Origin of the sequence: Pseudomonas sp. SJZ080 (assembly GCF_007828295.1) — a bacterium.
GTDB classification, from domain to species: Bacteria; Pseudomonadota; Gammaproteobacteria; order Pseudomonadales; family Pseudomonadaceae; genus Aquipseudomonas; species Aquipseudomonas migulae_A.
The window spans coordinates 1-114118 of sequence record NZ_VIUK01000013.1 but is presented as its reverse complement, the minus strand read 5'-3'; the positions used below and the strand labels follow the sequence as shown (position 1 = coordinate 114118).

103 protein-coding genes, 4 tRNA genes and 1 pseudogene (1 of these 108 cut by a window edge) are annotated in these 114118 nt (G+C 57.7%); 70 read left to right on the top strand and 38 right to left on the bottom strand.

The genetic code is table 11. The annotated features are described in order from the left end of the window. The 7 genes in view from FBY04_RS18215 to thiO are tightly spaced (at most 56 nt apart) and all read left to right on the top strand, a layout consistent with a single transcriptional unit that may run on beyond the window. Nucleotides 1-403: the 3' portion of a GspH/FimT family pseudopilin gene (locus FBY04_RS18215; RefSeq protein ID WP_084319489.1), read on the top strand. Its footprint begins 71 nt before the window's first position; the window shows 403 of its 474 coding nt (coding positions 72-474); its start codon lies off the left edge, out of view; its stop codon occupies nt 401-403. After that, a complete protein-coding gene (pilV, locus tag FBY04_RS18210; RefSeq protein WP_084319487.1) occupies nt 400-849 on the top strand; it encodes a type IV pilus modification protein PilV in 450 nt (149 codons plus the stop codon). The genes FBY04_RS18215 and pilV overlap by 4 nt, the downstream gene beginning before the upstream one ends. Continuing rightward, complete coding sequence (locus tag FBY04_RS18205) at nt 846-1565, top strand: PilW family protein (protein ID WP_145316034.1); 720 nt, start codon at nt 846-848, stop codon at nt 1563-1565. The genes pilV and FBY04_RS18205 overlap by 4 nt, the downstream gene beginning before the upstream one ends. Before the next feature lie 11 nt (nt 1566-1576). Continuing rightward, complete coding sequence (locus FBY04_RS18200) at nt 1577-2056, top strand: PilX N-terminal domain-containing pilus assembly protein (RefSeq protein WP_145316031.1); 480 nt, start codon at nt 1577-1579, stop codon at nt 2054-2056. Next, the gene (locus FBY04_RS18195) at nt 2043-5147 is read left to right on the top strand and encodes a pilus assembly protein (RefSeq protein WP_145316029.1); all 3105 of its coding nucleotides are present in this window, start codon (nt 2043-2045) and stop codon (nt 5145-5147) included. Before FBY04_RS18200 ends, FBY04_RS18195 begins: the two co-directional genes overlap by 14 nt. Before the next feature lie 14 nt (nt 5148-5161). Next, nucleotides 5162-5560, top strand: a complete 399-nt coding sequence (locus FBY04_RS18190) for a type IV pilin protein (RefSeq protein ID WP_145316027.1) — start codon at nt 5162-5164, stop codon at nt 5558-5560. A 56-nt stretch (nt 5561-5616) separates the two neighbouring features. Then, entirely contained in the window at nt 5617-6717 is a 1101-nt protein-coding gene (gene thiO / locus FBY04_RS18185; RefSeq protein WP_145316025.1) for a glycine oxidase ThiO, read from the top strand. Nucleotides 6718-6834: 117 nt separating this feature from the next. Here the strand turns inward: thiO and FBY04_RS18180 are convergent, their stop codons facing one another. The 4 genes from FBY04_RS18180 to FBY04_RS18165 form a co-directional block, all read right to left on the bottom strand. Further along, complete coding sequence (locus FBY04_RS18180; protein WP_084319476.1) at nt 6835-8166, bottom strand: sigma-54 dependent transcriptional regulator; 1332 nt, start codon at nt 8164-8166, stop codon at nt 6835-6837. Nucleotides 8167-8168: 2 nt separating this feature from the next. Then, complete coding sequence (locus FBY04_RS18175) at nt 8169-9758, bottom strand: PAS domain-containing sensor histidine kinase (RefSeq protein WP_145316023.1); 1590 nt, start codon at nt 9756-9758, stop codon at nt 8169-8171. Next, the gene (locus FBY04_RS18170) at nt 9748-9981 is read right to left on the bottom strand and encodes a PP0621 family protein (RefSeq protein ID WP_084319472.1); all 234 of its coding nucleotides are present in this window, start codon (nt 9979-9981) and stop codon (nt 9748-9750) included. Before FBY04_RS18170 ends, FBY04_RS18175 begins: the two co-directional genes overlap by 11 nt. Nucleotides 9982-10104: 123 nt before the next feature. After that, the gene (locus tag FBY04_RS18165) at nt 10105-11127 is read right to left on the bottom strand and encodes an outer membrane protein assembly factor BamD (protein ID WP_145316021.1); all 1023 of its coding nucleotides are present in this window, start codon (nt 11125-11127) and stop codon (nt 10105-10107) included. A gap of 151 nt (nt 11128-11278) precedes the next feature. On the opposite strand from FBY04_RS18165, the gene rluD reads away from it, so the two are divergent. From rluD to FBY04_RS17995, 35 genes and pseudogenes are all read left to right on the top strand, one after another. Continuing rightward, nucleotides 11279-12241, top strand: a complete 963-nt coding sequence (rluD, locus tag FBY04_RS18160; protein ID WP_084319469.1) for a 23S rRNA pseudouridine(1911/1915/1917) synthase RluD — start codon at nt 11279-11281, stop codon at nt 12239-12241. Beyond that, nucleotides 12238-12963: a peptidoglycan editing factor PgeF gene (pgeF, locus tag FBY04_RS18155; RefSeq protein ID WP_145316019.1), complete on the top strand. Its 726-nt coding sequence runs from the start codon at nt 12238-12240 to the stop codon at nt 12961-12963. The genes rluD and pgeF overlap by 4 nt, the downstream gene beginning before the upstream one ends. Before the next feature lie 130 nt (nt 12964-13093). Then, nucleotides 13094-15658, top strand: a complete 2565-nt coding sequence (clpB, locus tag FBY04_RS18150; protein ID WP_145316017.1) for an ATP-dependent chaperone ClpB — start codon at nt 13094-13096, stop codon at nt 15656-15658. Nucleotides 15659-15958: 300 nt separating this feature from the next. Further along, nucleotides 15959-16034 (top strand) — tRNA-Asn (locus FBY04_RS18145). 9 nt (nt 16035-16043) lie between these two features. Then, nucleotides 16044-16120, top strand: a tRNA-Pro gene (locus FBY04_RS18140). 5 nt (nt 16121-16125) lie between these two features. Further along, nucleotides 16126-16201 (top strand) — tRNA-Lys (locus FBY04_RS18135). 95 nt (nt 16202-16296) lie between these two features. Next, nucleotides 16297-16373 (top strand) — tRNA-Pro (locus FBY04_RS18130). Nucleotides 16374-16524: 151 nt separating this feature from the next. Continuing rightward, a pseudogene (locus FBY04_RS33250) lies at nt 16525-17295 on the top strand (MCP four helix bundle domain-containing protein); the annotation flags it as partial. After that, nucleotides 17287-18150, top strand: coding sequence for a methyl-accepting chemotaxis protein (locus tag FBY04_RS33245; RefSeq protein WP_371927830.1), 864 nt, complete (start codon nt 17287-17289; stop codon nt 18148-18150). The pseudogene FBY04_RS33250 and the gene FBY04_RS33245, both read left to right, overlap by 9 nt. Nucleotides 18151-18660: 510 nt before the next feature. After that, the gene (wbpA, locus tag FBY04_RS18120; RefSeq protein WP_371927829.1) at nt 18661-19965 is read left to right on the top strand and encodes a UDP-N-acetyl-D-glucosamine 6-dehydrogenase; all 1305 of its coding nucleotides are present in this window, start codon (nt 18661-18663) and stop codon (nt 19963-19965) included. 17 nt (nt 19966-19982) lie between these two features. Next, nucleotides 19983-20933 carry a UDP-N-acetyl-2-amino-2-deoxy-D-glucuronate oxidase gene (wbpB, locus tag FBY04_RS18115; RefSeq protein WP_084319452.1) on the top strand — a complete coding sequence of 317 codons (951 nt, stop codon included), beginning with the start codon at nt 19983-19985 and terminating at the stop codon, nt 20931-20933. A gap of 7 nt (nt 20934-20940) precedes the next feature. Further along, entirely contained in the window at nt 20941-21525 is a 585-nt protein-coding gene (gene wbpD / locus FBY04_RS18110; RefSeq protein ID WP_084319450.1) for a UDP-2-acetamido-3-amino-2,3-dideoxy-D-glucuronate N-acetyltransferase, read from the top strand. After that, nucleotides 21522-22613 carry a DegT/DnrJ/EryC1/StrS aminotransferase family protein gene (locus FBY04_RS18105; protein WP_145316011.1) on the top strand — a complete coding sequence of 364 codons (1092 nt, stop codon included), beginning with the start codon at nt 21522-21524 and terminating at the stop codon, nt 22611-22613. Before wbpD ends, FBY04_RS18105 begins: the two co-directional genes overlap by 4 nt. A 14-nt stretch (nt 22614-22627) precedes the next feature. Next, nucleotides 22628-23602, top strand: a complete 975-nt coding sequence (locus FBY04_RS18100) for an SDR family NAD(P)-dependent oxidoreductase (protein WP_084319447.1) — start codon at nt 22628-22630, stop codon at nt 23600-23602. Nucleotides 23603-23607: 5 nt separating this feature from the next. Next, nucleotides 23608-24753 (top strand): DegT/DnrJ/EryC1/StrS aminotransferase family protein, encoded by a 1146-nt coding sequence (locus FBY04_RS18095; RefSeq protein ID WP_084319445.1) that lies wholly within the window; start codon nt 23608-23610, stop codon nt 24751-24753. Nucleotides 24754-24818: 65 nt separating this feature from the next. Further along, nucleotides 24819-26747 carry an asparagine synthase (glutamine-hydrolyzing) gene (asnB, locus tag FBY04_RS18090; RefSeq protein ID WP_256667043.1) on the top strand — a complete coding sequence of 643 codons (1929 nt, stop codon included), beginning with the start codon at nt 24819-24821 and terminating at the stop codon, nt 26745-26747. Then, a complete protein-coding gene (locus tag FBY04_RS18085; RefSeq protein WP_145316009.1) occupies nt 26744-27718 on the top strand; it encodes a class I SAM-dependent methyltransferase in 975 nt (324 codons plus the stop codon). The genes asnB (FBY04_RS18090) and FBY04_RS18085 overlap by 4 nt, the downstream gene beginning before the upstream one ends. Nucleotides 27719-27727: 9 nt before the next feature. Then, entirely contained in the window at nt 27728-28618 is an 891-nt protein-coding gene (locus FBY04_RS18080) for a methionyl-tRNA formyltransferase (protein ID WP_145316007.1), read from the top strand. A 17-nt stretch (nt 28619-28635) separates the two neighbouring features. Continuing rightward, nucleotides 28636-29940, top strand: a complete 1305-nt coding sequence (locus FBY04_RS18075) for a glycosyltransferase family 4 protein (protein WP_145316005.1) — start codon at nt 28636-28638, stop codon at nt 29938-29940. Then, nucleotides 29940-31388 (top strand): oligosaccharide flippase family protein, encoded by a 1449-nt coding sequence (locus FBY04_RS18070; protein WP_145316003.1) that lies wholly within the window; start codon nt 29940-29942, stop codon nt 31386-31388. The genes FBY04_RS18075 and FBY04_RS18070 overlap by 1 nt, the downstream gene beginning before the upstream one ends. Beyond that, complete coding sequence (locus tag FBY04_RS18065; protein ID WP_145316001.1) at nt 31385-32599, top strand: glycosyltransferase; 1215 nt, start codon at nt 31385-31387, stop codon at nt 32597-32599. The genes FBY04_RS18070 and FBY04_RS18065 overlap by 4 nt, the downstream gene beginning before the upstream one ends. Nucleotides 32600-32617: 18 nt before the next feature. After that, entirely contained in the window at nt 32618-33481 is an 864-nt protein-coding gene (locus tag FBY04_RS18060) for an NAD(P)-dependent oxidoreductase (protein WP_145315999.1), read from the top strand. Beyond that, entirely contained in the window at nt 33481-34638 is a 1158-nt protein-coding gene (locus FBY04_RS18055) for a glycosyltransferase family 1 protein (RefSeq protein ID WP_256667042.1), read from the top strand. The genes FBY04_RS18060 and FBY04_RS18055 overlap by 1 nt, the downstream gene beginning before the upstream one ends. A gap of 1 nt (nt 34639) precedes the next feature. Continuing rightward, nucleotides 34640-36523 (top strand): asparagine synthase (glutamine-hydrolyzing), encoded by a 1884-nt coding sequence (gene asnB, locus FBY04_RS18050; protein ID WP_145315997.1) that lies wholly within the window; start codon nt 34640-34642, stop codon nt 36521-36523. After that, entirely contained in the window at nt 36520-37722 is a 1203-nt protein-coding gene (locus tag FBY04_RS18045; RefSeq protein ID WP_145315995.1) for a glycosyltransferase family 4 protein, read from the top strand. The genes asnB (FBY04_RS18050) and FBY04_RS18045 overlap by 4 nt, the downstream gene beginning before the upstream one ends. A gap of 20 nt (nt 37723-37742) precedes the next feature. Then, nucleotides 37743-38852 (top strand): NAD(P)/FAD-dependent oxidoreductase, encoded by a 1110-nt coding sequence (locus FBY04_RS18040; RefSeq protein WP_145315993.1) that lies wholly within the window; start codon nt 37743-37745, stop codon nt 38850-38852. Between the two features lie 15 nt (nt 38853-38867). Continuing rightward, a complete protein-coding gene (locus tag FBY04_RS18035; RefSeq protein WP_145315991.1) occupies nt 38868-40079 on the top strand; it encodes a glycosyltransferase family 4 protein in 1212 nt (403 codons plus the stop codon). 37 nt (nt 40080-40116) lie between these two features. Then, entirely contained in the window at nt 40117-41574 is a 1458-nt protein-coding gene (locus FBY04_RS18030; RefSeq protein ID WP_145315989.1) for a hypothetical protein, read from the top strand. A gap of 2 nt (nt 41575-41576) precedes the next feature. Then, nucleotides 41577-42539 carry a hypothetical protein gene (locus FBY04_RS18025; RefSeq protein ID WP_178118290.1) on the top strand — a complete coding sequence of 321 codons (963 nt, stop codon included), beginning with the start codon at nt 41577-41579 and terminating at the stop codon, nt 42537-42539. A 6-nt stretch (nt 42540-42545) separates the two neighbouring features. After that, a complete protein-coding gene (locus FBY04_RS18020) occupies nt 42546-43952 on the top strand; it encodes a hypothetical protein (protein WP_145315985.1) in 1407 nt (468 codons plus the stop codon). A 23-nt stretch (nt 43953-43975) separates the two neighbouring features. Next, nucleotides 43976-44836: an SDR family oxidoreductase gene (locus FBY04_RS18015; protein ID WP_145315983.1), complete on the top strand. Its 861-nt coding sequence runs from the start codon at nt 43976-43978 to the stop codon at nt 44834-44836. Nucleotides 44837-44854: 18 nt separating this feature from the next. Next, complete coding sequence (locus FBY04_RS18010; protein ID WP_145315981.1) at nt 44855-45865, top strand: polysaccharide biosynthesis protein; 1011 nt, start codon at nt 44855-44857, stop codon at nt 45863-45865. Beyond that, on the top strand, nt 45858-46985 hold the full coding sequence (gene wecB, locus FBY04_RS18005; protein ID WP_145315980.1) for a non-hydrolyzing UDP-N-acetylglucosamine 2-epimerase: 1128 nt from the start codon (nt 45858-45860) through the stop codon (nt 46983-46985). The genes FBY04_RS18010 and wecB overlap by 8 nt, the downstream gene beginning before the upstream one ends. A 7-nt stretch (nt 46986-46992) precedes the next feature. Further along, the gene (locus FBY04_RS18000; RefSeq protein WP_145315978.1) at nt 46993-47955 is read left to right on the top strand and encodes an SDR family oxidoreductase; all 963 of its coding nucleotides are present in this window, start codon (nt 46993-46995) and stop codon (nt 47953-47955) included. A 51-nt stretch (nt 47956-48006) separates the two neighbouring features. Then, nucleotides 48007-50004 (top strand): nucleoside-diphosphate sugar epimerase/dehydratase, encoded by a 1998-nt coding sequence (locus tag FBY04_RS17995; RefSeq protein WP_145315976.1) that lies wholly within the window; start codon nt 48007-48009, stop codon nt 50002-50004. Between the two features lie 81 nt (nt 50005-50085). On the opposite strand, the gene FBY04_RS17990 is transcribed toward FBY04_RS17995, so the two are convergent. The 5 genes from FBY04_RS17990 to FBY04_RS17970 all read right to left on the bottom strand — a co-directional run bounded on the left by FBY04_RS17990 (nt 50086) and on the right by FBY04_RS17970 (nt 53482). Further along, nucleotides 50086-50484: a hypothetical protein gene (locus tag FBY04_RS17990; protein ID WP_084319408.1), complete on the bottom strand. Its 399-nt coding sequence runs from the start codon at nt 50482-50484 to the stop codon at nt 50086-50088. 260 nt (nt 50485-50744) lie between these two features. Further along, nucleotides 50745-52043, bottom strand: a complete 1299-nt coding sequence (locus FBY04_RS17985) for an NAD(P)/FAD-dependent oxidoreductase (RefSeq protein WP_084319406.1) — start codon at nt 52041-52043, stop codon at nt 50745-50747. A 60-nt stretch (nt 52044-52103) separates the two neighbouring features. After that, nucleotides 52104-52277, bottom strand: a complete 174-nt coding sequence (locus tag FBY04_RS17980; protein WP_032830895.1) for a DUF3094 domain-containing protein — start codon at nt 52275-52277, stop codon at nt 52104-52106. 54 nt (nt 52278-52331) lie between these two features. Further along, nucleotides 52332-52859, bottom strand: coding sequence for an MOSC domain-containing protein (locus tag FBY04_RS17975; RefSeq protein ID WP_145315974.1), 528 nt, complete (start codon nt 52857-52859; stop codon nt 52332-52334). After that, nucleotides 52856-53482, bottom strand: a complete 627-nt coding sequence (locus tag FBY04_RS17970; protein ID WP_084319402.1) for a DUF1780 domain-containing protein — start codon at nt 53480-53482, stop codon at nt 52856-52858. The genes FBY04_RS17975 and FBY04_RS17970 overlap by 4 nt, the downstream gene beginning before the upstream one ends. A gap of 194 nt (nt 53483-53676) precedes the next feature. Here FBY04_RS17970 and FBY04_RS17965 point away from each other — a divergent pair, with 194 nt between their 5' ends. From FBY04_RS17965 to FBY04_RS17945, 5 genes are all read left to right on the top strand, one after another. Further along, nucleotides 53677-54144, top strand: coding sequence for an FAD/FMN-containing dehydrogenase (locus FBY04_RS17965; protein ID WP_084319400.1), 468 nt, complete (start codon nt 53677-53679; stop codon nt 54142-54144). Between the two features lie 308 nt (nt 54145-54452). Continuing rightward, entirely contained in the window at nt 54453-55820 is a 1368-nt protein-coding gene (locus FBY04_RS17960) for an aromatic acid/H+ symport family MFS transporter (RefSeq protein WP_145315972.1), read from the top strand. Then, entirely contained in the window at nt 55817-57022 is a 1206-nt protein-coding gene (locus FBY04_RS17955) for a benzoate/H(+) symporter BenE family transporter (protein WP_145315970.1), read from the top strand. The genes FBY04_RS17960 and FBY04_RS17955 overlap by 4 nt, the downstream gene beginning before the upstream one ends. Before the next feature lie 17 nt (nt 57023-57039). Beyond that, on the top strand, nt 57040-58308 hold the full coding sequence (locus FBY04_RS17950) for an OprD family porin (RefSeq protein WP_084319394.1): 1269 nt from the start codon (nt 57040-57042) through the stop codon (nt 58306-58308). Further along, nucleotides 58305-58952: a methyl-accepting chemotaxis protein gene (locus tag FBY04_RS17945; RefSeq protein ID WP_084319392.1), complete on the top strand. Its 648-nt coding sequence runs from the start codon at nt 58305-58307 to the stop codon at nt 58950-58952. Before FBY04_RS17950 ends, FBY04_RS17945 begins: the two co-directional genes overlap by 4 nt. An 18-nt stretch (nt 58953-58970) precedes the next feature. On the opposite strand, the gene FBY04_RS17940 is transcribed toward FBY04_RS17945, so the two are convergent. Further along, nucleotides 58971-59213, bottom strand: a complete 243-nt coding sequence (locus FBY04_RS17940; RefSeq protein WP_145315968.1) for a DUF2790 domain-containing protein — start codon at nt 59211-59213, stop codon at nt 58971-58973. 790 nt (nt 59214-60003) lie between these two features. On the opposite strand from FBY04_RS17940, the gene FBY04_RS17930 reads away from it, so the two are divergent. Further along, entirely contained in the window at nt 60004-60693 is a 690-nt protein-coding gene (locus tag FBY04_RS17930) for an energy-coupling factor ABC transporter permease (RefSeq protein WP_145315966.1), read from the top strand. 30 nt (nt 60694-60723) lie between these two features. On the opposite strand, the gene FBY04_RS17925 is transcribed toward FBY04_RS17930, so the two are convergent. Then, nucleotides 60724-61062, bottom strand: coding sequence for a hypothetical protein (locus FBY04_RS17925; protein WP_084319616.1), 339 nt, complete (start codon nt 61060-61062; stop codon nt 60724-60726). 308 nt (nt 61063-61370) lie between these two features. On the opposite strand from FBY04_RS17925, the gene FBY04_RS17920 reads away from it, so the two are divergent. From FBY04_RS17920 to FBY04_RS17900, 5 genes are read left to right on the top strand one after another with little or no spacing between them, the layout of a single operon-like run. Continuing rightward, nucleotides 61371-62843, top strand: a complete 1473-nt coding sequence (locus FBY04_RS17920; protein WP_145315964.1) for a c-type cytochrome — start codon at nt 61371-61373, stop codon at nt 62841-62843. Between the two features lie 49 nt (nt 62844-62892). Then, nucleotides 62893-64668: a cytochrome c oxidase subunit I gene (ctaD, locus tag FBY04_RS17915; RefSeq protein WP_145316092.1), complete on the top strand. Its 1776-nt coding sequence runs from the start codon at nt 62893-62895 to the stop codon at nt 64666-64668. After that, on the top strand, nt 64665-65357 hold the full coding sequence (locus tag FBY04_RS17910) for a cytochrome c oxidase subunit 3 (protein WP_145315962.1): 693 nt from the start codon (nt 64665-64667) through the stop codon (nt 65355-65357). The genes ctaD and FBY04_RS17910 overlap by 4 nt, the downstream gene beginning before the upstream one ends. Nucleotides 65358-65363: 6 nt before the next feature. Next, nucleotides 65364-66077, top strand: coding sequence for a heme-copper oxidase subunit III family protein (locus FBY04_RS17905; RefSeq protein ID WP_084319379.1), 714 nt, complete (start codon nt 65364-65366; stop codon nt 66075-66077). 13 nt (nt 66078-66090) lie between these two features. Continuing rightward, nucleotides 66091-66408 carry a cytochrome C oxidase subunit IV family protein gene (locus FBY04_RS17900; RefSeq protein ID WP_084319614.1) on the top strand — a complete coding sequence of 106 codons (318 nt, stop codon included), beginning with the start codon at nt 66091-66093 and terminating at the stop codon, nt 66406-66408. Between the two features lie 51 nt (nt 66409-66459). Here the strand turns inward: FBY04_RS17900 and FBY04_RS17895 are convergent, their stop codons facing one another. The 6 genes from FBY04_RS17895 to pilB form a co-directional block, all read right to left on the bottom strand. Beyond that, the gene (locus tag FBY04_RS17895; RefSeq protein WP_084319377.1) at nt 66460-67014 is read right to left on the bottom strand and encodes an NAD/FAD-utilizing enzyme apparently involved in cell division; all 555 of its coding nucleotides are present in this window, start codon (nt 67012-67014) and stop codon (nt 66460-66462) included. A gap of 231 nt (nt 67015-67245) precedes the next feature. Continuing rightward, nucleotides 67246-67446: a DNA gyrase inhibitor YacG gene (yacG, locus tag FBY04_RS17890; protein WP_084319375.1), complete on the bottom strand. Its 201-nt coding sequence runs from the start codon at nt 67444-67446 to the stop codon at nt 67246-67248. Then, nucleotides 67443-68066, bottom strand: coding sequence for a dephospho-CoA kinase (gene coaE, locus FBY04_RS17885; protein WP_084319373.1), 624 nt, complete (start codon nt 68064-68066; stop codon nt 67443-67445). Before coaE ends, yacG begins: the two co-directional genes overlap by 4 nt. After that, nucleotides 68063-68935, bottom strand: a complete 873-nt coding sequence (locus tag FBY04_RS17880) for an A24 family peptidase (RefSeq protein WP_084319371.1) — start codon at nt 68933-68935, stop codon at nt 68063-68065. Before FBY04_RS17880 ends, coaE begins: the two co-directional genes overlap by 4 nt. A 1-nt stretch (nt 68936) precedes the next feature. Further along, on the bottom strand, nt 68937-70154 hold the full coding sequence (locus FBY04_RS17875) for a type II secretion system F family protein (protein WP_084319369.1): 1218 nt from the start codon (nt 70152-70154) through the stop codon (nt 68937-68939). Between the two features lie 2 nt (nt 70155-70156). Next, nucleotides 70157-71857, bottom strand: coding sequence for a type IV-A pilus assembly ATPase PilB (pilB, locus tag FBY04_RS17870; RefSeq protein ID WP_084319367.1), 1701 nt, complete (start codon nt 71855-71857; stop codon nt 70157-70159). Between the two features lie 225 nt (nt 71858-72082). Here pilB and FBY04_RS17865 point away from each other — a divergent pair, with 225 nt between their 5' ends. Then, the gene (locus FBY04_RS17865; RefSeq protein ID WP_145315960.1) at nt 72083-72499 is read left to right on the top strand and encodes a pilin; all 417 of its coding nucleotides are present in this window, start codon (nt 72083-72085) and stop codon (nt 72497-72499) included. 328 nt (nt 72500-72827) lie between these two features. After that, on the top strand, nt 72828-73196 hold the full coding sequence (locus FBY04_RS17860) for a BON domain-containing protein (protein WP_145315958.1): 369 nt from the start codon (nt 72828-72830) through the stop codon (nt 73194-73196). A 261-nt stretch (nt 73197-73457) separates the two neighbouring features. Here FBY04_RS17860 and FBY04_RS17855 read toward each other — a convergent pair whose 3' ends face one another. From FBY04_RS17855 to dksA, 16 genes are all read right to left on the bottom strand, one after another. Beyond that, on the bottom strand, nt 73458-73754 hold the full coding sequence (locus tag FBY04_RS17855) for a DUF2845 domain-containing protein (protein ID WP_090473950.1): 297 nt from the start codon (nt 73752-73754) through the stop codon (nt 73458-73460). Next, complete coding sequence (locus FBY04_RS17850; RefSeq protein WP_145315956.1) at nt 73754-76705, bottom strand: DUF748 domain-containing protein; 2952 nt, start codon at nt 76703-76705, stop codon at nt 73754-73756. The genes FBY04_RS17855 and FBY04_RS17850 overlap by 1 nt, the downstream gene beginning before the upstream one ends. A 93-nt stretch (nt 76706-76798) precedes the next feature. Then, on the bottom strand, nt 76799-77815 hold the full coding sequence (locus FBY04_RS17845; RefSeq protein WP_084323047.1) for a class I SAM-dependent rRNA methyltransferase: 1017 nt from the start codon (nt 77813-77815) through the stop codon (nt 76799-76801). 178 nt (nt 77816-77993) lie between these two features. Then, on the bottom strand, nt 77994-78866 hold the full coding sequence (locus tag FBY04_RS17840; protein WP_145315954.1) for an oxygenase MpaB family protein: 873 nt from the start codon (nt 78864-78866) through the stop codon (nt 77994-77996). A 163-nt stretch (nt 78867-79029) separates the two neighbouring features. Beyond that, complete coding sequence (acs, locus tag FBY04_RS17835) at nt 79030-80967, bottom strand: acetate--CoA ligase (RefSeq protein WP_084323048.1); 1938 nt, start codon at nt 80965-80967, stop codon at nt 79030-79032. A gap of 169 nt (nt 80968-81136) precedes the next feature. Beyond that, the gene (gene pgi, locus FBY04_RS17830) at nt 81137-82801 is read right to left on the bottom strand and encodes a glucose-6-phosphate isomerase (RefSeq protein ID WP_084323049.1); all 1665 of its coding nucleotides are present in this window, start codon (nt 82799-82801) and stop codon (nt 81137-81139) included. 221 nt (nt 82802-83022) lie between these two features. Continuing rightward, nucleotides 83023-83403, bottom strand: coding sequence for an aspartate 1-decarboxylase (gene panD, locus FBY04_RS17825; protein WP_084323050.1), 381 nt, complete (start codon nt 83401-83403; stop codon nt 83023-83025). Between the two features lie 188 nt (nt 83404-83591). Beyond that, on the bottom strand, nt 83592-84452 hold the full coding sequence (gene panC / locus FBY04_RS17820; protein ID WP_084323051.1) for a pantoate--beta-alanine ligase: 861 nt from the start codon (nt 84450-84452) through the stop codon (nt 83592-83594). Continuing rightward, on the bottom strand, nt 84449-85249 hold the full coding sequence (gene panB, locus FBY04_RS17815) for a 3-methyl-2-oxobutanoate hydroxymethyltransferase (RefSeq protein WP_145315952.1): 801 nt from the start codon (nt 85247-85249) through the stop codon (nt 84449-84451). Before panB ends, panC begins: the two co-directional genes overlap by 4 nt. Nucleotides 85250-85616: 367 nt before the next feature. Next, on the bottom strand, nt 85617-86102 hold the full coding sequence (gene folK, locus FBY04_RS17805) for a 2-amino-4-hydroxy-6-hydroxymethyldihydropteridine diphosphokinase (RefSeq protein WP_145315948.1): 486 nt from the start codon (nt 86100-86102) through the stop codon (nt 85617-85619). A 2-nt stretch (nt 86103-86104) separates the two neighbouring features. After that, a complete protein-coding gene (locus FBY04_RS17800) occupies nt 86105-87505 on the bottom strand; it encodes a polynucleotide adenylyltransferase PcnB (protein WP_084323054.1) in 1401 nt (466 codons plus the stop codon). A gap of 804 nt (nt 87506-88309) precedes the next feature. Then, the gene (locus FBY04_RS17795) at nt 88310-89746 is read right to left on the bottom strand and encodes a sigma-54 dependent transcriptional regulator (protein WP_084323055.1); all 1437 of its coding nucleotides are present in this window, start codon (nt 89744-89746) and stop codon (nt 88310-88312) included. A gap of 22 nt (nt 89747-89768) precedes the next feature. Beyond that, nucleotides 89769-92723, bottom strand: coding sequence for a sensor histidine kinase (locus tag FBY04_RS17790; protein WP_167362942.1), 2955 nt, complete (start codon nt 92721-92723; stop codon nt 89769-89771). Continuing rightward, on the bottom strand, nt 92707-92883 hold the full coding sequence (locus FBY04_RS17785) for a hypothetical protein (protein WP_003176118.1): 177 nt from the start codon (nt 92881-92883) through the stop codon (nt 92707-92709). The genes FBY04_RS17790 and FBY04_RS17785 overlap by 17 nt, the downstream gene beginning before the upstream one ends. 77 nt (nt 92884-92960) lie before the next feature. Further along, nucleotides 92961-93848, bottom strand: coding sequence for a tRNA glutamyl-Q(34) synthetase GluQRS (gluQRS, locus tag FBY04_RS17780; RefSeq protein ID WP_084323057.1), 888 nt, complete (start codon nt 93846-93848; stop codon nt 92961-92963). A 193-nt stretch (nt 93849-94041) separates the two neighbouring features. Beyond that, nucleotides 94042-94482 (bottom strand): RNA polymerase-binding protein DksA, encoded by a 441-nt coding sequence (dksA, locus tag FBY04_RS17775; RefSeq protein ID WP_007902025.1) that lies wholly within the window; start codon nt 94480-94482, stop codon nt 94042-94044. Between the two features lie 334 nt (nt 94483-94816). Between dksA and FBY04_RS17770 the strand changes: the two genes are divergently transcribed. Continuing rightward, complete coding sequence (locus tag FBY04_RS17770) at nt 94817-95989, top strand: pyridoxal phosphate-dependent aminotransferase (protein ID WP_084323058.1); 1173 nt, start codon at nt 94817-94819, stop codon at nt 95987-95989. Then, nucleotides 95989-96702: a DNA/RNA nuclease SfsA gene (sfsA, locus tag FBY04_RS17765; protein WP_084323059.1), complete on the top strand. Its 714-nt coding sequence runs from the start codon at nt 95989-95991 to the stop codon at nt 96700-96702. The genes FBY04_RS17770 and sfsA overlap by 1 nt, the downstream gene beginning before the upstream one ends. Here the strand turns inward: sfsA and FBY04_RS17760 are convergent. After that, nucleotides 96699-97016 carry a Rieske (2Fe-2S) protein gene (locus tag FBY04_RS17760; protein ID WP_145315946.1) on the bottom strand — a complete coding sequence of 106 codons (318 nt, stop codon included), beginning with the start codon at nt 97014-97016 and terminating at the stop codon, nt 96699-96701. The two genes, sfsA and FBY04_RS17760, sit on opposite strands and share 4 nt — an antisense overlap. 166 nt (nt 97017-97182) lie before the next feature. Between FBY04_RS17760 and FBY04_RS17755 the strand changes: the two genes are divergently transcribed. Genes FBY04_RS17755 through FBY04_RS17740 form a run of 4 tightly spaced genes read left to right on the top strand, consistent with a single transcriptional unit; the run spans nt 97183 to nt 100737 of the window. Beyond that, a complete protein-coding gene (locus FBY04_RS17755) occupies nt 97183-98055 on the top strand; it encodes a hemin ABC transporter substrate-binding protein (RefSeq protein WP_145315944.1) in 873 nt (290 codons plus the stop codon). After that, nucleotides 98052-99089, top strand: a complete 1038-nt coding sequence (locus FBY04_RS17750; RefSeq protein WP_145315942.1) for an iron ABC transporter permease — start codon at nt 98052-98054, stop codon at nt 99087-99089. The genes FBY04_RS17755 and FBY04_RS17750 overlap by 4 nt, the downstream gene beginning before the upstream one ends. Further along, a complete protein-coding gene (locus tag FBY04_RS17745) occupies nt 99089-99856 on the top strand; it encodes a heme ABC transporter ATP-binding protein (protein WP_145315940.1) in 768 nt (255 codons plus the stop codon). Before FBY04_RS17750 ends, FBY04_RS17745 begins: the two co-directional genes overlap by 1 nt. Nucleotides 99857-99876: 20 nt before the next feature. Then, nucleotides 99877-100737 carry a ChaN family lipoprotein gene (locus tag FBY04_RS17740; protein WP_145315938.1) on the top strand — a complete coding sequence of 287 codons (861 nt, stop codon included), beginning with the start codon at nt 99877-99879 and terminating at the stop codon, nt 100735-100737. Nucleotides 100738-101143: 406 nt separating this feature from the next. Here the strand turns inward: FBY04_RS17740 and FBY04_RS17735 are convergent, their stop codons facing one another. From FBY04_RS17735 to FBY04_RS17725, 3 genes are all read right to left on the bottom strand, one after another. Then, nucleotides 101144-101416 (bottom strand): TfoX/Sxy family protein, encoded by a 273-nt coding sequence (locus FBY04_RS17735; RefSeq protein ID WP_007971093.1) that lies wholly within the window; start codon nt 101414-101416, stop codon nt 101144-101146. Between the two features lie 244 nt (nt 101417-101660). Continuing rightward, nucleotides 101661-102005: a pentapeptide repeat-containing protein gene (locus FBY04_RS17730; protein ID WP_084323064.1), complete on the bottom strand. Its 345-nt coding sequence runs from the start codon at nt 102003-102005 to the stop codon at nt 101661-101663. A 91-nt stretch (nt 102006-102096) separates the two neighbouring features. Continuing rightward, nucleotides 102097-103653 carry a bifunctional aminoglycoside phosphotransferase/ATP-binding protein gene (locus FBY04_RS17725; protein ID WP_084323065.1) on the bottom strand — a complete coding sequence of 519 codons (1557 nt, stop codon included), beginning with the start codon at nt 103651-103653 and terminating at the stop codon, nt 102097-102099. 117 nt (nt 103654-103770) lie between these two features. Here FBY04_RS17725 and mrcB point away from each other — a divergent pair, with 117 nt between their 5' ends. Genes mrcB through FBY04_RS17710 form a run of 3 tightly spaced genes read left to right on the top strand, consistent with a single transcriptional unit; the run spans nt 103771 to nt 107181 of the window. Next, entirely contained in the window at nt 103771-106095 is a 2325-nt protein-coding gene (gene mrcB, locus FBY04_RS17720) for a penicillin-binding protein 1B (RefSeq protein WP_145315936.1), read from the top strand. 16 nt (nt 106096-106111) lie between these two features. Continuing rightward, nucleotides 106112-106846, top strand: a complete 735-nt coding sequence (locus FBY04_RS17715) for a hypothetical protein (protein WP_145315934.1) — start codon at nt 106112-106114, stop codon at nt 106844-106846. Next, the gene (locus FBY04_RS17710; RefSeq protein ID WP_084323068.1) at nt 106846-107181 is read left to right on the top strand and encodes a YqcC family protein; all 336 of its coding nucleotides are present in this window, start codon (nt 106846-106848) and stop codon (nt 107179-107181) included. The genes FBY04_RS17715 and FBY04_RS17710 overlap by 1 nt, the downstream gene beginning before the upstream one ends. A gap of 45 nt (nt 107182-107226) precedes the next feature. Here FBY04_RS17710 and FBY04_RS17705 read toward each other — a convergent pair whose 3' ends face one another. Further along, nucleotides 107227-107649, bottom strand: a complete 423-nt coding sequence (locus tag FBY04_RS17705; RefSeq protein WP_145315932.1) for a DUF4124 domain-containing protein — start codon at nt 107647-107649, stop codon at nt 107227-107229. 401 nt (nt 107650-108050) lie between these two features. On the opposite strand from FBY04_RS17705, the gene FBY04_RS17700 reads away from it, so the two are divergent. The 6 genes from FBY04_RS17700 to msrQ all read left to right on the top strand — a co-directional run bounded on the left by FBY04_RS17700 (nt 108051) and on the right by msrQ (nt 114025). After that, complete coding sequence (locus tag FBY04_RS17700) at nt 108051-109775, top strand: acetolactate synthase 3 large subunit (RefSeq protein ID WP_084323076.1); 1725 nt, start codon at nt 108051-108053, stop codon at nt 109773-109775. A gap of 2 nt (nt 109776-109777) precedes the next feature. Further along, nucleotides 109778-110269, top strand: coding sequence for an acetolactate synthase small subunit (gene ilvN, locus FBY04_RS17695; RefSeq protein ID WP_003205610.1), 492 nt, complete (start codon nt 109778-109780; stop codon nt 110267-110269). A 48-nt stretch (nt 110270-110317) separates the two neighbouring features. Continuing rightward, nucleotides 110318-111334 (top strand): ketol-acid reductoisomerase, encoded by a 1017-nt coding sequence (ilvC, locus tag FBY04_RS17690; protein ID WP_003185459.1) that lies wholly within the window; start codon nt 110318-110320, stop codon nt 111332-111334. 144 nt (nt 111335-111478) lie between these two features. Then, nucleotides 111479-112333: a CDP-diacylglycerol--serine O-phosphatidyltransferase gene (gene pssA / locus FBY04_RS17685; protein ID WP_084323071.1), complete on the top strand. Its 855-nt coding sequence runs from the start codon at nt 111479-111481 to the stop codon at nt 112331-112333. Between the two features lie 58 nt (nt 112334-112391). Continuing rightward, nucleotides 112392-113405, top strand: coding sequence for a protein-methionine-sulfoxide reductase catalytic subunit MsrP (gene msrP, locus FBY04_RS17680; RefSeq protein WP_084323072.1), 1014 nt, complete (start codon nt 112392-112394; stop codon nt 113403-113405). Continuing rightward, nucleotides 113405-114025 carry a protein-methionine-sulfoxide reductase heme-binding subunit MsrQ gene (gene msrQ / locus FBY04_RS17675; protein WP_145315930.1) on the top strand — a complete coding sequence of 207 codons (621 nt, stop codon included), beginning with the start codon at nt 113405-113407 and terminating at the stop codon, nt 114023-114025. Before msrP ends, msrQ begins: the two co-directional genes overlap by 1 nt. The last annotated feature ends 93 nt before the right edge of the window (nt 114026-114118 follow it).

Here is a 114118-nt window from a genome sequence, read left to right as displayed (position 1 = left end):
CACCCTGGCGGTGCCGGCGTTTACCCGTTCGGTGCAAGGCACCAAGGCCGACACTGAAATCGGCGACCTGCAGCGCGCTTTGAATTTCGCCAGGCTTGAAGCCATCGACCGGGGCATTACCACCCGGGTGCGTCCAACCGCTGGCGGTAGCGTCTGGACCGGAGAGTTGGCGGTCTACGACAGTACTGGCACTCCGGCCAGTGTGTTGCGGGTTGTTCCAGCGATGAGCAGTGACGCGACTCTGACGCTAACCTCAGGAGTGACCGCCATCGATTTCAACAATCTGGGCGGTCTGTCGGCACCGTCCACGGCGGTGGTGATCAGCTATGTACTGGGGGCGCAAAGCAGGACGCTGAATGTGTGTTTGAACGGACGAATTCTATTGGGTGGAAGTTGCGGATGAGGGGATGGAGCAAGCGAGCACAGGAAGGCATGACGCTGATCGAGGTTCTGGTGGCGTTGTTGATTCTGAGCGTGGGCCTGTTGGGGGCGGCGGCGTTTCAGCTCAATGCGCTGAAATACACCGACAGTTCGCGCATGACCAGCCAGGCAAGTTTTATCGCCTACGACATGATGGACCGCATCCGCGCCAACTCCGGCGCCGATTACACCGTCACGCCGCCGACATCGGGCAACCTGAGTGTCGCTCGGGATCAGGACCTGTACGACTTCACCTCCAACATCGTCAATTTCCTCGGCAGCACCGCCACGGGCAGCGTCACCCTTAATCAGCGGGTGTACACCATCACCATCACTTGGGACGACTCGCGGGCTGCCAATGTCGCCAACTCTCGCCGCAGCTTTGTGCTGACCAGTCGCGCCGCCGTCGATCCGGTGTCGACGCCATGAAGCGGCTCAATAGAGGTTTCGGCCTGATCGAAATGCTGATCGCCCTGGCGTTGAGCCTGGTCGTGGTACTTGGTGTGGCGCAGGTTTTTATCGCGGCCAAGAACACCTACGCCAGTCAGAACGCGGCGGCGAACATTCAGGAAGATGCGCGTTTCGTGCTGAGCAAGATGATTCAGGAAATCCGCATGGTGGGGATGTTTGGGTGTCTGGGGACGATTACCGATGCAAGCGCGGGAGGAAGTTTCTATCTCAGTCAGGTAGCGCCGATCAGTTGGGACCATGCCAATCTCAAGCTGACCCTGGTGACAGCCGATGTGGGAGCGGGCGGCAGCACACCGACTTGGACGGTGGTTTCCGATTGCCGCAACACGGCGACGGCTTATTCCAACAAGCAGGATCCTGCGACGGGACAGTTGGCGTTTCCGATTCGGCGGCTGGTCTACAGCCTTAAGAACGGGCAATTGACGATGGGCAGTGGCATCGGGACGCCGACTCAGGCAGTGCTCGTCGACAACGTCAGCAAATTCGACGTGAGCTTCGGCCTCGCTGCGTCGGCCACTGATACATCCGCTTCCAGTTACAGCCCCAACCCATCCGACCCTGCGCGAATCCGTAGCGTGCGCCTGACGCTGACGCTGACGCTGAGAGATCCGAACAGTCGCGTTAGCGAGCAAACCTTCAACGTGGTTGCCGCTTTGCGCAACCGCCTGCCATAAGGGGAGGGCCGATGAATTTCTCTTCCATGACCTCTCACTCCCAGCGCGGCATGGCATTGCTGGTGAGCCTCGTGTTCCTGCTGTTGCTGACACTGATCGGAATTTCATCGATGCAGAACGCCACCCTGCAGGAAAAAATGGCCACCAGCGTGACCCTGCGCAATCAGTCGTTCCAGATCGCCGAAGCCGCGTTGCGCATCGGCGAAAGTGCGGTGCAATTGAGTACTTATGCATTGCCGGTTTGCAGCGGCAATCAATGTTTGCCACCCGCCGAGTCATCGACCATCACGGCTGCCGGTCTCAATTCCACTTCAGGTGTCACCTGGATAGCTGCCGCCAACGGTTTCTACGGGGTGCAGAACATCGGCACCACGTTGAACGCCGTGAATGTGCCAAGCAACACCTCTGCGACGCTTTATCGGGTCACGGCAGTGGCCATCGTCGGCAATAACGTTCGCAGTGTGGTGGAGAGCATCTATGCCAAGTACTGACAGGTGTTCCGGGATCTGGCGGTTGCTTTCTGGCGTTGCATTGGGCCTGTACCTGTCAGCCCCTGCATACGCGTTCACGCCCTCGGATTCGCCCTTGCTGAGCGCTGCGGCGGTTCCGCCAAACGTGATGCTGCTGATCGACGACTCGGGAAGCATGAACAACATCATTTGGGCGCCGGATTTCAATCCTGCGGCCAATCAAGCACCAATTGCGAATTGCAGCTCCAACACCTCATGTTTTTCGGGCCAGAGCCTGGACATGGACGATACCAATATCGCTCTGTCGAGTCTGAATCGCGGCGGTTGCTCGACCAACGGCAATTGGTACGGTTTTTATCGGGGGTTTTTGGGGCTGTCATCGATTTGTCTTAAGTTGCCTGACCCGGTGGGCAATGAAAACACCCGTTACACGGCTAACTACCTGTCTTATCTGGTAACGCAGGCCAATGGTGCAAGCCGGGATTACACCACCGGTGCGATCCCCAATGATTACCGTATGAATGTCGCGAAGGATGTGTCCAAAAAACTCGTTACCAGTAATCGTGCGCTGCGTATCGGCCTGTCGACGTTCAATCCGCCTTCGAGCTCCAATTCCGGCCCCGGTGGTTTTATTGCCCGCGCAGTCAGTGATCTGTCTCCCGTTGGCAGCGTTACCCAGGATAAAGCGGACGATAACTTCGATGACCTGATTTCATCGATCACGGGTTTGAGTGCAATCGCCAATACCCCGCTGGCAGAAACCTATTACGAGATCACGCGGTACATGCGCGGCATGGCGCCGTACTACAACTCGACGCCCACCACTTACACCAGCCCGATCCAGTATCGCTGCCAGAAAAACTACGGCGTGGTGATCACCGATGGCCTGCCTACGTTCGACCGGGCCTTCCCGACCAACGACCCGCTCGGTGGCAGCCGTTTGCCGAACTGGGATGGCATCAGCGCGAACGATGGCGACAATCTCTCCGGTGATGGCGAGGGTGATACGTTGTATCTGGACGACATTGCCAAATTCGCTTTCGACATCGACATGCGAACCACCGGTACCGACGGCGCCGGCAAGAACTGGAACGCCACGGATTTCCCCACGCAGAACATGAACACCTACGCCGTAGGTTTCACTGCCGCGAACCAGATGTTGTCGGACGCCGCCAGATACGGGCAGGGCAAGTACTATCAGGCAACAGACAGCGTCGGCCTTAACACCGCGCTGGCATCTGCCCTGAGCGACATCACGTCGAAAGCCGGTTCAGGAGGTAGCGGCACCACCAGCAGCTCAATCGTCGGGGCTGGCTCTGCCTATTTCCAGACCAGCTATGACCCCAAGGACTGGCGCGGCACCATCAAATCCTACGGGTTCACCTCCACCGGATCGGTCAACACTTCATCAGTGCTCTGGACCACCGACACCGCCATAGTGCCCGGCGCTACGGCGCCGACTTATCAGTCCTGGAACACCGCGAGCAATACCCCCGTCACCCTGGCTTACACCAATTTCGACTCGACACAACAGACAGCGCTGAGTCAGGGCCTGCCCACCGGCATCACCGGCAGCGATCTGGTGGAGTGGAGCAAGGGCACCAACAAAGCGGGCTTGAAAGTACGCAGCGTGTTGCTCGGCGACATCATCAACTCACCTTTGGTCTTGGCCTCGCCGGCGGACAAAACCGCATCGGATCTGGTGAGTGACACCAGCTACACCACCTATCTGGCGACCAAAGCCACCAACATGAACGCCAGCCTGGTGGTCAACGCCAACGACGGTTTTGTCAGCGTCATCAACTCGGGTAACGGTGCGAGGCGCTATGCCTACATGCCTTCCAGCGTACTGCCGTCGTTGCGCTTCATCGCCGATACGGCCTACATCAACGGCGTCAGCCACAGGTTTCTGGTCGACGGGCAGGTCGGCGTATTCGATGCACAACTCAACGGCGCCTGGAAAACCCTGGCGATCGGCGGGACAGGGGCGGGTGGCAAGACGTTTTACGCGTTGCAGTTGTTTGACGCTTCGCCCAGTAACGTGATCAAGGCGTTGTGGGAAATCAGTGCTCCCGGGACTGCAAACCCGGCGAACGTTTTCAATGATCTGGGTTATGCCTACGCCCGTCCGGAAGTGGCACGCTTGTCGAATGGGCGGTGGGCAGCGTTCATTTCCAACGGCTATGGCAGCAACTCGGGCGTGGCAGCGTTGTACGTGGTGGATATCCTCGATGGGTCTCTGATCAAGAAAATCGTGGTCGACAGGACGGAAACTACCAACGGCCTGTCGTCGGTGAAGCTCAAGGTCAACTCGCAGAATGTGGTGCAGGCCGCCTATGGTGGCGACCTGAAAGGAAGGCTGTGGAAGTTTGATTTAAGCGGCACCAGCACGGACACCTGGGGCGTAGCGTTTTCCGGCAAGCCGTTGTTCACGACCGCGGGCGGTGCCTCGCAGCCCATCACCGCACAACCGCTGCTGGCGGACAATTCACTGGGCGGTAAAGTGGTGTTTTTCGGCACCGGCAAGTTCAACGAGACCGTCGACAAGACCAACAAGGATCTGCAGGCGTTTTATGCGGTGTGGGATGCGGACGGTGGCTCCGGACAGATCACCACGTCAAGTTTGCAGATTCAATCGGTGACGGGCGTGTTCTCGGGAAGCTCGGGGCAATTCATCACCACCAGCCAGAACGAAGTGACCTATCCGGCGGAAAAGGGCTGGTACCTGCCACTGGTCTACAACAGCGTATTGACCGGTGAGCGGGTGATTAACCAGGCGGCGCTGGTGTTGGGGCGCATCGTATTTACCACGGCCATTGTGGATACCACGGATCCTTGTGCCAGTTTCGGCACTGGCAAAGTGGTCGAACTGGATGCGTTCAGCGGTAAGATGCTCAACTACGCGGTGCTCGATACCACGAGCGATGGCCTGATCGATAGCAAGGACGCTATTTCCAGTGGTGTGATCATGACGAGTGGAAATCCGATTGTGAATAACATCGTCGACGGTGGAACCAAAAAGTTCGTGGGCGACACCAGTGGCACGGTGACCACGCTGACCGAAAAGGGCGGCGGCGGCAGCCGTCGCATCATGTGGCGACAAATTCAGTAAGCGAGAGTTGAGGCATGCGCAGATCCAACCGAGGTTTTACCCTGATCGAAATCATGATCGTGATTGCGATCATCGGGATCGTCATCACCATTGGCTACCCGAGCCTCACCGAATACGTGAAAAAGGGGCGCCGGGCTGAAGTGGCCGGACTGCTCTCCGAGCAGGCGCAGATTCTCGAACGGTTTTACTCGAAGAGTAATGTCTACACCGGTGTCACCGGCCTGAGCACCGGCAATGACTACTACACCATCACCCCGACTGTGACCGACCAGACCTTTCTGCTGACCGCAACGCGCAAGGCCGGCAGCATGGCCACTGACAAGTGTGGCGATTTCACCATCAACAACACCGGTGTCAGAAGCATGGTCGGTGCAAAGACCGGGCTGACCACCAAGGATTGCTGGGGGCGCTGAGTTTCTTTTCCGGGCGCCTTTTGCGCCCTCTGTCTATCTAACGTTTGGATCGGAACATGACCATGCAACAGCAAGTGGTGATTGTCGGCGGCGGTGTGATTGGCCTGCTGACGGCGTTCAATCTCGCGTCCGAAGTACAGAGCGTTGTGCTGCTGGACCGTTCGAATGTCGGTCAGGAATCGTCCTGGGCCGGTGGTGGCATTGTTTCTCCACTTTACCCGTGGCGCTACAACCCGGCGGTCACCGCGCTAGCCCACTGGTCCCAGGATTTTTATCCACAGCTGGGCGAGCGACTGTTCGCCGCGACAGGAGTTGATCCCGAGGTGCACATCACCGGCCTGTACTGGCTGGATCTGGATGATGAGGCCGAAGCGCTGGCCTGGGCCGAGCGGGAAAACCGTCCGCTGCGGGCTGTGGATATCTCGGCGGTGCACGATGCGGTGCCGGTGCTGGGCGCCGGTTTCTCCCGGGCGATCTACATGGCCGACGTGGCCAATGTGCGCAATCCGCGGCTGGTGAAATCCCTCAAGGCCGCTTTGCTGGCGCTGCCGAACGTGACGATTCACGAGCAGTGCGAGGTCAGCGGGTTTATCCGTGAAGGCGATAATGTCGTCGGCGTGCACACTTCGACGGGCGCGATCCACGCTGATCAAGTGGTGCTGACTGCTGGTGCCTGGAGCGGTGATTTGCTCAAAAGCCTTGGGCTGGAACTGCCTGTCGAGCCTGTGAAAGGGCAGATGATTCTCTACAAGTGCGCGGCGGATTTCCTGCCAAGCATGGTGTTGGCCAAGGGGCGTTATGCGATTCCCCGGCGCGATGGCCACATTCTGATTGGCAGTACGCTGGAGCATGAAGGCTTCGACAAGACACCGACCGCGTCTGCGCTGGAGAGCCTGAAGGCCTCTGCGGTGGAGCTGATTCCTGCGCTGGCGGAGGCCGAAGTGGTCGGACACTGGGCCGGGCTGCGACCGGGTTCTCCGGAGGGAATTCCCTACATTGGTCGGGTGCCGGGGTTCGATGGGTTATGGCTCAACTGCGGGCATTACCGCAACGGGTTGGTGCTGGCGCCGGCGTCGTGCCAGTTGTTTGTGGATGTGATGCTGGGCAGGGCGCCGATTATTGATCCGGCGCCGTATGCGCCGGCCGGGCGGATCTGATCGCGGCGTCTGTGGTATCGCCATCGCGGGCAAGCCCGCTCCCACAAGGTTTGCGTCGATCACAATATTTTCAATCGACACAAAACCTGTGGGAGCGGGCTTGCCCGCGATGGGCCCTCAATCCAACCCGAACTTCTTCAGCCTGTAACGCATCGACCGAAACGACAAATTCAACCGCTGAGCCGCCGCCGTGCGGTTCCAGCGGGTTTCCTCCAGGGCCTGGAGAATGAGTTTGCGTTCGACGTTGTCCAGATAGTCTTCCAGATTGTCGATCTGCGTCAGGTCCGGCACCCCACTGTCTGCAGTGCAGTTGCCTTCGGCCAGTCGCAGGTCGCTGGCTTCGATCTGCTTGTTTTCGCACAAGGTGTGAGCCCGTTCGAGCATGTTCTCCAGTTCCCGCACGTTGCCCGGAAAACGATAGCTTTTCAGCGCCTCGAGCGCTTGCGGGTGGAGTTTCGTGGCGGGCTGGCCGCTGCCGGCTGCCAGACGTTTAAGGACATGAGTGGCCAACGATTCGATGTCATCACGGCGTTCGCGCAAGGGCGGAACCCGTAATTCGATGACGTTGAGCCGGTAGTACAAGTCCTGGCGAAAGCGTTCGGCGGCGACTTCGGCGGCGAGATCTTTGTGGGTGGCGCAGAGGATGCGCACATCGACCACGGTTTCCTGTTGTCCGCCCACGCTGCGAACGGCTTTTTCCTGAATCGCCCGCAACAGTTTGACCTGCATCGCCAGCGGTAAATCAGCCACTTCGTCGAGGAACAGCGTGCCGCCATGGGCTGCCTGGAACAGCCCGGGTTTGTCTTCGATGGCACCGCTGAAGCTGCCTTTGCGATGGCCGAAAAATTCGCTCTCCATCAATTCCGACGGGATCGCCCCGCAGTTCACCGGAATAAACGGCTGGTGGGCGCGGGAACCTTGTTCATGGATCAGTCGTGCGACCAATTCCTTGCCGCTGCCGGATTCGCCGCTGATGTACACCGGCGCCTGGCTGCGGGCCAGTTTGTCGATTTGTTTACGCAAATTGCGCATGGGCAACGAGTCGCCCAGCAAGCGACGATCGACGGTGGCACCCGGTGCGGGCATGCGCAGTGCGCTGGTGACCAACTCGCGCAGGCGGGCGAGGTCGACCGGTTTGGTCAGGAAGTCGAAAGCACCGGCTTTTAGCGCGTTGATCGCCGTTTCAAGGTTGCCGTAAGCGGTGATCATGGCCACCGGCAGTTGGGGGTAGCGTTGCTGAATGTGTTGCACCAGCTCAAGGCCGGTGCCGTCCGGCAGGCGCATGTCGGTCAGGCACAGCTCGAACGTTTCGCGCTTCAACAGGGCCTGGGCTTCGCCAAGGTTGCGGGCGCTGAAGGTGTCGAGTTTCATTCGTCCCAGGGTGATTTCCAGGAGTTCGCGGATATCCGGTTCGTCGTCGACGATCAGGACTTTTTGCCGTGGGCTCATGTTCAACTTTGTTTCCGTCCGTGAGCAAAGGTGATGCGAAAGCAGCCGCCGCCTTGGCGTGGTTTGAAGTCTAGGCGGGCCTGGTTGCTTTCGCACAGTTCACGGGACAGATAAAGCCCCAGGCCTGTGCCTTGGGCGCTGGTGGTGAAGAACGGTTCGAACAGGTGCACTTGCTGATCCGGTGCCACGCCGGGGCCATCGTCCAGGACTTCGATGATCGGTAGCTGAGTGTCGGGGTCGATGAACAGATCAAGCCAGACCTGCGCCTGATCGTGGGTTTGAGCGCTGTGGCGCCAGGCATTGCGCAGCAGGTTGTCGAGAATCTGGGTCAGTTGGTTCGGGTCCATCAGGGTTTGGAAGTCTCCCGAGCCGATATGCAGATGAATCTGCTGACGATCGAGTGCACCTTCGCGACTTTCTGCAACGAACTGTTCCAGCCACGGCTTCAGATCAAGCCGTTGCGACACGGTTTGCTGGCGGCGGGACAGTTGCAGGACGTTTTCGATAACCCGATTCATACGCTGAGAGTGATCTTGAATAATCTGGGTCAGACGTCGGTCCGCGCGGTTCAGTTCCTCCGATTCCTGCAATAACTGGGCGGCATGACTAATGGCGCCCAGCGGATTGCGTATTTCGTGGGCGATCCCGGCTGTCAGGCGGCCGAGGGCGGCGAGTTTCAGTTGTTGCGCCTGCTGGGCGATTTGCGCGAGGTCTTCAAGAAAGACCAGGATCTGGTGGTGTGGGCTTTGGTCCAGCGCAATGAAACTCGGTTGCAGCTCCAGGCCACTGCCGGTGACTTTCAGGCTTTGGGGGCGCAGCGTCGGGTTGTTCAACCACAGTTGCAGGCGCTCGACGAGTGCGGGTGAGTGGTCATCGATTCGTTGGCCTTCGAGGTTGTCACGGCCCAGCAGGGTCTGGGCGCTGTGATTGGCCAGTTGCACTCGCCGCTGGTCGTCGAGCACCAGGATGCCGGTGCGCATGCGCTGCAGGATCAGCGCATTAAGGGCTTCAAGGCCTACGACTTCACTGGCCCGTTGCTCGGCGAGGGTTTCGCTGACTTCCACGCGCTGGATCAGCCCTTGCACCAGCAAGGCAGCGGCAAAACACAGCGCACCGAGCGTACCGACTTGCAGGTAATCGTTAGGGGGGGCGGGATGGCTGAAGCTCAGGAGAAAACTCAGCCCGACGATGCCGATTGCGGCGACGGCGGCAATCAGCAGGCCGATACGACTTCGCAACAAGGCATTGCTGATGGCCACTGAAACGATCAGCAGGTTGCCAATGGCGCTGGCAACACCACCGGCGGCATAGAACAGGCCGCACAGCAGCAGCACATCCATCAGTGCCAGGCTGAACAGTTGCGCCGGACGGCGGGTGTTCTCAAGGAAGACCACCAGCAGAATGTTCAGGACCAGGTACAACCAGCTGCCGCTGCGCAACAGGTCGTCATTGGAATAGGTCAGCAACTGGTTGTCGAGGTTGCTGGAGATCAGCAGCACCAGGGTGATGCCGACACTCAAGCGGTAGAGATGATAAAGGCGCAGCAGTCGCTGGGCCTGTTTGCTGCCGGGACTGGACGTCTCAGCGATCACTGGTGCCCGGGCCTTGCTCGAGGTGAGCCTGGCTGCAATACCACTGTTGTTGAAGGTTCAGCGCGCGGTCGCGGGGCAGGTGGACGCCACAATGGGCACAACGGACCATGGGCGCGGCTTCCAGTTCGGCAGAGGACTTGGGTACAGAGGGTTGAGCCTTGAACTTGCGCCAGAACCATACCGCAGCGGCAATCAGGGCGATCCAGAACAATAGACGAAGCATGGTGAGCTGCTTTATGACGAGTGATTCTGCAGTTTAGCCAAGGACATGACGGGCGCACAGCGTAATAAATCGCTGAAATAAAAAGGGAGACTCAAGAGTCTCCCTTTTTGCACAACCGAGGTATCAGTCGAACACGCCGAAGGTCATGTAGCTGAACCACGAGCGGTCGCTGTTGTTGGCTTCGGACTCGTGTTCCTCTTCTTCGATCACGTCGCCATTTTCATCTTTAGGCTTGAGATCGTTCGGAATCGCGTCTTTGGCGTCTCGGAATTGTCTCTGCACGTCCTGGTTGGCGCGGGTTTCGCCCGGCGGCAGCGGTGGACGGGATTCGATCAGGCCCAGGGTCGCCTTGCTCAACCACGAACGGTTGTCGGCTTCGTCTACCGACGGCACGAACTGACCGTCCACCAGGGTTGGGTGGTTCGGGTAGTTGAGCTTCAGGGTTTCGAGGCTGGTGGCCGCCAGGTCGTCCAGGTGCAGACGCTGATAGGCTTCGGTCATGATCGCCAGGCCATCACCGACCGACGGGGTTTCCTGGAAGTTTTCCACAACGTAACGACCACGGTTCGCGGCAGCGACGTAGGCCTGACGGGTCAGGTAGTAGTCGGCAACGTGAATCTCGTAGGCCGCCAGCAGGTTGCGCAGATAAATCATGCGCTGCTTGGCGTCCGGCGAGTAGCGGCTGTTCGGGAAGCGGCTGGTCAGCTGGGCGAACTCGTTATAGGAGTCGCGGGCAGCGCCCGGGTCACGCTTGGTCATGTCCAGCGGCAGGAACCGCGACAGCAGGCCGACGTCCTGGTCGAAAGACGTCAGACCCTTGAGGTAGTAGGCGTAATCCACGTTCGGATGCTGTGGGTGCAAACGAATGAAACGCTCGGCGGCAGACTTCGCAGCCTCAGGCTCGGTGTTCTTGTAGTTGGCGTAGATGAGCTCGAGTTGAGCCTGATCGGCGTAGCGGCCAAATGGATAACGCGACTCCAGCGCCTTCAGCTTGGCTGTGGCGGCGGTGTAGCTATTGTTGTCCAGGTCGGTCTGAGCCTGCTGGTACAGCTCGACTTCGCTAAGGTTTTCGTCTACGACTTCCTTCGATGAGCAAGCAGCGGTCAATGCGAGGATGGCGATCAGCAGCAGGTGTTTCACTTGCATGGCGGCTTGCGTCCCTATGACGGCCGCTGTCTTGGGCGGGGCCGTCCTGTTATGATGAGCGCCCCGTTGAATAGCCTCGGGGCAAAAGACGCCGTATTTAACCACAAGCGCGCAGCCGAAACCAAAGGCTGTGCCGACGCCTAGTCCGAGCATGTCCGATAAAATTGAACTTCGCGCAGAGGTGCCGTCCGAATTGGGCGGCCAACGCCTCGATCAAGTCGCCGCACAATTATTCGCTGAGCACTCGCGCTCGCGCCTTTCCGCCTGGATCAAAGACGGCCGCCTGACTGTGGATGGGGCGGTAATCCGCCCGCGAGACATCGTTCACGGTGGCGCCATTCTGGAGCTCACTGCCGAGCAGGAAGCTCAGGGCGAATGGATCGCTCAGGACATCGAGCTGGACATCGTCTATGAAGACGACGACATCCTCGTGATCAACAAGCCTGCGGGCCTGGTGGTGCATCCTGCCGCCGGCCACGCTGATGGCACCTTGCTCAACGCCTTGCTGCACCACGTGCCGGACATCATCAATGTGCCCCGCGCCGGTATCGTGCATCGCCTGGACAAGGACACCACCGGTCTGATGGTGGTGGCCAAGACCATTCAGGCGCAGACGCAGCTGGTTACACAGTTGCAGAGCCGCAGCGTCAGCCGTATCTACGAATGCATCGTGATCGGTGTGGTGACGGCGGGCGGCAAGATCAACGCGCCGATTGGTCGTCACGGCCAGCAACGCCAGCGCATGGCTGTGATGGAAGGTGGCAAGCAAGCCGTCAGCCACTACCGCGTGCTCGAGCGCTTCCGCTCCCACACGCACGTGCGGGTGAAGCTGGAAACCGGTCGTACGCACCAGATTCGCGTACACATGGCTCACATCAACTTCCCGTTGGTCGGAGATCCTGCCTACGGCGGTCGTTTCCGCATTCCGCCAGCCGCCAGCCAGACCATGGTCGATTCCTTGAAGACGTTCCCGCGTCAGGCGCTGCATGCGCGGTTCCTGGAGCTGGATCACCCGACCACCGGTGTGCGCATGAGCTGGGAGTCGCCACTGCCGGACGATTTCGTCTGGTTGCTGACATTGCTCAAGCAAGACCGCGAGGCGTTCATCGGATGAGTGACTGGCTGATTCCCGACTGGCCTGCGCCTGCCGGGGTGAAAGCCTGTGTGACCACCCGTGCGGGCGGCGTCAGTCTGGCGCCGTTCGACAGCCTCAACCTCGGCGATCACGTCGATGACAGCCCTGAAGCTGTTGCCGAAAACCGCCGTCGCCTTACCGATCATTTCTCTATTCAACCGGCCTGGTTAAAGCAGGTTCACGGCATCGTCGTGGCTCACGCGGACCCAAGCCTTGTGGCCACCGCCGACGCCAGTTGGACGGCAACACCCGGCATTGCCTGCGCGGCAATGACGGCGGATTGCTTGCCCGCATTGTTCTGCGACCGTGCCGGCACGCGCGTCGCAGCCGCCCATGCCGGTTGGCGCGGGCTGGCGGCGGGTGTGCTGGAAGCAACTCTGGACGCACTGGCCGTACCACCGGAAGACATTCTGGTCTGGCTCGGCCCGGCGATTGGCCCGCAAGCCTTTGAAGTCGGCCCGGAAGTTCGCGAAACCTTCGTCGAGCAATTGCCTGAAGCCGCCAAAGCCTTTGTGCCAAGTGCAAACGCCGGCAAGTTCATGGCCGACATCTACGAGCTGGCGCGCTTGCGTCTGGCTGTTCGCGGCGTTACTGCTGTATATGGTGGCGGTTTCTGTACCGTGACCGATCCGCGCTTCTTTTCTTACCGCCGTAGCCCACGCACCGGTCGGTTTGCCTCGCTTATCTGGCTCGAACGCTAGACTTCTCTGATCTACATCAACTGTACGACGCTTGAAACTCCCAGAATCGACCACATCTAGTGAGGTATCTGGCAGGTTTCTTCATTCAGGATGTTTTATAGGTCCGGCCTGCTCAAAAGGAAGGTGACCCATGCGTATAGATCGTTTAACCAGCAAATTGCAGTTAGCTCTATCCGACGCCCAATCGCTGGCCGTCGGCCTTGACCATCCCGGTATCGAACCGGCGCACTTGATGCAGGCCATGCTTGAGCAGCAGGGCGGTTCGATCAAACCCCTGTTGATGCAGGTCGGTTTCGACGTCAACAGCCTGCGTAAAGAGCTGACCAAAGAGCTCGATCAGCTGCCAAAAATCCAGAACCCGACCGGCGACGTCAACATGTCGCAGGATCTGGCGCGCCTGCTCAACCAGGCCGATCGTCTGGCCCAGCAGAAGGGCGATCAGTTCATTTCCAGTGAGCTGGTGCTGCTCGCCGCCATGGATGAGAACAGCAAACTCGGCAAATTGTTGCTCGGCCAGGGCGTGAGCAAAAAAGCCCTGGAGAACGCGATCAATAACCTGCGTGGCGGTGAAGCGGTCAACGACGCCAACCACGAAGAGTCGCGCCAGGCGCTGGATAAATACACCGTCGACCTGACCAAGCGCGCCGAAGACGGCAAACTCGATCCGGTGATCGGTCGTGACGACGAAATTCGTCGGACCATTCAGGTGCTGCAACGCCGCACCAAAAACAACCCGGTGCTGATCGGTGAGCCTGGTGTCGGTAAAACCGCCATCGCCGAGGGTCTGGCCCAACGCATCATCAACGGCGAAGTGCCGGACGGCCTGAAAGGCAAACGTCTGCTGTCCCTGGACATGGGGGCATTGATTGCCGGTGCCAAATACCGCGGCGAGTTCGAGGAGCGCCTGAAATCCCTGCTCAATGAACTGTCGAAGCAGGAAGGGCAGATCATTCTGTTCATCGACGAACTGCACACCATGGTCGGCGCCGGTAAAGGCGAAGGCTCGATGGACGCGGGCAACATGCTCAAGCCTGCATTGGCTCGTGGTGAATTGCACTGCGTCGGCGCAACCACGCTCAACGAGTACCGCCAATATATAGAGAAGGACGCGGCTCTCGAGCGGCGCTTCCAGAAAGTGCTGGTGGACGAACCGAGCGAAGAAGACACCATCGCCATTCTGCGTGGTCTGAAAGAGCGTTATGAAGTTCACCACAAAGTGGCGATCACCGACGGTGCGATCATCGCCGCGGCCAAGCTCAGTCATCGCTACATTACCGATCGTCAGTTGCCGGACAAGGCCATCGACCTGATCGACGAAGCCGCCAGCCGCATCCGCATGGAAATTGACTCCAAGCCGGAAGTGCTGGACCGCCTGGAGCGTCGTCTGATTCAGCTGAAGGTGGAATCCCAGGCGCTGAAAAAAGAAAGCGATGACGCCGCGAAGAAACGCCTGGAAAAACTCCAGGAAGAAATCGTTCGTCATGAGCGTGAGTATTCGGACCTCGAAGAAATCTGGAACTCGGAAAAAGCCGAAGTCCAGGGTTCTGCGCAGATCCAGCAGAAAATCGAACAGTCCCGTCAGGAACTGGAAACCGCGCGCCGTAAAGGCGACCTGAACCGCATGGCCGAGCTGCAATACGGGGTGATCCCGGACCTGGAGCGCAGCCTGCAAATGGTCGACCAGCACGGCAAAAGCGAAAACCAGTTGCTGCGCAGCAAGGTGACCGAGGAAGAAATCGCCGAAGTCGTCTCGAAGTGGACCGGCATTCCGGTGTCGAAAATGCTCGAGGGTGAGCGCGACAAGCTGATGAAGATGGAAAGCCTGTTGCACCAGCGTGTGATTGGTCAGGACGAAGCGGTGATCGCGGTTTCCAACGCAGTGCGGCGTTCGCGGGCCGGGTTGTCCGACCCGAATCGTCCAAGCGGTTCGTTCATGTTCCTCGGCCCGACCGGTGTCGGTAAAACCGAGCTGTGCAAAGCGTTGGCCGAGTTCCTCTTTGATACCGAAGAGGCGATGGTGCGGATCGACATGTCCGAGTTCATGGAGAAACATTCCGTGGCCCGGTTGATCGGTGCGCCACCAGGCTACGTAGGTTACGAGGAGGGCGGTTACCTGACCGAGGCGGTGCGTCGCAAGCCTTATTCGGTGATCCTGCTGGATGAGGTCGAGAAGGCCCACCCGGACGTCTTCAACATCTTGCTGCAAGTGCTTGAAGATGGTCGTCTGACCGACAGCCATGGCCGCACGGTGGATTTCAAGAACACCGTGATCGTCATGACCTCCAACCTGGGCTCGGTACAGATCCAGGAACTGGTCGGTGATCGTGAGGCTCAGCGCGCGGCGGTGATGGATGCGATTTCCACGCACTTCCGGCCGGAGTTCATCAACCGGGTCGACGAAGTGGTGATCTTCGAGCCATTGGCTCGGGATCAGATCGTGGGCATTACCGAGATCCAGTTGGGTCGTCTGCGCAGTCGCCTGACCGAACGGGAGCTGAAGCTGGAACTCAGCCCTGAGGCCATGGATAAGCTGATCGCGGTTGGTTACGACCCAGTGTACGGCGCACGGCCGCTCAAACGAGCGATCCAGCGCTGGATCGAAAACCCGCTGGCGCAGCTGATTCTGTCGGGTCGTTTCATGCCCGGCGATACCGCCAAAGGCGTTGTGGAAAACGACGAGATCGTCTTCGCCTGATCCACATCGGCAATAAAATTGAAGAGGCCTCGCATTGCGAGGCCTTTTTTTCGTCAGGTTGTTGAACTGAAAGGAAAAGGCTTGTAAAGTGCGCCCCGCAGTAAGTCGCCCTGAAGGGTTCCAGCTCCCCAAGCTGGAATCTGAAATAAGTTGCAAATCATTAACTTGAAAGCAATTTAGGGGGTTGACAGAGGTGCTTAAGATTGTAGAATAGCGCGCCTCAGACACGCGAACGCAGCGATGCGAACGAGTCGAAGAGAACGCAGCAAAGCTTCACCGTTGTAAATTGAAATATGTAGTTCCGTGATAGCTCAGTCGGTAGAGCAAATGACTGTTAATCATTGGGTCCCAGGTTCGAGTCCTGGTCACGGAGCCAATTTCAAACCGGGGTATAGCGCAGTCCGGTAGCGCGCCTGCTTTGGGAGCAGGATGTCAGGAGTTCGAATCCCCTTACCCCGACCATTTTTGGGTCGTTAGCTCAGTTGGTAGAGCAGTTGGCTTTTAACCAATTGGTCGTAGGTTCGAATCCCACACGACCCACCATTTTTGAAACCAGTTAGCGCTGGAATCGAATCTTAAGATCAGACGCCAAAAGCTCTGTTCGCAGAAGGCGCCTTTAAAAGGTGCCTTTTTTTTACCGGGGTATAGCGCAGTCCGGTAGCGCGCCTGCTTTGGGAGCAGGATGTCAGGAGTTCGAATCCCCTTACCCCGACCATATTAAAAATCCTCGTATCGAAAGATACGGGGATTTTTTTTGTCTTCGAAAAAGCCAAATCCTTTCAAGTCATCGTACAACTAGCCGATAACGAGCTGTCGAGGCCAGACGCGGCCTCCCATTCAAGCCAACAACAAGAAAGGCGCTCGTTATGTTTCTTCGTCAGCTGAATATTGCCCCCCGTGCCGCGCTGGGTTTCGCCTTGATCGCCGTGTTGGTGGCGTTGCTCGGGATGTTTGCCCTGGGGCAAATGTCGAGCATTCGCGAGAGCGAGGTTGCCGTGGAGAAGCAATGGCTGCCGAGCATCCGCGGGGGTGACGAGATTCGCGAACTGATGTTGCGCATCCGCACCATTTCCTTGCGCATGGCGCTGGATCAGGACCCAAAGAATATTCCGACCTACCGCGGTCAGATGGACACCCGCGACAAGGAGTTGAGCAACAAGATCGCGGCTTATGACCAGCTGGTCGACACCGCCGAAGGCCAGGCTTTGTATGACCAGTTCAAAACCACCTTCGCCGCCTATCGTACCGGCATTGCCCAGTCGTTCACCCTCGCAGAGCAAGGGCGCCGTGACGAATTGACCAAACTGCTGCTGGTCGACATGAAAACCGTGGTCGATGGTTCCGGCAAACAGCTCAGTGATCTGGCGGATCTGTTCGCCAGACAGGTCGCCGCTGAAAGCCAGAAATCCGCAGCGCACTATGAAACATCGCGGACGATTGTCAGTTTGTTTGTCGCGTTAGCGGCGCTGGCGACGGTAGGGCTTGCGATGTTGCTTACTCGCAGCATCGTCCGTCCTTTGAATGAAGCGCTGATTGTTGCGGAGAGCGTGGCGCAGGGCGATCTGACCCGTCCGATCGCAACCCATGGCAACGACGAAGTGACCCGTTTGCTCAAGGCGCTGGCGACCATGCAGCAGAACCTGCGTGAAACTCTGCAAGCCATCAGCGGTTCAGCGACTCAGTTGGCGACGGCGGCTGACGAGTTGAACGCCGTTACCCTCGACAGCACCCAGGGCCTGCAACAACAGAACAACGAAATTGAGCAGGCCGCCACGGCGGTCAACGAGATGACCAGCGCCGTGGAAGAGGTAGCGCGTAACGCCGTGTCGACTTCCGATGCCACTCGCCAGTCCAGCGAATCGGCGCATCTGGGCCAGGAGCGGGTTGGCGAAACCGCCAGCGCCATCAGCGCCTTGGCCAAGGATGTGCAGCACACCGGTGAATTGGTGCAGTCGCTGGCCAATCAATCCCAGGACATTGGCAAGGTGCTGGATGTGATTCGGGCTATCGCTGAGCAAACCAACCTGTTGGCGCTCAACGCAGCCATTGAAGCAGCGCGCGCGGGTGAAAGTGGGCGCGGATTCGCGGTGGTGGCTGATGAGGTGCGCGCACTGGCGCATCGCACCCAACAGTCGACCCAGGAAATCGAGCAGATGGTCCAGGGTATGCGCAACGGCTCGAGTCTGGCGCTGGACTCCATGAACGCCAGCGCATCCCGTGCCGCCAGCACACTGGTGTTGGCTGAGCGGGCCGGCGATGCATTGCAGACCATCACGGCGTCGGTTCACGAGATTCACGAGCGCAATCTGGTGATCGCCAGTGCTGCGGAAGAACAGGCGCAGGTAGCTCGGGAAGTGGATCGCAATTTGGTGAATATCCGTGATCTGTCGGTGCGTTCCGCCTCCGGTGCCGATCAGACCAGTGCTTCCAGTCATCAGCTGGCGAAGTTGGCCAATGCACTGCAGGGCATGGTGCAGCGTTTTCGGGTGTGATTCCCTAGGTGTAAAAAAGCCGCGCTTCTCGAAAGGGAGGCGCGGTTTTTTTCGAAATTGTATAACGACGGCATTAATCGAGGCTGGCAAAATGCCATTCTAGAATTCGTTCATTCAGTGGGTGGGTGTATCGCTACCGAAAGATGCCATGACGCTAAGCAGTGTTTGTTGGTCGGAACGGAGCCAGCATCATCAATTGCCTTAAAGCCATGCTTGGAGATAAGTGGCATAATGCGCTTTTTTCGGTTGCCGGCTTAGGAATTACCCTGCTTGCAAATCAGGTCCAACCTCCCGCAGGCGGTTATTCCGTGCGAAGGGCAGCAACACTCTATAAGGCCATCGCCAGTATAGAAGGCTATTCGGATCGCGCCATCCAGCACGCGAGCGCTTACCCCGGTAGCACAAGCAGATATGCGCAGAAAAACGTCAACAACGGGTGATAATCCCCCGATTGATTGAAGTGTTAACCGTTCAAGAATTAGTTTATGGGAGTTTTACCTGATGTCGGACATGAAACGGACGAGTGTTGGCAAGTTCAAAAGCAGAGAGGCTCTAATTGGTATCGTCGGACTAGGTTATGTCGGTCTGCCTCTGATGTTGCGTTACAACGCTATTGGCTTTCGTGTGCTGGGCATCGATATCGATGAGGCTAAAGTCTCCCGACTGAATGACGGCCAAAGCTATATCGAGCATATCCCTGCCGAGAAAATTCAGAACGCCCGTCAAAGCGGCTTCGAGGCGACCACTGATTTCCAGCGCGCCAGCGAATGCGACGCCCTGATCCTGTGTGTGCCCACCCCGCTGAACAAGTACCGTGAACCGGACATGAGCTTCGTGATCAACACCACGGAAGCGATCAAGCCTTATCTGCGTGAAGGGCAGGTTGTCTCTCTGGAGAGCACCACCTATCCGGGGACTACGGAAGAAGAACTGCTTCCGCGTGTTCAGGAAGGAGGCTTGAAGGTCGGTGAGAACATCTTCCTGGTCTATTCGCCGGAGCGTGAAGATCCGGGCAATCCAAACTTTGAAACTCGTACTATTCCGAAAGTGATCGGCGGTCATACCCCTGCGTGCCTGGAAGTCGGTATCGCGTTGTACGAGCAGGCCATCGACCAGGTCGTACCGGTCAGTTCCACCAAGGCCGCCGAAATGACCAAGCTGTTGGAAAATATCCACCGCGCGGTGAATATCGGCTTGGTCAACGAAATGAAAGTGGTCGCCGATCGTATGGGTATCGATATTTTCGAAGTGGTCGATGCGGCTGCGACCAAGCCATTCGGCTTCACTGCTTACTATCCAGGACCAGGTCTTGGTGGGCATTGCATCCCTATCGACCCGTTCTACCTGACCTGGAAAGCTCGCGAATACGGCTTGCACACGCGTTTCATTGAGCTTTCCGGTGAAGTCAACAAGGCTATGCCCGAGTACGTCGTCAGCAAGCTGATGGATGGCCTCAATAACAGCAGCAAGGCCCTGAAAGGCAGCAAGGTGTTGGTGCTCGGTATCGCCTACAAGAAAAACGTGGACGATATGCGCGAATCGCCTTCAGTCGAGATCATGGAAATGCTCGAGGCCAAAGGCTGCGTGGTGGCTTACAGCGACCCGCATGTCCCGGTTTTCCCGAAGATGCGTGAGCACCACTTCAATCTGTCCAGCGAAGCGCTGACTGCCGAAAATATTGCGAGCTTCGATGCCGTTGTTCTGGCTACCGACCACGATAAATTCGACTATGAGCTGATTCGCCAACACGCACGGTTGGTGGTCGACAGTCGCGGCAAGTACCGCACCCCTGAAGCTCATATCATCAAAGCCTGATTGCTGGAGTGTTCCCCTTGAAACGTTTCGCCCTTATCGGCGCTGCCGGCTACATCGCCCCACGGCATATGCGCGCAATCAAAGACACCGGTAACGAGTTGGTGTCGGCTTATGACATCAATGATTCCGTGGGGATCATTGACAGCCTGTCTCCGCAGAGCGAGTTCTTCACTCAGTTCGAGCGTTTCAATGAACACGCCTGGCAGCTCAAACGCGACCCGGCGACTGCCCTGGACTACGTCGCTGTTTGCTCGCCAAACTACCTGCACCATTCGCATATTGCAGCAGGTCTGCGCCTTGGCTGCGATGTGATTTGCGAGAAGCCGCTGGTTCCTACGCCTGAAATCCTGGACGAACTGGCGCTGGTCGAGCGCGAGACGGGCAAGCGCGTCTACAACATCCTGCAACTGCGTCATCACCAGGCGATTCTCGATCTCAAAGAGAAAGTTGCCCGTGAGTCTCGCGACGGTAAATACGATGTAGAACTCACCTACATCACTTCCCGTGGCAAGTGGTACATGGAGAGCTGGAAGGGCGATCCACGCAAGTCCTATGGTGTTGCGACCAATATCGGCGTGCACTTCTACGACATGTTGCATTTCATCTTCGGCAAGCTGCAGCGTAACGTTGTGCACTTTGCCAATGATTACAAAGCCGCTGGCTATCTGGAATATGAGAAGGCGCGTGTGCGCTGGTTCCTGTCGATCGATGCCGATGACCTGCCGGACTCGGTCAAAGGCAAGAAGCCGACTTACCGCTCCATCACGGTCGACGGCGACGAGATGGAATTCTCCGAAGGCTTCACCGACCTGCACACCACCAGCTACCGGGAAATTCTCGCCGGCCGTGGCTACGGCATCGAAGATGCGCGTCACTGTGTGGAGACCGTGAACACCATTCGCTCGTCCGCCATCGTTACACCGCAGAACGACGAGGGCCATCCTTTCCTTGCAACCCTGAATCGCTGAGGCAGGCATGAATTATCAGATTCATCCTTCCGCGATTGTCGATGAGGGTGCGCAGATTGGTGACGATTCGCGGGTGTGGCACTTTGTGCACGTCTGCGGTGGTGCGCGTATCGGCAAAGGCGTGTCCCTCGGGCAGAACGTCTTTGTCGGTAACAAGGTCGTCATTGGTGACAACTGCAAGATCCAGAACAACGTGTCGGTCTATGACAATGTGACCCTCGAAGAGGGTGTGTTCTGCGGTCCGAGCATGGTGTTCACCAATGTCTACAACCCGCGCTCGCTGATCGAACGCAAGAGCGAGTACCGCGACACCCTGGTCAAGAAAGGCGCCACCCTGGGTGCCAACTGCACCATCGTCTGCGGTGTCACTATCGGTGAGTACGCCTTCGTCGGTGCCGGCGCAGTGATCAACAAGTCGGTGCCGGCCTACGCGCTTGTAGTAGGTGTGCCGGCTCGGCAGATCGGCTGGATGAGCGAGTTCGGCGAACAGTTGGACTTGCCGCTGGAAGGTGATGGAATTGCGATCTGCGAGCACAGTGGTGCGCGTTACGTATTGAGCGGTAAAACGCTGGTCAAGGAGGCCGGGCAATGATCGAGTTTATTGACCTCAAGATCCAGCAAGCCAGTATCAAGGACAAGATAGATGCTGGTATCCAGCGCGTCCTGGCTCATGGCCAATACATCCTCGGCCCGGAAGTGGCAGAGCTCGAAGAACGCCTTGCCGCGTTTGTCGGGGCCAAACATTGCATCACCTGCGCCAATGGCACTGACGCCTTGCAGATTGCCCAGATGGCCTTGGGCATCGGTCCGGGTGATGAAGTGATCACGCCGGGCTTTACCTATATTGCCACCGCTGAAACCGTTGCATTGCTGGGTGCCAAACCCGTCTATGTCGACGTTGATCCGCGCACTTACAACCTCGATCCAGCTTTGCTCGAAGCAGCGATCACGCCGCGCACCAAAGCCATCATTCCGGTTTCCTTGTATGGGCAATGTGCGGATTTCGACGCAATCAACGCCATCGCTGCCAAACATGGCATTCCGGTAATCGAGGATGCAGCGCAGAGTTTCGGTGCGACCTATAAAGGCAAGCGCTCCTGCAACCTGACCACTATCGCGTGTGCCAGTTTCTTCCCGAGCAAGCCGTTGGGCTGCTACGGCGATGGCGGTGCGATTTTCACCAGCGATGACGAATTGGCCAAAGTACTGAGGCAAATCGCTCGTCATGGACAGGACCGTCGCTACCATCATATTCGCGTCGGTGTGAATAGCCGGCTCGATACGCTGCAGGCTGCGATTATGCTGCCCAAGCTGGAGATCTTCGAAGAAGAACTCAAACTGCGTCAGCAGGTGGCAGACCGCTATGCGTCGCTTCTTGGCGAAGCTGGTATTGCTGCTCCTTTTGTCGAAGCGCACAACACGAGCGCATGGGCCCAGTACACCGTTCAGGTTGATGAGCGAAATACTGTCCAGGAGCGTCTGAAGCTTGCCGGCGTCCCTACCGCTGTTCATTATCCAATTCCGCTGAACCGCCAACCGGCGGTCATGGATGAGCAAGCTCACCTGCCGATCGGTGATGCGATTGCCAATCGGGTGATGAGCTTGCCAATGCACCCCTATCTTGGTCCGGCTGACCAACAATTCATTACTGAGTCGCTGTCGGCCGCCACACGCAATTGAATGGAGTACGTCGCATGAAAGTCCAAGGTTCAAAAATTCTGGTCATCGGTGGTGCTGGTTTCATCGGTAGTTTCGTCGTCTCGGAACTGTTGAAGGCCGGTGCCGCGCAAGTCGTCATCTACGATAACTTCGCCCGTGGAAAGGTCAGCAACATCGCTGAACAGTTGAAGGATCCGCGCTGCAGCCTCTACGCCAATGGCGGTGATGTGCGCGAAATCGACTTGCTGAACGATGCGATGAAAGGCATGGATGGTGTTATCCATCTCGCCGCCATGTGGTTGTTGCACTGCAAGGACTTCCCGCGGACAGCGTTCCACGTGAACATCGAAGGTACTTTCAACGTACTTGAGGCCTGTGTTCAGAACAACATCAAGCGTCTGGTCTACTCCTCCTCCGCCTCCGTTTACGGTGATGCGGTGCAGGTGCCTATGACCGAGGACCACCCGTTCAACAACCGTAACTTCTACGGTGCCACCAAGATCGCTGGCGAAGCCATGTGCCACGCCTACCATGATCGCTTCGGCCTGAGCTATGTCGGCCTGCGCTACATGAACGTCTACGGCCCGCACCAGGACCAGACCGCAGCCTACACCGGTGTTATCCCGATCATGCTCAACAAGATCGACGCCAACGAAGGCCCGGTCATCAATGGCGACGGTACCCAGGCTTACGACTTCATCTACGTGGAAGACGTTGCACGTTGCAACGTGCAGGCGCTTGAAGCTGACGTCACCGACCAGTTCTACAACGTCGGTACCGGCGTGCAGACCAGCATCAAGCAGTTGTGCGACGGCATCCTGGACCTGAAAAAGTCTGACCTGGTTGTCGAGTATCGCCCTTACAGCGCTGACGACGCGCGCCGCATGGTGCAAAACCGTATCGGCTGCCCGAAAAAAGCGGCAGAAGATCTCGGCTTTACCTACAAGTACGAACTGCATGAAGGCTTGCAGAAGCTGATTGATTGGCGTGCAGAGCACGGCGCGGAGTGAGCGTAATGGAAATGCGTAATATCGCCATCTCGTTACCTTGCACCGGTGAGGAAGAATGGCAGGCTACTCGTGAGCCTCTAATGAGCGGCTGGTTGACTCAAGGACCAAAGGTCGCGGCCTTTGAGAAGGCGTTTGCCGAGCGTCATGAAGTGCCTCATGCACTGGCAGTGACTTCCTGCACTACCGGTCTGCACCTGGCTCTCGCTGGCCTGGGCATCGGCCCGGGTGATGAAGTGATTGTGCCCGCCTTCACATGGGTGGCCACCGCCAATGTGGTCCTGTATTGCGGTGCGACCCCTGTTTTCGTGGATGTCGATCCTCAGACCTACAACCTTGATATTCAACAGATCGCATCCAAATTGACCGCGAAAACCCGTGCGGTCATCGCTGTGCATCTGTTTGGCCGTTGCCTGGATATGGACGCGCTGCGTGCACAACTGCCAGCCAATGTTGCCATTGTTGAAGATGCTGCCTGTGCGGCCGGGGCCAGCTGGAAAGGTCGCCCTGCGGGCAGCCTCGGCGATGTAGCTGCGTTCTCCTTCCATCCGCGCAAGTCGGTAACGACCGGTGAGGGTGGTATGGTCACCACGGCAAACGCAGAGTTGGCCGAGCGTATGAACCAACTGCGTAACCATGGCGCCACCCTTTCCGAAGAGCAGCGTCACAATGGCCCTCGGCCGTATCTGTTGCCGGAATTCAACTTGCTGGGTTTCAACTACCGGATGACCGATCTGCAGGGCGCCGTCGGTATCGTTCAACTCGGCAAACTCGATGGGTTCATCGATGAGCGCGCGCGTTGGGCCGAGTACTACTGCGAGCAGTTGGCAGATATCGATTGGCTGCGCCTGCCCACCACTCCCGAAGGTGGGCGTCACGGCTGGCAGGCATTTGTCACCTATGTGGATCCTGCTAAAGCTCCGATGCCGCGTAACGACATGATGGAAATACTCCAGGCCAAGGGCATCGCTACCCGTCCGGGAACTCATGCTGCGCATATGCTGGCTTACTATCGTGAGCGTTTCGGGCTTAAGCCGGAGGATTTCCCGGGTGCGCGTGACTGCAACGATCACAGCATGGCCATCCCATTACACAATCGTATGTCGCCTGAAGATTACGCCTATGTAGTCGAAGCTATCCGTCAGTTGCGTTAAGCGATTTAGTACTACACCACCCTGGCTTGCGCCAGGGGTCGATATCAAGGCGGTGATTCGGGAACATGGTTGTTTCCGAATCGTCGCCTTCCCGGATTTCAGGAGCAACGAAGCGCATGTGTGGTATTGCCGGCCTCATTCATCTAGACAACAACCCGGTATCGCCTGTAATCCTGCAGCGCATGACGGACGCTATCGCCCATCGAGGTCCGGATGGAGAGGGGCACTGGATCGAAGGCAACGTAGGCCTCGGCCACCGCCGTCTGGCAATCATCGACCTGTCGCCTGCCGGTCATCAACCGATGGCCTCGGTGTCTCAGCGTTACGTGATGGTCTACAACGGTGAAGTCTACAACTACCGAGAGCTGCGTACCGAGCTTGAGTCGCTGGGGTACCAGTTCCGCTCTCGTACTGACAGCGAAGTCGTGCTCAATGCACTGATTGCCTGGGGCGCCAAAGGCCTGGAGCGTTTCAACGGCATGTTCGGTTTAGCGCTGTGGGACAGGCAGGAACAAACCCTGTTGCTTGCACGCGATCGGTATGGCATCAAACCTCTTTACTACTCCCAGCAAGGACATACCCTGGCGTTCGGATCCGAGCAGAAAGCGATTCTGGCTATGCCGGAGTTTCGCCGCAGCGTGGACAAGGAAGCATTACTGGAATATTTCACCTTCCAGAATATTTTCACCGACAAGACTTTGCTCAATGATGTGAAGCTTTTGCCCGCTGGTTATTACGCGGTACTGGATCTGAAGCGCAAGTCACCGAGCTTACAGTTCACACAATACTGGGATTATAACTTTCAGGAGCCCAAGCAAAAGGCCAGCGACGAGGAGTACCGCGAGGAGCTGGACCGTTTGTTCAAGCAGGCTGTCAATCGTCAGTTAGTGACCGATGTGGAACTCGGCAGCTATCTGAGTGGGGGCATGGACTCTGGCTCGATCACGGCGATAGCCGCCAAGTCTTATCCTTATATGAAAACCTTCACCTGCGGTTTCGACCTCAACTCTGCTTCGGGCATTGAGATGGGATTCGATGAGCGCAGTAAAGCCGAGTACATGTCCTATCACTTCAAGACCGAGCATTATGAGATGGTCTTGAAAGCAGGGGATATGGAAAGGGTTTTACCAAAACTGGCCTGGCATTTGGAAGAACCGCGCGTGGGGCAGAGCTACCCCAACTACTATGCAGCGCAGCTGGCTTCGAAGTTCGTCAAAGTCGTAATGTCGGGCGCTGGCGGCGATGAGCTCTTTGGTGGTTATCCTTGGCGCTACTACCGCGCGGTGGTCAATGATGATTTCGAGCACTATGTCGACAAGTACTACCAGTTCTGGCAGCGACTGATACCTAACAGCCAGATCAAACAAGTCTTTGCGCCAATATGGGAGGACGTGAAACACGTCTGGACGCGAGATATATTCCGGGATGTATTCAAACATCATGCAGACAATCTCTATACTCCTGAAGACTACATTAATCACTCGTTATATTTCGAGGCCAAGACATTCCTGCACGGATTGCTGGTTGTGGAAGATAAACTCAGCATGGCGCATGGTCTAGAGAGTCGCGTGCCTTTCCTAGATAACGATCTGGTTGATTTTGCTATGCGTTGCCCGGTTCATCTGAAACTGAATAATCTGTCTCAGGTTATTCGCTTGAATGAGAACGAGCCTGGCGATAAGACTGCTAAATACTTCCAGAAAACTCACGATGGTAAGCAGATACTTCGTGATGTCATGGCTAACTATATCCCAGACGATATCACCAAGGCGGAAAAGCAGGGGTTCTCGGCGCCAGATGCAAGCTGGTTCAAAGGTGAAAGCATAGAGTTCGTAAAGAAAAAACTTTTGAATAGCGACGCCTCGATCTACAAATTTATGAGTGAAGAAGCGGTTGGGAATCTGGTTGGCGAGCACTTGAGCGGCCAAGAAAATCGACGGCTTCTGATTTGGTCTTTGTTGAATACTGAAAAATTTTTGAAGGCGTTTCTATGAGCGGTTTTACTATGTCCCAACGTGTGGAAGAACTATTTGGGCTGAAGCCTAGTGCATTTGCGGGCTCGAATTTCTTCTCCTTCAATAAAGCAACTGATTTCGAGGCCCAAGCTCAAACCAACGATGTATTCAGTGAGAAGTGGGTTTCCTATAATGAAAGTGATGAAAAGGAAAACCTGTACTCACTGCAGCGCGATTGGTATCTGAGTCTTTATGGCTTTGCGAGCGAGGCTGAACTGGCTGCGTTCCTACAACGTCAGGATGTGATTTTCGACGCAGGTTGTGGCTTAGGGTATAAGGCTGCCTGGTTTGCCAAGCTGGCACCGAAGTCTATCGTTATCGGTATGGACTTCTCCGATGCGGCGGAGTGTGCCGCGAATAATTATCGGGATATTCCAAATCTATTTTTTGTCAAGGGTGATATTGCAGAGACCCAGCTTTTTGATGGTGTTATCGACTACGTAAGTTGCGATCAGGTCATTATGCATACCGAAGATCCGGATGCAACTTTCCGAGAGTTGTCACGTATCACCAAGATTGGTGGTGAATTTGCCTGCTATTTTTATGCGAAAAAGGCGCTGCCTCGGGAGCTACTGGATGATCATTTCAGAAGCTATTGCAAGGAGCTGTCCACTGAAGCGTTGTGGACCATGTCTCACCAACTCACCGATCTTGGAAAGGTCCTGTCCGAGCTAGATGTAAAGTTCACTTCGCCTGATATCCCGCTGCTCGGAATCGAGGGGGGGGAGTATGATATTCAGCGATTTATCTATTGGAACTTCCTGAAGTGCTTTTGGAGTCCAGATCTGGGGGTTGAAACCTCTAACGCGATTAATTTTGACTGGTATAGCCCAAGTAATGCACGTCGTTTCTCAGAGTCAGAAGTGCGCGAGCTCGTATCCGAAAATGGTCTTCGTTTTATTTACTTCCATAGCGAGCCGGCTTGTTACAGTGGCCGTTTTAGTAAGTAAGGGGTGGGTATGAGGGTCGTAGGAATTGCCGCATCGGTGTTTGGACTAAGGTGCTTAGAAGCCCTGAAAGGGGTAGATGAATGTGAATTGGTTGGCGTTGTGACGGCGCCGCAAAAATTTCCAATTTCCTATCGACCTTCCGGCGTGACGAATGTGCTTTTCGCAGACGTTTCCGATTTTTGCGAGAGTTCAGGTATTCCATACGCCGTCATGACCGGTGGGATGAGTGACGAGTCCTTGTTGGCCGAAGTCAAGGGATGGCGGCCTGATATATTCATCGTTGCAGGCTGGTACCACATGCTGCCCGTTTCATGGCGAAACATTGCACCCGCTTACGGATTGCACGCATCGCTGCTGCCGAAGTACAGCGGCGGCGCGCCATTGGTGTGGGCGATCATCAATGGCGAGCAACGAACGGGAATCAGTTTTTTCCGCTTCGATGCGGGTGTGGATAGTGGTCCCATTGTCGGCCAGAAGGTCGTGAGCATCGAGGTGGCAGACACAATTGCTACCCTCTACGCCAAGATAGAGCTTCTCGGTCTCGAACTGATATCTGAGGTTGTACCGCGTCTTGCCAGTGGTGATGCGGTTCATTTGGTGCAGGACGAAAGTCAGCGCAGTGTTTTCCCTCAGCGCTCCCCGGAAGACGGACTTATAGACTTTAAGCAGGATGCAGATCGGTTGTACGACTTTGTCAGGGCGCAGACCAAGCCTTACCCAGGCGCTTTTTTTGTTATGGGCTGCGGAGGTGTTGTGAAGGTTTGGGCTGTCAGCGCTGATCGAGTACGTCTGGATGGTATCGAGCCTGGCCCGTTCACGGCTCCTGATGGAAGTCTGTATCTGGTGGGCCTTGACGCCATTGGGCTCAAGGTCGAATCGACGACGGTTGAAACTGCCTGAAGGTTGGAGCTTTATTTATGTGGCGTGCTGCCGTTAGACGGGGTACCAAGGCGTTAGGGCTTGCCTTTGGTTCCGTGATTTTCTTTTTATTGCTGCTGCCGGTCGTTTATATGGGGCGGCGCAATAGTGCCAAACGAGTATCTTCTCCTCATCTAGTTTGGGGAGATGCGCCAATTATCAGTAACCCTTATTGGGCCAGGATCATGAAGGCGGCTGGCTATTGTTCATACAGTTTTACTGATGGCTATTGCTATACGATTAACAAACGTGAGGATTATGACCGGATTCTAGCTGATCAATTTCCTGGCGTCCCTTATGAGGCCAAGAAGTTTTTGGGTTTTCTCTGGAGCTTGTTGGAGTTCGACGTTTTTTTTATTTCCTTCAATGGCTTTTTGCTGGGGGGCACGCCATTGTGGCGTCTCGAGAGCTATGTGCTCCGCGCCGCTGGCAAGAAGGTGGTAGTCATGCCATTTGGCCTTGATTCCTATATATACAATAGGGTCAGGTCTACAGAATTACTCCATGGGCTAATGATGTCCATCCCAGCACCGGCTAGGCGCCAGGGCTATATCGGGGCGAAGGTTGACTACTGGTGTGAAAAAGCTGATGCAGTGATCCCCGGTATAATGTGGGCTGACGGATTCGGTCGTTGGGATGCACTTGTGCCAAGTGTTATTTCCGTTGATGAAAGCGAGTGGGATGTTTCCAAAAGGAACTCTCCGGCCAATGGTATCGATGGTGTCGTATACATCGCCCATGCGCCGAATCATAGAGGTTTCAAAGGCAGCGAATTCGTTCTTGAGGCGGTTCGTATTCTTCAGGCTGAAGGGGTCAAGGTCGAACTTATATTGATCGAGGGCAAGCAGAACTCCGAGGTTAAGCGCATCTTGCGAGAGCAGGCCGATATTTTGGTTGAGCAGATCATCTGTCCAGGGCATGGACTGAATGCTCTGGAGGGTATGGCATCCGGACTGACCGTTGTGTGTAACTTGGAAAACGATGAATACATGTTGCCTTTGCGCCGCTGGTCATACTTCGGAGAATGCCCTCTGGTCTCGGCAAGTCCGGAAAACTTGGCAGAGGTGCTGAGGAAGCTGATCCATGCTCCGGAGTTGAGGCAGCAACTGGGGGGCGCTGGCCGGGAATACATCGAAAAATATCAAGGGGCTACTGCCGCGACCTTTTTCTATGGAAAGGTTATCGACTATCTCTATGGGAGAGAGTCGTCGATCATTCAGCTATTTCATCCGTTGCACAGTGTTAGGATGAAGGAGCTCGGTAAGATCGAGCATCCGCTTATTAATAGCCGGCTTCCAGAGTAATGAAATTATTATCGCTTTTGCTGAAAGACTCTCTGCTCTATGGTGGTGCTGACTTTGTAGGGAAAATAGTTGTATTTTTACTGTTTCCTCTCCTTGCCAGTTTGCTGTCTCCCAGTGAGTTTGGTTATATGGAGATTTTATATGTCTCTTCGGCAATGCTCGGTTTTTTTGTTCGTGGCGGATTGAATAATGCGATTCAGCGCTATTACTGGTCCGAGCAATATGGTGAACAACAGAAAAAAATATTAGTCGGAACCGGTCTGTTGATGGTACTTGCCTATGGCGCGATGCTGTTCGCGGTTTTGTTCTTGCTGCGAGACTGGGCCGTTACCATTGCTGGAAAGCTAGGTGTTGCCTTGACTGCAGTCGGTATATTGGCGATGACCCTATTGGCCGTTGTTACTCAATTTCAGCAGTTTTTTCTCGATGTTATGCGCCTCGGATTTCATAAGCTGAGTTTTCTCGGTTTCAGCCTCTGCTGTCGAATCATTGTCTATGTGGGGGCGTTCCTGCTCGTTTTTTTTGGTATTGCAGGTGTCGATGGATTCATTATGGCGCTAGCCGTAGGTGGATTGATCTTTGTACCTCTTGGTTACTTCCTGATAAGACGTACGGTGCAGCTGAGATTTGACTCTTCTGTTGCTAGGATGCTGTTCAAATACGGCTACCCTTTTATTTTTGTTGATATTGCTTATTGGCTTTTTTCATCCATTGATCGTTGGATGCTGGCGTCTATGACGGGTATGGAGTCGGTCGGAGAGTATTCCGTTGCCTGGCGCATGGCGTCCATTGTGATGTTTATTTCAATGGCCTTCAGCTTGGCTTGGAGCCCGTATGCAATAAAATTGAAAACGGACTTTCCTGAACAGTACAAGAGTCTCTACTCGACCGTATTGACGTTTGTCGTCGCTGCCTTTGTCTTAATAGCCGGTGGAGTGTCGATTTTTTCCGGGGAAATTCTTCATGTGCTGTTCAAGGGAAAATACGACTCGATGGCATTGGCTCTGATTGTTCTTGTCTTGTGTATTGTGCTCCAGGCAACGCATCATGTGATTGCGCTCGGAATATCCTTGGAGGGTAAGACGTACTGGTTTTCTCGATTGGCTTGGATGGCAGTGTTGATTAATGTTATTGGTAACTACTTCCTTCTGCCAGTATGGGGGGCCGATGGTGCCGCTGTATCGACTTTGTTGTCTTATTTTTTTCTTACAGTCGCGTACTATTGGGTCAGCAGGAAACTACATTATATCCGTTACGATTATGGACGCTTGACTTGGTTGTTTTGTGTTTTGTTAGTTCTGATCACCTTTTCGGTGATGTTACGGGCCTATGAGCTGGATATTATGTTGATTTTTTTGAAAATGTTCTTACTGATAGTGGCTGCGTTGGCGTGCCTGTGGCTTTTGCGTGGGCGCGTTGGTCTGGTTCTGGCACGGGTGATGAAGTGATCAAGTATTTTTACTATTGTTTTCGTTTCGTATTCGAGCTGCTGGTGCTTCCGTTTCTGGCAGTTGCGGCATTGATTTCAAGTCGCGTCGGCAAGCGCATAGACATCGGCCTTGGCCCGTTCCCGCTCATCAACAATATCTACCACAAACGTGCACTTGAACTAGCGGGCTATTCGGCGGAAACCTTCGTCAGCCAGGTCTGGCACATCACTAGCAATTTTGATGTTCGTTTTGACCACCACTGGTTGTCGAAGAACATTCTTTGCCGCAAGCTCTTGCTCAATCTCTATATCTTTTGCTGGTCGGCACGACGCTATCGTGCATTGATCATCTACTTCGATGGTGGTGCCCTGGGGCAGGGCTCGGCATTCCTCTGGAGACTTGAACCCTACCTTTATCGCCTGGCAGGCGTGAAGACTGTCGTACTGCCATACGGTTCGGACGTTCAGGTTATGAGTCGCTCGCCTAACCTGCAGTTCAAGCATGCGATGGCGGTCGACTATCCGCAGCATCGGACTCGGCACGCGCACATCCAGGCCATGGTCGACGTATGGAGTTCGGCAGGTAGTCATATCGTTGGTGGTTGTGAGTGGGTGGACTACATGCACCATTGGGATACCCTGATGATTGCTCACTTTTCCATCCAACTTCCCGAGCTTGCGCGCAACGAGCCCAGGCTTCCCCCCCGCTCAGGGCCGCTGAAGCTTCTGCATGCCCCCAATCATCGGGAAATCAAGGGCACACGCCACGTTGTCCGGGCAGTCGAAGAGCTGCGCGAGGAAGGGCTCGATATCGAGTTGGTAATGGTAGAGCGCGTTCCCAACGAAGAGGTACGGCGGCTGATTCTTGAGGCGGATATCATCGTCGACCAGTTGGTTATCGGCTGGTACGCGATGTTTGCGATCGAGGCGATGGCGTCTGGAAAGCCGGTTATTTGTCACCTTCGACGCGACTTGGAGGAGCTCTATGTGGTTACCGACTTGCTGCAAGGGTTCGACGAAATTCCGATCATTCGGGCCAATGCTTGCTCGTTCAAGGAAGTGATTCGAACCTTGTACGTAGATCGGGATATTCTTGTAGCTGCGGCGGAGAAGGGGCGAGGCTATGTTGACCGCCATCACTCCGTAGAGGCTATTTCGCTTGTTTTTTCAAAAATTTTCGCCAAATTGATCGGCCCTCCCGAAGGGACAGTCGAGAACAGGGCTTGTTAATTAGGTAGGGTTGCATTAGTGAATATTCTTATTACCGGAGCCAATGGGCTGTTGGGTGTTCATGCGGTAAGGCAACTGGTTGCCCAGCACCAGGTTCATGCATTGGTTCACACTGCTCCGCTGGAACCGGTGGCCGGGGTGACTTATCATGTCATCGATCTCTCGGGAGATTGGTCTACAGAGTCGTTGCCTGGTGCGCTTGATGCTGTTATGCATCTGGCGCAATCATCCCGTTTCCGGGAGTTTCCCGACCAGGCAATGGACGTCTTTGGCGTTAACGTTGCGTCCACGGCTCGTCTGCTTGATTACGCACGCATCTCTGGGGCAAGGCATTTCATTCTAGCGTCGTCCGGTGGTGTTTATGGGGCAGGGGATGAAGCGTTTAAGGAGAATTCCTTGATCCCTCATCATGGCCAGCTTGGCTATTATCTCGGAAGCAAGCTTTGCGCAGAGGTCCTCGCGCAGAACTACTCGTCACTGATGAACGTGACAGTATTGCGTTTCTTCTTCATGTATGGAGAAGGGCAGAAACGTTCAATGCTGGTTCCTCGTCTGATCGATAATGTTATGGCGGGTCAGCCAATCACCTTGCAGGGTTGCGATGGCATCAAGATCAACCCTATCCATGTCAGCGATGCAGTCGCGGCACTGGAACACTGCCTCAAGCTCGAAGGTAGCCACACGTTCAACGTGGCAGGAGCGCAAGTTCTTTCACTTCGTGATATCGCCGGGATCATCGGCGAAGCAGTGGGGCGTACTCCCGTGTTCAAGGTCGAGGAGGTAGAGCCTCGTCACCTGATCGCCAATATCGATGCACTGAGTGAGTCACTGATTGCCCCCAGGGTTCCTTTTGCGCAAGGAATTCTGGAACTTATCCCCTGATGAAGAAATACAAAGTCCTGCACGCTCCCAGTTCGGTTGGCGGCAATCCTCAGGCGCTCAGCCGAGCGCTGCGGCTATTGGGTGTGAAAAGTGACTCCCTGGTTGTGTCTCAGAATTACCTGGCTTACCCGGCAGATCTGGTACTGCATCGTCCAGGGCAAAGTATGGTGATGCGAGAACTGAAGCGGCTTTGGGCCATTCTGTTCTTGCTCCCACGTTTCGATGTGATTCATTACAACGCAGGCACGACACTGGCGAGCGCTTATGCTTTCAGTTTCAGTCCGAGCCAAGGTGCGAAAGGCTTCCTGCGCCTTTTTTACGCGGGTTATTTGCGCCTGTTGCAGCGCTTCGAGATCGCCTATGTGCGCATGCTGGGCAAGGCTGTATTTGTAACTTACCAGGGCGATGACGCCCGTCAGGGCGATTACAGTCGCGAACATTTCGCCATCAATATCGCTAACCAGGTCGACCAGGGTTATTACTGTGCCGCTTCTGATGCCTTCAAGCGGCGCAATATCAAATTGCTCTCAAGTATCGCGCATCAGGTCTACTCGGTTAATCCTGACTTGATGCATGTGCTTCCCGATAGCACACGCTTCACACCCTATTCTCTTGTCTTTCTGGATGAGTGGGTGCCTTCCTATACTCAGGATCAGAACCGGCCTTTACGCATTGTGCATGCGCCAAGCAACCGCAAAGTCAAAGGTTCGGATCTGATTCTGAGTGCCCTGGAGTCGTTGCGTGCACAGGGTTTCGAGTTTGAGTTACTGCTGGTCGAAGGTATGAGCAACGCCGAGGCGAGGGCGGTTTATGAGTCGGCGGACGTACTGGTGGATCAGCTATTCGCAGGCTGGTACGGCGGCTTGGCTGTGGAGTTGATGGCGCTTGGTAAACCGGTACTTGTCTATATTCGGGATGAGGACCTAGGATTCATTCCGCCTGAAATGAAAGCCGATTTGCCCTTTCTTCAGATCACTCCCTTCACGGTAGAGGAAGCTTTACGTGATTTACTGCTGATGCCGCGTGAGTCACTTGTAGCTTTGGGCAAGAGCAGTCGGGCATTTGTTGAGCGCTGGCATGACCCTCTGAAGATTGCGCGCGATATCAAGGAAGATTACGAAAAAGCGCAATATTTGCATGTAGAGGTCGCCAAATAAGATGTGTGGAATAACAGGGGGATTCTGGCGGGCTGTGCCTGCGGGACTGGATCAACGAATCGATAGCGCATTAGCGGCAATGCGCCTCCGGGGACCAGATCACCAGGGCTTTGATCGTCACCCGGTCGGCGAAGGCGCAGTCGTTCTTGGCCATACGCGCCTCGCGATCATTGACCTTTCCAGTTCTGGTCAGCAGCCGATGTACTCCGCCGATCAACGATTCGGGCTGGTGTTCAATGGCGAAATCTATAACTACCTCGAATTGCGCGTGGAGCTGGAGGCCCTTGGGGCACGCTTTCGCACACATTCGGACACTGAAGTGCTGCTGGCCGCCTGGAGCCAATGGGGCAAAGCAGCTCTGCCTCGGTTCAAAGGCATGTTCGCCTTCGTGGTGTTCGATCGCCAGGACGGTTCGCTGACCTGTGTCCGCGACGCATTCGGCATCAAGCCGTTCTTCTATGCGCTGGAGAATGACGCCTTCATCTTCGGCTCAGAGCTGCCAGCTCTGCGAGCGCTGAAGAGTGAGCGCGCAACGCTCAACTGGCAACGTGCCTATGATTATCTGGTGCATGGCGAATATGACTTCGGCCAGGAAAGTTTCATCGAAGGGGTGGTCAGCCTGCTTCCGGGTCAACTGCTGACTGTCGACCTGGCCACGCTCAAGGTGTCCAGTCCCGAGACCTGGTGGAAGCCGTCCATCGCACAGACCCAATCGATCAGCTTTGCCAGTGCCAGCGACCAGCTGCGGGAAATGTTCCTCGACAATGTGCGCCTGCACTTGCGCAGCGATGTGCCGGTTGGCGCAGCCCTGTCCGGAGGTGTCGATTCTTCCGCAATCGTCTGCGCCATGCGCCACCTGGAGCCGGACTCGGATATCAACACGTTCAGCTACATTGCCCGGGGCAGTGCCGTCAGCGAAGAAAGCTGGGTAGACAAGATCAATGCCCATGTCGGCGCCAAGGCGCACAAGGTGATTGTTTCGGGAAACGAGCTGGCGGCTGATCTCGAAGACCTGATTACCGCGCAGGGCGAGCCGTTTGGCAGCACCAGCATCTATGCCCAGTACCGCGTATTCAAGAAAGCCAAGGAACAGGGTATTACCGTAACTCTGGAAGGACAGGGCGCCGATGAAAATCAGGGTGGTTACAGCGGTTATGCGGGACAGCGTATCCGCAGCCTTCTGGACAACGGGCAGTACCGCGAAGCCTGGAGCTTTTTGAATCACTGGTCGCAATGGCCCGGGCGCAGCCGGATCGAAGGCCTGAAACGGGTTGTTGGCGAATACAGTGAGGGCCGCTTGCACGATCTGTTGCGTGGGCTTAATGGTATGGACAATTGTCCTGCGTGGATTCGTCCCGGTCCGTTGCGCGAAGGCGGCGTGCATCTTGGTTTTCCCAAGCATGCGCCGCTACAGCAAACGTCCGGTCGCCGCATGATGAGCACGTTGGCAGCCTCGTTGAATACGCGCGGTTTGCTCGGCCTTCTCCGTCATGGTGATCGCAATTCGATGCGTTTCTCGGTGGAGAGCCGCGTACCGTTCCTGACCACCGACCTGTCCGACTTCATGCTGTCGTTGCCAGAGGAATACCTGGTTTCTCCGGGTGGTGAGACCAAGCATCTTCTGCGCTCGGCACTGCGTGGGATCGTGCCGGCCGAGGTGCTGGATCGTCGCGACAAGATTGGCTTCGCGACGCCCGAGCAGCAATGGCTGATGGGTATGGCCGATACACTCAGACCTTGGCTCGAAGAGGATCTGGGTCTGCCATTCCTTGACCAGGCCAAGTTGCTCGAGCATTTCGACGCAGTGGTTGCGGGCCGTCGTCCCTATACGTGGCAGGTCTGGCGTTGGGTCAACTTTGCCCGCTGGTACGGTAGCTTGCGATGAGTGAGCTATCAATACGGGTACTTTATCTGCATCCGGCCGCGGCGTTCGGTGGCGCATCAAAGAGTCTTATCGAGCTATTCACCCGATTACGCGCGTTAGGTGTACAGGGCACAGTTTTGACGCCCGACGGTCCGGTCTGTCCGGCATTTGAAGCTGTCGGTATGGATGTGCGTAAAGTCAAAGGGCTCAGCCAGTTCGACAATACGCGTTTTAGCCACTACCGCCGTCTTCGCTGGCTTATTCTCTTGCGAGAGCTGTTCCTGCTGCCTTTTTCACTGGCTGCGATCTGGCGCTTGCGCGGCGAACGATTCGACTTGTTGCACGTTAATGAGGTGACATTGCTGCCGTTGGCCATGGTTGCTAAATGGATGTTACGGGTACCAATGGTTGTGCACGTACGATCCTTGCAACGCGCACCTGGATCCGGCTTGCGTACCCGGCTCGTCAATGCCTGGTTGCGACGTCATGCCGACGCAATCGTGCCGATTGACCATACGGTCGCGGCGACGTTAGCGGCAGACTTGCCGTTAAGCATCGTGCACAACGGCCTTGGTATAGAAAACAACTTGCTGCCCCCTTCTTCGCAAATTACTGAAAAGCCTATACGTGTTGGATTTCTCGGCGTTCTGATTCCGCTTAAAGGCATCTATGAGTTGGTCGAGGCAATGCGCATCCTTAAAGCGCGTAACGTCAATATCGAGTGTCTGGTTGCCGGAGAAAATGCCCGACACCTCTCCGGGTTGAAGGCATGGGCACTGCGAACGCTTGGTTTCGCCGATGACGTGCGAGCGAATGTGGAGGGAATGATCAGTGACTACGGATTGCAGAATCATGTCCAATTGCTGGGGAGTGTGGTCGATGTCAGATCGTTGTATCCACAGCTCGATATTCTCTGTTTCCCCTCTCACCTGGATGCGGCTGGTCGACCGGTATTTGAGGCTGCGTTCTATTCGATTCCAAGCGTGGTAGCGATCACAAATCCCGTTCCGGACGCGATACTGCACGAGGTGACCGGACTGGCGATACCAAGGCCCGACCCGGTGTTGCTTGCCGATGCCTTGCAACGTTTGACAGAGGATCACGTGCTGCGTCAAACCTTGGGTCGCCAAGCACGCACATGGGCAGAGGAAAACTTTGCAATCGAAGTCAATGCGCAGTTGATGCACGAGCTCTACCTGCGTCTTCTCTCCAAATCCTGAATTTTTTCAAGGCTCGCAATATGAGTTCTTACGATTGTCTCGTCATCGGCGCTGGTGTCATCGGGTTGGCCTGTGCTTCGCGTTTGGCGCGTTCGGGGCAGCGTGTGCTGGTGGTCGAAGAAGAGCGCTGGATTGGCTCGCATACCTCCAGTCGCAACTCGGAAGTTATTCACGCGGGTATCTACTACCCACCTGGCTCGTTGAAGGCGCGTTTGTGCGTGGAAGGTCGCGATTTGTTGTATCGCTGGTGCGAGGACCATCATGTGGAGCATCGGCGGATCGGCAAATTGCTGGTCGCGGTGAACCCGGATGAAATCGCTGCGCTTGATGCCATACAGAAGAATGCGGTGCATTCCGGGGTCGACTCGTTACAGGACATTAGTGCGGCGCAACTGCGTCGAATGGAACCTGCGGTGACGGGGGTAGCTGCTCTGCTGTCCGTTGAAACCGGTATTATTGATAGCCATGCCTATCTGCAGTCCCTACTCGGCGACGCCCAGCGACACGGTGCAGATCTGGCGCTGGAGACCCGGGTTTTCGGGTTACAGCACAATGGCGAGCTTTGGGTGGTGGAGGGGGAGAGTTGCGGCGAGCCTTTCTCGCTGGATGTGCAGCGGGTCATAAACGCGGCAGGTTTGTTTTCCAGTGAGCTAGCGTCGCGCATCGATGGGCTCGACGCACGTCATGTGCCGAAAACCCACTGGTGCAGGGGACGGTATTTTTCCTACAGCGGGCGTTCGCCATTTTCACGTCTAATCTATCCGATGCCGGAAGTGAATACCGCTGGTCTCGGCGTGCATGCCACACTCGATATGGGCGGGCAAGTGAGATTCGGGCCAGACGTTGCCTGGACCGATACCATCGACTATCGGGTCGAAGAAGAGATCAAAAACGATTTTGCGCTAGCGATTCGTCGCTATTTCCCAACGCTTGATGTGCTGCGCCTGACACCAGGTTACTGCGGAATTCGCCCGAAACTCTCCGGGCCAGGGCAGCCGGCAGCGGACTTTCTGATCCAGGGGCCAGAAACGCATGGCCTGACCGGTCTGATCAATCTTTACGGAATAGAGTCGCCAGGCCTGACAGCCAGCCTTGCCATCGCCGAGCACGTCGCTCGAATTATTGATTGAGTCCCCTGATTACCTATGAAGATTCTCGTTGTCTCGCAGTACTTCTGGCCTGAAAGTTTCATCATCAATGACATCGTGCGCACCCTTGACGAGCAGGGTCATGAGGTTGTGGTGGCTACCGGCAAACCCAATTACCCGGATGGCAAGATATTCGAGGGATATAGCGCCAAGGGCACCCAGCGCGAGCGCTACCTCGGGAAGATCGATGTGCTGCGCGTTCCGCTCTGGCCACGAGGAGAGGGTGGAGCGAAAAACCTCATCCTCAACTATCTGTCATTCGTTTTTGCCGGCCTGCTGTTTTTGCCGTGGATGCTGCGTAAACGAGAGTTCGACGCAATCCTGGTTTTTGCTCCGTCGCCTATCCTGCAGGCAATTCCCGCGATTCCATTGAAGTGGCTGAAGAAGGCTAAGCTGGCTTTGTGGGTGCAGGACCTGTGGCCAGAAAGCCTGTCTGCTACCGGTTTCATCCGCAATCGGCATTTGCTCAAACTGGTGGGCTGGATGGTCAGGGCGATTTATAGCCATTGCGACACGCTGCTGGTGCAGTCGTGCGCTTTCGTCGAGCCAGTGGCTCGTTATGCCGCACGCGATAAGATTCAGTACTACCCCAACTCCATGGATGTGCGTAGTGAGCGGTCGGTGGTGGAGGTTCCGCGGGAGCTGGATGCGTTGCTCAAACAACACTTCTGTGTGGTATTTGCCGGCAATCTGGGCACAGCCCAGGCCTTGGATACGCTGGTACAGGCGGCGGAGCAGCTACGCGATGAACCGGATATTCGCATTGTGCTGGTCGGCAGCGGCAGCCGCCTGGACTGGCTCAAATCGCAGCAGCAGGCGCTAGGGTTGGACAATCTGGTATTGCCAGGGCGCTTTCCGATGGAGGCGATGCCTGCGATTTTCGAACGCTCATCAGCCCTGCTGGTATCGCTTAACGATGAAGAAGCCTTCGCCCAGACTATCCCCAGCAAGATTCAGGCGTACCTCGCCGCCGGGCGGCCAATTATCGCTTGCATGAACGGCGAGGGTGCTAGGGTGGTCTATGAAGCTGGAGCGGGGATGACCTCACCTGCCGAACAGGTGTTGCCGCTGGTTACCAATATCCGACGCATGAAAGCGCTTGGGTCGGCTGAGCGAGCGGTCATGGGAGAGGCGGGCAGGGCCTACTTCGATGCGCATTTCGAGATGGACAGTCAAGTGACCCGTTTGGTCGAGTTGTTGCAGCGCTGACGGCGCAGGACGAACCTGGCCGCTTAAGGAATAGATGATGCGTGTGATGGTCTTCCCCGTCGCCTTCATGGCGAACACCTTCGCCATGATGGTGGTCATGATCGGACTGAGTCTGTTCGGAAAGTCCGCTCTGGCGGCGGATTTCGGACTTATTCACGGTGCCACGGTTGCGCTGTTCTACTCGTTCTCCGGCAATGCGCGCAGTCTGATTCTCTCTGAATCCGGTGCTATCGATGCTCCCGGAATTCTTCGGCTACGCCTGATTCTGCTGCTGCCGTTGGGCATGTTGGCGTGGATGCTGTGTGCCGGGGTTGTGGATAGCAGCGGGTGGTTTGTTTTGCTGCTGGTGGTTCGCCGCGCTGCCGAGTGGCTGGCAGAGATCTTTCTCAGTGAGCAGGAATTGCGCCACCAGGAACCCGCAGCAATCCGCTTCCTGCTTACCCAGGGCTGTCTCAGCCTGGCGCTGCTGCTGGCGCTGCTCAACGATGGCCCTCTGTCTACACCCATGACGTTGCTCTGGGCTTTGTCGCCATTGCTTGGGTGCATGAGCCTTGGGCTTCCAAAACGTGCCCTAAGCAGTGGCGTGCCCCTGTTTTCCAGCATTCGGCTTATGCTGCCGCACTTCGGCTCGACCGCGGTTATCGGTGTGTCGGTTTATGTGTTTCGACTGTTCATCTTGTTGGTGGCGGATAAACAGGTGGCCGGCGATCTGTTTTCGGCGTTTGCCTTGGGGGGCATTCTCGGGGCGGTTTTCTCCCAGGCATTGGGGCCGACCATGGTGCGGCACGAGCGGCGCTCGACGGGCCCGGGGCGCATGGTCAAGATATTCAACCTGATGCTCGTCGTCATGCTGCTGGCCGGTTTGGTGCTGGTGGCCGGCGTGTGGAGCGTTCCGCATTTGCTGGACTGGACGGAGAAGGATCAACTGTTCTGGCTGGCCGTGGGTTGCTCCTTGATGGGCGGTGTTGTGATGGTGCAGGCACAGCGCATCCGTCTGAGCATTCTCCAGGATGAGGCCGGAGGTGATGTGTTCGGTTCGGACATGTTGTCGAACATCCTGCTAATTGCGAGTATTCCTTTCTTGTATTACGGGATCGGTGTCAACGCTCTGGCAATGCTGTACTTGCTGGGTGCACTCCTGTCCTGGGTGTTCTACGCCAGTGAGCGTCACGGTCTGCTTTCCTTGCGCGATTCCGGCTGGTTCACGCAGAAAAACCAGCTGCTGTTGATCGCGGTAGTGATATTTCTGCCGATGTTTTTCCAGCTCAATGGCAGTATTTTCCATGATCCATCCCACGGCTTCAGCCACGGTGGGGTTCTGGCTTTGTTGCCGATTCCCCTGTCGGTACTGGCCTGTTACTTGGGTATGGTGTTGCTCGGACGCTACTCGCACGCGCGCCTGGCATTGCTGAGTCTGTTTTTTGTTTTCATTGGCATGTTATTGACCAGTTTGCTGCTGGGGCTGGACGCGAGCGGAGGGGGAGTCAGAAGCTGATATTGCTTGTCCAGTACATCCTGCCGATGTTCGCTCTGGTCCTAGGGCAGCAGTTTGGCATGCGCGAAGACGCGCTGACACTGGTTGCCAAGGGCGCGCTGTTCATTCTGTTGGTGGTAGTACCCCTGCAATTGCTGGCGACTCTGACTTCAGGTGATGTACAGCTTTCACCCTCTGTTTTCGTCTTCAGTATCTATCAGCATCTGCAGTATGCTTCTTTGTTGTTCGTTGCGGCCTTCGTGCTGGCGCTGTTCGCGCTCTGGGGCCGTGAGGGTTTTGATGGGTGGCTACGCGCCTTGACCTTGCTGATGGGCGGCTACGTGATTTTGTCCTGGTCATTGCTTGCAATGCTACTCTTCGTGCTGGCGGTATTCTGCTTTGTCGCTCAGCAAGCGGCGCGAGGGCGACGCCTGGCTTCTTTGCTGGTCGTACCGTTTTTGGCGGTGTGCGGGGCGCTACTGTCGTTCCTGTACATGCGTTACGTGCCGCAGGCACAAGTGCCGACACCGCTGTCGGGGGTGGCCAATCTTTCCATGCAGGTGCTCGAGGGACGGGTTGGTTATCTGGAGAGCTGGATGTTCTATATCGATGGCATTTCCGCGAGTTGGACCAACGCCCTTTTCGGTCATGCTACGTCGCCAGAGCGGGGACTGTACCCCAGTGCGCTCAACTACTATCTCGATTTTGCTTACAACTTCGGTCTGCTGGGATTGTTTCCGCTAATCGCGCTGGCTCTGTATAGTCTTGCGGCTGTGTGCGGGCGGTGGCGGGATTTTTGGGCGCATAGCTCATACATGGGGCTGGCGTTGGTGGTTATTTTTATGCTGGTGTTCGACAGCGCCTTCAAAGTCGGCCTGCGCCAACCGTACTCTGGCGTAATAATGTTTTTTTTATGGGGCTTGTTGTTGGCGGTGATTTCTCTGCCAAGAGCGCGCTTTTCATCGGTAAATGGAAATGTTGTCTGAGGGATTATGCGCTGGGACATTCTGATTAAAGGTACTTGGCTACTTGTATTGGCGGGAATTGTGCTTATCGGTGCCTGTGCATTGGCCGAGTACCGGGGAAGTACCTGGATTTATATATTATTTACTGTGCTCTCGACAGCGGTTTTGTTCTTTGGGTTCGGTCGAGGTGCGATATTTTTCGATTCATTTATTGGTGTCTTACTGTGGATTGGCTTCTGGCTGAAATTCAGTGTGCACACAGCTTTCTCCCAAGGCCATTTCAGTATTGCGGTGGGGGCTTTCGATGGAAGCCCTGACTCGCTGGATCAGGTGTTACTGGTGGTTTGTTGTGCTCTGACGGCAATTTTACTCGTACGACTTGTTCGTCAGCGCTTCTTTTTCAGTTATCCCGTTACGATGCCGGAAATATCCTATACAGGGTTGTATGCTTTTTATCGGCAATATCGCGTCGCGCTACTGACTACTTTTATTTTGACGGTATTGGCCGTCTGTATATCCAATGCATGGTTCGGTATTTACCAGAGAGGCTTGGTTGAACGGGTGAAGTTGCCTTTCGGGCTCAACGGTATTTATGCTTGGCTATTGATGTTTGGCATGGCGTCCATTTCTGCAATTATCTTACGCTTCGAATTCGAGTTGAATCGGGATCGTTATTGGATTGCAATCGTCATCGCTCTCCTGGAAGTGACATTGTCCAATATTTCCCTGTGGAGTCGAGGCATGATCCTCAACGGTTCTGCCTTGATGTATGGGGCGGTCACACTGTTTCGGAGACGAGAGCCTCGCTTGCGTTTAGGGTTGGCGGGATTTGTAGTAGTTGTTTTTGGAGTTTTATTCGCCGCGTCGGTGTTGTCTGTCAACTACCTGCGTGCTAACGCTTTTTATGGTGGTTACAGTCAGGCCGAGCGTAGTGGAGCGGTTGTGGAGCAGACGTCCACTCTGTTTCTTGATCGCTGGGTTGGTGTGGAAGGTGTCATGTCTGTGGTGGGGTCAAAAGATAAAGGATGGGAGGTATTCAAGGAGGCGCTTTCCGAGCGATTCGATAAATCAGTCAACTCCTTTTATGACAGACATTTTGTAGCGTCTCCCTATGACAATACCCGCGGTGACGGCACCCACTTCGTTTCCTTGCCAGGGTATATCGCTTTTCTGTTTTATCCTGGATCCTATTTTTTTCTATTCTTTGCAGTATTAGCATTCTCAGTGGTCGCGGCCGTCTGTGAGTACGTGGTTTACCGGCTGGGCGGAAAGAATCTGGTGTTCTGTGCGTTGATTGCTCAGGTGATTGCTTTTCGTTTTACCAGCTTTGGATATGTTCCATTGCAAAGCTACATGCTGTTCGGCTCCATATTGTTGAATGTTCTGATTCTATTTTTCTTTGATAGACTTCTACGCTATTCCTACAAGACTTGAAATTTTAAGAAGGTTTACGATTCATGGCACGGGTTCTTGTTCTTGGCGTTACCGGTATGCTGGGCAGCGCGGTCTTCAAAACCTTCAACTCCGATTCGGAGCATGAGGTCTGGGGAACGTTGCGTAGCTCCGCCGGGTTGCGATCCTTCCCCGAAGCAAGTCGTGAGCGCTTGCTGTCGGGTGTCGATGTGCTGGATCAGGACTCGCTCGTGGCTACGCTTGCGAAGGTGCGTCCCGACGTTGTCATCAACTGCGTCGGCCTGATCAAGCAACTGGCCGATGCCAAAGACCCGCTGACAGCGCTGCCAATCAACGCCATGTTGCCGCATCGACTCGCCCGGCTCTGCGCCCTGAGCGACGCTCGTCTGATCCATATCAGTACCGACTGCGTCTTTTCGGGACGTAAAGGTGGCTACCTCGAAAGCGATCTGTCGGACGCCGAAGACCTGTACGGCAAGTCCAAGTACATCGGCGAACTGCACGATCTACCCAATGCCATCACCTTGCGAACCTCGATCATCGGTCACGAGTTGAACTCCAGTCATTCGCTGGTGGACTGGTTTCTGTCGCAAGAAGGCAGCGTGCGAGGTTTTTCCAAGGCTATTTTCTCCGGTTTGCCCACCGCTGAGCTGGCCCGTGTCATGAAAGACTTCGTCCTGCCGCACCCGGAGCTCAATGGCCTGTATCATGTCGCCGCAGAACCGATTGCAAAGCTGGACCTGTTGACCCTGATTGCCAGCCAATACGGCAAGTCCATCGAGATCCGTCCAGACGCCGCATTGGTGATCGATCGATCGCTCAACAGCGAACGTTTCACCCAGGCGACTGGATACAAAGCCCCAACCTGGCCCCGGCTCATCGAGCTGATGCACGCCACTCGCTAACGAATTCGGAAGGTTTACATGTTCGACGACAAGGTATTGATGATCACCGGTGGCACCGGTTCTTTCGGTCATACGGTCCTCAAGCGTTTTCTCAATACCGCTGTGCGCGAAATTCGCATCTTCAGTCGTGATGAGAAGAAGCAGGAAGATATGCGTATCGCCCTGGCCAATGACAAGGTCAAGTTCTACATCGGCGATGTTCGTGATCGCGACAGCCTGGATCAGGCGATGGTGGGTGTGGATTACATCTTCCACGCTGCGGCCCTGAAGCAGGTTCCGTCTTGCGAGTTCTATCCGATGGAAGCGGTGCGCACCAACGTGCTGGGCACCGAGAACGTGCTGAATGCCGCCATCGCCAGCGGTGTGCAGCGGGTTGTGGTGTTGAGCACTGACAAAGCGGTTTATCCGATCAATGCCATGGGCATCTCCAAGGCAATGTCCGAGAAGTTGATGGTCGCCAAGTCGCGCATGATCCCGGCCAATGGTCCGGTCATTTGCGCGACCCGTTATGGCAACGTCATGGCCTCGCGCGGCTCGGTGATTCCATTGTTCGTCGACCAGCTTCGCACGGGGGGCGCGCTGACCGTGACCGACCCGGAAATGACCCGCTTCCTCATGTCGCTTGAAGATTCGGTTGATCTGGTTCTGCATGCTTTCGAGCACGGTCAGCAAGGCGATTTGTTCGTCCAGAAAGCCCCGGCCTCGACGGTCGGCGACCTGGCCGAAGCGCTCAAGCAACTGTTCGGAAAGAAAAACGAGGTCAAGGTGATCGGTACTCGCCACGGCGAGAAACTGTACGAGTCGCTGGTTTCCCGCGAGGAAATGGCCAAGGCCGAGGACATGGGGCGTTACTACCGGATTCCGGCGGACAACCGTGACCTGAACTACAACAAGTACTTCGTCGAGGGCGAGGAGCGTATATCCGAGTTCGACGACTACACCTCGCACAATACGGAGCGCCTGGATGTAGCGGGTATCAAGGAGTTGTTGCTGAAACTCGATTACATCAAGGAGCAACTCGATGCTTAAGGTCATGACGCTGGTCGGCACACGTCCCGAGCTGATCAAGATGAGCCGGGTTATCGCTGAACTGGATCGCCAGGTCGACCATGTCCTGGTGCACTCCGGGCAGAACTACGATTACGAACTCAACCAGGTGTTCTTCGACGATCTGGAAATCCGCAAGCCGGATCATTTCCTCGGCGCTGCCGGCGATACAGCCGCCAAGACCATCGCCGAAGTCATTGCCAAGTCCGATGAAATCTTCGAACTGGAAAAGCCTGACGCATTGCTTTTGTATGGCGACACCAATACTTGTCTGGCAGTGATCTCCGCCAAGCGTCGCAAGATCCCGGTGTTCCATATGGAGGCGGGTAACCGCTGCTTCGATCAGCGCGTGCCTGAAGAGCTGAACCGTAAGGTGCTGGATCACCTCAGCGACATCAACATGGTGCTGACCGAGCATGCTCGTCGTTATCTGATCGCCGAGGGTATTCGCCCTGAAACGATCATCAAGACCGGCTCGCACATGCAGGAAGTCCTTGAGCACTACATGCCCAAGATCGAGCAGTCCGATGTGCTGGCGCGCAGCGGCCTCGAGCAGGACAAGTTTTTCATCGTCAGTATCCACCGCGAGGAAAACGTCGACACGCCGGATAACCTGCGCGATTTGCTGGATACCCTGCGGGCCCTGGCCGATCAATATGGTTTCCCGTTGATCGTTTCGACTCATCCACGTACGCGCAAGCGTCTGGAAGCCTTGGGTGAATCCCTCGATCACCCGTTGATCCGTTTCGTCAAACCTTTCGGTCTGCTGGACTACATCAAGCTGCAGATGTCGGCGTTCTGTGTGCTTTCCGACAGCGGCACCATTACCGAAGAAGCGTCCTTGCTGAACCTGCCTGCCGTCACCCTGCGCAACGCCCATGAGCGTCCCGAGGGGATGGATGAAGGGACGCTGATCATGAGCGGCCTGAAGCGCGGTTCTGTGATGGATGCGGTGCGGGTGGTGACCAGTCAGCATTCTCGTGAGCAACGCAAGGTGCCAGTGGTGCCGGATTATCAAGGCGGACCGGTTTCGCTGCAGGTGGTTCGCGTGGTCCTGAGTTACACCGATTACATCAATCGCACGGTGTGGAGCAAGGCTTGAGCCCACTATGATGCGAGTCCTTTTGACGGGGGCCAGCGGCTTTGTCGGGGCTGCGGTTCAGGCTCGTCTGCTGACTGATCCTCAATTTGCAGTGCGGGCTGTCTATCGACAGTTACCGCCGCAATCCTCGCCCCGCCTGGAAGTCTGTCAGGTGTCCGGACTTGAGCCGGACACCGACTGGCAGGTTCCACTCGAAGGCGTCGAAGTCGTGATTCACTGTGCTGCCCGCGTGCATGTCATGAATGAGCGCGAAGCTGATCCGTTGGCCGCCTTTCGTCGTGCCAATGTTCAGGGGACGTTACGTCTGGCGGAGCAAGCAGCCCAGTCCGGTGTCCGGCGTTTCATCTACCTGAGTTCGATCAAGGTCAATGGTGAGGGGACGCCGCCCGGCCATCCTTATACGGCCGATGATCAGCCTGCTCCGCTGGACCCTTATGGCGTCTCCAAGCTGGAGTCCGAGCAGGCTTTGCAGGCCCTCGCGGCGAAAACCGGGATGGAAGTGGTGATCATTCGTCCGGTGTTGGTCTATGGCCCGGGGGTGAAGGCCAATTTTCGCAGCATGATGGGTTGGCTCAATAAGGGCGTGCCATTGCCGTTGGGAGCCATTACCAACAAGCGCAGCCTGGTGGCCCTGGACAATCTGGTCGACCTGATTATGACTTGCATTCATCACCCCGCCGCTGCCAACCAGGTTTTCCTGGTGAGTGATGACGAGGACTTGTCCACCAGTGATCTGCTGCGACGTATGGCCCGTGCGTTGGGCCGGCCGGCGCGCCTGCTGCCATTGCCGATGTGGCTGTTGAGCGGCACTGCGCAACTGTTGGGGAAAAAGGCCTTGTCCCAGCGTCTGTGCGGGTCGCTTCAGGTTGATATCGGGAAAACCAAAGCGTTGCTCGAATGGACCCCGGCGATCAGTGTGGATGGGGCGTTGGCCAAGACCGCGAAAGACTTTCTGGAGCAGCGAGTGTGACAGGGAGTGGGTGGATTGCAGGCAGTAAGTCGAGCGAAGGGAAATCGTGTAATGCGTGAGCGTTTATTGAATCTGCCGCGTAGCTATAAGCGCGTCTTGCAGTTGCTGATTGATATTGTGCTGGTCTGGGTGGCGCTCTGGCTGGCGTTTGTCGTGCGCCTGGGTATTGAACGACCAGTAAATCCTTTTGGGGATTATGCGTGGCTGTTTGCTGCCGCGCCGGTCATTGCAATCCCCATCTTTATCAACCTCGGCCTGTATCGCGCGGTGATGCGTTATTTCGGCAACGATGCCCTGCTCAGTATCTTCAAGGCCGTGACCTTGTCGGCGCTGCTGTTGACGGTCTATGTCTATTTGTACCGCCCCGACGTATTGGTGCCACGCTCGCTGATCGTCAATTACTGGTGGCTGAGCTTGTTGATGGTCGGTGGCCTGCGCCTGTTCATGCGCCAGTATTTTCTCGGCGACTGGTTTCTCGCCGGACAGCATGTTCCGTTCCTGCGCCAGGACGACGAGGCTACCAAGGTCGCCATTTATGGCGGCGGGGCGGCAGGCAATCAGTTGGTAGCGGCACTGCGCATGGAAAAGGCGATGCGTCCGGTCGCTTTTATCGATGATGACCCCAGCATTTCAGGTCGAGTGATCGCCGGGCTCAAGGTCTATCCGTCTACGGATATCGAAGGACTGATCGAAGACACTGGCGCAACCGAAGTCTTGCTGGCTATTCCATCGGCGTCGCGTGCCAGGCGCCGTGAGATCCTCGCAGCGCTTGAGCCTTATCCGGTGCATGTGCGGACGATTCCAGGGTTTATGGATCTGGCCAATGGCCGGGTCAGTGTCAGCGATCTGCAGGAAGTCGACATTATCGACCTGCTAGGACGAGACTCGGTTGCGGCGCAGCAGGCTCTTTTCGAGCGCTGCATTCGTGGCCAGGTGGTCATGGTGACAGGAGCGGGCGGTTCCATCGGTTCCGAACTGTGCCGGCAAATCCTCACCAGCAAACCGACGGCGCTGATTCTGTTCGAACACAGTGAGTTCAATCTCTACAGCATTCATAGCGAGTTGGAGAGGTTGATCCAAAACGAGGGAATGAGCCTGGAGCTGGTGCCGATCCTCGGTTCGATTCGCAACAGTGAGCGACTGCTGGACGTGATGCGTACCTGGAACGTGAACACGGTCTATCACGCCGCCGCCTATAAGCATGTACCGATCGTCGAGCATAACGTTGCCGAAGGCGTGCTGAATAATGTCCTCGGGACCTTGCAGACTGCGCAGGCGGCCGTGCAGGCGGGGGTTGAGCACTTCGTGCTGATCTCCACCGACAAGGCGGTGCGACCGACCAATGTCATGGGGTGCACCAAGCGGCTGGCCGAGATGACGCTGCAGGCCTTGAGTCGTGAGTCCAATCCGTTGCTGTTGGGCGAGCATTTCACGACGCCTTGCACCAACTCGACCCGGTTCACCATGGTGCGTTTCGGCAATGTGCTGGGTTCGTCCGGTTCGGTGATCCCGCTGTTTCGCGAGCAAATCAAGAATGGCGGGCCGATTACGGTGACCCATCCGAACATGACCCGCTATTTCATGACCATTCCCGAGGCCGCGCAACTGGTAATCCAGGCGGGTTCGATGGGGCAGGGTGGCGACGTGTTTGTGCTCGACATGGGACAACCGGTGAAGATTGCCGACCTGGCGGAAAAGATGGTCCACCTGTCCGGCCTTTCCCTGCGTAGCGAAGATCGACCGAACGGGGACATTGCGATCGAGTTTACTGGCCTGCGCCGAGGCGAAAAGCTCTATGAGGAGTTGCTGATCGGTGACAACGTGTCCCCGACCGAACACGCGATGATCATGCGCGCCGACGAAGAGCATTTGCCGTGGGAAGACTTCAAACAGGCGATTTCAGCGCTGTTGAAGGCTGTCGCAGCGGATGACTATGTGCAGGTTCGTACGCTGTTGCGCGATACGGTCAACGGCTACGAACCCGAATGCCAGATTGTCGACCTGATTCATGAGCGCCGTCAGAAGTCGGATTGTTCTGACGAGGTTTGACGGATTCGGTAGCCGGGTGTAAACCCAGACGAAAAAAGCCGCGTTTCTCGATCGAGAAGCGCGGCTTTTTTTCTGGGAGGCTTAGGCGCCGTCCTGGTCTTTCAGGTGCTCGAACAGGCCTTTTGGCATTTTTTTGCCGTTGGCTTCAAAGTTGGCTTTCACGTTGTCGTAAGCCTCTTGCTCGTCGATGAAGCCGTCGTGGTTGGTATCGATCTTGTCGAAGTTGGACTTCGGTGCGACTTTCTGGAATTCGGCGCGGGACACCTTGCCGTCACCGTCGGTGTCGGTTTTTGCCATCGACGCATCGCCACACTTGCCTTCGCCACATTTTCCTTCAGGGGTTTTCACCACTTGTTCGGCCGAGGCCAGCAGGTAGCCCTGGGTCAAAGGCTGCGAAGCGAAAGCGGAGCCGGTCAACATCATGCCGCCGGCCAGGACTGCGCCGAGCAAACCGACAGTGTTTTTGGTGGTACGGGACATTTCAATTCTCCTGGGTTGCACGACACAACCGTTCGATAAAAGACGCCACGTAAGTGCGGCGATAACCGTAGCTGGCTGGGTGGGTGCCTTGCTCGGATGTGGTCATTTAGCGGGCGGGGTGTATCGCTACTGTGTCGCGCAAGGGAGGAGTTTGTAAGCGAAGGGGCGAAATCGCGTGGGAGATACAGTAAGACACGGATCTTAAAAACAACGGAGATCGAATGTGGGAGCGAGCAAGCCCGCTCCCACACCAGATCGCGTTAATGCAGCTTCAGACGCGGCTCTGTTCCGCGCCCGATCTTGCTGCCCAACATCAACATCGCCGTGCGGAACGCGCCATACAGCGCCATTTGATGCATGCGGTACAGCGACACATAAAACATCCGCGCCAGCCAACCCTCGAGCATCACGCTGCCGGTCAGGTTGCCCATCAAGTTACCCACAGCCGAAAAACGTGACAGCGAAATCAGCGAGCCGTAGTCGGTGTACTTGTACACAGGCAACGGTTTGCCTTCGATCCGCAGCTTCAACGACTTGGCCAGCAACGACGCCTGTTGATGCGCAGCCTGGGCGCGCGGCGGCACATTGCGATCGGTGCCCGGCTGCGGGCAGGCCGCGCAGTCACCGAAGGCGAAGATGTTTTCGTCGCGGGTGGTTTGCAGCGTCGGCAGCACTTGCAACTGGTTGATGCGGTTGGTTTCCAGACCATCGATGTCCTTGAGGAAACCCGGCGCACGAATACCGGCGGCCCAGACCTTGAGGCTGGCATTGATCACTTTGCCATCGGCGGTGATCAGGCTATCGGCGGTCACTTCACTGACGGCCGCATTGGTCATGACGTTGACCCCGAGTTTCTCCAGGGTTTTATGCACAGGGCCGCCGATCCGTTCCGGCAATGCTGGCAGTACCCGTGGACCGGCTTCGATCAGGGTGATGTGCATGTTTTCCGGTTTGATCCGGTCCAGGCCATACGCCGCCAGTTCATGCGCAGCGTTGTGCAATTCGGCGGCCAGTTCGACGCCCGTGGCGCCGGCGCCGACGATCGCTACGCTGATCTGCTGCACCACATCCGTTTGCCCGGCGTGGGCGCGCAAATAATGGTTCAACAGTTGCTGGTGGAAACGCTCGGCCTGTTTGCGGGTGTCGAGGAACAGGCAATGCTGCGCTGCGCCCTGGGTGCCGAAATCGTTGGTGGTGCTGCCGACGGCGATCACCAGCGAGTCGTAAGACACTTCACGCGCCGGCACCAGTTCCAGGCCGGCTTCGTCATAAGTGGCGGCCAACTGGATTTTTTTCTGCGCGCGATCAAGCCCGCTCATGCGCCCCAGCTGGAACTCGAAGTGGTTCCATTTCGCCTGGGCGACATAGTTGAGTTCGTCTTCGGAAGAGTTCAGCGACCCGGCCGCCACTTCGTGCAACAGCGGTTTCCAGATGTGGGTCAGGTTCGCGTCGACCAGCATCACACTGGCCGTGCCGCGCTTGCCCAGAGTCTTACCCAGACGGGTAGCCAACTCCAGACCGCCGGCGCCGCCGCCAACGATGACAATACGATGAGTCATGGGGATATCTCGCAAGGCTAAAAGAAATCGGTGCAATTACCCGAGCGAGCGCAAAGCAGCTCATAGCGTCAGGTAACTGATAAGTCGGCTCAACAGGCCCAGGCCTATGGTCACTGCCAATACCACCACCAGGAGCATCCACGGCCGGAAAGGCCGGCGCTCGACTCGGTGCTGGGACAGGTGCAGGTACTCTTCGACATGCTTCTGGTCGTCGGGGTTCAGGCGGCTGGTCATATCGGGCCTCGTCAGGGGTAGACGTTGCTGAATGTGTAGAAGCTACAGGGGTTTTTACCCCACGTTGAACGGAGCATAGCCGCTGGCGGGAATCGGCTCGACGCTGACTGTATCGTCCAGCCGAATGATTCCACTTTGTAACACTCGTGCAGTGATTCCGCCATGGCCGCGAACGGCCTGAAAGGTTCCAGGGCCAAGGTTGTTTTGCAGGCGCGCGCAAGGTTGGCACCAACCGGTGGTTTCGAAAATCGCCTGGCCGATTTTGAAGCGACGGCCCTTGAGGCTGAACAGGTTGATACCGCTGATAACAAGGTTGCGTCGCAAGTCATCAGGCAAGACCGGATTGTCTTCCGCACGGCCCATCAGCGAACTGATCACCGCCAGATGTTCCCATTGAATCAACGTCACTTGTCGCGCATTACGTGCGCCAGGGCGAGCGCGATCACCGGTCAACCCGGCCTCGAGTCGCGCCTCTACGGCGTCCAGTTCGATCATCGGCACGTGAGGTGCGGGGCGTACGCCAATCCAGCGAACACGGCCAATTTGCGGGACTTCAGCGATCAGTTCCTGCAATGGGCTCACAGGCTGATCCCGACATCAAAGAGGATGCTGCGCCCCAGGTTGCTGCGCAGAAAGTCCGGTGCATCCGGATGGGCGAACAGCACGCGAGCGAATGTCGGGCCCACCAGCGACAACGAGCGCCAGCCCTGGCGCAAGTATTCGGTGGGCGGCGGGAAATGGCTGTTGAGGTCGAGGACTTCGCGCTTGAGGCTGGCGAAGGCGATGATGTCCAGCTCGCCCAAATCCATGCCGCGTTCTTTGTAGTTGTGCGCTTTCTTGCGCAAGGTTGGCGCCAGTCTCAGCAAAAATTCATTGGCTGGAATGCGTCTGGGCTTGGCCTCGCGGCGCACCAGCGAACTCAGGGAAAACGCACTGCGCCGCCGCTGCAGCTCATCGCGCCATTCATCATTGAGACGCCGGCCCTCGTCGAGCACGAAAAACACTTCGAAATTCGCATCGCGAAACAGCACATCCGGCGGTTCCCCGGCGGGGGTGAACTCGTCGACGCGGTAAGGAATGTTCAGGCCTTGCAGCAGGCGCTGGCACACCCAACGCTCACGCTCCCATTTGCGGGCATTGGAGAGGAACGCGTTGGCTTGCTCGGCCGCGATGGTCAGCAGGCGTAAATAATCTGAGTCATCCATAGGCCCAAGCTTAGCGTTCAAATGCGACAACCTGAAAGCTTTGCATTGAAACGACGTCGTAATGGCCCGACAGACGTCATCGGCGCTCGGGTATCAGCGGGTTTCTTCGATTGTTGTTACGGCGAACAAGTGTGCAATACAGGCGGTGTAGACTGGATTCATTGCGCTCCAGCGCCTCAACGAAGGGGAATGTCGTGAAATTATGGCCCGTGTTATTGCTCAGTCTTGTGCCTCTTTGGGCTCAGGCACTGGAGGTGGGGGAACGGCTGGCGCCGTGGACCTTGCTTGATCAATTCGATCAGGCCTTTACGTTCGACAACCAGACTCAGACGCTGCTGGTGGCGCGCAGCATGGACGCCGCGAAACTGGTCGACGCCGCACTGCAGGGCCAGCCCAAGGGTTATCTGGAAGCCCGGCACGCAGTATTTGTCGCGGATATCCAGCGAATGCCTCGGCTGATCGCGAAGATGTTCGCAGTACCGGCCATGCGCGATTATTCCTATCGCGTGATGCTTGACCGTGACGGGCGCGTGGCGCCGCGCTATCCCGGGGCTGTGGATAAAGTGTTGTGGCTGGAGCTCAAGGACGGTCAAGTGGTCGCTGAGCACGAATACGCCACGGCGGCACAACTGCGAGAGGCACTGGAGAAGGCCCGGCCGTGATCGGGCTTCAGTGAGGTATGCGTTGACTTGTTCGGCCGCAAGGGTCAGCAGGTGTCAGTAGTCGGGGTCATCCATAGACCCCGGCTTGGCGTCCAAAGTTAATCGCCAGGAAAACTGTTTGTCGCGCAGGAGCAAAGCCTGCCGCGAGATCCCTCCCTCCCGCGCCCGATTCAGGGCCCTGCACAAAACGGATAGCGATCTGCGCAAAGCGGATATTGCCCCGCGCCTGGCAACTTTACCCTCGGCTTTACGGGACGTTAGCCGCTTTACCGACGCTCTGAAAAAAACAACAACAAGAGATAAATGCCATGCGCAAGATTGACGTACATGAGGTTATCGACAACGCACGATTCAATCGCTTCCACTGGATGGTGCTGTTCTGGTGTGCCCTGATCATCATCTTCGACGGTTACGACCTGGTGATTTACGGAGTCGTGCTGCCGATGCTGATGAAAGAGTGGGGGCTCAGTCCCTTGCAGGCCGGCGCGCTGGGAAGTTACGCATTGTTTGGAATGATGTTCGGCGCGCTGTTTTTCGGCCCGCTCTCGGACAGGATCGGCCGCAAGAAAGCCATTACGATCTGCGTGATGCTCTTCAGCGGTTTTACCGTGCTCAACGGTTTTGCCCGTAATCCCACCGAGTTTGGAATCTGCCGGTTTATCGCCGGGCTGGGCATCGGCGGGGTGATGCCTAATGTCGTTGCGCTGATGAACGAGTACGCGCCGAAGAAAATCCGCAGCACGCTGGTGGCGATCATGTTCAGCGGTTACTCCGTGGGCGGCATGCTCTCGGCGGGGCTGGGCATCGTGCTGATCCCGAGCTTCGGCTGGCAATCGGTGTTTTACGTCGCGGTGCTGCCGTTGGTGTTGTTGCCGCTGATCATGTACTTCCTGCCCGAGTCGGTGGGTTTCATGCTGCGTCAGGGACGCAATGAAGAAGCACGCACGATTCTCCAGCGGGTCGAACCGGCGTACATCGCGCAGACCAGCGATCAGTTGCACATGAGCGAAGTGAAGGGCACCGGCACCCCCGTGCTGCAACTGTTTCGCGAGGGGCGGGCGCTGCGCACGCTGATGCTGTGGCTGGCGTTTTTCTGCTGCCTGCTGATGGTCTATGCCTTGAGTTCGTGGCTTCCGAAACTGATGGCCAACGCCGGTTACAGCCTGGGTTCGAGCCTGTCGTTCCTGTTGGTGCTCAACTTCGGCGCGATTTTCGGCGCGGTCGGCGGCGGCGTTCTGGGTGACAAACTGAACCTGCCGCGGGTGTTGGCGGTGTTCTTTGCCCTGGCGGCGGTGTCGATCACTTTGCTGGGCTTCAACAGCCCGATGCCGGTGTTGTACCTGCTGATCGCCATTGCCGGCGCCACCACCATCGGCTCGCAGATTCTGCTGTACGCCTGCGCCGCGCAGTTCTACTCCATGACCATTCGCTCCACCGGTCTGGGCTGGGCCTCGGGCATCGGGCGCAACGGCGCGATTGTCGGTCCGCTGCTGGGCGGCGCGTTGCTCGGGATCAGCCTGCCGCTGCAACTCAACTTCATGGCGTTTGCCTTGCCCGGCGCGGTGGCCGCGATTGCCATGACGGTGTTTGCCATCAGCAGCCGGCGCAGCACCCGACAGGCGTTGGCGGACGTGCGCCACGGTACGACGGGCGGGTCTGTCGGCGAAGCTTCATGAGGGCGTTAGTCCGGGACTTTTCCCTGTCGGCGGCGGTCGCCGGATTCATTGCCACAGTGATTTCCTACGCCGGCCCGTTGGTGATTATTTTCCAGGCCGCCGAGACGGCGCAGCTGTCGCGGGAAGTGCTGTCATCGTGGGTCTGGGCGATCTCCATCGGCAGCGCGGTGCTCGGCATCGGTTTGAGCCTGCGTTACCGCGTGCCGGTGATTATCGCGTGGTCGGCGCCGGGCTCAGCGTTGCTGGTGGCGCTGTTGCCGGGGATCTCCATGCCGGAGGCGGTGGGTGCGTATCTGGTCAGCAGCCTGATCATTTTCCTGGTGGGGGTGTCGGGGGCGTTTGACCGGATCATCGGCAAACTCCCCGCAGCCATTGCGGCAGCGATGCTGGCAGGGATTCTGTTCAGTTTCGGCACGGGCTTGTTCGTCTCGTTGCAGGGCAAGCCGCTGTTGGTGCTGGCGATGTTTGTCACGTACCTGATCTGCAAACGGCTGATGCCGCGTTATGCGGTGTTGATGGTGCTGCTGGTGGGTTGCTCGATGGCCTTTCTCGCTGGCGATTTGCACAGCGAAGCGTTGGTGATCGGCTTGGCCACGCCGGTGTGGATTACGCCCGAGTTCAGCCTGAGCGCCACCCTGAACATTGCGTTGCCGCTGGTGATGGTGGCGCTGACCGGACAGTTCGTGCCCGGCATGGCGGTGTTGCGCGCCAGCGGTTACGCCACGCCGGCCGGCCCGATCATCGCCAGCAGTGCGCTGGGCACGGCGCTGTTGGCTCCGTTCGGCTGTCACGGGCTGAATCTGGCTGCGATCACCGCAGCCATTTGTACCGGCCGCGAGGCCCATGAGAACCCTGGTAAACGCTACGTGGCCGGAGTTGTCGGTGGGCTCTGTTATCTGGTGCTGGGGATCTTCGGCGCCACCCTGGTTTCGCTGTTTTCGGCGTTCCCCAAAGAACTGATCGCGGCACTCGCCGGGCTGGCGCTGTTCGCCGCGATTGCCGGGGCGTTGGCCGGCGCCATGGCGGTGCCGGGTGATCGCGAAGCGGCGTTGGTGACCTTTCTCACCACCGCGTCGGGTATGTCGCTGTTGGGTCTGTCCGCGGCTTTTTGGGGGCTGATTTTCGGCATGGTCACCCATGTGTTGTTAAACGCCCGTCGCGAAAGCGCGGCGGCTGAAGCTCTTCAACCTGTCGATCAATAAAAATAAGAGATAAAACGATGAAACAGATTTTTCCAGCAACCGGCTCAGTGTTGTCCATGGCGGTCGTCTCGGGTTTCTCCGCGGGGGCGATGGCCGCCGAGGGCGGCTTTATCGAAGACACCACGGCCACCTTGCAAGCACGTAATTACTACTTCAGCCGGGACTTTTCCGACATCGTCGGGGCGAACAAACAGTCGAAGGCCGAAGAGTGGGCGCAGGGCTTCATCCTCAACGTCAAATCCGGTTACACCCAAGGCCCTGTCGGTTTTGGCGTGGACGTGATCGGCTTGCTCGGTCTCAAACTCGACAGCAGCCCGGACCGGGTCAATACCGGTTTGCTGCCGGTCAAGGATGACGGGCGCGCGGCGAATGATTACAGCCGTCTCGAAGCGGCGTTGAAGGTGCGTTACTCCAAAACCGAGCTGAAAGTGGGTGAGTTGCAACCCAATCTGCCGGTGCTGGCGTTCAGTGATATCCGCTTGCTGCCGCCCAGCTATCAAGGCGCGAGCATCAGTTCCAATGAGATCAATGGCCTGACCCTGCAGGGCGGTCACTTGAATACCACCAGCCTGCGCAACGAGGCCGGCGACGAAAAGATGCAGGCCATGCTTGGTCATGTTCCGCAGCGTCAGGTCAGCAGCGATGGCTTCAATTTTGCCGGCGCCGATTACGCCTTCAATGATAAACGCAGCTCGGTCAGTGCCTGGTTCGGGCAATTGGAAGATATCTACAACCAGCGCTTTCTCGGCTTCAAGCACAGCCAGCCGACAGGTGACTGGATTCTGGGTGCCAACCTTGGTTATTACGATTCGCGCGAAGACGGCAAGAAGCTGTTGGGTAACATCGATAACCAGGCGTTCTTCTCGCTGCTGTCGGCCAAGCGCGGTGGTCACACGTTTTATGTCGGTTATCAGGGGATGTTCGGTGACAGCGCATTCCCTCGGGTCTTTGCCAACATCTCGCCGCTGGGCAACGAGGTCCCGACCTACGAGTTTGCCTACACCGATGAGCGCTCCTGGCAGGCGCGATACGACTACGACTTTGCCGCGTTGGGTGTGCCGGGGCTGACCAGCACTGTGCGCTACATCTCCGGCAATAACGTCGACACCGGTCAGGGCTTCGAAGGCAAGGATCGCGAGCGTGATCTTGATCTTGGCTATGTGTTGCAGAGCGGTAGCCTCAAGGGCCTCGGGATTCGTGTGCGTAATGTGATGGCGCGTTCGAACTACCGCAGTGATATCGACGAAAACCGACTGATCCTCAGCTACACCTGGACGCTGCTATGACCCCTGAAAAAGAACAACCCACTGACAAAATCGGCTTGCAGGTCAAGCTGGAGCAATTGACCGAGTCGGTGCTGCAAACCGAGGAGGACATGCGTTTCGCCAATCAACTGGCGCGCACGGCCGGGGAACGGGTCAAGGCGAGTGCGCAGAGCATGCAGTCTTCGGCCTCTGTGCTGGAGGATTTGAACCTCTATATGCAGCGTCTGGATCAGGTGTTCGATGAGCTCGGCAGTCAGTCGATGCGCATCGGCGCGATTGTCGGCAGCATCCAGGACATTGCCCGTCAGACCAACCTGTTGGCGCTGAACGCGGCGATTGAGGCGGCGAGGGCGGGCAGCCATGGCCGAGGGTTTGCGGTGGTCGCCGATGAGGTGCGCAATCTCTCGCGCCAGGCGGCGGACTCCAGTGCGCAGATCCGGCAAATCGCCACAGGGCTGGAACAGTCTGCGGAGCAGGCACGCCAAGGGCTTCAGCAGTTATCCGGGTCAACCCGTCTGGGTCTGGAGAAGGCTGGGGTGGCGTTGCACTCGATGGGTGAACTGCAAAGCGGTGCGGTGGCCAGGGTCGAGGTGGTCGAACGGATCATGGCGCGGTTGGCTGGTCTGCATGATTTGGCGTTGCAGGCGAAACGGCTGATCGTGTGAGTCGTGGGTTGCCCGGCTTTAGAGGCTGCTGGTGCAGTTGCCCATGACTGAGTAGGTCACGCTGTGGGTCTGGCCTTGATGATCGATGTAGACCATGGTTGCCGGCACGACGTCGCAGGCGGTTGCGGTGTCGGTGACTGAAACCACTTTGGCGATGTCCAGCGGTTGCGCCGGGTTGTAGGGGGTGGCCGCTGGCTCGTTGGTGGCGGCCATGGCGGAGGTGGCGAGGAGGGTCAGAAGCAGGGTGGTCAGGGGTTTCATTTTTGTCGGCTCCGGGGTGGTTCTGATGCTTTGAAGTTTAGTCCTTGGTTGGGATCGATAAAGGGGGCGGGGGCCGATTCAGCTTTGCAGGAAATGTAACAATCGCTCTGTTGATTGGGTGTAAATCCGTTTCTTCGGTCACGGCGGCTTATGGTTCCGCCCTTACGGCGGGTTACTTGGAGAAGCGCCGATGGAGATAGTCACAGGTTGGCGGATAGGCTCAGGGCGTGAGGCGGCGACCACCGCCACAGCAGCGCGAGGCGGCCTTCGGGCCGACCTGGGCTTCAAGCGGGCGCGCTTCGCTGACTGATCATTCACATCCCTCTGGAAGCAACCCCGATGAAATGTGGGTGGGCATAAGGTTGGTGTTCGCCGCCGATGACTTTGACGGAAAACAGGTCGGCTACCAGGCCGCCTCGCTTTGGCTTTTGATGTTGATCTGCCCCGTCGGAAGGCCGAGCGCAGGTTCTGCGCAGTGGGCAACCCGGCATGGATGCCGGGTTAGCCGCCCCCGGCCATGGATGGCCGATGGCGGCGGGCCCACGGAGCAGGACCGGAGCGAGGGAACCCTGAGCCTAAGCGAAGGGCCGTACGTCAGGGGCGCAGGCGCTTGGTTACTTGGCGCTCTTCCAAGTAACCCGCCATAAGGGCGGAACCAATAGCCGTCGTTACCGCAGAAATGGATATGCCCCCAATCATCCCCTGCGAAGCAAAGGCGAAGCACATTCAAAGCCCGGTGTAGACTGAGATCCAGTTCTCTCCCGGCAAAAAAAACGGAGCCCACCCAGCCATGATCGGCGCCGAGCTACTGTCCCCCGAAACCCTCACCGTCGGCTGGCTGATCTACGTCCCGGCACTGATCTGGGCCATCGCACGAGCCCCGTGGGTCGAACTGTTCAGCGACAACCGCCGCCAGCACCTGTTATTCGGCACAGTCTTCGCGCTATTCATGCTCTGGCTGGTACGACGGGATTTCGATACCGGCGTGTCCTATCACTTCCTCGGCATGACCGCAGTGACCCTGCTTCTGGACTGGCCGCTGGCGATCGTCGGTGGGCTGGTGGCGCAAACCGGTCTGATGCTACTCGGCCGTCAGGACCTGGTCGCAATGGGGGTGAATGGCGCGCTGTTGATCCTGTTGCCGGTGCTGATCACCGAGTGCTGCGCGATCCTGGTGGAGCGAGCGCAGCCGCGTAATCCCTTTGTCTATATCTTCGTTTCCGGCTTCTTTGCGGCGGCGCTGTCGGCGTTGTTGTGCCTGTTGCTGGCGCTGTGGTTGTTGTGGTTCGACGAGCGTTTTGCCATGCCCTACTGGCTGGAGGATTTTGTGGGTTACTTGTGGTTGATCATTTTTCCAGAGGCGTTCATCAACGGCATGGTTGTCAGTGCACTGGTGGTGTTCTGCCCCGAGTGGCTGGAAACCTTCAATCGCACGCGCTATCTGTCGGCGCCCTGGAAGGACGACGATCCCAAGCCTTGATCGCTTTCAAACCCGCCAGATGCCGACGATTCAATCAAGCAGTTGATCAATTAAAACCGCGTTGGAATAAATCAAGCTGCTATCGCTCGCTCGGTGCCCCACCAGATGGAACTGACCGCGCTCGCTGTGCAAATAGACGCGCATTTGGCAGTCGGACAAGGGGGCGTATCCCTCTGGCAGTTCCAAATCCAGGGTGCTCATGTCGACATCGACCATGGCTTCAGGCTCATGGGTCTTCTGTAGGCGTTCTTCAGCCTGCTCCAGGCGCAGATGAAGGGGGCCATCGACGTAAAATTGGATTTCACCTATTGGGGTGGACTTTTTGTCGTCGCCGGTTCTGCACCAGCCTTCGATCGTCAGGGCACTCATAACGAAACCTCCGTCGTGGGCTGCTGGATTCCTTAGCTTTTGTCTCTTCTCAATGCCATCACTTATCTGATCATTACGCATGGACGGGGTTCGTTTTCAGGGGGCGTTTCTGGCCGATCCCTGCCATGCGAATCTGAGATTGAGTATAGCTGGCAACCGGGTCCCGCTCGCCGACCTCACGGCCCAACCCGATGGCACTATACTTTTTACTGACTTGCCACCACGGGTGGTACTTGTCTGCCCTGCCTGGACGTCCGTGGCGATGCTTGCGCATAACCAATGAGCAACAGGAATAGGATGAAGAGAAAATGGCAATAGCAATTATCTTGATACTAATCGTTATTGCATCAGTGCTCTTCCATGTTCTAGCGCCTTGGCATGCAACTCCGGCAGCTTCCAACTGGGGGTCAATAGACACCACCCTGTTCATCACCCTGATCATTAGCGGAATATTTTTCATCGCCATCACGATATTTATGGCCGTCGCCGTGATGCGTTATCGTCATAAGGAGGGTGCCAGGGCGCACTACCAGCCAGAAAGTAAAAAACTGGAGTTTTGGTTAATTGTCGTTACCTCGATAGGTATTGCCGCAATGCTGGCGCCCGGTCTGGTTGTTTACAATGATTTCATCCGGGTGCCGAAAGATGCTTATGAACTAGAAGTGGTCGCCCAGCAGTGGCAGTGGGCCTTTCGTTTTCCCGGCAAAGACGGACAGCTGGGCAAGTCGGAAATCAAGTTGGTTGATTCCGCCAACCCGTTTGGCGTTGATCCCAAGGATCCTGCCGGGCAGGACGATGTGCTTGTTAAAAGTAATGAAATCAGACTTCCGCTCGACCGTCCGGTAAAGGTTTTACTGCGATCTAAAGATGTATTGCACAATTTCTATATACCGCAAATTCGCAGCAAGATGGACATGGTGCCAGGGATGGTGTCGTACTTCTGGTTTACACCGACCAAAACCGGAAAATATGAAATCCTTTGCGCTGAATATTGTGGCGTAGGTCATTACAACATGCGCGGCCAGATGATCGTGGAGGAGCAGGGCGCCTTCGATCAATGGCTGAACAGTCAACCGACTTTTGCGCAGACATTAACGACAGCTGCCAGGCCCAGTCCAAGTAGCGTGCTGGAAAAAGGTCGCCAGTTGGCCGAACAATATGGCTGCGGTGCCTGCCATAGCCAGGATGGCAGTGCCAGTCTCGGCCCGGGATGGAAAGGGCTGTACGGTCGCATTGAACCGCTTGCCGATGGCACCCGCGTGAAGGTCGATGAGGCCTACCTGAAAGAGTCGATCCTCGATCCGAAGGCCCGTCTGGTGCAGGGCTACCCGCCGGTCATGGTGGCCTATACTCTCAATGACGATGAACTGGGTGCACTCGTCGCCCTGATCAAATCACTGAGCGGTGCACCGCAAGACAGTGAAGCTCCTGCCAGCGGAGCGGCGGGTCCAGGTGAGGACCTGGTGGCGCAGGGACAACAGGTGGCCCAGTCGCTCGGTTGTCTGGCCTGCCACAGTGTCGATGGCAACAAGGGCGTCGGCCCCACATGGCAGGGCCTGTATGGCACCACAGTAACCCTTGCCGACGGTACGAGCATAAAGGCCGATGAGGGGTATTTAAAGGAATCGGTTCTTGATCCCGGTGCCAAAATCGTCAAGGGCTATGCAGCCCTCATGCCGGCCTTGACGCCGAGCGATAAGGACTTGGACGCGCTGATCGCGTTTATCAAATCCAAAGCAAATGCCGATGCTGACTCGAGCAAGGCGGAGACAGGTAAGTAGCCGTAAAGCAGCCAGGAATGCACTGAAACTTCGACAGGAGGATGACGTGATGGCCTATGCGGAGCAAGCCGAAACAGAAGCACTGCACGAACCCAAAAGTTTCCTGACCAAATACATCTGGAGTCAGGATCATAAGGTCATTGCCATTCAATATTCCTTGACGGCTCTGTTCGTGGGCGTTGTCGCCGTGGTGTTGTCGGGCTTGATGCGCATACAGATAGGCTTCCCCGGCACTTTGGCGTTCATGGATGCCAGTGCTTACTACCAGGCGATGACCATGCACGGCATGATCATGGTCATTTACTTGCTGACAGCCTTGTTTCTGGGTGGCTTCGGTAACTATCTGATCCCGCTGATGGTGGGCGCCCGCGACATGGTCTTCCCCTATGTCAACATGCTGAGTTACTGGTTCTACCTGCTGGCGGTAGTGGTGTTGCTCTCCAGTTTCTTTGTCCCCGGCGGTCCCACCGGTTCGGGCTGGACGCTTTATCCGCCACAGTCCATTTCTCAGGGAACACCGGGGGTCGAGTGGGGCATCGTCCTGATGCTCGTCTCACTGGCGATTTTTATCGTCGCCGCCACCATGGGCGGGTTGAACTACGTCACCACGGTGTTGCAGGCGCGCACGCACGGCATGACATTGTTTCGCATGCCGCTCTCCGTATGGGGAATCTTCATGGCCTCGATCATGGCCTTGCTGGCTTTCCCGGCGTTGTTTGTCAGCGCGGTCATGATGCTGTTCGACAAACTGTTGGGCACCAGTTTCTTTATGCCGGCGATGATCTCGCTGGGGCAGCAGCTCGATCACCAAGGTGGCAGCCCGATACTGTTCCAGCATCTGTTCTGGTTCTTCGGCCACCCGGAAGTCTATATCGTCGCGCTCCCCGCGTTTGGTCTGGTCTCCGACCTGATCAGCACGCATGCGCGTAAAAACATCTTCGGCTACCGAATGATGGTGTGGGCCATTATTGCGATTGGCGTACTCAGCTTTGTGGTCTGGGCGCACCATATGTATGTCAGTGGAATGAACCCGTACTTCGGCTTTTTCTTCGCCGTCACCACCTTGATCATCGCGGTGCCGACGGCACTGAAGGTCTACAACTGGGTCCTGACGCTGTGGCGTGGCGACATACATCTGACCGTGCCGATGCTGTTCGCCCTGGCCTTTATCGTCACCTTCCTGGTGGGCGGTCTGACCGGGTTGTTTCTTGGCAATGTGATTGTGGATATCCCGCTCTCGGACACCTACTTTGTCGTTGCCCATTTCCATATGGTCATGGGTGTCGCGCCGGTACTGGTGGTGTTCGGCGGCCTCTATCACTGGTTCCCGAAAGTGACCGGGCGCATGTTGAACGACACCCTGGGCAAGCTGCACTTCTGGATAACCTTTCTGGGCACCTACGCCATCTTCTTCCCCATGCACTACCTGGGTTTCCAGGGCATGCCACGCCGCTACTACGCTTATGAAAACTACGCGTTCATTCCGCAGTCGGCGCAAGAGTTGAATGCCTTCATTACGGTAATCGCATTGATCGTCGGCGTTTCCCAACTGTTGTTCCTGTTCAACCTGGCCTGGAGCGTATTCAAGGGCAAGCCTGCTGGCAGTAACCCTTGGGGCGCGGCCAGTCTGGAATGGCAAACACCGAACACCCCGCCGATTCACGGTAACTGGGGAGAGAAGCTGCCGGTCGTGCATCGCTGGGCCTATGACTACAGTGTGCCGGGGATAGAACAGGATTTCGTTCCGCAAACGGTCTCCGCCGAGGAACTGGAACAGATGCGGCAACTGAGTGCCGGATCCAGGATTGCGGACGTTAAAACATGAACAGACTCCTATTGAGAAACGCCGACGGCGCTGACCCCGGTGGCAGTTGGAATCGCGATCCTGAAGGTATTCAGTCCGCCGCGGGGGCCAAAAGAAACCAAATCGCAAAAACAGGCCTGCACTTGTTTCTGGCCGTGGTGAGCTCGTTATTCCTTCTCTTCCTGATCGCCTTTATCGCCCGCTCACAAATGGCCGACTGGCTCCCCCTGACAGAGCCCTTGGCGCCGTTGGCCAATCCATGGCAACTCTGGCTGAATTCGGCTTTTCTAGTGTTCAGTTGCATTGCACTGCAGTGGTCGCGCATGGCCGCCCGACAGGCTCGACGGGACGCAACGGTCATTGGCTTTGCATTGGGGGGCGTATTTGCCATTGTCTTTCTGGTGGGGCAACTCTGGGTCTGGCAGCAGTTTGTCGCCTGGGGCTACTTTGTCGCCAGCAATCCGGCCAACAGTTTCTTCTACCTGCTGACTGGCATGCATGGGCTCCACCTGCTGGGCGGGCTGATAGCCTGGAGCATAATCGGCGCTAAATTCCTGCATCGCGTGCCGTTGCCGCAACTCAGCGCCAAGGTAGGGCTCTGTGCCACCTATTGGCATTACTTGCTGGGTCTCTGGTTCGTACTGTTCGCGCTGCTGGCCAGCACGCCGCAAACCTATGAAGCCATTGCCAGATTTTGCGGCCTGAGGTGAAAAGCCATGGCATCGCATCCACAAGCCCCTGCCGAGTCCGGCTCATCCAATCCACCAGGCTTGCCGCCTGCACCAGGATGGCAGGGCATCGCCAGCGACTGGGCCTCGGACAGAGAGGCGTTCAAGCAGGTGCCTTGGGGCAAGGCGATGATGTGGATTTTCCTGCTCAGCGACACGTTTATATTCACCTGTTTCTTGACCGGTTACATGTCGGTACGCATGACCATCACTGACCTCTGGCCGAACCCCAGTGAAGTATTCGCATTGACGATCGGCGGTAAAGAAATCCCGCTGATTCTGATCGCCATCATGACCTTTGTGCTGATCAGCAGCAGCGGCACGATGGCCATGGCCGTCAATTTCGCCTATCGCCGTGATCGTGCGAAAACCACTGCCCTGATGCTGGCGACCGCTGCCTTGGGTGTGACCTTCGTCGGCATGCAGGCATTTGAATGGAGCAAGCTCATTTCAGAAGGGGTGCGTCCCTGGGGGAATCCCATGGGGGCGGCGCAATTTGGTGCCAGCTTTTTCATGATTACCGGCTTCCACGGACTGCATGTGTCAATCGGCGCCATCTACCTCAGCATTGTGGCGATGAAGGTATTGCGGGGAGATTATGAGCGCTCCGGAAACTATCAAAACGTCGAGATAGCCGGGCTTTACTGGCACTTCGTGGATTTGGTGTGGGTGTTTATTTTTGCTTTTTTCTATTTATGGTAGAGGAGCACTGATGATGACGCATGCTCAAGGCCAGCAACATCCAATCAGCTTGTACCTTAAAATCTGGGGGCTGTTATTTGTTCTCAGCACGCTGTCGTATCTGGTCGACTATTTCCACTTCCATGGCTACGTTCGGTGGGCCCTGATTATCACTTTCATGTTGCTGAAGGCAGGGTTGATTGTCTCCATCTTCATGCATATGGCCTGGGAGCGGTTGGCCATGGTCTACGCCATATTGGTTCCACCTTTGTGTTTATTGGTGCTCGTCGGTTTGATGGCCACCGAGGCGGACTATGTGTTCCTCAGCCGGATCATTTTCTTCGGCCAATAAGCAACTCCCGGATGCTCTTGAGCTTCCAGGAGCTATCCCGCAATAAACGGCTTATATCGTTCGCTTGAACTGATGCCATCTGTGCAGCCAGGCTACTGTCCAGTGAGGCGCTGCGGTTCCCGTGCCAGCGGTCGTCAGTCTTGGATGATGTTCGATGACCCGTTCCAAAACCGATTCCTGATTCGGCTCAACGTCCACGAAGAAGACATGCTTGCCCATATCTACCATCTGTTTGAAATTGCGGAAGTGAGCGTTTGGCACCTGAATACCAAAAAAGCCGCCTTCCCAGATGCAGAAGCCCAATATGACAACGGCAAGGAAGATAAACGGCACCCAGCCTGCGGCGGATTCGGTCCAGCCCAGCCAATAGGCGCCGGCAAGGATTAGCGCCGCGAGGGGCACACCGATCACTGCACCAATCTCGCCAGAGTGAACGACATCCTGTTTCATCAGCGAGTTGACCTCGTGAAGGTGATGCTCTTCAACATCAGCCACCTGTTCACTGAGCACGTGAATTTGTTCGGAGTTGATGCCGTTGGCTTCCAGTTCATTTTCAACGGATTCAAGATCGTCGAGATTGTCACTGATGTAATAGTGTCGATTCATGCCACACCTCCCATCTCGCGTTTGCTGCAGACCTCCTCTGTCCGGCAGCCGTTAACCGAGATTTACCGTCGGTATTGTTACCCGTGGGGAACGTTGCACTCTTCATGCAACCCGAAAGAAGTATAGCACTCGCTAGCATGCAGGTTTGTTGGTGTCAAGATCCAAAAAGCAGCGTCAGGGACTGACTCATTTCGTCGATTTCTGGCACACGTCAGCCCCTGGCGATCGGGATCAGTGACGCGGGTCGAAATCGCCGCTGAACAACTCGTCCTCGGCATCGGGTGCCACCGGAATCTTGTGTTCTTCCGATGCCCACGCGCCCAGGTCGATCAGTTTGCAACGGTCGGAGCAGAACGGCCGGAATTTGCTCTCGGGGCTCCATTCGACAGGGGCGCCGCAGGTCGGGCAATCGACGGTTGGGATCTGGCTCATGACTGGCCTCCACGCAATGTTAGGTAAAAGTGATGCAGGCGTTCGACCTCGCTGTGCAGCCAGGCGAGGTCGCGGTCGTTGACCACCACATCGTCGGCATGGCTCAAGCGATCCTGGCGGCTGGATTGTGCCTTGAGGATCGCCTGGACCTGTTGTTCGCTGGTCTGGTCGCGCTGCAGGGTGCGTTCGATCTGTAGTTGTTCGGGCGCATCGATCACCAGCACGCGCTGGGTCATGGCGTGCTGCCCGGACTCGATCAGCAACGGCGAAACCAGAATCGCGTAAGGCGATTGTGCCTTGCCCAAGTGATCGGCGATTTCCCTGGCGATCAGCGGATGCAAAAGCGCCTCGAGCCAGAGGCGTTGCTCCGGCACTTCGAAGATCAGTTTGCGCAACGCCGCACGATCCAGTTGACCGTCGGCCTGCAACACGCCGGGGCCGAAATGTTCGGCGATCTGCGCCAGTGCCGGGCGGCCCGGCTCCACCACCCAACGCGCGGCATGATCGGCATCGACCACATGCACGCCCAGGTCGATGAAGTGCTGGGCGGCTGCGCTTTTGCCGCTGCCGATGCCACCGGTCAGGCCGAGAATCCAGGGTTTTTCCACAGGGGTATTCATTTCAAACCGACAAACTGCCAATAGAAGCCGGTTATTTGACCACCCCAGAGCAACGCAATCCAGCCGGCAATCGCCAGATAGGGGCCGAAGGGGATCGGCGTCGAGGTTTTCGCGTTGCGCAGGCTCAGCAAAATAACGCCGATAACGGCACCGACCAGAGACGACAACAGAATGGTCAGCGGTAAAATCTGCCAGCCTCCCCAGGCGCCCAGCATGGCCAATAGCTTGAAATCGCCGTGGCCGATGCCGTCCTTGCCGGTGATCAGCTTGAACAGCCAGAACACCAACCACAGCGCCATATAGCCCGCAACGGCGCCCCACAGTGCCTCAGTCAATGGTACGAACAACTCGAAGCTGTTGACGATCAGGCCCAGCCACAGCAGCGGCAGCACCAATACATCCGGCAACAGTTGGTGCTCGGCGTCGATCAGGCTCATGGCCAACAGGCCCCAACTCAACACCAACACCATCACGGCCTGCCAACCGAAACCGAAATGCCAGGCGATGAACGCTGACAGCAGGCCGCACGCCAGTTCGGTCAATGGATAGCGTTTGCTGATGGGTGTAGCGCAGCTTGAGCAGCGTCCACGTAAAAACACATAACTGAGCAGCGGAATGTTTTCCCAGGCGCGGATCCGGTGCCCACAGTGCGGGCATTGAGAGTGGGGCAGCATCAGATTGTAGGTCGGCTGCGGTGTTTCGCCGGGCAGGCCCAGAATGTCGTAGGCCTGCAATCGCCATTCGCGCGCGAGCATTTTCGGCAGGCGCCAGATCACCACGTTGAGGAAGCTGCCGACCAGCAGGCCGACCACCAGTGCAATGACGACAAACGCCAGCGGGTACACGGTCAGGATTTCGTTCAAGGGCATGTCAGATCGCATTGCCGAGTTGGAAGATGGGCAGGTACATCGCAACCACCAGGCCGCCGACGATAACACCGAGTACCACCATGATGAACGGCTCCATCAGGCTGGTGAGGTTATCGACCATGTTGTCGACTTCGGCTTCATAGAAACTCGCGACCTTGTCGAGCATGTCATCCAGTGCGCCGGACTCCTCACCAATGGCGGTCATCTGGATCGCCATGTTCGGAAAGATGCCGGAGGTGCGCATGGAGAAGTTCAGCTGCATCCCCGTCGACACATCCTGCTTGATGCGCAACACCGCACGCTTGAACACGATGTTGCCGGTCGCGCCCGCCACCGATTCCAGCGCCTCGACCAGCGGCACGCCAGCGGCGAAGGTGGTCGACAGCGTGCGGGCGTAACGGGCCACGGCGGACTTGTACATCAACGTGCCAATCAACGGCAGTTTCAGCAGCCAGGTGTCTGTCCGGTCCCGAAAGGCTTGCGATGTCTTGAAGGCATGGCGTACACCGAATATCGCCGCAATCAATGCGCCCAACATCAGCCACCACCAATCCTGCATGAACTGCGACAGGCCGATGACCATCACGGTGAATGCCGGCAATTGCGCACCGAATCCCTTGAACACCGACTCGAACTGCGGCACCACCTTGACCAGCAGAATCCCGGTGACGATGATCGCGACGAACACCACGGCCAGCGGATACGTCATGGCCTTCTTGATCTTGGCTTTCAGGCTTTCGCTCTTTTCCTTGTAGGTCGCGACCCGCTCCAACAGGGTGTCCAGCGCACCGGCCTGTTCGCCGGCATCCACCAGGTTGCAGTAGAGCTCATCGAAATACTGCGGTTTTTTGCGCAGGGCGGCGGCGAAGCTGTTGCCCGCCGCGACCTCCTGTTTCACGTCGTCCACCAGTTTGCGCATGGCCGGGTTATCGAAGCCTTCGCCGATGATGTCGAACGACTGCAACAGCGGCACCCCGGCTTTCATCATGGTCGCCATCTGCCGGGTGAACAGGGCAATGTCGTGAGCCTTGATGCGTTTGCCGAGGCTGAAAATCGAAGCGGATTTCTTGCGCACCTTCCCTGGGTTGATGCCTTGCTTGCGCAGTTGCGCCTTGATCAACGCCGGGTTCTGGCCGCTGAGTTCGCCGGTCATTTTCGTGCCTTTTTTATCCGTGCCTTCCCAGGCGTACACACTGATTTTTGCTGCTTTGACCGCCATGTTCAGTCCTTGGTGACCCGGTTGATTTCTTCAAGGCTGGTGATGCCTTGCATGGCCTTGATCAGCCCGGAAGTACGCAGGTCGTTGAAGCCGTCCTTGCGCATCTGGATATCGATTTCCAACGAATTGCCTTCGGCCATGATCAGCCGTTGCAGGTCTGGTGTGTTCTTCACCACTTCATAAATCCCCACGCGCCCCTTGTAGCCAACGTTGCACTGGTCGCAACCGACCGGCTCATAGATTGTGAACGAGCCAATGCGTTCCTCGGGAAAGCCTTCCTTGATCAATGCCTCGCGGGGAATGTCGATGGGTTTCTTGCAATGGCTGCACAGTTTGCGCGCCAGGCGCTGGGCGATGATCAGGCTGACCGAGGTGGCGATGTTGAACCCCTGAATGCCCATATTGTGCAGGCGGGTCAGGGTTTCCGCGGCGCTGTTGGTGTGCAGGGTCGACAGCACCAGGTGACCGGTCTGGGCGGCCTTGATGGCAATTTCGGCGGTTTCCAGGTCGCGGATCTCACCAACCATGATCACGTCCGGGTCCTGGCGCAGGAACGAGCGCAGCGCCTGGGCAAAACCCAATCCCTGCTTGGGATTGACGTTGACCTGGTTGATGCCTTCCATGTTGATCTCCACCGGGTCTTCGGCGGTGGAGATATTGATGTCCACGGTGTTGAGAATATTCAGCCCGGTATAGAGCGATACGGTCTTGCCCGAACCGGTGGGGCCGGTCACCAGGATCATCCCTTGCGGCTGCTTCAGCGCGGCCATGTACAGGTCTTGCTGCTCCGGCTCGTAGCCGAGGGCGTCGATGCCCATTTGCGCGCTGGACGGGTCGAGGATCCTGATCACCACTTTCTCGCCCCACAGGGTCGGCAGGGTGTTGACCCGGAAGTCGATGGACTTGCTCTTGGACAGGCGCATCTTGATCCGCCCATCCTGCGGTTTGCGCCGCTCGGAAATGTCGAGGCTGGCCATGACTTTCAGGCGCGCAGCGATGCGGTTGGCCAGTTGAATCGGCGGCTTGGCGACTTCACGCAGCATGCCGTCGGTGCGCATCCGCACACGGTAGGTTTTCTCGTAGGGTTCGAAGTGCAGGTCGGAGGAGCCGCTCTTGATCGCGTCGAGCAACATCTTGTGGACAAAGCGCACCACCGGCGCATCGTCGGCGTCTTGCCCGGCGATGGCGTCCTGGTTGCGGTCATCGATCGACTCGATGTCGACGCCATCGAGGTCGACATCGGCCATGTCTTCCAGGCCGGTACTGTGGCTGTCGAAAAATTTCTCGATGGCGTCGCTGAGCTTGTCGTCCTCAACCAGAATGGCTTCGGTGTTCAGCCCGGTGCTGAACTGGATATCGTTGATGGCCTGGTAATTGGTCGGGTCCGAAACCCCGACGAACAACTTGTTGCCGCGCCGCCAGAGGGGCAGGGCCTGGTGCTGGCGAACCAGTTTTTCGCTGACCAGCCCTTTGGGTTGGGACTCTTTGTCCAGGCAGTGGAGGTCCAGCAGCGCCATGCCGAAATGCTCCGAGGCGATCTCGGCGACCTGACGACTTTTCACCAGTTTGTTCTGTACCAGATAACTGACCAGGGAGAGCTTCTGGCGTTGGGCTTGCTGATACGCCTGTTGCGCGCTTTTGTCAGTGAGCAGTTCGGCCAGGACCAATTGCTTGGCCAGACCGCTAAGGGCGATGTCATTCATGGGGATACCGGACGCAGACAGTTCATGACTTATAGCCTAGTCAACCGAAGGAACCAAACCAGGGCTGCTGTGGTGACAAAAAGTGTCAGTTAGTGCGGACCTTGTGTGCTGGCAAAAGCGCCGCGTTGTTCTCGCGCCCCGTTAACAGGGGATTAACGGATTGGCACGGGCTGTGCTGTGGCTAGTTCAGATCATGAGATTTCGACTCATGCATGGAGCTTGTCTATGAATACTCAGAAAGGTTTTACGCTTATCGAACTGCTGATCGTCGTGGCGATCATCGGGATTCTGGCGACGTTTGCGTTGCCGGCTTACTCGAAATATCAGGCACGGGCGAAGGTGACGGCGGGGTTGGCGGAGATTGCAGCATTGAAGGTTTCGTTTGAAGACCTGATGAATGCCGGCACTGCAGAACCCACCACGCTGGCAGGTGCTGGAACGACTACGCAGAACTGCGCCATCGCTGTAACCGGTACGGTTGCGTCCGGCGCTGGCACCATTGTTTGCACGCTGCAGAAGGCCCCCGCACCTGTGGCAGGTAAAACCATTACGCTTACTCGTAGCGCAACTACGGGCTGGTCATGCGCAACCGGCGTCACTGCCGATTACGCACCGCCTGGTTGCACGGCCTCTGCAACGTAATGCTGCAGACGTGTAAATAGAAGAATGCCCCATCGCGAGATGGGGCATTTTTTTGGGGTAAAAACGTCAAATTCGCCGTGGTGCTTAACGAGACGTAGAAAACCCCGCAAATTCATGGCCTTAGGCCCACACGAAAACCCGCAACTTGCATGTACATAAAATCGAAGTCATGCAATTTGCATGATTCCGAAAATTGGCTGTTTGTATAACATATTGATTTATATAGATTTATTTCCGTTCTCAACATTGGCACAGCGTTCGCAATATACCCAGTAACCCTGCTGACAAGACACGCAGCAGACTTTATGAAAAAACAGGAGTTACTCGTATGAAGAAGTTCGCTATCGCTGCCGCTACTGCTACTGCTACTGCTACCGCGCTGACCCTGACCATGGCCAACGCTGCATTTGCTCAAACCACCCAGGCTACCCAGTCTCCAATGGTGCTGGCTGCTGGTGAAGTGACAGAAGCCAAAGAAGCAACCTCTGACACTTGGATCACCACCAAAGTCAAAGCTGACCTGGTGACCGAAAAAGGCATTCCTGGTACCGACATCAAAGTCGAAACCAACAAAGGTGTTGTATCCCTGTCGTCCACCGTTGCGGTGACTGACGCTCAGAAAACCACCGCCGTGGCTATCGCCAAGAAAATCAAAGGCGTCAAAGCGGTCTCCGCTGATGGCCTGAAAGCGGAGTAAGGCAAGACTTCTCGCCTGGACTGGGAGGAGGCGCGGTAGACGAGCCGAGTCATACGTCTGCCGCCACTTGAGAGTTCATGCGACGGCCACAAGGATGTGGCCATTACAGGCCCCGGACATTCGTGTTCGGGGCCTGTTCTATTGTGGGCACCGCAAAACCAAACTGTAGGAGCCGGCTTGCTGGCGATGGCGGTGTGTCAGTAAACAGTTTCGTCGACTGACACCGCCATCGCCAGCAAGCCGGCTCCTACAGAGGACGGTTCAGTTACCGCGCTTGCTGGTGATCTGCTTCAACCGATTCCCTTCAAACCGCAGGTACTGGTACATCCCGCCGCTGGGCCCGTAGGTCCATTCCTCGACCTGGAATTCTTCCCGCCGATTGGCACTGCGCTTGTAGCCCAGCAGATCGCGGCTGACCGGCTCACCGCACTTCTGCAGCACCTCGCTGGACCTGTCCCCGACGCTGATCAACTGACTGCCGCAACGCAGGGTATCGGCGGCCGAAACCTGGCTGGCCGCCAGTGCCAGCGCCAGCCCGAACAGCAATTGTCTGATCATCACTCGGCGTCCAGATGCAGTGGCGTCACCACCTTGCCGTCACTTTCCGCTTCGCCGAGGCTGGCGTCGATGAAATAAACGCGGTCATCGGCCAACTGACCCTTGTCGACCAGATAATCCTTGATGCTGCTGGCGCGATCCTGGCCCAGTTGGCGCAACAGCACTTCGCTGGTACTCCAGAACTTGATCACCTCTGCGCGCATTTTCGCAGTGCGTTCTTCCTTGCCCAGATCCTTCCATTCGGCGGGCGGCTGGGTTTTCAGGCGGATGCGATAGATGCCTTCCAGCAGTGGGCCTTTCTCGCTGTCCGGTACTTGCAGCAACGAAGCCTGCGCCGGCACCTTGTCGCCGCGACGCTGGAGTATTTTGTAGTAGTTGTACTGGTATTCCCGTTCCAGGCGTTGCTCGGCGAGCGGCGGGCCATCGCTGCTGGCGGCAGCGGTGCCTTCGATTTCCAGGCGCAGGGCCGGGCGTTCCTTGAGGGCCTGGGACAGCTTGACCAAGGAACCCTCGGCCTCCGTGCTCAGGTCGCTGGAACCCGGCGCGAACGACACGGTGCCCAGGTCTTCCGAGCCACCGCCACTGACCAGCCCGCCGATCATTTTGAACGGCGCGGCGGCGGCCTTGACGATCAGGTTGCGCAACGTCTGCCAGACAATCGGCATGACGCTGAACTGTGGATTGTTGAGGTCGCCGGTGACCGGCAGTTCGATGGAAATCTTGCCGTCGACGTCCTTGAGCAGGGCAATCGCCAGTTTCAGCGGCAGGCTGACCGCATCCGGGCTGTCGACCTTTTCACCGAGCTGCAATTGCTCGACCACCACTTTGTTTTCAGCCTTGAGCTGACCATTGGTGATCAGGTAATGCAGGTCGAGATTGAGCCGTCCCTTGCGGATACGGTAGCCGGCGAACTTGCCGGAGTAGGGCGTCAGCGTGGTCAGCTCGACCCGTTTGAAACTGGTGGCGATGTCGAGGCTGGCCATTGGGTCGAACGGATTGACCGAGCCCTTGATGGTCACCGGTGCATAACGATCGACCTTGCCTTTGATGTTCACGGTCGCCGGTTTCGCCTGACGGCTGTCGATGGTGCCGATCTGGCCGTTGAGCTGTTGCACGGCAGTGGCGAAGTTCGGGGTCAGGCTGAAGTCGGCAAAGTTGGCCGAGCCGTCATTGATGGCAATCCCGCCAATGTGGATGCCCAGCGGTTTGTCCTTGCTGGCGGCGGGTTTGGCCGCGGCCGTTTGCGCACCGGAGTCGGGCGGTTGCGGGATCAGCAAGTCATCGATGTTGGTGGTGCGATCATCGTTGATCATGAAGCGCACATAGGGTTGGAACAGGTTGATCCGGTCGATCGACAGGCTGTCGCCGTGCTGATAATTCAAGCCTTCGACCATCACCTGCTGCCACTTGAGGAAGTCGCGGGTTTTCAGGGTGTCGAGGGTGTGCAACTGATCGATCTGCGCGCGACCTGTCACGCTGAGCGCCAACGGCTCGGTGCTTTTCAGGTTGACCGCCAGGTCGCTGCCGAGCATGCCGCTGCGCAGTTCGAGGCGAATGAACGGGTTGATATAGGACTGGGCAACCCGCAGGTCGATGTCCTTGGTCTGCACGTTGAGCCTGGCGCTGACCGGGGCCAGATTGACCTCGCCATCCGCGGTGATCCTGCCTTGCTTGCCCACGCCGGTGTCGAGCTTGAGGGTAAAGGGCGAGCCATTGAGGCTGTCGAAATTCTGCAGGTCCAGGTTCAGCGGGTTCAGGTCCAGCGTCACGGCGGGTTGCGCTTTTCGATCGGCCAGGTGCACCTGGTAATCGCGCAGTTGCACGTCTTTGAGCAACACCTGCCAAGGCTTGCTTGGCGCGGCAGGGGTTTTCGGCGAGTCCGCGGCTGCTGGCGTGTTGACAGGTTCGGCTTTGGCTTTCGCGGCTTCCTTGGACGGCTGGCTGGCGAACAGCTTCTGCCAGTCGAGCTGGCCGTCAGCTTCAAGCGCCGCCCAGGTTTCCAGTTTATTGCTGCGGATCTTGCCGACGACCACTTGCTGTTTGGCCAGGTCTATCGTGGTGTCGGTGATGTCCAGTCGCGCGAGTTTGGCCAGCGGTCGACCATCCGGGGCTTTGATGGCGAAAGGCGCGACGCTGACCGCGACGTTGCTCAGCAGCAGTTCGGTTTCCTTGGACAGGTTCAGTTTGTAGTCGGTGCTCAGGTTCAGAACGCCGTTTTCCAGCACCAGCGGCAGCGCGTCACGCACATAGGGCCAAAAGGCTTTCATCTGGCCGTCGGTGATTTTCAGCTTACCTTCGGAGGTGATCGGGATCAGGCTGAAATTGCCGGTCCAGTCGATCTGCCCACCGTTCGGGCCGATGGCCACAAGGGTCATGTCGGCGCTGTCTTCGGGCAGGGTGCTGAGGTTTTTCAGCTCGAAATCGAGTTTGTCATAGAGGAACTCGATAGCCTCGCTGGGACGGTCATCCTTGAAGTGCACGGCGCCGTCGGCCAGTTTGATCCGCTCCACGCGCAGCGGAAACGGTTTGGCGTTCGGATCGGCCGGCGTCGGCTCGCTTGCCGGCAATTTGAAGAGACCGAGCAAATTGAGTTTGCCGTCCTTGCCGAAGAGGATTTCGGTCTTGGGTTTGTCCAGTTCGATATCGGACAGATGCAGCGCTTTGGTCCACAGGCTGTCGATCTTCAGGTTGGCGTACAGGCGTTCGAAGCCGACCTGTTCCTTGCCCGGCTCGCCGATGATCAGGCCCCACAGCGTGACTTCAAGGCTGAAGGGGTTGAGTTCGATTCGCTGAATGGTCGCGGGCGTCGTGGCGTAGTTGGCCAATTGCTGATTGGCAACCCGCAAGGCGATACCCGGCAAAATCAGAAACCCCAGCAGGCTGTAGAGGGCCAGAGCAGTCAACAAGGCGCCGATAGCGCGGATCAATCCTTTGTGCATGTGTGGCTTCATCTGTCTGAATCGGAGTGCGTTGGAGTATGGCACGCGAATCCGGTTCCGAAGCTACCCCGCGATATAGGATTTATCTGAAAGTTTCCTTGGGGTTCAGAGTTGCAGGATCAGGGTTTTCAGCGGTGGCTGTTGATCCATGGACGGGAAATCGCCGCCCGGTTTCATCACCGTCCACTCGCGCACCGGTCGCCCGGCTTTCTCGGCGCAACGCAAAACCTGTTCGCGCCAGTCGTCCATGCTGACTTTTGCCAGGTTGTTGCAGCAGATCAGTACGCCATTGTCGGCGGTGGTCAGCAGCGCGGGTTTGAGCAGGCTTTGGTAGTCGCGCAGCAGGTCGACGGTGCCGAAAGCGCTCTTGGCCCAGGCCGGTGGGTCAAGCAACACCAGGTCGTATTGGCGTTGTTCCAGGCGTTGATAGCTCGGCAATTTCTGTCCACGGCGTTGGCTGATGGGCAGACCGGCGAGTTGGCGAATGGCCGGGAAGTAATCGGACTGGATGAACTGCATGGTCGGCAACTGCGGATTGAGCAGACCGTTTTCGCGGCCGACCGCCAGATTGCCTTCGGCGAAATCCAGGTTGCACACTTCGCTGGCGCCCCCGGCCGCAGCGCTCAGGCCGACGCCGCAGGTATAGGCAAACAGGTTCAGCACGCTTTTATGCTTGCTGTGCTCCTTGACCCAGCCGCGGGTGTTGCGCAGGTCGAGGAACAGCAGCGGGTCCTGACCGGCGTGGCGGCCACGGACCCGGTAGTTCAGGCCCCATTCGTGGCCGACCAGATCTTGCAGGGCGGCTTCGTCGGCGCGGTAAACAGTGTCTTCGCGGTCGATGCGCGAGTTGCCCCGGGAGCGGTCGTTGTAGACCAGCAGGGTCTCGAAGCCCAGGTGTTGATTGATCGTCTCGTGCAGTTGCAGCAGGGCATCGCGCTCCAGTGCCTGGTGAAAGCTCTGCACCAACAGCTGCGGGCCGTAGCGGTCGATGGTCAGGCCGCCCGCGCCTTCCTGGCTGCCATGGAACAGGCGATAGCAATCGGTGCCTTGCTGGTGCAGTTCGGCAAGCAAGTCCTGGCGATGATCGAGGGCGGCGCGCAGCGCCTGATTCAAGGAAGACATGCTGGGCGCCTTGCAGGAGGGAGGGAATTTGGCGCGGGAGTTTAACAGCTTGGCGCGGGATCGAGGTGCTGCCTTCGCGAGCAAGCCCGCTCCCACATTGGTTCTTTACTGACCACGTATATGGGGTACAACAAAAATCGACTGTGGGAGCGGGCTTGCTCACGAAGCTCTTAGCTTTTCAGGTGAGCAACCCCATCCGGCGCTTGGCCCGATGCACCGAGCCATTACGCACGGCCCAGCGCAGCATCGGCGCGCTGCGGTTGATGCTGGCACGGATCAGCGTGCGTTGCAGCGGACTCTGGCGGATGCCCAGCATGTCACTCGCCCAATCCGGCAGCAGGTCGATGCCGGCCTGCATCATCAACCTGCCGAACGGCTTGGCCAGACGGCTGGGGGCCGGGGCGTTCAGCAATAGTCGCAACACTTCGCGACTGCGATCGTCGCACAGCAATTGCGGGCGAATGCGCTCAAGGTAATCGGCTATTTCCTGTCGCGAACGGGGCACATCACGAGCACCGAGTCGCTCGGCGACCAAGGCGATTTCATTGTAGTAACGGTCCTGATCGGCTGCAGACAGGTGCGGATTGCGGTAACGCAAATGCGCCCCGAGAAAATTGCTGACCTCGGCGACGTGCACCCACGTCAGCAGATCGGGATCGCTGGCGGCGTAAGGCCGACCGTCGGGCGCGGTGCCGGTCACTTGCAGGTGGATGGTGCGCACTTTCTCGATCAGCCAGTCGGCATCTTTGCGCGAGCCGAACGTGGTGCCGGAAATGAACTGCCCGGTGCGGCGCAAGCGACCGAGCATGTCCTCGCGAAAATTCGAATGGTCCCAGACCCCGGACAGCGCCAATGGATGCAGGGCTTGCAGCATCAGCGCGCTGATACCGCCGATGAGCATGCTGCTGAAGTCGCCGTGAACCTGCCAACTCACCGAATCGGGACCGAACAGACCGGGGTCACCCTTGGGGTTTTCCAGGTCGAGCTTGCCGAGAGACAGGCCAGAGAGGCTCATGACCTGGGTTTCGATGCGGCTGCGGATGAATTCCATGGCGACTCGATTGGCGAAAAAAGGGTTGTCATCGCGCATTGTCCCCTTGTAGGAGTCGGCTTGCTGGCGATTGCGTTGTGTCAGTCGACATTGATGGCGACTGACATTTTGCTATCGCCAGCCAGCCGGCTCCTGCAAGGGATATTCCAAAGCTGCGCGTACGTTATTGATTCAAGCGTTTATCGATCAGATCCTGAACCACGCTCGGATCTGCCAGGGTCGACGTGTCGCCCAGACTGTCCAGCTCATTGCAGGCGATCTTGCGCAGAATCCGTCGCATGATCTTGCCCGAACGGGTTTTCGGCAAGGCCGGTGCCCACTGGATCAGGTCGGGTTTGGCGAAGCTGCCGATCTCCTTGCTGACGTGGGCCAGCAGTTCTTTCTTCAGTTCGTCGGTGGGTTCGGTGCCGTTCATGGGCGTGACAAAGGCATAGATGCCCTGGCCTTTGACGTCGTGAGGGTAACCGACCACGGCGGCCTCGGCGATGCTGTCGTGCAGCACCAGGGCGCTTTCGACTTCGGCGGTGCCGATGCGGTGGCCGGAAACGTTGATCACATCGTCGATGCGCCCGGTGATCCAGTAGTCGCCGTCCTCGTCGCGGCGGGCGCCATCGCCGGTGAAGTAGTAACCGGGATAGGGTTTGAAATAGGTATCGACCATCCGTTGTGGGTCGCCGTAGACGCTACGGATCTGCGCCGGCCAGCTGGACTTGATCGCCAGCACGCCGCTGCCGGCGCCTTTGATTTCCTTGCCCACTTCGTCTAGCAGCACCGGTTGCACACCGAACATCGGTTGCGTGGCGCAGCCGGGTTTGATCCGCTGTGCGCTGACCAGCGGGCTGAGCATGATGCCGCCGGTTTCGGTCTGCCACCAGGTATCGACAATCGGGCAGCGCTGTTCGCCGACGGTATTGAAGTACCAGTCCCACGCTTCCGGGTTGATCGGCTCACCGACGCTGCCGAGTAATCTGAGGCTCGCCCGGGACGTTTCCTTCAACGGTTCGGGGCCTTCGCGCATCAGCGAGCGCAGGGCGGTAGGGGCGGTGTAGAAGATGTTCACGTGGTGCTTGTCGATGACCTGCCAGAAGCGTGAGCTGCTGGGGTAACTGGGCACGCCTTCGAAGATCAGCGTGGTCGCGCCGTTGGCCAGCGGCCCATAGACGATGTAACTGTGGCCGGTGACCCAGCCGACATCGGCGGTGCACCAGAAGACTTCGTTGTCGCGGTAATCGAGCACGTACTTGAAGGTCATCGCCGCTTGCAGCAGGTAACCGCCGGTGGTGTGCAGCACGCCTTTGGGTTTGCCGGTGCTGCCGGAGGTGTAGAGGATGAACAGCGGGTCTTCGGCGCCCATGGGCTCTGGCGGGCAATCGTCGCTGACGTCGCGCAGGGCCTGGTGATACCAGAGGTCACGGCCTTCGACCCAGTTCACTTCACCCTGAGTGCGCTCGACCACGATCACGGTGCTGACGTCCGGACAACCTTGCAGCGCCTTGTCGACCTTCTCTTTGAGTGGCACGAATTTGCCGCCGCGCACGCCTTCATCGGCGGTGATCACGGTACGGCAGTCGGCGTCGAGTATCCGGTCACGCACAGAATCGGGGGAGAAACCGCCAAACACCACCGAATGCACCGCGCCGATTCGCGTGCAGGCGAGCATGGCGTAGGCGGCTTCGGGGATCATCGGCATGTAGATGCACACGCGGTCGCCTTTCTTCACGCCACGACTTTTGAGCACGTTGGCCAGGCGACAGACGTTGTGATGCAGTTTTTTGTAGGTGATCTGGGCGGACTCGGCGGGGTCGTCGCCTTCCCAGATGATTGCGATCTGATCGCCGCGCTTTTCCAGGTGCCGGTCGATGCAGTTATAACTGACGTTCAGCTTGCCGCCGGCAAACCAGCTGGCTTCACCGGTTTTCAGGTTATAGCGCTGGACGGTATCCCACGGTTTGCTCCAGTCGAGAAAGCGTGAAGCCTGCTCGGCCCAGAATTCAGAAGGATGCTCGATGGACTGGCGGTACAGGCGCTTGTAGTCGTCTTGACTGAGTTGTGCAGCCCGGCGGACGGCATCGGCTTTGGGGAACGTGCTGATATCGAACATGACGGTTCCTTATTCTTGTTTTGCGACAAGAGGGGAGCTGCGCGACCCTCGTAGGAGCCGGCTTGCTGGCGATAGCGGCGTATCAATCGACTAAAACGTCCAATGACACACCGCCATCGCCAGCAAGCCGGCTCCTACAAGGTTAGTACCCCGCAGGAACGGCGTCAGGTTACCCGCGGTGACGCCCGCGGAAGTAGTTGATCAACCCTTGGGTGGACGCATCGTCAGCCGGGGACTCTTCGCTGCCGACCAGGCGGTTGTAGACGCCTTTGCCCAGCTCTTTGCCCAGCTCCACGCCCCACTGGTCGAAAGCGTTGATGCCCCAGACCACGCTTTGCACGAAGACTTTGTGTTCGTACATCGCCACCAGTGCGCCAAGACGACGCGGGCTGATGCGTTCGACCACCAGCGTGTTGCTCGGACGGTTGCCCGGGATCACCTTGTGCGGCGCGAGTTTCTGCACGTCCGCTTCGGCCATGCCCTTGTCACGCAACTCGGCTTCGGCCTCGGCGCGGGTCTTGCCGAGCATCAGTGCCTGGCTTTGCGACAGGCAGTTGGCGTACAGCCACTGGTGGTGATCGGACACCGGGTTGAAGCTGACGATCGGCACGATGAAGTCGGCCGGAATCAGTTGGGTGCCCTGGTGCAGCAACTGGTGATACGCGTGCTGACCGTTGCAACCCACGCCGCCCCAGATCACCGGGCCAGTGTCGGTGGACACCGGCGTGCCGTCCTGGCGTACGCTCTTGCCGTTGGATTCCATGTCCAGCTGTTGCAAGTGCTTGGTGATGTTACGCAGGTAGTGGTCGTACGGCAGGATCGCGTGACTCTGCGCGCCCCAGAAGTTGCCGTACCAGACACCGAGCAAGGCCAGCAGTACCGGCATGTTCTGTTCGAATGGCGCGCTCTGGAAATGCTGGTCCATGGTGTAGGCACCGGACAGCAGTTCCTTGAAGTTGGACATGCCGATAGCCAGGGCAATCGGCAAGCCGATAGCCGACCACAGCGAGTAACGACCGCCGACCCAGTCCCACATCGGGAAGATGTTTTCTTCGCGGATACCGAACGCCACAGCCGCCGCGTTGTTGCTGGATACGGCGATGAAGTGACGGTACAACTCGGCTTCCGAACCGCCCTGCGCCAGGTACCAGGCGCGAGCGGCCTGGGCATTCTTCAGGGTTTCTAGGGTGTTGAAGGACTTCGACGAAACGATGAACAGCGTGGTCTCGGCGCGCAGCTTCATGGTCAGTTCGTGGAACTCACTGCCGTCGATGTTCGCCAGGTAATGACAGCGCACGCCTTTCTGGGCGTAGGACAGCAGCGCTTCGGAGACCAGCTCGGGGCCGAGGAACGAGCCACCGATGCCGATGTTCACCACGTCGGTGATCGGCTTCTCGGTGTAACCGCGCCACAGACCGTCGTGGATGCGGCCCACGAGGTCGGTGATCTGGTTCAACACCTTGTGGACTTCCGGCATCACGTTGACGCCGTTGACCGACAACTTGTCGCCGACCGGGCGACGCAGCGCGGTGTGCAGGGCCGGACGACCTTCGGACGAGTTAACGATTTCGCCATCGAACAGCGCCTTGATCGCGCCTTGCAGATCGACTTCGTTGGCCAGGCCTACCAGCAGATCGCGGGTCTCGGCGTTGATCAGGTTCTTCGAGTAGTCGAGAAACAGGCCGCAGCTGCTGAGGGTGAATTGAGTAAAGCGCTGCGGATCGGCATTGAAAGCTTCGCGCATGCTGAAATCCTGCATGGCTTGGCGGTGGTCATTCAGCGCTTGCCAGGCGGGCAGAGCGGTCACGTCGTGAGGAGTGCGGTAGTACGCCATCGCTGCGGGTTTCCTTTTTACTTGAACGGCCTTTTGAACACTAAAAAATCCCGGAGCGCTGTGGGTGGGCGTCCGGTCAACTGCGTCGACACGATTTCATGGCACAGGGCGAATACAGTAAACCTCGCGCTGCGATCTGTCTTGACTTTGTCTGACCCGTTCCCGGTACTTTTTTGTACATCAAGCAGGGAACGGTCCGACAAACGGAAGAGAAGTTTCGGTCAGGCAACCTGAACTGGAATGGCGTTGCTGGTGTGGCTCAACTCGTTACCCGGCGCCATGTAGAGCATGCGCGGCTTGAAGTTGAGCAGCTCGGCTTCGCTGTAGTGAGCGTAAGCGCAAATGATCACACGGTCGCCGACCTTGGCTTTGTGCGCCGCGGCGCCGTTGACCGATATCATCCGCGAGCCGGCTTCGCCACGAATCGCATAGGTGGTGAAGCGTTCGCCGTTGTCGACGTTATAGATCTGGATCTGTTCGTATTCACGGATGCCGGACAAGTCCAGCCATTCGCCGTCGATGGCGCAGGAACCTTCGTAATCGAGAACTGCGTGGGTGACTTCGGCGCGATGCAGCTTGGCCTTGAGCATGATGGCGTGCATGAGTGTTTCCCCAGGTCGGAATCGAACGGCGGGCAGTTTGCCCGAAGGCACTGTGGGCAGCAATACAGGGCGTGAGGGAGCTGCCCTCTGTAGGAGCCGGCTTGCTGGCGATGGCCTCACTTCGGTGTGGCAGATGCACCGCAGTGATGCCATCGCCAGCAAGCCGGCTCCTACAGGGGTCGTGATGTTCAGGCGGGCGCGTCGAGGTTCAGGTGCAGGTTGTCGATCAACCGCGTGGTACCGAGAAACGCCGCCACCAGAATCACCAGGTCACGATCTTCCGCCGTTGCCGGACGCAACGTCAGCGCATGCCGAATTTCCAGGTAATCGGTACGCAGGCCAGCAGCTTCAAGTTGCTGTTGTTGCGCCGCAATCAGCGCCGGATAATCGCGCTCACCCTGTTTAATGGCATCGGCAATCGCGGACAGCGTGCGATACACCACCGGCGCCACCGCGCGCTGTTCTTCACTGAGAAACCCGTTTCGCGATGACAAAGCCAGGCCATCGGCCGCGCGGACCGTCGGCTCGCCGATGATCTGGATCGGCATGTTCAGGTCATGCACCAGCGCGCGAATCACGGCCAGTTGCTGGAAGTCTTTCTGGCCAAAGATCGCCAGGTCGGGCTGAACCATGTTGAACAGCTTGCTGACCACCGTCGCCACACCTTCGAAATGCCCCGGACGGCTGGCACCGCACAGACCTTCGGACAGTTGCGGGACGCTGACGCGGGTCTGGCCGGCCATGCCGTCGGGGTACATTTCTTCAACGGTCGGCGCGAACAGCAAGTGACAACCGGCCTGGAGCAGTTTTTCCTGGTCTGCCGCGAGGGTGCGCGGGTACTTGTCGAGGTCTTCGCCGGCACCAAATTGCAACGGGTTGACGAAAATGCTCGCGACCACGAAATCTGCCCGTTGGCTGGCTTTGATAATCAGTGCGATGTGACCGCTGTGAAGGTTGCCCATGGTGGGTACGAAGGCAATGCGCTTGCCTTCGCTACGGGCGCGGGCCACGGCGGCTCGCAGTTCGCGTACGGTTTTTACGGTGTTCATGCAGAGAATCCGTGTTCGATACCAGGGAAAGTGGCTGCTTTGACTTCGCAGACATAAGCGCCAAGTGCCGCTTGAATGCTGGTCTGGCCGTTCATGAAGTTCTTCACGAATTTCGGCACCCGGCCTGTGATCGACAGACCGAGCATGTCGTGCAGCACCAGGACCTGGCCGTCGGTATCGCTGCCGGCGCCGATGCCGATCACCGGAATCCCCACGGCTTGGGTAATTTCCTGAGCCAGTTCACTCGGTACGCACTCGAGCAGCAGCATGGCGGCACCGGCCTGTTCCAGGGCGATGGCGTCGGCGCGCATCTGTCGCGCCTGGTTCTCGCTCCGGCCCTGGACTTTGTAACCGCCCAGAATGTTCACCGATTGCGGCGTCAGGCCCATGTGCGCGCACACCGGGATGCCGCGCTCGGCCAGCAGACGGATCGAGTCCGCCAGCCACAGCGCGCCTTCGACCTTGACCATGTGCGCACCGGCCTGCATCAACAGGGCACTGTTGCTCATGGCTTGTTCAGTGGTGGCGTAGGCCATGAAGGGCAAGTCGGCCAGGATCAACGCGTCGGTGTTACCGCGTTTGACGGCGGCGACGTGGTAAGCCATCTCGGCGGTGGTCACCGGCAGGGTGCTGTCGTGACCTTGCAACACCATGCCGAGGGAATCGCCCACCAGCAGCACTTCGACGCCAGCCTCATTGCAGGCGTGGGCGAAGGTCGCGTCATAGCAGGTCAGCATGGTGATTTTTTCACCTTTTTGCTTGAGACCTTGCAGAGTGGTCAGGGTGATGGCTGGCATGAAAAGTTCCTCATTCAGGCGCTGTGGAAACTACTGCGAGTAACGCGCGTGATTCTTCGTTAAATACAGGCGCACGGTCTGTTGTCGTGCTTTTAAGGCCTGGATTGCGCCCTTCAACGCCGCGTTGGCGGCAGCGGGACGCCTATAGTCGTGAGGAGAACTCGGGAAGTCAATTGCGTGTGTTACCGCGTTGTTACGCGTGGGGTGTTACCGGAGTAACTGATGCGATTCAGCAGCCGCAGATCTTATGCACGACACAAAACTAATGTGGGAGCGGGCTTGCTCGCGAAGGCGGTGGATCAGTCGGCATCAATGCTGAATGACACATCGCCTTCGCGAGCAAGCCCGCTCCCACAGTGGTGTTGTGTCAACTTTGAAGGAGGCGTTCCAGCCCGACGAACGGGCATTCCGCGAGTAATTCCTTGAGGCTGCGCCCATCCGCCAAACGCAAATCCGCCGGCGCCAATTCGGCCAGTGGATACAGAACGAACGCGCGTTCCTGCATATGGTAGTGAGGCACCTTGAGGCGAGGTTCATCGATCAGTCGATTGCCGAACAGCAGAATATCGAGATCCAGCGTGCGCGGCCCCCAGCGTTCCAGGCGTTTGCGGCCCTGACCGTTCTCGATGGCTTGCAGCGCATCGAGCAGCGCCAGCGGGGCAAGTGTGCTGTCGAGGGCGGCGACCGCGTTGGTATAACGCGGTTGGCCAGGCAGCAGCGAGTCGCTTTGATAAAACGCCGAAACCCCGACCAGTTCGGTCTGCGGCAACTGCGCCAGCGCCTCGACGGCGCTGCGCAATTGTTCGGCGGGGTCAGCCAGGTTGCTGCCCATGCCGATGTAGATGCGTTCCATGCTTACTCGCCCGTAGCGCTCGGTGCGCCGGCGGCGCGTTTGCGCTTGGCGCCGCCGCTGCGACGACGTTTGCGTGGCGCGCCGGTGCCATCTTCCTTGCCGCTGAGGTCGCGGATCATGTCGCGGCGCTCGCTGTCGTTGGCGTCCTGATAATCCGTCCACCATTCGCCCAGGCCATCGGTCTGCTCACCAGCGCTTTCACGCAGCAGCAGGAAGTCGTAACCGGCGCGGAACCGCGGGTTGTCCAGCAACAGGTCGGCACGTTTGCCGCTGCGGCGTGGCAGGCGTTCCTGCATGTCCCAGATTTCGCGGATCGGCATGGTGAAGCGTTTTGGAATCGCGATACGCTGGCACTGTTCGGCAATCAGCTCGTGCGCCGCTTCCTGCATCGCCGGGATCGGTGGCATGCCACGTTCCTGCAGACGCAACACGCGAGCCGGCAAGGCAGGCCAGAGCAGGGCGGCAAACAGGAACGCCGGGGTCACCGGTTTGTTCTGCTTGATCCGCAGGTCGGTGTTGACCAACGCTTCGCTGATCAGGGTATGGGTGTACGTCGGGTTGTATTCCAGCGCCTCGGCACTGGCCGGGAACAGCGGATCGAACAACTGCAAGTCGACCAGCATCTCGAAGGTGTCCGCGGCATGGCCGGAGAGGAACAGCTTGAGCACTTCTTCGAACAGGCGGGCCGACGGGATCTCGCGCAGCATCGGCGCCAGATCGCGGATCGGCAGGGCGCTGTGTTTTTCGATGCCGAAATTCAGCTTGGCGGCGAAACGCACGGCCCGCAGCATCCGCACCGGGTCTTCCTGGTAGCGTTGCTTCGGATCGCCGATCAGGCGGATCAGGTGATTGCGGATGTCGTGTACGCCGTTGGCGTAGTCGAGAATACGTTCGCTGACCGGATCGTAGTACAAAGCGTTGATGGTGAAGTCGCGGCGTTGCGCGTCTTCTTCCAGCGTGCCGTAGACGTTATCGCGCAGGATGCGCCCGCTCTCGTTGCGGGAAGACTGGTTGCTGTCTTCCTCTTCGTCGTTTTGCGGGTGATTGGCACGGAACGTCGCGACTTCGATGATTTCGCGACCAAAGTGGATATGCACCAGTTTGAAGCGTCGACCGATGATCCGCGCATTGCGGAATTCGGCGCGAACCTGTTCAGGCGTGGCGCTGGTGGCAACGTCGAAATCTTTTGGCGTGATGCCGAGCATCATGTCGCGCACACAGCCGCCGACCAGGTAAGCCTGGTAACCGGCGTTCTGCAGGCGTTCGACGATATTCACCGCGTAACGGCTGAATTGCGCCTTTTGCAGCGAATGTTGGCCGCTGTTAAGCACTTCAGGCGTGCTGCGGATGTGTTGCGTATGACGCTTGGGAGAACGGAATGACTGGAACAGCTTCTTCAGCATGGGATGCACTGTTTGAAGGAATGTTCGGCCATAACGAAGAATGACCGCATGATGGGCGGGGATTCTAGCATTTAGTCGGGGGATGGTGTAGGACACAGCAGATATGAGCTGTAGGCAGGGAACTGTAGGAGCGAGCTTGCTCCGGGCGGCGTTCCGACGAAGGTCGTTGACGATAACGCGACAACCCCGATACACAGCGGCGTCCCTGCGTTTCCGCGAGCGAGCTCCTGCAGGAAGCGGGATTTCCAAATCGCAGAAACTACAAGGGGAGCCGAAGCTCCCCAAGAAGTAGTTGCATGTTCTATTTTTGTTATTGGTTTCGGGCTTCTTGTTTTTGTTGAGTGCCCGCGTCATGAAGTTTTCCTTCATGACCCTCCCAATCGGGAGCCAAGAGCAAACGGATTGCTTTGGTCGCTGTGCTGCAGTGATGTTGCGATCCAACCAGTTCAGGCTCTGTCTCAAGACAGTTTTTGTTGTTCTCGGCCTGGTCGTGGGGCAAGCCCCAAATACAACGCCTCTCCAAAAGAATCAGTTAGCTGCGCCTCTCGCCGTCTTGTTTTTATTGTGCGTGAGTCGATTCGTCTTATTTTTATTGTCTTGTGCATTGCTTGTTATTGTTGTTGTACCAAACATATAGCAGGGTGCGTGCCAACTTTTGCGAGGCCCAGCAAAACAAGGGGTTACGTCACCTGATCAGGTTTTCCGAGGCCAAAAAAAACCGGGGCTTCGTTACCGTAAGCCCCGGCTTCTGTTACGTGAAAAAGCTGAGGTAACAGTTTTTTCACAAAGTCATGTGTTACCCGCTCAGCTCTCGCTGGCCACCCCGGTCTTGCGCCGCGGGATGCCCAAGCGCTGGCGGCGTTCCCACAGGCATTTACGGCTGACCCCGAGTTTGCGTGCCAGCTCGGTTTCGGTCATGTGGTCCTGATGCTCGAGAACAAAATGCTGGAAGTAGTCTTCCAGTGACAGGTCCTCGGTCGGTTCATGATTGTTGTTGCCGGCGCCATTGCCCTGTTGCGGCGGCAGGCCGATGAACTCGTCGTCTTCCAGGCCGCTCAGCTCGATGTCGATGCCCAGCAGCTCGGCGGAAATCTCCGGGCTTTCGCACAGGATGACTGCGCGTTCGACCGCGTTTTCCAATTCGCGCACGTTACCCGGCCAGGAGTAATGACGAATCGCCTGCTCGGCGTCCGGGGCGAACTTCAGGTCGGTACGGTTGACCCGCGCGCTCTGCCGCGCCAGGAAGGCATTGGCGATTTCATTCACGTCGGCGCCACGCTCGCGCAGGGCCGGCAGTTTCAGGGCGATCACGTGGAGGCGGTAATACAAGTCTTCACGGAACTGGCCGATCTTGGCCAGGCTCTTGAGGTCGCGGTGAGTCGCGGCGATCAAACGCACATCGACCTTCTGCGACTGCACCGAGCCCACCCGGCGAATTTCGCCTTCCTGCAACACTCGCAACAGGCGAGCCTGTGCTTCCAGTGGCAGTTCGCCGATTTCATCAAGGAACAAGGTGCCGCCGTCCGCCGCTTCCACCAGACCGGCACGTCCGGCGCTGGCGCCAGTGAACGCGCCTTTTTCGTGGCCGAACAGTTCGGACTCGATCAGGCTTTCCGGAATGGCTGCGCAGTTCACCGAAATCATCGGTGCCTTGGCGCGTTTGGACAGGTTGTGCAGGGCGCGCGCCACCAGTTCTTTACCGGTGCCGGACTCGCCCTGGATCAGGACATTGGAATCGGTCGGCGCGACTTTGCGGATCTTGCTGTACAGATCCTGCATTGGTGGGCACGAGCCGATGATGCCGATTTCGCCGTTGCTGTTGTCGATACCCGGTTTCGCCGCGCCATTGGCGGCTTTGCCGACGGCAGGTTCACCGCTGGCCTGCACCGATTGCCGGTCACGCAGGATGCGCGCGACGGCCTGGAGCATTTCATCGTGGTCGAAAGGCTTGGCGATGTAATCCACCGCGCCCATTTTCATCGAGTCGACTGCCGAACGCAGGCTGGCGTAGCTGGTCATGATCAGCACCGGCGTGCCCTGGCCGAGTTTGATCAATTCGGTGCCCGGCGCGCCAGGCAGGCGCAGGTCACTGACGATCAGGTCGAACGTGGGAATGGTGAAGCGTTCTTGTGCTTCCTGCACTGAACCGGCTTCGCTGACCTGGTACTGGTTACGTTCCAGCAGGCGGCGCAAGGCGGAGCGGATAATTGTTTCGTCTTCGACGATCAAAATGTGCGGCATTGATTCGATACTCTCGACGGTCTCAGTTCACAGCGGACGTCGCTTCGACATGACGCGGCAAGGTCACCCGGATACGGGTGCCGCGTTGGCTTTGAACATCAGCCGGGCTGTCGATGGTGATTTGTCCATAATGCTCTTCAACGATGGAATAGACCAGTGCAAGGCCCAGACCGGTGCCTTCGCCAGGATCCTTGGTGGTGAAGAATGGTTCGAACAATCTGTCCATGATGCTCGAAGGAATACCGCTGCCTTCGTCCTCTACGATCAGATCGACCGTGTGTTCGCCGGCTTCGCTTTTGACCCGCACCGCGCTGCCGGGAGGCGAGGCGTCACGGGCGTTTGAGAGCAGATTGATCAGTACCTGGGCGAGGCGCTGCGGATCGCCTTCGACCCAATGATCGGGGTCGCACAGGTTGTAGAACTGCACTTCGAAATTGCGTCGGTTCAGGGCCAGCAAACCGATGGCATCCTGGGCCACTTCGGCCAGACAGACGGGCTCGTCATTGTGCTGATGACTGCCGGCATGGGCAAAACTCATCAGCGACTGAACGATGCGCGACACGCGTTTGGTCTGCTCCAGAATCTGCCCGCTGATTTCCTTCAGCTCGCCATCGTCTTCACGTTCTTCGCGCAGGTTCTGCGCCAGACAGGCGATGCCGGTGATCGGGTTGCCGATTTCATGGGCCACACCCGCAGCGAGGCGGCCAATGCTGGCCAGACGCTCGGAGTGCACCAGCTTGTCTTCGAGCATCTGGGTTTCGGTCAGGTCTTCCACCAGCAGTACCAGGCCACTGTTGCCCGGTGCGAGCGGTTCATCGATCGCGGCTTTGTGCAGGTTCAGCCAGCGAGTCTGGCCATCGAGCGCCAGATGTTGCTTGTGCAAGTGTTCGTCCGGCAAGTTGATGAAGCCTTGCAGCAGTTCTTTCCACGGATCGGCGATGGTGCTCAGGCGCGAACCGACCACGCGCTGCGCGGCAATTCCGGTCAGTTCCTCCATGGCTTTGTTCCACATGAGGATTTCCTGATCCTTGGCCAGGGAGCAAACGCCCATCGGCAATTCCTGCAGGGTCTGGCGGTGATAGCGGCGCAGGGCATCGAGTTCGGCAGCCAGGCCGGTGAGGCGCGAGTGGTAGTCCTCGAGGCGGCTTTCGATGAAATGGATGTCCTCGGTGACGTAGTTTTCGCCGCCGGCCTTATAAGGCAGGAAAGTCTCGACCATATCCTGCGCGACGCTCGGCCCCATCAGGCCCGAGAGGTTGGCTTCGATCCGGTCACGCAAGCGGCGCAAGGCGTAAGGCCGGCGTTCGTCAAACGGCAGATAGAGATCGCGCAGCGCTTGCTCGACTTCCTTTTGTGCAGCCTTGGCGCCCAAGGGTTTGGCCAGTTGCGTGGCGAATTCCTGGGGCGAGGCGGCGTGCAGTTCACGGCGTTGCGGGCGACGCACGTTGTCCACGGCGCAGGCTTCGGCGGCGCTGGCCTCTTCGGGACTGGCGTTGGTGAACAGCGAAATCAGGGTGAACATCAGCACGTTGGCGGCCAGGGAAGCGATCGCGGCCATGTGCCAACTGGTGTCGTCCAGCACGTAGATCATGTTCAGCAGCGGAATGTAGAACCCTTGCAGGTTGCCGACCAGTGGCAACAGCATAGTCACCAGCCACACCATAATCCCCGCCAGCAAACCGGCGATGAAGCCGCGACGGTTGGCGGTCGGCCAATAAAGGACAGACAGCACGCCCGGCAGGAACTGCAGTGTTGCCACAAACGCGACGATGCCAAGGTTGGCCAGATCCTGTTCAGCGCCCAGCAACAGGTAGAAACCGTAACCCGCCATAATGATCGCGACGATCAGTGCGCGGCGAGTCCATTTCAGCCAGCGATAGATGTTGCCTTCGGCCGGTGGCTGGTAAAGCGGCAGCACCAGATGGTTCAACGCCATACCGGACAGCGCCAGGGTGGTGACGATGATCAGCCCGCTCGCTGCCGATAGCCCGCCGATATAAGCCAGCAGCGCCAAGGCCTTGCTGTTGGCGGCGATACCGATGCCCAGCGTGAAATACTCAGGATTGGTGGTGGCGCCGAGTTTCAGGCCAGCCCAGAGAATGAGCGGCACGGCCAGGCTCATCAGTAACAGGAACAACGGCAGACCCCAGCTCGCACTGACCAGTGAGCGCGGGTTGAGGTTTTCGGTAAACGTCATGTGGTACATGTGCGGCATCACGATTGCCGAGGCGAAGAACACCAGCAGCAGCGTGCGCCACGGGCCTTCCTGCAGCGGCGTGTGCAAAGCGGCGAGGGCGGTCTGGTTTTGCAGCAGCCACAGTTCCAGCTGTTGCGGGCCGTCGAACACGCCATACAACGCATACAGGCCAACGCCGCCAATGGCGATCAGCTTGATCACCGACTCAAACGCAATCGCGAACACCAGCCCCTCGTGTTTCTCGCGGGTGGCGATGTGGCGCGAACCGAAGAAAATCGTGAACAGCGTAATCAGCGCACAGAAGCTCAGGGCGACACGATGCTGCACCGGTTCGCGGGTGAGGATGCCGATGGAGTCCGCCACTGCCTGAATCTGCAACGCCAGCAACGGCAGCACGCCGATCAGCATGAAGATCGTGGTCAGTGCGCCGGCCCAGGTGCTGCGGAAGCGGAACGCGAACAGGTCGGCCAGCGATGACAGCTGGTACGTGCGAGTAATTTTGAGGATCGGATACAGCAACACCGGCGCCAGCAGAAATGCGCCGGAAACGCCTAAATAGCTGGAGAGAAAACCGTAGCCGTACTGATAGGCCAGGCCCACGGTGCCGTAAAACGCCCAGGCACTGGCATAAACACCCAGCGACAGGGTGTACGTCAGCGGGTGGCGAATGATCGCCCGGGGGATCATGCCCCGTTCGCTGATCCAGGCTACGCCGAACAGCACCGCCAGGTACGCGGCGCTGATCAGGATCATCTGGGTCAGGCTAAAGCTCATCGGCATCTTTTTGGCTCTGCAGGATGAAGGTCACGACGATCAGAATCAGCCAGAGCAGATAAGGGCGATACCAGGCGCCAGTGGCGTCGATCCACCAATCCATGATGGCCGGGGAGAACAGATAAATCCCCACTACCAGGAGCAGGACCAAGCGATAGATGTACATCCCGGCCTCTCTTTTTTATGCGCGTGCCCGAAAACGTGCGGCGATGGTAACGGATGGGCGCGCCACTGCAAGTGTGATCACTGTAGTTGCGCTTCGGGCAAGGTGAGTGTGCGCGGGATCTTCAATGCATCCCAGTGGGCGATTCCCCAGTTCAGCACTTCACGTGGGGTGGCATACGCCAGTTCGGCGCCCGGATTCTGCCCGAGCGCGCGCAGTGCACGCAGTAATAAGGGCGTGGCCTGATCTTCGGTCAGCGGCGGCGAACGGTAGGACTTGCCGAGCTTGTTGCCGTCAGGCTGGGTAATCAAAGGAATGTGCAGATAGCGCGGTTGCGAGAAACCCAGCAGTTCCTGCAGATAGAGCTGACGTGGCGTGGAGTCGAGCAGGTCCGCACCGCGGACGATATCGGTGATGCCTTGCCAGGCGTCATCGAGGACCACGGCCAGTTGATAGGCGTAGAGCCCGTCGCGCCGGCGGATCACGAAATCGCCGACATCCCGACCCAGATGCTGGCGGTATTCGCCTTGCACGCGGTCGATGAAGTGGTATTCCAGTTCGGGCACCCGCAGGCGAATCGCGGCGTCTTCAGAGCCATGGCCGGCATTGCGGCACAGGCCCGGATAGATGCCGTGATAGGGCTCAAGCTGTTTTCGTGAGCAGGTGCAGGCGTAGGCCAGGCCATGATTGAACAGGCGATTGAGCACTTCGGCGTAGGCGTCGTGTCGGTCGCTCTGTCGGACCATCTCGCCATCCCATTCGAAACCGTAGCTTTCCAGCGCCTTGAGAATGGCGGCTTGCGCGCCGGGCTCTTCCCGTGGCGGATCGAGGTCTTCCATACGCATCAGCCAGCGACCGCCCACCGCACGCGCGTCGAGGTATGAAGCCAGTGCTGCGACCAGCGAACCGAAATGCAGGTGGCCGCTTGGCGTGGGGGCGAAGCGTCCGATGTAGGCGGGGGAGGTCATAAGGGCGATGGTACTTTGTCAGGGATTGCGCAAATCACATTGTAGGAGCCGGCTTGCTGGCGATAGCGGTTTGTCAGTCAACATTTTTGTCGATTGATACGCCGCCATCGCCAGCAAGCCGGCTCCTGCAAATCATGAATTTCGGAAACAAAAACGGAGCGTTCGCACGCTCCGTTCTTCGTTCAAGTCGAGATTACTTGCCGACTTGTTTTTCCTTGATTTCCGCCAGGGTCTTGCAGTCAACGCACATGTCGGCGGTAGGGCGGGCTTCCAGTCGCTTGACGCCGATCTCGACGCCGCAGGACTCGCACCAGCCATATTCTTCGTCTTCGATCAATTGCAGCGTCTTGTCGATCTTCTTGATCAACTTGCGCTCACGGTCGCGGGCGCGCAATTCAAGGCTGAATTCTTCTTCCTGGCTGGCACGGTCTGCCGGGTCAGGAAAGTTGGCCGCTTCGTCTTTCATGTGATCAACCGTGCGGTCGACTTCCTGCATCAAGTCCTGTTTCCACTTATTCAGGATCTTGGTGAAGTGAGCGCGCATGGGTTTGCCCATGTACTCCTCGCCCTTTACTTCTTTGTAGGGTTCGAAGCCGCTGATCGACTGATTTTGCTGCTTTGCTTGGGTGGGCATGAAATGGACCGCCTCTACTCTTGTAATCCATCTGCGCAGGATTGCTCCATCACCGACACCTGCCGGCCCTGCGGCTGCAAGCGGGCGAACTTACCAGATCAAATCGGGCCGCGCTACTCCCGGATGTCGAGGTAGTGGCTCGAAGGGCTTGCAAATGATTGCAAAGCCTTGACCGGTGGTGCTGGAGACCTGATCAATTAATGATTTTAGTCAAACCTTGCGCACTCGCATGAGTCGTTTGTGGTCAGGGTCTTAACGCGTCTGACCGCTTTAGGTTCTCGCTCGTTCCTGCGCTTGGGTAGAATCGGTTTTTTTTCCCGTTGAAGGAAGGCTAATGGCTCAGTCCTACAGTGCCCGCAGTCGCGCGATCGAACCGTTCCACGTCATGGCGCTGCTGGCGCGGGCCAATGAACTGCAAGCCGCCGGCCACGACGTGATTCACCTGGAAATCGGCGAACCGGACTTCACCACCGCCGAGCCGATCATCCAGGCCGGCCAGGCTGCACTGACTGCCGGAAAGACCCGTTACACCGCCGCCCGCGGCATCCCCGAGCTGCGTGAAGCGATTTCAGGCTTCTATCAACAGCGTTACGGTTTGAACATCGACCCTCGGCGAATCCTCATCACGCCCGGCGGTTCCGGCGCATTGCTGCTGGCCAGCGCCTTGCTGGTGGATCCGGGCAAACACTGGCTGCTGGCAGACCCGGGTTACCCGTGCAACCGGCATTTCCTGCGGTTGGTGGAGGGCGCTGCGCAGCTTGTTCCTGTGGGGCCGGACGTGCGTTATCAACTGACACCGGACTTGATCGACCGTCATTGGGATCAGGACAGCGTCGGCGCGCTGGTGGCATCGCCGGCCAACCCGACCGGGACAATTCTGACCCGCGACGAACTGGCGGGGCTGTCGACCGCGATCAAGGCGCACCACGGCCATCTGGTGGTGGACGAGATCTATCACGGCCTGACTTACGGCACCGACGCGGCCAGTGTGCTGGAAGTCGACGACAACGCCTTCGTGCTCAATAGTTTTTCGAAATATTTCGGCATGACTGGCTGGCGGCTTGGCTGGCTGGTGGCGCCCGAAGCGGCGGTCGGTGAGCTGGAAAAGCTTGCGCAGAACCTTTACATCAGCGCCCCAAGCATGGCCCAGCACGCAGCGCTGGCCTGTTTCGAGCCCGCGACCATCGCCATTCTGGAAGAGCGCCGCGCCGAATTCGGCCGTCGCCGTGATTTCCTCTTGCCCGCCCTGCGTGAGTTGGGTTTCGGTATCGCCGTCGAGCCGGAAGGGGCGTTCTATTTGTACGCCGATATCAGCAAGTTCGGTGGCGATGCCTTCGCATTCTGTCGACATTTTCTCGAAACCGAGCACGTGGCGATCACGCCGGGGCTCGACTTCGGGCGTTATCAGGCCGGCCATCACGTTCGGTTTGCCTATACCCAAAGTCTGCCGCGCCTCCAGGAAGCGGTCGAACGCATTGCTCGCGGCTTGAAGAGCTGGCAAGGCTGATGCGCTTTCATCCGCCACTCGAAGAAGGTCGTCTGATTCGGCGTTACAAGCGTTTTCTCGCCGATATCGAAACCGTTCACGGCGAGTTGTTGACCATTCACTGCCCGAACACCGGCTCGATGCTCAATTGCCAGGTCGAGGGCGGGCAGGTGTGGTTCAGTCGTTCCAACGACCCCAAGCGTAAGTTGCCGGGCACTTGGGAAGTCGGCGAAACCCCTCAGGGTCGGCTGTTTTGCGTGAACACCGGCCGAGCCAACGGTTTGATCGAAGAGGCGCTCAGGGCCGGCGTCATCAGCGAACTCAACGGTTTCACCGAGCTGAAGCGTGAAGTGGCCTACGGTCAGGAAAGCAGTCGCATCGACTTTCGTCTCGATTACCCGAGCGGGCCGGCGTATGTGGAAGTCAAAAGCGTCACGCTGGGGTTCGATGGCTCATCGGTCGCGGCGTTTCCCGATGCGGTCACCCAGCGTGGCGCCAAGCATTTGCGTGAGCTGGCGCATTTGGCCCGGGATGGAATTCGCGCGGTGCAGTTGTATTGCGTGAACCTCACCGGCATCGATGCCGTGCGTCCTGCAGACGAAATCGATTCGATCTACGCCGCCGCTTTGCGAGAAGCGGTGGCGTGCGGGGTCGAGGTGCTGGCTTACGGCGTGCGCTTGACCCATGAGGAAATGGTGGTCGAGCGGCGTCTGGAGGTGGTGCTCGGCGGTTAAAGATTGATCCAGATGCCCTGATCGTCTTCGCGGCTTTCAACGGTGGTCAGGGATTGCCCGGCGCACGGGCCGGCGACGCACTCGCCATCTTCGATCAAGAACAGTGCGCCGTGGGTCGCGCACTGGATCAGGCTGTTGCTGGGGTCAAGAAACTGGTCGGGCGTCCATTCCAGCCCGACGCCACGGTGCGGGCAGCGGTTGATGTACACATAGAGCTGGCCGGCCCGGCGCACGGCAAAGAGCTTCTGGCCGTCGAGGTCGAAACCGCGGCTGCCGGATTCGGCCAGTTCAGAGCCTGCGCAAAGAAACTTCATGTCTATCCTCAACCCCGTCGGCTCGTGACTGGATATGTCCGAGCTTGACGTTCAAATGCAAACAATTATCAAATGGCTGCCTTGCCCGTCGGGTGTAGGTGCCGGACGCCGAGGATACTTGGCCTGTCACTTCAATGCCTGGGAAAACCATTAAAGGAAGCTGTTTATGCGTCTGAGTACCCGCGTTGCCGCGCTGTGTGTCGGACTCCTCGTCAGCCACCACGCCGCGGCGGCCGAGTTGCCACAACGCTGGGTCAGCGCCGGCGGGGCCTTGTCGGAGTGGGTCAGTGCGCTGGGCGGCGAATCGAAACTGGTGGGTGTCGATACCACCAGCCAGCATCCGGAATCCCTCAAGGCGTTGCCCGGCATCGGCTATCAGCGACAGTTGTCCGCAGAAGGCATCCTGAGCTTACGCCCGCAAATTCTGGTCGGCACCGAAGAAATGGGCCCACCGCCGGTGCTGTCGCAGATTCGTACGGCGGGCGTGCAAGTCGAACTGTTTTCGGCCCGGCCCGATCTGCCGACGTTGCAGGGTAACTTGCAGCAGTTGGGCAAGTTACTCGGCGCAGAAGACAAGGCGGCGCAATTGTTCGCGGCTTATCAACAGCAACTCGATCAGCAAAAGATTCGTGTCACCAAGGCACAATTGACGCAAAAATCACCAGGCGTACTGGTGCTGCTCGGTCACGCAGGCGGCAAACCGCTGATCGCCGGGAAGGACACCGCAGCCGACTGGTTGATCCAGAAGGCCGGCGGACATAATCTGGCGACGCACACCGGTTACAAACCTTTTTCCAACGAATCCTTGATCAGTCTTGATCCTGAAGTACTGGTGTTCGCCGATCGTGCATTGACCGGCGAAGCGGCGCGTGCAGCGTTGTTCACGGAAAACCCGATTCTGACCTCGACCCGCGCTGCCAAGGACGGGCGCGTCATGGAGCTTGATCCGACGCTGCTGGTGGGAGGGCTTGGCCCGCGATTGCCGCAGGCGTTGAAAAAGATCAGTGACGGCTTCTATCCGGGCACGGCTGCCCAATGACCGTTCTGGTAAAACCGCGAACGCTGTTCATTGGCCTGAGCCTCCTGTGTTTATTGGCGATCTGGCTGTCATTGGCGTTGGGGCCGGTGAGCCTGCCGTTGCTCGACACCTTGTGTGCGGCGTTGCGCATGATCGGCTTGCCCATTGCGCCTGACGGGCTGGAGCAGGCCGAACTGATCCTCGGGCAAATTCGCCTGCCGCGTACCTTGTTGGGGTTGGCGGTGGGCGGTGTGCTGGCGCTGTCGGGCGTGGCGATGCAGGGTTTGTTTCGCAACCCGCTGGCCGATCCGGGCCTGGTGGGTGTTTCCAGCGGTGCGGCACTAGGCGCGGCGATTGCGATTGTCGGCGGTTCCCTGTTTGGCGGATTGCCGGAATCCTTCGGGCCTTATCTGCTATCGCTGTGCGCGTTTCTGGGTGGTCTCGGCGTGACCGCGCTGGTGTATCGACTGGGTCGGCGTAACGGACAAACCAACGTCGCGACCATGCTCCTGGCGGGTATTGCATTGACGGCGCTGGCAGGCTCGGCAGTGGGACTGTTCACCTATCTGGCGGACGACGCGACCCTGCGCACGCTGACCTTCTGGAACCTGGGCAGTCTCAATGGCGCCAGCTATTCGCGACTCTGGCCATTGCTGCTGATCAGTGTCGGCGTGGCGCTGTGGTTGCCGCGAAGGGCCAAGGCCTTGAATGCGTTGTTGCTGGGAGAGTCGGAGGCCGGTCACCTGGGCATCGACGTCGAAAGGCTCAAGCGCGAATTGGTGTTCTGCACGGCGCTGGGTGTCGGGGCTGCGGTGGCAGCGGCGGGAATGATCGGATTTGTCGGGTTGGTGGTGCCGCATCTGGTGCGTCTGCTGGCCGGTCCCGATCATCGGGTGTTGTTGCCGGCCTCGGTGCTGGCGGGCGCCAGTCTCCTGTTGTTCGCCGATCTGGTGGCGCGCCTGGCGCTGGCACCTGCCGAACTGCCGATCGGGATCGTCACCGCATTCATCGGCGCACCGTTCTTCCTCTATTTATTGCTCCGAGGGCGTGCCTGATGTTGCGAACGCAAAATCTGCAAATCCTCCGTGGCCGCAAGATCGTCCTGACGGATATCACGCTTGAGCTCAAACCGGGGGAAGTCCTCGGCGTGCTGGGGCCTAACGGTGCCGGCAAAAGTACGTTGCTGGGTGCCTTGTGCGGTGAGTTGCCGGCGAATCATGGCAGCGTGTGGCTCGATGACCGCGAGTTGCGTGACTGGAGCGGTGCACAGCGAGCCCAGCGTCTGGCGGTATTGCCGCAAATTTCGACACTGGACTTCGCTTTTCGCGTCGAGGAAGTCGTCGGCATGGGCCGTTTGCCGCATCAGAGCGGCCGGGTCCGGGACGACGAAATCGTCGCCGCCGCGTTGCAGGCCGCCGATGCCGGGCATCTGAGCGGCCGCAGCTATCTGGCGTTGTCCGGCGGCGAACGTCAGCGGGTGCATCTGGCGCGGGTGCTGGCGCAACTCTGGCCGGGCGAAGCGGGGCAAACGCTGTTGCTCGATGAGCCGACTTCGATGCTTGATCCGCTGCATCAACACACCACATTGCAAGCGGTGCGTGAGTTCGCCAATCGCGGTGCGTCCGTGTTGGTGATCCTGCATGATCTGAACCTGGCGGCGCGCTATTGTGATCGCCTGTTACTGCTCGAAGGCGGGCGCCCGGTGGCGCTCGACACTCCCGAGCAGGTGTTGCGTCCTGAGCCGCTCAAGGCAGTATTCGGGCTGGAAGTGCTGGTCCAACAGCACCCGGAGCGCGGGCATCCGCTGATCATCGCCCGCTAGGTTTTTGATAGGGGGACTTCATGCGTTTAATGATGATTCTGGCGGTGCTGATGCTCAGTGCCTGCCAGCATGTTTCAGTACCGCCGCCGATCGTAGGCGAGATCCGCGACCTGCGCACCGGCCAGACGCTGACGGCGCAGGAACTGGTAATGCGGTTGGCCAAGCCTTCGCGATTGATCGTGGGGGAGCAGCATGACAATCGTGATCACCATGCGCTGCAACGCTGGTTATTGCAGGCGCTGGGAGAGCAGCGCCCGCAAGGCAGCCTGCTGCTGGAAATGATCACGCCGGATCAACAGCAGCGCGTCGATGACGTTCGTCATGCCTCGACGCTGCCTACCGATTTGCCCGATGCTTTGGCCTGGGAGCCTGGCTGGGACTGGAATCTCTACGGCCCGGTCGTCCGTTTCGCCCTGACCCAACCGTATCCACTGCTGGCCGCCAATCTGAACACCGTCGAGGTGCGTGCTTTCTACGCCCAACCGCCGATATTGAGCGGTGCTCGCTCCAATACCGCATCGGTGAAGGCTGAGTTGCTGACCCAGATCAGCGAGTCCCACTGCGGCCTGCTGCCCGCCTCGCAAATGCCGGCGATGCTCGCGGTGCAGCAACAACGTGATCGACGCATGGTTGAGCGGCTGCTGGCGGCACCCACGCCTGCATTGCTGTTTGCCGGCGCTTATCATGCGCGCAAGGATGTGGGTGTGCCGATACACGCGCTTGATCTGGGGGCGTCCGAAGCGCCAACGGTATTGATGCTGGTGCAGCAGGGCAGTGAGGTCACGGCGGCGATGGCCGATTACGTCTGGTATACACCTGCCACGCCGGCGCCGGATTACTGTGCAGAGATGCGCAAAACCCTAAGCAAAGACAATGAGTGAGCATGTAATCGGCATCACGCCGCTCTCCTGTAGGAGCCGGCTTGCTGGTGAAGGCGGCGGGTCAGTTTATTAATGCTTTGGCTGCGCGAGTGCTTTCGCCAGCAAGCCGGCTCCTACAGACAGGCAAAAAAAGACCCGGCAAGAGCCGGGTCAAATAACCGTGATTAGCCTGATGAGGAGATATCTGAGAGTCCGAACCAAGGGCTTTTCAAATATCGACCAGTCTCGCGACCAGTTGTGATAATCATAGCGATTCTCATTACCAAGTCAACCGCTGATTTTTCATTTGTTTGAAATTCATCTACAGATCGCCGGAAAGCCCCGTGAACACTGGGTTTCAAGGTGTGCTCCTGAGCGCGCTCTGTATAACTTGCTGGCTCAGCAAGTCCATGGCGGTCGTACCCGTTCAATTCTTGTGGCGTGACGAGATCGCTTCCAGCTGTTTATTCAGGGCTTCCTTGCGCTCGGCGGGAATGTCGTTCCAGTGCACGTCCATCAATGCGCCTTCGATCGCATACAACAACACCTTGGATGCCCGAAACCCGCGTGTGCGCACAGCCCGATAAGCATCCACCGCCCCCAGGCGACGCAAGTCCGAGGCGCTGTGGATGCCCACGGCATGCAGCCATTGCGCTGACGTCTTGCCAAGATTCTTCAGGTGCTGCAGTTCATCATTCATCAAGCCTCCTTGCGACGGCCGAACGGTGCGTGGGCAAGCTTCTGAGGAGTGTAGCCATCAGTAGGAAAAGCGTGATTGTTTGGTCGGTTTCGGAGCAAATGCTTCTAAGAGGCAAGTCCGGTAGGCGGCGTAAAAGTGCGCGAAAACGATGGGAACAGGCAGGAGGACGTCAGGTTCCCAAGCTGAAAATGCCCACGGTCCAGCGCAACGCGGGGGCGCTGGACATGTCAGTTATCGGTCGTTTTTAACGGGTGCGATAACGCAGGCGTGTGCCGAAATTCATCGACATCAGGATTTCGTCGGCACTCAGTTCCGGGGGGAAGTAGGCGCCAGAAATCTGTGCGTGGGCCAGGCTGGCCCCTTCAAGATTGGAATGAGTGAAGTCGATGCCGCGCAAGTCGGCGGAACGGAAATAGGCATCGGTAAAGTCGACGCCGTCGGCGTTCAGCTCACGCAGGTCCAGACCTCGGAAATCACCACCGACCATGTCGATAGGTCCGTCTTTTGGACGTTCGTTGTTGAAACCTGTGATGTCGTCTTTGTGCAGCAAGGCATAAAGCGGGGTATCGAGAAGTTTGGGCTGGCTCATGTCACATCACCTGTTGGTTTTATGGCGCCAGTATAGTGCCACTATTTGACAGCCGTGAAGCCGGCGAGGGCTCCACGGCTGAAATACTTCCTTACAGCCCCGGCAAGCGTTGGCGAATTTGCGCAACGACGGTGTCGAGGGTTCCGCTTTCATTGGTCTGAACGCGCTTGCTGCACAGAATCTCCTCAGGCGTCAGGGCTTCACGACTGGCTTGCTGAGCAGCGATAACGGCCAGGTTGGCGTCGGACGGATCCTTTTTGTCTGCCTGACGCAGGGCCAGCCAGCTTTCGATCACCGCTTGTGGCGCGTTGCAATCAAGGATCAGGAACGGCGCGCCGGTGGCTTCGGCGATTTTCGCTGCGCCATCACGCTGATCGCGCTTGAGGTAGGTGGCATCGACCACCACGGGGAAACCGGCACGCAGGATAACGGCGGCGATTTCATGCAGGCGGGTGTAGGTCGCGACGCTGGCGTCGGCGCTATAAATGCCGGCTTGCGGATCGTTCGCGACGGTTTGCTCGCCGAACAGGCGTTTGCGTTCTACATCGGAGCGCAGGCGAATCGCGCCCAGCGCTTCCACCAGACGCATGGCCACATGACTTTTGCCGACAGCGGAGACGCCGTGAGTAATGGCCATGAAGCGCGAAGGAATGGTGCTGTAGCTTTCCGCCAGGTTGGCGTAGTTGCGATACTGGCGCAGGGTGGTGGCGCGCTGCACCGGATCGGCTTCGGCCGGCATGCTGAACAGGCTGACCTTGGCGCGAACCAGTGCGCGGTAGGCTTTATAGAAGTTCAGCAGTTCCAGGCCCTGGTAATCGCCGGTCAACTCCAGGTATTGGCTGATGAAGCGACGGGCCAGGCTTTTCAGGCCGCGGTCTTCAAGGTCCATCGCCAGGAAACCGGTGTCGGCGTAGACGTCGGTGAATCGGAACGGTTCGTTGAATTCGATGCAGTCGAAGATCACGACCTTGCCATCGATCACGGTAGCGTTGCCCAGGTGGATGTCGCCGTGGCACTCGCGGATGAAACCTTCAGCCTTGCGTTGGGCGAACAGCGGCTTGAGGCGTTCGAAGCTGCTTTCGGCCCAGGCTTGCAGGGCGTCGAGTTGCAGCAGGTCGGCCTTGTCGCTCAGGAATGGGCGAATCTGTTCGAAGTTCTGCCGCACCGGTGCCATGACGCTGTCCGGGGTGCCGGCTTCATGTTCGGCAGGTACCTTGGGCGCGGTGAGGTGGAATTGAGCAATCTGTGCGGCCATCTCGTCGATGTGCGCGGTGGTCAATTCGCCATTGGCCTGCAACGTGCTGAGCAACTGGCTTTGTGGGAACTGACGCATTTTCAGGGCGTAATCGATGACCGGGCCGTCGCCACCGAATTGTGGTGCTTCAGCGCTGCCAGTGATCGGCAACACTTCGAGATACAAATCATTGGTCAGACGCTGGTTCAAGCGCAGCTCTTCACCGCAGAAATGCTCGCGAGCATCGAGGCTGGTGAAGTCGAGGAAGCCGAAATTGACCGGTTTCTTCACTTTATAGGCAAACGGGCCTGTGAGAATCACCCAGGAGATGTGGGTTTCGATGACCTGGAACCCGTCTACCGGATGTGGGTAAAGGGCCGGGTTTTGCAGGGCGGCGATCAGGGACTGGCTCACAGGCATTCCTTCAGAGTCTGGGAAAATTCACGGCCGCCATTATGGCCGCAAGTCCGCCCGACGCAAACCTCGGCGGGCTCCTGTTGAGTATGAATAAAGTGCGTATAATCCGGCGCCATGACTCGTACTCGATCCCCCCGCACCCCCAAAAAACCACCTTCCAGAGGCCTGAGCCCCTGGCTGGGCTGGGCCATTAAACTCAGTCTGGTCGGCCTCGTGGTGCTCGCCGGATTCGCGGTTTACCTCGATGCCATCGTGCAGGAGAAGTTCTCCGGCAAGCGCTGGACCATCCCGGCGAAGGTGTATGCGCGCCCGCTCGAGCTGTTCACCGGGCAGAAGCTGAGCAAGGAAGACTTCCTCACCGAGCTCGACGCCTTGGGCTATCGCCGCGAAAGCGTGAGCAACGGTCCCGGCGCGGCGTCGGTCAACGGCAACACCGTCGACTTGAATACCCGTGGTTTTCAATTCTATGAGGGCCTGGAGAACGCCCAGCCCGTGCGTGTGCGCTTCTCTGGTGATTATGTCGCCGAGCTTTCGTCGACCAACGGTTCGAAGCTTTCTGTAGTACGGCTGGAACCGCTGCTGATCGGTGGGATTTACCCGAAGAACCTCGAAGACCGCATTCTGATCAAGATTGATCAGGTCCCGCCGTATCTGCTGGAAACCCTGGTTGCCGTGGAAGACCGGGACTTCTATAGCCATTGGGGTGTGTCGCCCAAGTCGATCGCCCGCGCCATCTGGGTCAACACCTCTGGCGGCAAGATGACCCAGGGCGGTAGTACGCTGACACAACAGCTGGTCAAGAATTTCTACCTGACCAGCGAACGCAGCCTGGCCCGTAAGCTCACCGAAGCCATGATGGCGATGTTGCTGGAGCTGCATTACGACAAACGAGAAATTCTTGAGGCTTACCTCAATGAAGTGTTCGTTGGTCAGGACGGCCAGCGTGCGGTGCACGGTTTCGGTCTGGCCAGCCAGTTCTTCTTTGCGCAGCCGTTGTCCGAGTTGAAACTGCATCAAGTCGCGATGCTGGTGGGCATAGTCAAGGGGCCGTCCTATTACAACCCGCGTCGCAACCCGGAGCGGGCGCTCGAGCGACGCAACCTGGTGCTCGATGTACTTGAGCAACAAGGCGTCGCCAGCGCCGAGCAGATTGCTGCCGCGAAGAAAATGCCGCTGGGTGTGACGACGCGCGGCAAGTTGGCCGACAGCTCGTTCCCTGGTTTTATCGATCTGGTTAAACGTCAGCTGCGCGAAGACTATCGCGACGAAGACTTGACCGAAGAAGGCCTGCGGATCTTCACCAGTTTCGACCCGATTCTGCAGATGAAGGCGGAAGCGTCGGTCAACGATACGTTCAAGCGTTTGTCCGGACGCAAAGGCTCCGATGATGTTGAAGCGGCGATGGTCGTGACCAACCCGGAAACCGGCGAAGTCCAGGCCATGATCGGCAGTCGTCAGGCGAGCTTCGCCGGTTTCAACCGGGCGCTGGATGCTGTCCGACCGATCGGCTCGTTGATCAAGCCAGCGGTTTATCTGACAGCCCTTGAGAAGCCGAGCCAGTACACGTTGACCAGTTGGCTGTCGGACGAGTCCTTTTCGGTGAAAGGGGCGGATGGTCAGGTCTGGAAACCGCAGAACTATGATCGCCGCTCCCATGGCACGGTTTTCCTGTATCAAGGCCTGGCGCATTCCTACAACCTGTCGACTGCGCGTCTCGGGTTGGCGGTGGGCGTGCCGAATGTCCTGAAGACGCTGGCTCGCCTGGGTGTGAGTCGCGAGTTTCCGGCGTTCCCGTCGATGTTGCTCGGCGCGGGCGGCATGACCCCGATCGAAGTGGCGACCATGTACCAGACCCTCGCCAACGGTGGCTTCAATACGCCGATGCGCGGGATTCGCAGCGTTCTGACCGCCGAAGGCGAGCCGCTCAAACGGTACCCGTTCCAGATTCAGCAGCGTTTCGATCCGGCTTCCATTTACCTGATCCAGAGCGCCATGCAGCGGGTCATGCGTGAAGGCACCGGCAGTTCGGTTTACAACGTGTTACCGAAAACCCTGACGCTGGCGGGCAAGACCGGTACCAGTAACGATTCGCGAGACAGCTGGTTCGCCGGTTTCAGTCAGGACTTGCTGGCGGTGGTGTGGCTGGGTCGCGACGACAACGGCAAGACACCGTTTACCGGTGCCACGGGCGCATTGCAGGTCTGGACCAGTTTCATGCGCAAGGCCGATCCGTTGCCGCTGGACATGCCGCAGCCGGATAATGTGGTGCAGGCCTGGGTCGACTCGCATACCGGACAAGGCTCTGATGCCAACTGCCCAGGTGCCGTGCAGATGCCGTATATTCGCGGCAGCGAACCGCCTCCCGGCGCCGCGTGCGGTGGCGAAAGCCCTGTTAACGGTGAAACGGTGATGGATTGGGTCAAGGGCTGGATGAATTAAGCAAAGAGGGTTTCAAGTGAACAAGTGGTTGATTCCAGCGGTAACCGCCGTGGCTTTGCTCAGCGGTTGTTCCAGCGTACAGCGCGGTTCGATCCCTGTTGTGGATTCCGGCAGCGCCGTTTCCAACAGTGAGCGGATTTCGGCGAATGGCGGTTATCGTCAGACGACGACCAAGCGTCCTGTGCAAGCCCAGGCGCAAGCGATTCCGCAAGGTGACACCGGCGTCGTAGTGATGGTGCCAGGTGGTGGCGCCGTTGCCTCGGCACCGATCAGCACCTCGCCGATTACACCTGGCCCGATTACCTCAGGCCCGATCGACACCTCGTCGGTTCAGTCGGCCCCGATCAATCAGGGCAGCTACAGCATGCCGTCGACTCCAAGCGGGATTCCTTCGTCGAGCGCCGGCGGCCTGTCTGCCGACGAACAGTTGGATGGCCCGGTGTTGGCATTGCTGACCACCGCTCAGCAGCAACAGGCCGGTGGCGACCTTAATGGTGCCTCTTCCAGCCTCGAGCGCGCTCAACGTGTCGCGCCGCGTGAGCCGCAAGTGCTTTATCGTCTGGCTCAGGTCCGCATGGCTCAAGGCGATGCTGCACAAGCCGAACAGTTCTCTCGTCGCGGTCTGACGTTCGCCAATGGTCGTCCGGCGCTTCAGGCCAGTCTGTGGGAATTGATTGCGCAAGCTCGTGAGAAGCAGGGTGATTCCGCAGGTGCGTCCCTGGCTCGTCAGAAGGCCAAGGTTTCGTCGTGATGGACGCACGCTTTCCAAAGATTGCCGAGCAGTTGCTGTTGATCGAGCGCGAGCTGCGTGTTCAGGGATGGTGGGACGATGTCTCGCCATCTGCTGAAGCGCTGTCCAGTGTCGAGCCTTTTTCGGTCGATACGCTGGATTTCGAGCAGTGGCTGCAATGGATCTTCCTGCCACGCATGAAAACAATCCTCGAGCAGGATTTGCCGCTGCCCAATGCCTCGGGCATTCAGGAGATGGCCGAAATGGTCTTCGCCGCCCGCAATGTTCAGGGCAGGGATCGGCAGTTGCAGGTTCTGCTCAAAGAGTTCGACCTGCTGATCACCGCCTCCCGCTAACCCCGCCATTCTGCAGGAGCCGAGCAGGCTCTGCTCCTGCAGGAGTTACTGGCAGTTATCGGCGATCTGTCGCTGTGCTTCGGCGGTGCGTTCCTGGCGTTGCTCGTCAGTCAGGCGACGCATTTCACCGTCGACATCCTCCCGCAATCGCGGATTGTTCTGCAGTTGAGCCAGGTTCGTCCGCGCCTGCTCGCAGAACACCTTCAGCTGGGCTTGCTGCTCGGCGACCTGTTTTTTCACTGTCTTGTCGATGGCCTGTTGATCGCCGATGGCGTTACTGCGTGGCAGCGTAGCCGGCTTGCCCGCAGAGGGGGAGGGCGTGACCACGGTGGTGGCTTCCCGGCCCTGGGGCGGTTGCGCATCGAAATGGGTAACGCCCTGCTCATCGACCCATTTGTAGATCTGGGCGGCCATGGTCACAGGGCTGATGCCGATCAGCAGGCTGGCGGTCAGGAAAAACGTTCGCATGCCATTTCCTTGTATTGGGTTGCGCAATTGAAGCTAACACAGTTGCTGTTTCGCGGTTTTTTCTTGCTTTCTCATGTGCTTACTTCAATAAAGCACATTGACGACTTGACTTGCAGGGGACGAAACAGAAGAATCCAAAGTCCGCTGTAGAGGGACTGCCAGAAGCAGACCCACTCGGCAGATCATGAGGCGCACATCCGCGCCGACCTGTTACACCCGCAACGCGTTACCTCGCGCTGGGTGGGAAAGGCCCGCAACACTTGGGACGATCCCAATACTTGCTCAGTCAGTGCTGACGTAGTCGGCGACCACCGTCGCTCATGCTCTGCCGAGAAGTAAACCTATTAAGACCCGTCCCCCTTTTATGTGGACGGTATTCTGGCGTTTTAGAGGTGAACAACGTGGAGCTTTTATCTGGCGGTGAGATGCTCGTCCGCTTTTTGCGTGACGAAGGCGTCAAATATATTTACGGGTACCCGGGTGGTGCTCTTCTTCATGTCTACGATGCCCTGTTCAAAGAACCGGAAGTGACCCACATTCTGGTTCGCCACGAGCAGGCTGCGACCCATATGGCTGACGGCTATGCCCGTGCCACCGGTAAAGCCGGCGTGGTACTGGTGACTTCCGGCCCGGGCGCAACCAACGCTATCACCGGTATTGCCACGGCCTACATGGACTCCATTCCGATGGTGGTCATTTCCGGCCAGGTGCCTAGCACCATGGTAGGCACCGATGCGTTCCAGGAAACCGACATGATCGGTATCTCCCGGCCGATCGTGAAGCACAGCTTCATGATCAAGCACGCCTCGGAAATCCCGGAGGTCATGAAGAAAGCGTTTTACCTGGCGCAATCCGGTCGTCCTGGTCCGGTCGTTGTCGATATCCCGAAAGACATGACCAACCCGGCCGAGAAGTACGAATACATCTTCCCGAAAAAAGCCAAGCTGCGTTCCTACAGCCCGGCCGTTCGCGGCCACTCCGGGCAAATCCGCAAGGCAGCCGAAATGCTCCTGGCGGCCAAGCGTCCTGTGATGTACGCAGGCGGTGGCGTGATTCTCGGTGGTGGCTCCGCGCCGCTGACCGAATTGGCGAAGATGCTCAACCTGCCAGTGACCAATACCCTGATGGGGCTGGGTGCCTACCCTGGCACCGACCGTCAGTTCATCGGCATGCTCGGCATGCACGGCAGCTACACCGCTAACCTGGCGATGCACCATGCTGACGTGATCCTCGCAGTCGGCGCACGTTTCGACGATCGCGTGATCAACGGCGCGTCGAAGTTCTGCCCGAATGCCAAGATCATTCACATCGACATCGACCCGGCTTCGATCTCCAAGACCATCAAGGCTGACGTACCTATCGTCGGTCCGGTCGAGAGCGTCCTGACCGAAATGGTCGCGATCCTCAAGGAAATCGGCGAGACCCCGAACAAGGAGTCCGTTGCCAGCTGGTGGAAGCAGGTTGATGAATGGCGCGGTGATCGCGGCCTGTTCCCTTACGACAAGGGCGACGGTAGCGTCATCAAGCCGCAGACCGTGATCGAAACCCTGTGCGAAGTGACCAAGGGCGATGCCTTTGTGGCCTCCGACGTGGGGCAGCACCAAATGTTCGCGGCGCAGTATTACAAGTTCAACAAGCCGAACCGCTGGATCAACTCCGGTGGCCTGGGCACCATGGGCTTCGGTTTTCCGGCGGCCATGGGCATCAAGTTGAGCTTTCCGGATGCCGACGTCGTCTGCGTGACAGGCGAGGGCAGTATCCAGATGAACATTCAGGAGTTGTCGACCTGCCTGCAATATGGTTTGCCGGTCAAGATCGTCATCCTGAACAACGGTGTTCTGGGTATGGTTCGCCAGTGGCAAGACATGAGTTATGGCAGCCGTCACTCGCACTCCTATATGGAATCGCTGCCTGACTTCGTCAAGCTGGCCGAGGCCTATGGTCACGTCGGCGTGCGCATCACCGAATCGAAAGATTTGAAGTCGAAGATGGAAGAAGCGTTCGCCATGAAGGATCGCCTGGTGGTGCTCGATATTTCGGTCGATACCAGCGAGCACGTCTACCCGATGCAGATCAAAGACGGCTCCATGCGCGATATGTGGCTGAGCAAGACGGAGCGTACTTAATCATGCGGCATATTATTTCCTTGCTTCTGGAAAACGAACCCGGCGCTTTGTCTCGTGTAGTCGGCCTGTTCTCGCAGCGCAACTACAACATCGAAAGCCTGACTGTGGCGCCAACCGAAGACCCGACCCTGTCGCGTCTGACGCTGACCACGGTGGGCCACGATGAGATCATCGAGCAGATCACCAAGAACCTGAACAAGCTGATTGAAGTGGTCAAACTGGTCGACCTGTCGGAAAGTGCTCACATCGAGCGCGAACTGATGCTGGTCAAGGTCAAGGCCACCGGCGCCCAGCGCGCCGAGATCAAGCGCACCACCGATATTTACCGTGGGCAGATCGTCGATGTCAGCGCTAGCGTGTATACCGTTCAATTGACCGGTACCAGCGACAAGCTCGACAGCTTCATTCAGTCCATCGGCACCGCGTCGATTCTGGAAACCGTCCGTAGCGGCGTAACCGGTATCGCTCGCGGCGACAAAGTACTCAGCATCTAAACCAAATTAGCGAATGGCCTGAACGGCCTGGATATATAGGGGAAATTCATGAAAGTTTTCTACGATAAAGACTGCGACCTGTCGATCATCCAGGGCAAGAAAGTTGCCATCATCGGTTACGGTTCCCAAGGCCACGCTCAAGCGTGCAACCTGAAAGATTCCGGCGTTGATGTCACTGTCGGCCTGCGTAAAGGTTCGGCAACTGTTGCCAAGGCAGAAGCTCACGGCCTGAAAGTGACCGACGTTGCTTCCGCTGTAGCAGCTGCCGACCTGGTCATGATCCTGACCCCGGACGAGTTCCAGTCTGCCCTGTACAAGAACGAAATCGAGCCGAACATCAAGAAAGGCGCCACCCTGGCCTTCTCCCACGGCTTCGCGATCCACTACAACCAGGTTGTTCCGCGCGCTGACCTCGACGTGATCATGATCGCGCCGAAAGCACCGGGCCACACCGTACGTTCCGAGTTCGTCAAGGGCGGCGGTATCCCTGACCTGATCGCTATCTACCAGGACGCTTCCGGCAACGCCAAAAACGTTGCGCTGTCCTACGCTGCTGGCGTGGGTGGCGGTCGCACCGGCATCATCGAAACCACTTTCAAGGACGAGACCGAAACCGACCTGTTCGGCGAACAAGCCGTTCTGTGCGGCGGTACCGTTGAGCTGGTGAAAGCCGGTTTCGAAACCCTGGTTGAAGCTGGCTACGCGCCGGAAATGGCCTACTTTGAATGCCTGCACGAACTGAAGCTGATCGTTGACCTCATGTACGAAGGCGGCATCGCCAACATGAACTACTCGATCTCCAACAACGCTGAATACGGCGAGTACGTGACCGGTCCGGAAGTGATCAACGCCGAATCCCGTCAGGCTATGCGCAACGCTCTGAAACGTATTCAGGACGGCGAATACGCCAAGATGTTCATCAGCGAAGGCGCAACCGGCTATCCTTCCATGACCGCCAAGCGTCGTAACAACGCCGCTCACGGTATCGAAATCATCGGCGAGCAACTGCGCTCCATGATGCCGTGGATCGGTGCCAACAAGATCGTCGACAAAGCCAAAAACTAAGTCGCGCACTTGTACGGAAAACGCGGCCTGAGCCGCGTTTTTTCGTTTGGGAGTCCGGTTCTGGTATAAAGCTGCATCGTTTGCGGCCGAACCCTCGTCCCAGACACCTGTCGAAACTTTCCACCCCGTTGCAAGGTATTGTCCATGAGCGAACGTCCCGAAGAGCCAAACCAGGCTTCTGACGCCGAAAGCCTGCTGCCCATCGATGAGCACATCGAAGAAGGGCATGACGCTGAAGGTCGTAAAGTCCGGCATCGTGGTATCTATCTTCTGCCGAATCTGTTTACCACTGCGAACCTGTTCGCAGGGTTCTACTCCATCATCAACTCGATGAGCGCACAGAGCGCGTTGAGTGCTGGCGATGCGATTGGTGCGAGCAAGTATTTTGCGTTTGCCGCGATTGCCATTTTTGTCGCCATGGTGCTCGACGGCCTCGACGGTCGCGTTGCCCGCATGACCAACACCCAGAGTGCCTTCGGTGCCGAGTACGACTCGCTGTCCGATATGGTCGCCTTCGGTGTCGCGCCGGCACTGCTGGCATTTGGCTGGGCCTTGGGCGATATGGGCAAGGTTGGCTGGATGGTCGCCTTCATTTATGTCGCTGGGGCTGCATTGCGTCTGGCCCGTTTCAACACCCAGGTGGGCACCGCTGACAAGCGTTACTTCATCGGCTTGGCCAGTCCGGCTGCAGCGGGTGTGGTTGCAGGCATTGTCTGGGCGTTCAGTGATTACGGCATCCAGGGTTCCAAGATGTCTTTCCTGGTAGCGCTGATGGTCGCGGCCGCGGGCATGCTGATGGTCAGTAACATCAAGTACAACAGCTTCAAGGAGCTGGACCTGAAAGGGCGCGTACCTTTTGTGGCAATCCTTGCTGTCGTGCTGGTGTTCGCTGTCGTATTCAGTGATCCGCCGCGCATCCTGCTGCTGGTTTTCCTCGCCTACGCAGCATCGGGTCCGATTCAATATCTGTTACGTCTTCGTCGGCACAAAAACACGTAATTTCCCTCATACTCTGCAGTCTATTGGTGCATCTGTTCTCCAATGCTGCGGAGTTGCCATGCTGATCAAAGTCCCCAAGACATCCGACTGCCATGAGTCGGATGTCACGCCCGAATCCCTCTATCTGTCTCGTCGAAATGTGCTGGGTGCTGCCGTTGCCGGTTTGGCGGTGAGCAGCTTGCCGAGCTGGGCTCGCGCGGATGATGCCGTGCGCTATCCGGAGGTCGAGCCTGGTAAGGCGCCTTCCTGGTTCGCCGAGAAACTGCCTTCTACCAAGTGGGGAGCGGTCAACGTCAAGGATGAGGCGATCACGCCATTCAAGGATGCGACCCACTACAACAACTTCTATGAGTTCGGCACCGATAAAGGTGATCCGGCGGCCAACGCTGGCGCGCTGAAAACTGAACCCTGGAGCGTGGTGGTGGATGGGGAGGTGGGCAAGCCGGGTCGATATGCGCTGGAAGACTTCATGAAGCCATACCAGTTGGAGGAGCGCATTTATCGTCTTCGCTGCGTGGAGGCCTGGTCGATGGTCATCCCGTGGATCGGTTTTCCCATTTCGGCCTTGCTCAAGGAAGTCGAGCCGACTTCCAAGGCCAGGTTCATTCGCTTCGAAACCCTGCAGGATCCGAAGAGCATGCCGGGTCAACGCTCTGGTTTTGCCTTGATCGACTGGCCTTATGTGGAGGGACTAAGACTGGATGAGGCGATGAACCCGTTGGCGATTCTTGCGGTGGGCATGTATGGGCGCGAATTGCCTAACCAGAATGGCGCGCCTCTGCGTTTGGTGGTGCCGTGGAAGTATGGCTTCAAGAGCATCAAATCCATCGTGCGGATCAGCCTGGTCAGCGAGCAGCCGAAAACCACCTGGCAAAGCATCGCTGCGGACGAGTACGGTTTTTATGCCAACGTGAACCCGACTGTCGATCATCCACGCTGGACCCAGGCCCGGGAGCGGCGTTTACCTAGCGGTCTGTTCAAGCCAAATGTGCGCGACACGCAAATGTTCAACGGCTACTCGGATGAAGTCGCTTCTTTATATGCAGGGCTCGATCTGCGGAAGAATTACTGATGCGATATCCGTTGTGGCGAGTGACCGTCTTTATCGCGGCGGCGGTATGGCCGCTGCTTTGGCTCTATCAGGCTTGGGCGGATGTGCTTGGGCCAGATCCGGGGAAGGTGCTGGTTGATCGGTTGGGGTTGGGGACGCTTGTACTGCTGCTGGTTACACTGAGTATGACGCCTTTGCAGAAGCTCACCGGCTGGGCGGGGTGGATTGCTGTCCGTCGGCAACTGGGTTTGTGGTGCTTCGCGTACGTGGTTCTGCATTTGAGTGGTTACACGGCGTTTATTCTTGGTTTCGATTGGTCCCAGCTGGGTGTCGAGTTGCGCAAACGGCCGTACATTATTGTCGGGATGCTTGGCTTCCTTTGTTTGCTGGCGTTGGCGTTGACCTCCAATCGTTACAGTCAGCGGCGTTTGGGATCTCGCTGGAAGAAGTTGCATCGACTGGTCTTTGTAGTTCTCGGGCTCGGACTGCTGCATATGTTGTGGATTGTGCGTGCCGATCTGAAGGAGTGGGCGGTTTATGCCTCTATAGGGGTGTTGCTATTAGTGCTGCGCTTACCCCCGGTTAACCGCCGCATTCCACGGTTAACCGCTAAAAAGTCATCTTCTGCAAGAAAAGCGTAATTAAGGGTTGACGGCAGATTCTGGAAGTCTATAATTCGCCCCACTTCCGGCGCAGTCGAAACGGAAAACTCCTTGATAAACAAAGAGTTACGC

Excerpts from the sequence above, each read along its gene's own strand:
- FBY04_RS18055 (WP_256667042.1), top strand. The coding sequence starts at position 33,481 with ATGAAGAAATACAAAGTCCTGCACGCTCCCAGTTCGGTTGGCGGCAAT.
- sfsA (WP_084323059.1), top strand. The coding sequence starts at position 95,989 with ATGCGCTTTCATCCGCCACTCGAAGAAGGTCGTCTGATTCGGCGTTAC.
- pgeF (WP_145316019.1), top strand. The coding sequence starts at position 12,238 with ATGAGTGACTGGCTGATTCCCGACTGGCCTGCGCCTGCCGGGGTGAAA.
- gluQRS (WP_084323057.1), bottom strand. The coding sequence starts at position 93,848 with ATGACCTCCCCCGCCTACATCGGACGCTTCGCCCCCACGCCAAGCGGC.
- FBY04_RS17750 (WP_145315942.1), top strand. The coding sequence starts at position 98,052 with ATGACCGTTCTGGTAAAACCGCGAACGCTGTTCATTGGCCTGAGCCTC.
- yacG (WP_084319375.1), bottom strand. The coding sequence starts at position 67,446 with ATGAGCCAGATCCCAACCGTCGATTGCCCGACCTGCGGCGCCCCTGTC.
- FBY04_RS17910 (WP_145315962.1), top strand. The coding sequence starts at position 64,665 with ATGAACAGACTCCTATTGAGAAACGCCGACGGCGCTGACCCCGGTGGC.
- FBY04_RS17985 (WP_084319406.1), bottom strand. The coding sequence starts at position 52,043 with ATGACTCATCGTATTGTCATCGTTGGCGGCGGCGCCGGCGGTCTGGAG.
- FBY04_RS18080 (WP_145316007.1), top strand. The coding sequence starts at position 27,728 with ATGAGGGTCGTAGGAATTGCCGCATCGGTGTTTGGACTAAGGTGCTTA.
- FBY04_RS18045 (WP_145315995.1), top strand. The coding sequence starts at position 36,520 with ATGAGTGAGCTATCAATACGGGTACTTTATCTGCATCCGGCCGCGGCG.
- FBY04_RS18170 (WP_084319472.1), bottom strand. The coding sequence starts at position 9,981 with ATGCTTCGTCTATTGTTCTGGATCGCCCTGATTGCCGCTGCGGTATGG.
- FBY04_RS17860 (WP_145315958.1), top strand. The coding sequence starts at position 72,828 with ATGAAGAAGTTCGCTATCGCTGCCGCTACTGCTACTGCTACTGCTACC.
- FBY04_RS17840 (WP_145315954.1), bottom strand. The coding sequence starts at position 78,866 with ATGGAATTCATCCGCAGCCGCATCGAAACCCAGGTCATGAGCCTCTCT.
- FBY04_RS17940 (WP_145315968.1), bottom strand. The coding sequence starts at position 59,213 with ATGAAACCCCTGACCACCCTGCTTCTGACCCTCCTCGCCACCTCCGCC.
- FBY04_RS17980 (WP_032830895.1), bottom strand. The coding sequence starts at position 52,277 with ATGACCAGCCGCCTGAACCCCGACGACCAGAAGCATGTCGAAGAGTAC.
- FBY04_RS18165 (WP_145316021.1), bottom strand. The coding sequence starts at position 11,127 with ATGCAAGTGAAACACCTGCTGCTGATCGCCATCCTCGCATTGACCGCT.
- FBY04_RS17710 (WP_084323068.1), top strand. The coding sequence starts at position 106,846 with ATGGACGCACGCTTTCCAAAGATTGCCGAGCAGTTGCTGTTGATCGAG.
- FBY04_RS18180 (WP_084319476.1), bottom strand. The coding sequence starts at position 8,166 with ATGAGCCCACGGCAAAAAGTCCTGATCGTCGACGACGAACCGGATATC.
- FBY04_RS18105 (WP_145316011.1), top strand. The coding sequence starts at position 21,522 with ATGATCGAGTTTATTGACCTCAAGATCCAGCAAGCCAGTATCAAGGAC.
- mrcB (WP_145315936.1), top strand. The coding sequence starts at position 103,771 with ATGACTCGTACTCGATCCCCCCGCACCCCCAAAAAACCACCTTCCAGA.
- FBY04_RS18195 (WP_145316029.1), top strand. The coding sequence starts at position 2,043 with ATGCCAAGTACTGACAGGTGTTCCGGGATCTGGCGGTTGCTTTCTGGC.
- FBY04_RS17900 (WP_084319614.1), top strand. The coding sequence starts at position 66,091 with ATGACGCATGCTCAAGGCCAGCAACATCCAATCAGCTTGTACCTTAAA.
- FBY04_RS18015 (WP_145315983.1), top strand. The coding sequence starts at position 43,976 with ATGGCACGGGTTCTTGTTCTTGGCGTTACCGGTATGCTGGGCAGCGCG.
- acs (WP_084323048.1), bottom strand. The coding sequence starts at position 80,967 with ATGTTCGATATCAGCACGTTCCCCAAAGCCGATGCCGTCCGCCGGGCT.
- FBY04_RS18070 (WP_145316003.1), top strand. The coding sequence starts at position 29,940 with ATGAAATTATTATCGCTTTTGCTGAAAGACTCTCTGCTCTATGGTGGT.
- FBY04_RS18100 (WP_084319447.1), top strand. The coding sequence starts at position 22,628 with ATGAAAGTCCAAGGTTCAAAAATTCTGGTCATCGGTGGTGCTGGTTTC.
- FBY04_RS17785 (WP_003176118.1), bottom strand. The coding sequence starts at position 92,883 with ATGTACATCTATCGCTTGGTCCTGCTCCTGGTAGTGGGGATTTATCTG.
- FBY04_RS18035 (WP_145315991.1), top strand. The coding sequence starts at position 38,868 with ATGAAGATTCTCGTTGTCTCGCAGTACTTCTGGCCTGAAAGTTTCATC.
- thiO (WP_145316025.1), top strand. The coding sequence starts at position 5,617 with ATGACCATGCAACAGCAAGTGGTGATTGTCGGCGGCGGTGTGATTGGC.
- FBY04_RS17950 (WP_084319394.1), top strand. The coding sequence starts at position 57,040 with ATGAAACAGATTTTTCCAGCAACCGGCTCAGTGTTGTCCATGGCGGTC.
- FBY04_RS17705 (WP_145315932.1), bottom strand. The coding sequence starts at position 107,649 with ATGCGAACGTTTTTCCTGACCGCCAGCCTGCTGATCGGCATCAGCCCT.
- FBY04_RS17745 (WP_145315940.1), top strand. The coding sequence starts at position 99,089 with ATGTTGCGAACGCAAAATCTGCAAATCCTCCGTGGCCGCAAGATCGTC.
- FBY04_RS17920 (WP_145315964.1), top strand. The coding sequence starts at position 61,371 with ATGGCAATAGCAATTATCTTGATACTAATCGTTATTGCATCAGTGCTC.
- wecB (WP_145315980.1), top strand. The coding sequence starts at position 45,858 with ATGCTTAAGGTCATGACGCTGGTCGGCACACGTCCCGAGCTGATCAAG.
- FBY04_RS17880 (WP_084319371.1), bottom strand. The coding sequence starts at position 68,935 with ATGCCCTTGAACGAAATCCTGACCGTGTACCCGCTGGCGTTTGTCGTC.
- FBY04_RS17995 (WP_145315976.1), top strand. The coding sequence starts at position 48,007 with ATGCGTGAGCGTTTATTGAATCTGCCGCGTAGCTATAAGCGCGTCTTG.
- FBY04_RS17845 (WP_084323047.1), bottom strand. The coding sequence starts at position 77,815 with ATGTCTTCCTTGAATCAGGCGCTGCGCGCCGCCCTCGATCATCGCCAG.
- FBY04_RS18085 (WP_145316009.1), top strand. The coding sequence starts at position 26,744 with ATGAGCGGTTTTACTATGTCCCAACGTGTGGAAGAACTATTTGGGCTG.
- FBY04_RS17855 (WP_090473950.1), bottom strand. The coding sequence starts at position 73,754 with ATGATCAGACAATTGCTGTTCGGGCTGGCGCTGGCACTGGCGGCCAGC.
- FBY04_RS18010 (WP_145315981.1), top strand. The coding sequence starts at position 44,855 with ATGTTCGACGACAAGGTATTGATGATCACCGGTGGCACCGGTTCTTTC.
- asnB (WP_145315997.1), top strand. The coding sequence starts at position 34,640 with ATGTGTGGAATAACAGGGGGATTCTGGCGGGCTGTGCCTGCGGGACTG.
- FBY04_RS18000 (WP_145315978.1), top strand. The coding sequence starts at position 46,993 with ATGATGCGAGTCCTTTTGACGGGGGCCAGCGGCTTTGTCGGGGCTGCG.
- panD (WP_084323050.1), bottom strand. The coding sequence starts at position 83,403 with ATGCACGCCATCATGCTCAAGGCCAAGCTGCATCGCGCCGAAGTCACC.
- panB (WP_145315952.1), bottom strand. The coding sequence starts at position 85,249 with ATGCCAGCCATCACCCTGACCACTCTGCAAGGTCTCAAGCAAAAAGGT.
- FBY04_RS17730 (WP_084323064.1), bottom strand. The coding sequence starts at position 102,005 with ATGAGCCAGCCCAAACTTCTCGATACCCCGCTTTATGCCTTGCTGCAC.
- FBY04_RS17955 (WP_145315970.1), top strand. The coding sequence starts at position 55,817 with ATGAGGGCGTTAGTCCGGGACTTTTCCCTGTCGGCGGCGGTCGCCGGA.
- FBY04_RS17800 (WP_084323054.1), bottom strand. The coding sequence starts at position 87,505 with ATGCTGAAGAAGCTGTTCCAGTCATTCCGTTCTCCCAAGCGTCATACG.
- FBY04_RS17865 (WP_145315960.1), top strand. The coding sequence starts at position 72,083 with ATGAATACTCAGAAAGGTTTTACGCTTATCGAACTGCTGATCGTCGTG.
- FBY04_RS17930 (WP_145315966.1), top strand. The coding sequence starts at position 60,004 with ATGATCGGCGCCGAGCTACTGTCCCCCGAAACCCTCACCGTCGGCTGG.
- FBY04_RS17875 (WP_084319369.1), bottom strand. The coding sequence starts at position 70,154 with ATGGCGGTCAAAGCAGCAAAAATCAGTGTGTACGCCTGGGAAGGCACG.
- FBY04_RS17945 (WP_084319392.1), top strand. The coding sequence starts at position 58,305 with ATGACCCCTGAAAAAGAACAACCCACTGACAAAATCGGCTTGCAGGTC.
- FBY04_RS18040 (WP_145315993.1), top strand. The coding sequence starts at position 37,743 with ATGAGTTCTTACGATTGTCTCGTCATCGGCGCTGGTGTCATCGGGTTG.
- clpB (WP_145316017.1), top strand. The coding sequence starts at position 13,094 with ATGCGTATAGATCGTTTAACCAGCAAATTGCAGTTAGCTCTATCCGAC.
- wbpD (WP_084319450.1), top strand. The coding sequence starts at position 20,941 with ATGAATTATCAGATTCATCCTTCCGCGATTGTCGATGAGGGTGCGCAG.
- msrP (WP_084323072.1), top strand. The coding sequence starts at position 112,392 with ATGCTGATCAAAGTCCCCAAGACATCCGACTGCCATGAGTCGGATGTC.
- coaE (WP_084319373.1), bottom strand. The coding sequence starts at position 68,066 with ATGAATACCCCTGTGGAAAAACCCTGGATTCTCGGCCTGACCGGTGGC.
- FBY04_RS17735 (WP_007971093.1), bottom strand. The coding sequence starts at position 101,416 with ATGAATGATGAACTGCAGCACCTGAAGAATCTTGGCAAGACGTCAGCG.
- rluD (WP_084319469.1), top strand. The coding sequence starts at position 11,279 with ATGTCCGATAAAATTGAACTTCGCGCAGAGGTGCCGTCCGAATTGGGC.
- FBY04_RS17740 (WP_145315938.1), top strand. The coding sequence starts at position 99,877 with ATGCGTTTAATGATGATTCTGGCGGTGCTGATGCTCAGTGCCTGCCAG.
- FBY04_RS17795 (WP_084323055.1), bottom strand. The coding sequence starts at position 89,746 with ATGCCGCACATTTTGATCGTCGAAGACGAAACAATTATCCGCTCCGCC.
- panC (WP_084323051.1), bottom strand. The coding sequence starts at position 84,452 with ATGAACACCGTAAAAACCGTACGCGAACTGCGAGCCGCCGTGGCCCGC.
- FBY04_RS17925 (WP_084319616.1), bottom strand. The coding sequence starts at position 61,062 with ATGAGTGCCCTGACGATCGAAGGCTGGTGCAGAACCGGCGACGACAAA.
- FBY04_RS18030 (WP_145315989.1), top strand. The coding sequence starts at position 40,117 with ATGCGTGTGATGGTCTTCCCCGTCGCCTTCATGGCGAACACCTTCGCC.
- FBY04_RS18200 (WP_145316031.1), top strand. The coding sequence starts at position 1,577 with ATGAATTTCTCTTCCATGACCTCTCACTCCCAGCGCGGCATGGCATTG.
- pgi (WP_084323049.1), bottom strand. The coding sequence starts at position 82,801 with ATGGCGTACTACCGCACTCCTCACGACGTGACCGCTCTGCCCGCCTGG.
- FBY04_RS17850 (WP_145315956.1), bottom strand. The coding sequence starts at position 76,705 with ATGAAGCCACACATGCACAAAGGATTGATCCGCGCTATCGGCGCCTTG.
- FBY04_RS17755 (WP_145315944.1), top strand. The coding sequence starts at position 97,183 with ATGCGTCTGAGTACCCGCGTTGCCGCGCTGTGTGTCGGACTCCTCGTC.
- FBY04_RS17760 (WP_145315946.1), bottom strand. The coding sequence starts at position 97,016 with ATGAAGTTTCTTTGCGCAGGCTCTGAACTGGCCGAATCCGGCAGCCGC.
- pilV (WP_084319487.1), top strand. The coding sequence starts at position 400 with ATGAGGGGATGGAGCAAGCGAGCACAGGAAGGCATGACGCTGATCGAG.
- FBY04_RS17905 (WP_084319379.1), top strand. The coding sequence starts at position 65,364 with ATGGCATCGCATCCACAAGCCCCTGCCGAGTCCGGCTCATCCAATCCA.
- FBY04_RS17970 (WP_084319402.1), bottom strand. The coding sequence starts at position 53,482 with ATGGATGACTCAGATTATTTACGCCTGCTGACCATCGCGGCCGAGCAA.
- ilvC (WP_003185459.1), top strand. The coding sequence starts at position 110,318 with ATGAAAGTTTTCTACGATAAAGACTGCGACCTGTCGATCATCCAGGGC.
- FBY04_RS17770 (WP_084323058.1), top strand. The coding sequence starts at position 94,817 with ATGGCTCAGTCCTACAGTGCCCGCAGTCGCGCGATCGAACCGTTCCAC.
- FBY04_RS17990 (WP_084319408.1), bottom strand. The coding sequence starts at position 50,484 with ATGTCCCGTACCACCAAAAACACTGTCGGTTTGCTCGGCGCAGTCCTG.
- FBY04_RS18020 (WP_145315985.1), top strand. The coding sequence starts at position 42,546 with ATGCGCTGGGACATTCTGATTAAAGGTACTTGGCTACTTGTATTGGCG.
- pssA (WP_084323071.1), top strand. The coding sequence starts at position 111,479 with ATGAGCGAACGTCCCGAAGAGCCAAACCAGGCTTCTGACGCCGAAAGC.
- FBY04_RS17960 (WP_145315972.1), top strand. The coding sequence starts at position 54,453 with ATGCGCAAGATTGACGTACATGAGGTTATCGACAACGCACGATTCAAT.
- FBY04_RS18205 (WP_145316034.1), top strand. The coding sequence starts at position 846 with ATGAAGCGGCTCAATAGAGGTTTCGGCCTGATCGAAATGCTGATCGCC.
- FBY04_RS17895 (WP_084319377.1), bottom strand. The coding sequence starts at position 67,014 with ATGAATCGACACTATTACATCAGTGACAATCTCGACGATCTTGAATCC.
- FBY04_RS17790 (WP_167362942.1), bottom strand. The coding sequence starts at position 92,723 with ATGCCGATGAGCTTTAGCCTGACCCAGATGATCCTGATCAGCGCCGCG.
- ctaD (WP_145316092.1), top strand. The coding sequence starts at position 62,893 with ATGGCCTATGCGGAGCAAGCCGAAACAGAAGCACTGCACGAACCCAAA.
- dksA (WP_007902025.1), bottom strand. The coding sequence starts at position 94,482 with ATGCCCACCCAAGCAAAGCAGCAAAATCAGTCGATCAGCGGCTTCGAA.
- pilB (WP_084319367.1), bottom strand. The coding sequence starts at position 71,857 with ATGAATGACATCGCCCTTAGCGGTCTGGCCAAGCAATTGGTCCTGGCC.
- FBY04_RS33245 (WP_371927830.1), top strand. The coding sequence starts at position 17,287 with ATGCAGCAGAACCTGCGTGAAACTCTGCAAGCCATCAGCGGTTCAGCG.
- msrQ (WP_145315930.1), top strand. The coding sequence starts at position 113,405 with ATGCGATATCCGTTGTGGCGAGTGACCGTCTTTATCGCGGCGGCGGTA.
- ilvN (WP_003205610.1), top strand. The coding sequence starts at position 109,778 with ATGCGGCATATTATTTCCTTGCTTCTGGAAAACGAACCCGGCGCTTTG.
- FBY04_RS18075 (WP_145316005.1), top strand. The coding sequence starts at position 28,636 with ATGTGGCGTGCTGCCGTTAGACGGGGTACCAAGGCGTTAGGGCTTGCC.
- FBY04_RS18190 (WP_145316027.1), top strand. The coding sequence starts at position 5,162 with ATGCGCAGATCCAACCGAGGTTTTACCCTGATCGAAATCATGATCGTG.
- FBY04_RS18095 (WP_084319445.1), top strand. The coding sequence starts at position 23,608 with ATGGAAATGCGTAATATCGCCATCTCGTTACCTTGCACCGGTGAGGAA.
- folK (WP_145315948.1), bottom strand. The coding sequence starts at position 86,102 with ATGGAACGCATCTACATCGGCATGGGCAGCAACCTGGCTGACCCCGCC.
- wbpA (WP_371927829.1), top strand. The coding sequence starts at position 18,661 with ATGAAACGGACGAGTGTTGGCAAGTTCAAAAGCAGAGAGGCTCTAATT.
- asnB (WP_256667043.1), top strand. The coding sequence starts at position 24,819 with ATGGTTGTTTCCGAATCGTCGCCTTCCCGGATTTCAGGAGCAACGAAG.